General features: G+C 37.3%; 77 protein-coding genes, 2 tRNA genes and 3 rRNA genes (2 of these 82 running past the window's edge). 35 read left to right on the forward strand and 47 right to left on the reverse strand.

Annotated features, from left to right (window positions below):
* A protein-coding gene (locus OLM58_RS19105) for a SusD/RagB family nutrient-binding outer membrane lipoprotein (protein ID WP_264530174.1) crosses the window boundary here: on the reverse strand, positions 1 to 107 show its start. Its footprint begins 1318 nt before the window's first position; the window shows 107 of its 1425 coding nt (coding positions 1-107); it begins with the start codon at positions 105 to 107; its stop codon lies off the left edge, out of view.
* A gap of 12 nt (positions 108 to 119) precedes the next feature.
* Entirely contained in the window at positions 120 to 3311 is a 3192-nt protein-coding gene (locus OLM58_RS19110) for a SusC/RagA family TonB-linked outer membrane protein (RefSeq protein ID WP_264530175.1), read from the reverse strand.
* Positions 3312 to 3965: 654 nt separating this feature from the next.
* Here OLM58_RS19110 and OLM58_RS19115 point away from each other — a divergent pair.
* From OLM58_RS19115 to OLM58_RS19125, 3 genes are all read left to right on the forward strand, one after another.
* Positions 3966 to 4334 (forward strand): hypothetical protein, encoded by a 369-nt coding sequence (locus OLM58_RS19115; protein WP_264530176.1) that lies wholly within the window; start codon positions 3966 to 3968, stop codon positions 4332 to 4334.
* A 224-nt stretch (positions 4335 to 4558) separates the two neighbouring features.
* Entirely contained in the window at positions 4559 to 5143 is a 585-nt protein-coding gene (locus OLM58_RS19120) for a DUF3347 domain-containing protein (RefSeq protein ID WP_264530177.1), read from the forward strand.
* A 1-nt stretch (position 5144) separates the two neighbouring features.
* Positions 5145 to 5603, forward strand: coding sequence for a heme-binding domain-containing protein (locus OLM58_RS19125; RefSeq protein ID WP_264530178.1), 459 nt, complete (start codon positions 5145 to 5147; stop codon positions 5601 to 5603).
* Between the two features lie 126 nt (positions 5604 to 5729).
* Here OLM58_RS19125 and OLM58_RS19130 read toward each other — a convergent pair whose 3' ends face one another.
* The 3 genes from OLM58_RS19130 to OLM58_RS19140 form a co-directional block, all read right to left on the reverse strand.
* Positions 5730 to 6128 (reverse strand): DoxX family protein, encoded by a 399-nt coding sequence (locus OLM58_RS19130; RefSeq protein WP_264530179.1) that lies wholly within the window; start codon positions 6126 to 6128, stop codon positions 5730 to 5732.
* Between the two features lie 77 nt (positions 6129 to 6205).
* A complete protein-coding gene (locus tag OLM58_RS19135; protein WP_264530180.1) occupies positions 6206 to 6643 on the reverse strand; it encodes a VOC family protein in 438 nt (145 codons plus the stop codon).
* Between the two features lie 10 nt (positions 6644 to 6653).
* Entirely contained in the window at positions 6654 to 7061 is a 408-nt protein-coding gene (locus tag OLM58_RS19140; RefSeq protein ID WP_264530181.1) for a VOC family protein, read from the reverse strand.
* 260 nt (positions 7062 to 7321) lie between these two features.
* On the opposite strand from OLM58_RS19140, the gene OLM58_RS19145 reads away from it, so the two are divergent.
* The 4 genes from OLM58_RS19145 (at position 7322) to OLM58_RS19160 (ending at position 13492) form a co-directional block, all read left to right on the forward strand.
* Complete coding sequence (locus tag OLM58_RS19145) at positions 7322 to 8302, forward strand: GlxA family transcriptional regulator (RefSeq protein ID WP_264530182.1); 981 nt, start codon at positions 7322 to 7324, stop codon at positions 8300 to 8302.
* A 203-nt stretch (positions 8303 to 8505) separates the two neighbouring features.
* Positions 8506 to 10113, forward strand: coding sequence for a class I SAM-dependent methyltransferase (locus OLM58_RS19150; protein ID WP_264530183.1), 1608 nt, complete (start codon positions 8506 to 8508; stop codon positions 10111 to 10113).
* Between the two features lie 700 nt (positions 10114 to 10813).
* Entirely contained in the window at positions 10814 to 12346 is a 1533-nt protein-coding gene (locus OLM58_RS19155; RefSeq protein WP_264530184.1) for a sulfatase-like hydrolase/transferase, read from the forward strand.
* 114 nt (positions 12347 to 12460) lie between these two features.
* Positions 12461 to 13492 (forward strand): hypothetical protein, encoded by a 1032-nt coding sequence (locus tag OLM58_RS19160; protein WP_264530185.1) that lies wholly within the window; start codon positions 12461 to 12463, stop codon positions 13490 to 13492.
* Positions 13493 to 13789: 297 nt separating this feature from the next.
* Here OLM58_RS19160 and OLM58_RS19165 read toward each other — a convergent pair whose 3' ends face one another.
* The 3 genes from OLM58_RS19165 to OLM58_RS19175 form a co-directional block, all read right to left on the reverse strand.
* On the reverse strand, positions 13790 to 16696 hold the full coding sequence (locus OLM58_RS19165) for a S8 family serine peptidase (RefSeq protein ID WP_264530186.1): 2907 nt from the start codon (positions 16694 to 16696) through the stop codon (positions 13790 to 13792).
* Between the two features lie 517 nt (positions 16697 to 17213).
* Entirely contained in the window at positions 17214 to 18509 is a 1296-nt protein-coding gene (locus OLM58_RS19170) for an amidohydrolase family protein (protein WP_264530187.1), read from the reverse strand.
* 3 nt (positions 18510 to 18512) lie between these two features.
* The gene (locus OLM58_RS19175) at positions 18513 to 19568 is read right to left on the reverse strand and encodes a hypothetical protein (RefSeq protein ID WP_264530188.1); all 1056 of its coding nucleotides are present in this window, start codon (positions 19566 to 19568) and stop codon (positions 18513 to 18515) included.
* A 403-nt stretch (positions 19569 to 19971) separates the two neighbouring features.
* Here OLM58_RS19175 and OLM58_RS19180 point away from each other — a divergent pair, with 403 nt between their 5' ends.
* The 7 genes from OLM58_RS19180 to OLM58_RS19210 all read left to right on the forward strand — a co-directional run bounded on the left by OLM58_RS19180 (position 19972) and on the right by OLM58_RS19210 (position 28098).
* The gene (locus OLM58_RS19180; RefSeq protein WP_264530189.1) at positions 19972 to 20898 is read left to right on the forward strand and encodes a phytanoyl-CoA dioxygenase family protein; all 927 of its coding nucleotides are present in this window, start codon (positions 19972 to 19974) and stop codon (positions 20896 to 20898) included.
* A gap of 483 nt (positions 20899 to 21381) precedes the next feature.
* Complete coding sequence (locus OLM58_RS19185) at positions 21382 to 23769, forward strand: TonB-dependent receptor (protein ID WP_264530190.1); 2388 nt, start codon at positions 21382 to 21384, stop codon at positions 23767 to 23769.
* A 28-nt stretch (positions 23770 to 23797) separates the two neighbouring features.
* Complete coding sequence (locus OLM58_RS19190) at positions 23798 to 24514, forward strand: HmuY family protein (RefSeq protein WP_264530191.1); 717 nt, start codon at positions 23798 to 23800, stop codon at positions 24512 to 24514.
* A gap of 9 nt (positions 24515 to 24523) precedes the next feature.
* The gene (locus tag OLM58_RS19195) at positions 24524 to 25309 is read left to right on the forward strand and encodes an HmuY family protein (protein WP_264530192.1); all 786 of its coding nucleotides are present in this window, start codon (positions 24524 to 24526) and stop codon (positions 25307 to 25309) included.
* A 14-nt stretch (positions 25310 to 25323) separates the two neighbouring features.
* Entirely contained in the window at positions 25324 to 26070 is a 747-nt protein-coding gene (locus tag OLM58_RS19200; RefSeq protein ID WP_264530193.1) for a DUF5018 domain-containing protein, read from the forward strand.
* Positions 26071 to 26149: 79 nt separating this feature from the next.
* A complete protein-coding gene (locus tag OLM58_RS19205; protein ID WP_017497173.1) occupies positions 26150 to 26821 on the forward strand; it encodes a hypothetical protein in 672 nt (223 codons plus the stop codon).
* A gap of 245 nt (positions 26822 to 27066) precedes the next feature.
* Positions 27067 to 28098, forward strand: a complete 1032-nt coding sequence (locus OLM58_RS19210; protein ID WP_264530194.1) for a hypothetical protein — start codon at positions 27067 to 27069, stop codon at positions 28096 to 28098.
* A gap of 86 nt (positions 28099 to 28184) precedes the next feature.
* On the opposite strand, the gene OLM58_RS19215 is transcribed toward OLM58_RS19210, so the two are convergent.
* Both OLM58_RS19215 and OLM58_RS19220 read right to left on the reverse strand, forming a co-directional pair.
* The gene (locus OLM58_RS19215) at positions 28185 to 28748 is read right to left on the reverse strand and encodes a YkgB family protein (protein WP_264530195.1); all 564 of its coding nucleotides are present in this window, start codon (positions 28746 to 28748) and stop codon (positions 28185 to 28187) included.
* An 86-nt stretch (positions 28749 to 28834) separates the two neighbouring features.
* Positions 28835 to 29686 carry a helix-turn-helix domain-containing protein gene (locus OLM58_RS19220; protein ID WP_264530196.1) on the reverse strand — a complete coding sequence of 284 codons (852 nt, stop codon included), beginning with the start codon at positions 29684 to 29686 and terminating at the stop codon, positions 28835 to 28837.
* 173 nt (positions 29687 to 29859) lie between these two features.
* Here OLM58_RS19220 and OLM58_RS19225 point away from each other — a divergent pair, with 173 nt between their 5' ends.
* From OLM58_RS19225 to OLM58_RS19240, 4 genes are all read left to right on the forward strand, one after another.
* The gene (locus OLM58_RS19225; protein WP_264530197.1) at positions 29860 to 30294 is read left to right on the forward strand and encodes a hypothetical protein; all 435 of its coding nucleotides are present in this window, start codon (positions 29860 to 29862) and stop codon (positions 30292 to 30294) included.
* Positions 30295 to 30518: 224 nt separating this feature from the next.
* Positions 30519 to 31619 (forward strand): efflux RND transporter periplasmic adaptor subunit, encoded by a 1101-nt coding sequence (locus OLM58_RS19230; protein ID WP_264530198.1) that lies wholly within the window; start codon positions 30519 to 30521, stop codon positions 31617 to 31619.
* A gap of 32 nt (positions 31620 to 31651) precedes the next feature.
* The gene (locus OLM58_RS19235) at positions 31652 to 34765 is read left to right on the forward strand and encodes an efflux RND transporter permease subunit (RefSeq protein ID WP_264530199.1); all 3114 of its coding nucleotides are present in this window, start codon (positions 31652 to 31654) and stop codon (positions 34763 to 34765) included.
* Between the two features lie 8 nt (positions 34766 to 34773).
* Entirely contained in the window at positions 34774 to 36270 is a 1497-nt protein-coding gene (locus tag OLM58_RS19240; RefSeq protein WP_264530200.1) for a TolC family protein, read from the forward strand.
* A 153-nt stretch (positions 36271 to 36423) separates the two neighbouring features.
* Here the strand turns inward: OLM58_RS19240 and OLM58_RS19245 are convergent, their stop codons facing one another.
* The 9 genes from OLM58_RS19245 to OLM58_RS19285 form a co-directional block, all read right to left on the reverse strand.
* Complete coding sequence (locus OLM58_RS19245; protein WP_264530201.1) at positions 36424 to 36672, reverse strand: hypothetical protein; 249 nt, start codon at positions 36670 to 36672, stop codon at positions 36424 to 36426.
* 289 nt (positions 36673 to 36961) lie between these two features.
* Positions 36962 to 39913, reverse strand: a complete 2952-nt coding sequence (locus OLM58_RS19250; protein ID WP_264530202.1) for an FAD-binding and (Fe-S)-binding domain-containing protein — start codon at positions 39911 to 39913, stop codon at positions 36962 to 36964.
* A 146-nt stretch (positions 39914 to 40059) separates the two neighbouring features.
* Positions 40060 to 42357: an aminotransferase class III-fold pyridoxal phosphate-dependent enzyme gene (locus tag OLM58_RS19255; protein WP_264530203.1), complete on the reverse strand. Its 2298-nt coding sequence runs from the start codon at positions 42355 to 42357 to the stop codon at positions 40060 to 40062.
* A 202-nt stretch (positions 42358 to 42559) separates the two neighbouring features.
* Positions 42560 to 44695 (reverse strand): beta-galactosidase, encoded by a 2136-nt coding sequence (locus OLM58_RS19260; RefSeq protein ID WP_264530204.1) that lies wholly within the window; start codon positions 44693 to 44695, stop codon positions 42560 to 42562.
* A 56-nt stretch (positions 44696 to 44751) separates the two neighbouring features.
* On the reverse strand, positions 44752 to 46758 hold the full coding sequence (locus tag OLM58_RS19265; RefSeq protein ID WP_264530205.1) for an MGH1-like glycoside hydrolase domain-containing protein: 2007 nt from the start codon (positions 46756 to 46758) through the stop codon (positions 44752 to 44754).
* Positions 46759 to 46944: 186 nt separating this feature from the next.
* Positions 46945 to 48444 carry a RagB/SusD family nutrient uptake outer membrane protein gene (locus tag OLM58_RS19270; RefSeq protein WP_264530206.1) on the reverse strand — a complete coding sequence of 500 codons (1500 nt, stop codon included), beginning with the start codon at positions 48442 to 48444 and terminating at the stop codon, positions 46945 to 46947.
* Positions 48445 to 48468: 24 nt separating this feature from the next.
* On the reverse strand, positions 48469 to 51600 hold the full coding sequence (locus OLM58_RS19275; protein ID WP_264530207.1) for a SusC/RagA family TonB-linked outer membrane protein: 3132 nt from the start codon (positions 51598 to 51600) through the stop codon (positions 48469 to 48471).
* Between the two features lie 157 nt (positions 51601 to 51757).
* On the reverse strand, positions 51758 to 53311 hold the full coding sequence (locus OLM58_RS19280; protein WP_264530208.1) for an aldehyde dehydrogenase family protein: 1554 nt from the start codon (positions 53309 to 53311) through the stop codon (positions 51758 to 51760).
* Positions 53312 to 53395: 84 nt separating this feature from the next.
* Positions 53396 to 54190 (reverse strand): DUF1338 domain-containing protein, encoded by a 795-nt coding sequence (locus OLM58_RS19285; protein WP_264530209.1) that lies wholly within the window; start codon positions 54188 to 54190, stop codon positions 53396 to 53398.
* A gap of 210 nt (positions 54191 to 54400) precedes the next feature.
* Between OLM58_RS19285 and OLM58_RS19290 the strand changes: the two genes are divergently transcribed.
* Positions 54401 to 54871, forward strand: coding sequence for an Lrp/AsnC family transcriptional regulator (locus OLM58_RS19290; protein WP_264530210.1), 471 nt, complete (start codon positions 54401 to 54403; stop codon positions 54869 to 54871).
* A gap of 100 nt (positions 54872 to 54971) precedes the next feature.
* Here OLM58_RS19290 and OLM58_RS19295 read toward each other — a convergent pair whose 3' ends face one another.
* The 3 genes from OLM58_RS19295 to OLM58_RS19305 all read right to left on the reverse strand — a co-directional run bounded on the left by OLM58_RS19295 (position 54972) and on the right by OLM58_RS19305 (position 58161).
* On the reverse strand, positions 54972 to 55751 hold the full coding sequence (locus OLM58_RS19295; protein WP_264530211.1) for a helix-turn-helix domain-containing protein: 780 nt from the start codon (positions 55749 to 55751) through the stop codon (positions 54972 to 54974).
* Positions 55752 to 56658: 907 nt separating this feature from the next.
* Positions 56659 to 57015 carry a hypothetical protein gene (locus OLM58_RS19300; RefSeq protein WP_264530212.1) on the reverse strand — a complete coding sequence of 119 codons (357 nt, stop codon included), beginning with the start codon at positions 57013 to 57015 and terminating at the stop codon, positions 56659 to 56661.
* A 33-nt stretch (positions 57016 to 57048) separates the two neighbouring features.
* Positions 57049 to 58161 (reverse strand): major royal jelly family protein, encoded by a 1113-nt coding sequence (locus tag OLM58_RS19305; RefSeq protein ID WP_264530213.1) that lies wholly within the window; start codon positions 58159 to 58161, stop codon positions 57049 to 57051.
* 473 nt (positions 58162 to 58634) lie between these two features.
* Here OLM58_RS19305 and OLM58_RS19310 point away from each other — a divergent pair, with 473 nt between their 5' ends.
* The gene (locus OLM58_RS19310; protein WP_264530214.1) at positions 58635 to 60287 is read left to right on the forward strand and encodes a hypothetical protein; all 1653 of its coding nucleotides are present in this window, start codon (positions 58635 to 58637) and stop codon (positions 60285 to 60287) included.
* 74 nt (positions 60288 to 60361) lie between these two features.
* On the opposite strand, the gene OLM58_RS19315 is transcribed toward OLM58_RS19310, so the two are convergent.
* From OLM58_RS19315 to lon, 5 genes are all read right to left on the reverse strand, one after another.
* Positions 60362 to 61738, reverse strand: coding sequence for a nucleoside permease (locus OLM58_RS19315; protein ID WP_264530215.1), 1377 nt, complete (start codon positions 61736 to 61738; stop codon positions 60362 to 60364).
* A 67-nt stretch (positions 61739 to 61805) separates the two neighbouring features.
* Complete coding sequence (gene cmk / locus OLM58_RS19320; RefSeq protein WP_264530216.1) at positions 61806 to 62498, reverse strand: (d)CMP kinase; 693 nt, start codon at positions 62496 to 62498, stop codon at positions 61806 to 61808.
* Positions 62499 to 63001: 503 nt separating this feature from the next.
* Positions 63002 to 63604, reverse strand: a complete 603-nt coding sequence (locus OLM58_RS19325; RefSeq protein ID WP_264530217.1) for a murein L,D-transpeptidase catalytic domain family protein — start codon at positions 63602 to 63604, stop codon at positions 63002 to 63004.
* A 4-nt stretch (positions 63605 to 63608) separates the two neighbouring features.
* Entirely contained in the window at positions 63609 to 64628 is a 1020-nt protein-coding gene (gene porQ, locus OLM58_RS19330; protein WP_017498485.1) for a type IX secretion system protein PorQ, read from the reverse strand.
* Between the two features lie 213 nt (positions 64629 to 64841).
* Complete coding sequence (gene lon / locus OLM58_RS19335) at positions 64842 to 67295, reverse strand: endopeptidase La (RefSeq protein ID WP_264530218.1); 2454 nt, start codon at positions 67293 to 67295, stop codon at positions 64842 to 64844.
* Positions 67296 to 67581: 286 nt separating this feature from the next.
* On the opposite strand from lon, the gene OLM58_RS19340 reads away from it, so the two are divergent.
* From OLM58_RS19340 to OLM58_RS19360, 5 genes are all read left to right on the forward strand, one after another.
* The gene (locus OLM58_RS19340; protein WP_026110196.1) at positions 67582 to 68136 is read left to right on the forward strand and encodes an RNA polymerase sigma factor; all 555 of its coding nucleotides are present in this window, start codon (positions 67582 to 67584) and stop codon (positions 68134 to 68136) included.
* Complete coding sequence (locus tag OLM58_RS19345; RefSeq protein WP_264530219.1) at positions 68133 to 68672, forward strand: anti-sigma factor; 540 nt, start codon at positions 68133 to 68135, stop codon at positions 68670 to 68672. Before OLM58_RS19340 ends, OLM58_RS19345 begins: the two co-directional genes overlap by 4 nt.
* On the forward strand, positions 68656 to 69720 hold the full coding sequence (locus tag OLM58_RS19350) for a hypothetical protein (RefSeq protein WP_264530220.1): 1065 nt from the start codon (positions 68656 to 68658) through the stop codon (positions 69718 to 69720). The genes OLM58_RS19345 and OLM58_RS19350 overlap by 17 nt, the downstream gene beginning before the upstream one ends.
* 22 nt (positions 69721 to 69742) lie before the next feature.
* On the forward strand, positions 69743 to 70474 hold the full coding sequence (locus tag OLM58_RS19355; RefSeq protein ID WP_264530221.1) for a head GIN domain-containing protein: 732 nt from the start codon (positions 69743 to 69745) through the stop codon (positions 70472 to 70474).
* Between the two features lie 123 nt (positions 70475 to 70597).
* Positions 70598 to 72427, forward strand: coding sequence for a serine hydrolase (locus OLM58_RS19360; RefSeq protein WP_264530222.1), 1830 nt, complete (start codon positions 70598 to 70600; stop codon positions 72425 to 72427).
* A gap of 167 nt (positions 72428 to 72594) precedes the next feature.
* Here OLM58_RS19360 and OLM58_RS19365 read toward each other — a convergent pair whose 3' ends face one another.
* The 7 genes from OLM58_RS19365 to OLM58_RS19395 form a co-directional block, all read right to left on the reverse strand.
* Positions 72595 to 73914, reverse strand: coding sequence for an MFS transporter (locus OLM58_RS19365; RefSeq protein ID WP_264530223.1), 1320 nt, complete (start codon positions 73912 to 73914; stop codon positions 72595 to 72597).
* 110 nt (positions 73915 to 74024) lie between these two features.
* Positions 74025 to 75503: a S41 family peptidase gene (locus OLM58_RS19370; protein ID WP_264530224.1), complete on the reverse strand. Its 1479-nt coding sequence runs from the start codon at positions 75501 to 75503 to the stop codon at positions 74025 to 74027.
* Between the two features lie 303 nt (positions 75504 to 75806).
* Positions 75807 to 76619: a M48 family metallopeptidase gene (locus OLM58_RS19375; protein ID WP_264530225.1), complete on the reverse strand. Its 813-nt coding sequence runs from the start codon at positions 76617 to 76619 to the stop codon at positions 75807 to 75809.
* Positions 76620 to 76705: 86 nt separating this feature from the next.
* The gene (locus OLM58_RS19380) at positions 76706 to 79105 is read right to left on the reverse strand and encodes a glycoside hydrolase family 31 protein (RefSeq protein WP_264530226.1); all 2400 of its coding nucleotides are present in this window, start codon (positions 79103 to 79105) and stop codon (positions 76706 to 76708) included.
* 200 nt (positions 79106 to 79305) lie between these two features.
* Positions 79306 to 81210, reverse strand: a complete 1905-nt coding sequence (gene glgB / locus OLM58_RS19385) for a 1,4-alpha-glucan branching protein GlgB (protein ID WP_264530227.1) — start codon at positions 81208 to 81210, stop codon at positions 79306 to 79308.
* 36 nt (positions 81211 to 81246) lie between these two features.
* Positions 81247 to 82527 (reverse strand): glucose-1-phosphate adenylyltransferase, encoded by a 1281-nt coding sequence (locus OLM58_RS19390; protein ID WP_264530228.1) that lies wholly within the window; start codon positions 82525 to 82527, stop codon positions 81247 to 81249.
* Positions 82517 to 83944 carry a glycogen synthase gene (locus OLM58_RS19395; protein WP_264530229.1) on the reverse strand — a complete coding sequence of 476 codons (1428 nt, stop codon included), beginning with the start codon at positions 83942 to 83944 and terminating at the stop codon, positions 82517 to 82519. Before OLM58_RS19395 ends, OLM58_RS19390 begins: the two co-directional genes overlap by 11 nt.
* A 139-nt stretch (positions 83945 to 84083) precedes the next feature.
* Here OLM58_RS19395 and OLM58_RS19400 point away from each other — a divergent pair, with 139 nt between their 5' ends.
* Both OLM58_RS19400 and OLM58_RS19405 read left to right on the forward strand, forming a co-directional pair.
* Positions 84084 to 84950, forward strand: coding sequence for an alpha/beta hydrolase (locus tag OLM58_RS19400; RefSeq protein WP_264530230.1), 867 nt, complete (start codon positions 84084 to 84086; stop codon positions 84948 to 84950).
* A 48-nt stretch (positions 84951 to 84998) separates the two neighbouring features.
* Positions 84999 to 85643 (forward strand): endonuclease III domain-containing protein, encoded by a 645-nt coding sequence (locus OLM58_RS19405; RefSeq protein WP_264530231.1) that lies wholly within the window; start codon positions 84999 to 85001, stop codon positions 85641 to 85643.
* Positions 85644 to 85648: 5 nt separating this feature from the next.
* Here the strand turns inward: OLM58_RS19405 and OLM58_RS19410 are convergent, their stop codons facing one another.
* The 9 genes from OLM58_RS19410 to OLM58_RS19450 form a co-directional block, all read right to left on the reverse strand.
* The gene (locus OLM58_RS19410; RefSeq protein WP_264530232.1) at positions 85649 to 86083 is read right to left on the reverse strand and encodes a nuclear transport factor 2 family protein; all 435 of its coding nucleotides are present in this window, start codon (positions 86081 to 86083) and stop codon (positions 85649 to 85651) included.
* A 15-nt stretch (positions 86084 to 86098) separates the two neighbouring features.
* Entirely contained in the window at positions 86099 to 86551 is a 453-nt protein-coding gene (locus OLM58_RS19415; RefSeq protein ID WP_264530233.1) for a DUF1569 domain-containing protein, read from the reverse strand.
* 636 nt (positions 86552 to 87187) lie between these two features.
* Positions 87188 to 87297 (reverse strand): 5S ribosomal RNA (gene rrf, locus OLM58_RS19420).
* A 184-nt stretch (positions 87298 to 87481) separates the two neighbouring features.
* Positions 87482 to 90360 (reverse strand): 23S ribosomal RNA (locus tag OLM58_RS19425).
* Between the two features lie 194 nt (positions 90361 to 90554).
* Positions 90555 to 90628 (reverse strand) — tRNA-Ala (locus OLM58_RS19430).
* 152 nt (positions 90629 to 90780) lie between these two features.
* A tRNA-Ile gene (locus OLM58_RS19435) sits at positions 90781 to 90854 on the reverse strand.
* A gap of 125 nt (positions 90855 to 90979) precedes the next feature.
* Positions 90980 to 92493: ribosomal RNA gene (locus OLM58_RS19440) — 16S ribosomal RNA — on the reverse strand.
* The 16S, 23S and 5S rRNA genes sit together here with 2 tRNA genes alongside, the layout of an rRNA operon.
* A 1022-nt stretch (positions 92494 to 93515) precedes the next feature.
* Complete coding sequence (locus OLM58_RS19445) at positions 93516 to 100415, reverse strand: S8 family serine peptidase (RefSeq protein WP_264530234.1); 6900 nt, start codon at positions 100413 to 100415, stop codon at positions 93516 to 93518.
* 309 nt (positions 100416 to 100724) lie between these two features.
* Positions 100725 to 101408: a DUF4294 domain-containing protein gene (locus OLM58_RS19450; protein ID WP_264530235.1), complete on the reverse strand. Its 684-nt coding sequence runs from the start codon at positions 101406 to 101408 to the stop codon at positions 100725 to 100727.
* 81 nt (positions 101409 to 101489) lie between these two features.
* Here OLM58_RS19450 and OLM58_RS19455 point away from each other — a divergent pair, with 81 nt between their 5' ends.
* From OLM58_RS19455 to OLM58_RS19485, 7 genes are all read left to right on the forward strand, one after another.
* Positions 101490 to 102578, forward strand: coding sequence for a M42 family metallopeptidase (locus tag OLM58_RS19455; RefSeq protein WP_017496379.1), 1089 nt, complete (start codon positions 101490 to 101492; stop codon positions 102576 to 102578).
* A gap of 163 nt (positions 102579 to 102741) precedes the next feature.
* Positions 102742 to 103422, forward strand: coding sequence for a response regulator transcription factor (locus tag OLM58_RS19460; protein ID WP_264530236.1), 681 nt, complete (start codon positions 102742 to 102744; stop codon positions 103420 to 103422).
* Positions 103419 to 104780, forward strand: coding sequence for a sensor histidine kinase (locus OLM58_RS19465; protein WP_264530237.1), 1362 nt, complete (start codon positions 103419 to 103421; stop codon positions 104778 to 104780). Before OLM58_RS19460 ends, OLM58_RS19465 begins: the two co-directional genes overlap by 4 nt.
* A gap of 84 nt (positions 104781 to 104864) precedes the next feature.
* Positions 104865 to 106109 carry a TolC family protein gene (locus OLM58_RS19470; RefSeq protein WP_264530238.1) on the forward strand — a complete coding sequence of 415 codons (1245 nt, stop codon included), beginning with the start codon at positions 104865 to 104867 and terminating at the stop codon, positions 106107 to 106109.
* An 11-nt stretch (positions 106110 to 106120) separates the two neighbouring features.
* Positions 106121 to 107206 (forward strand): efflux RND transporter periplasmic adaptor subunit, encoded by a 1086-nt coding sequence (locus tag OLM58_RS19475; RefSeq protein WP_264530239.1) that lies wholly within the window; start codon positions 106121 to 106123, stop codon positions 107204 to 107206.
* A gap of 4 nt (positions 107207 to 107210) precedes the next feature.
* Positions 107211 to 108476: a carbohydrate porin gene (locus OLM58_RS19480; RefSeq protein WP_264530240.1), complete on the forward strand. Its 1266-nt coding sequence runs from the start codon at positions 107211 to 107213 to the stop codon at positions 108474 to 108476.
* A gap of 76 nt (positions 108477 to 108552) precedes the next feature.
* The gene (locus OLM58_RS19485; protein WP_264530241.1) at positions 108553 to 111651 is read left to right on the forward strand and encodes an efflux RND transporter permease subunit; all 3099 of its coding nucleotides are present in this window, start codon (positions 108553 to 108555) and stop codon (positions 111649 to 111651) included.
* Between the two features lie 270 nt (positions 111652 to 111921).
* On the opposite strand, the gene OLM58_RS19490 is transcribed toward OLM58_RS19485, so the two are convergent.
* Positions 111922 to 112302, reverse strand: a complete 381-nt coding sequence (locus OLM58_RS19490; protein WP_264530242.1) for an ankyrin repeat domain-containing protein — start codon at positions 112300 to 112302, stop codon at positions 111922 to 111924.
* 358 nt (positions 112303 to 112660) lie between these two features.
* Between OLM58_RS19490 and OLM58_RS19495 the strand changes: the two genes are divergently transcribed.
* Entirely contained in the window at positions 112661 to 113200 is a 540-nt protein-coding gene (locus OLM58_RS19495; RefSeq protein ID WP_264530243.1) for an SRPBCC family protein, read from the forward strand.
* An 84-nt stretch (positions 113201 to 113284) separates the two neighbouring features.
* Here the strand turns inward: OLM58_RS19495 and OLM58_RS19500 are convergent, their stop codons facing one another.
* The 3 genes from OLM58_RS19500 to OLM58_RS19510 form a co-directional block, all read right to left on the reverse strand.
* Entirely contained in the window at positions 113285 to 114238 is a 954-nt protein-coding gene (locus tag OLM58_RS19500) for a phosphoribosylaminoimidazolesuccinocarboxamide synthase (RefSeq protein ID WP_264530244.1), read from the reverse strand.
* A gap of 94 nt (positions 114239 to 114332) precedes the next feature.
* Positions 114333 to 114818: a GNAT family N-acetyltransferase gene (locus OLM58_RS19505; RefSeq protein ID WP_264530245.1), complete on the reverse strand. Its 486-nt coding sequence runs from the start codon at positions 114816 to 114818 to the stop codon at positions 114333 to 114335.
* A gap of 122 nt (positions 114819 to 114940) precedes the next feature.
* Positions 114941 to 115343, reverse strand: the final stretch of a protein-coding gene (locus OLM58_RS19510) for a S9 family peptidase (protein WP_264530246.1). The gene runs 1946 nt beyond the window's last position; only the last 403 of its 2349 coding nucleotides appear in the window; its start codon lies beyond the right edge, outside the window; the stop codon is at positions 114941 to 114943.

The following is a 115343-nucleotide window of genomic DNA, read 5'->3' on the forward strand; positions in this document are numbered from 1 at the left end:
AAAGGTGTTTCGGTTGCATTTGGATTTTTATTAATATCATCCAAAGTGTCACTACAAGAGGTAAGTGCTACCGCAAATAGTGTTATATAAGCTATTTTTTTTAGCATGATTTCGCGTTTTTAAAATTTAAGATTAACATTCAGACTGAAGTTTCTGGTAGTTGGTAAAGACAAGCTCTCCAATCCCTGAGCATTTCCGGTATTGAAAGCGGTTTCAGGATCAATGTTTGGCGCATCTTTGTAAATAAACAAAAGGTTTCGCCCTACCGCAGTGATACTTGCTCCTTCTAGTCCCAGTCTTCTGGCAAATTTCTTATTGAAATTGTATCCCAGTTTTATTTCTCTCAGTTTTACAAAAGTCGAACTGTAGATATAGGCTTCACTAATATTGTAAGATGCTTTATGAAACTCCTGCGCACTAATCACCTGAGTATTTGGAGTTCCGTCTGCGTAAACTCCGTTAAATAGAACTCCGTCATCATACACTGTTACTCCGTTTGGTGCTCCACCACTCGCTACCAATGTTTTTGGATTGGCTGTATTGTTTCCCGGATAATAGTAATTTAAACCTCCGTTTGCTGCATCACGACCAGCAAGTGTCTCAGCCAGTACTCCGGTATAGGTCCCCGTTCTGTTGGTTCCCGAAAAAATATCTCCACCCACACTGGCATCAATAAGAAATGAAAATTCAAGATTTTTATAACTCAAAGTGTTGGTTACACCTGCTAAAAAGTCCGGAGTATAATGTCCTAATACTCGCTTTTGAGGATCGGCTTTCGGCAATCCGTTAGCTCCAACTACTATATTTCCGTTTGCATCACGCTGATACGCTGTACCATAAAGTGCTCCATAGGCCTGCCCTACCGATGCCAGTACATCAACACCTCCTGATGTACCAATAGTATAGTTTTGGATTTGTTTGTCATAATCCAAAATCTTTACTTCACTGATGTTTTTTGAATAGTTAACTCCTACATTCCATTTAAAATTCTCCGTTTGAATCGGAGTTCCGTCTAACTGAACTTCAATACCACGATTGTTTATTTTACCCGCGTTGATTAATTGCGAATTATAACCACTTGAAGCTGTAGTTTTTATTTCTAAAATCTGGTCAAAACTGTTCGTATTGTAGTAAGCTACATCCAGGTGCAGTCTGTTTTTCCAGAACGAAGATTCTATACCCAATTCCGTAGAACGAGTGGTTTCCGGTTTCAGGTTCTCATTCAGTTTTTTCTTCGCTGAAGTTTGGATTGGATTTCCGTCAAATGCAGTTTGAAAATCGTAAACCGTAGACAATTGATACGGATCTGCATCGTTTCCTACCTCAGACCAGCCTCCGCGAAGTTTTAAGAAATCAAGTGTATTACTTTTCAGATTGAAAGCATCAGAAACTACAAAACTACCATTGAAGGAAGGATAAAAGTAAGAACGGTTACTGCTTGGTAATGTAGACGACCAGTCGTTACGGGCAGTTACGTTTAAATAAGCATAGTTTTTATATCCAAACTGTGCTGAAGCATAGGCACTGTACACTCGTAATCTTGATAATGAATTCGATGAAGTCAACGGATCTCTTGAATTCGTTAAAGTATACAAATCCGGTACGGCCAAACGTGGTGCTTTCTGATAGTTATTGGCATCACTGTGGTTACGAATATTGAATCCGGCAAGAGCATCCACACTAAAGTCTTCGGTTAGTTTTTTGGTATACGTAAAGATCCCTTCTGTATTTCTTTCGTTTACCGTGTAAGCATCTTCTGCATAGGATCCAAATGGAGTTCCGTTTGTACCATACTTGATGGTGTATTTTCTGCGATCGTTATAATAATCAACTCCGGTACGGAATTTAAAATTAAGTCCGTCGATAATTTTGGCATCCAGATGAATATCTCCTATTATACGGTTGCGCTGTTGGCTGGTGGTATTATAATAGGCATTCCAATAGGGATTGCTGTAATAGCTGTTGTTCCAGTTCACCTCTCTGTTGTTCTGAAGCTGATCGATATCTACCTGGCGTCCGAACCAAAGGAACTGCAGCATCACACCAGCGGCACGGTTACCTTGCGGACCACCCGGAAGTGCAGGTGCATCGGTCACAATATAGTTAGCCGTTACCCCTACTTTTATGTTTTTAGAAATTTGGTAATTTGTATTAACCGTAAAGTTTGTTTTATTTGTTTCACTGTTAGGTACTGTACCCAATTGTTTTTGATTGTTTATTCCTAAACGAAAATCTGATTTTTCATCCGATTTAGCTATGGATACGCTATTATCGTAGGTAACACCAGTGTTGAAAAAGTCTTTTACATTATTGGGATGTGCTACGAAAGGTACCGCAACACCATTGGAATAGAACTGAGGAATAAGACGACCGTCTAGTTTAGGTCCCCAGCTTTCATCAACTCCATCATTGATTCCGCCACCCTTACCGTCTACGTAACTAAACTTTCCGTTTGATCCTTGTCCGTATGAATTTTGAAATTTAGGTAAAGTAGCCACTTGAGAAATCGTGATTCCCGAATTAACGCTTATTCCCAACCCTTTTTGACTTTTTCCTGATTTTGTTGTGATAAGCACTACTCCGTGTGCGGCACGTGATCCGTAAAGAGCGGCAGCATTAGGACCTTTTAATACACTTAGGGATTCAATATCCTGTGGATTTAAATCGGCAATAGCATTTTTAAAATCACGAGTAGTACCTCCGGTACTTCCTAGTTGTGAGTTGTCTACAGGAACTCCATCGACCACAAAAAGCGGCTGATTATTTCCGGAAATAGACGTTTCGCCACGAATGATGATACGCGAAGATCCCATATCACCCTGCGAATTGGTAATACGAACACCGGCAAGTTTACCACTAAGACTGTTTAGAAAATTGGTTTCTTTTGTGTCTGACAATTCCTTGCCCTTAACTGCCTGTGTAGTATATCCCAGAGACTTCTTTTCTTTTGTAATACCAAGTGCCGTAACCACTACTTCTGACAGGGCATTCTGTTCCTGAGTAAGAGTAACCACAACTGAATTTTCATTGGCTGTAACTTCCGCTTTTTTATAGCCCAAATAACTTACAATTAGCGTATAAGGAAGCTTTTGTCCGGTTTGAAAGTAAAATTTACCGTCCATATCCGTTACAACCCCGTGCGTAGTTCCTTTAATGTTTATCGAAGCACCAATAACGGGCTCCTTTGTAACAGCATCGATTACAGTTCCTTCAAGTTTCGACTGGATTAAGGGTTTAATTTCCTGTGCTTTAATACCTGTGGAAATCAACAAAATACATAATCCTATATATCTGTTTAATTTTTTTTTCATTACTTTGTTTTAGTTTAATACATAAGGTGCCCCGAAGTCGGATTTACTCCGCTCGTGCTTTCCTTATAGAGATGTACAATTTCTTTAAGCTTCGCCATTTCTGTTCCCGCAGAAATGGTTCTTTTTTTAACAGCTATGCATTCGTTTCTTCATTTTTTATTATTTTGGATTACTATTTTTTAAATCTATCTGTGTAAGATTTCAATCTCAAAAAATGGACTTCATCTCATTCAAATTGTAGCGTTAGATTGAAAATTATTTTGTGATCTGACTACTTTTAAAGGAAACTTATCTCCTATTAATTCTTATTAGCTAAAAACAGTAGTTACTATTCTTCTCTTTAATCTTCACTAATCTGTTAAATTTATACTCTACCAATTTGATAGAACAAAAGTAAATTAAAATAACGAAAGCCAAAATTTTAACTCTTTTTTTTATATAAAAAATGTTAAATAAATTATCCCACTACCAATAAACAACTTATAATGAAGTCATTAATAAACAACCACTCTTCCTCTTCTGTGTAGGATTTTTTCTAAAGTGATTCCGTAAAGTGTATTTTGTTTTTATACTTTCTTAAAAAATTAGTTTTAACACTTTTCTTAATGTGCTTCAAAATAATATAAGTACTTTCGTCCCACACATTCCTTTTGCATGAAACGATTTCACCTCATACTCATTATTTTACTTGGTATCTTCCTGATACCAACGACAACTGTTGCGTGTGAGAAACCTGTCGAGAAACCTGCGGTAAAAGAAAAAATCTCTAAAACTGAAAAGGAAGACGACTGCTGTAAAATCAGTGATTCAAACGATAAAAACCCTACCAACAATAGCGGGAAATGCAAACGTTCTGCATGTGGATGTGCGTCTTCGTGTAACGGAGGGATCATTGCCTTAAACGAACATTTCTCCCAAAACATCTTATGGGGTGCTTCTACTAAAAAGCAAAAGTTTCATAATTTAGAATGCCCTATTTCTTCGGGTTTTCAATCCCTTTGGCTGATCCCTAAAATAAGCTAATTGATTTTTTGTCAGCCAATAGTGTGTCGGATCTTAAATTCATACACTAGCTGTATTTTACTCCCTTTTTAAACAATTATGAAACGAGACTTCAGTTTATTACTGTGTGTTCCTGTTTCGTAAATCTATATGCTTAAACCGGAAAAATAATCTGTAAAAATTTACTGTAGTTCAATTTCCGAATTGCAGTACAACAACAAAACAATTAATTAAAATTTAAAAAAATGAAAAATATAATTCTCTCCACACTAGTCCTAACATTTGTAATGACTTCCTGCAACAAGAAAAGTGAAGAAAACAGGACAACAGATTCTCAAACAGAATCTCATTCTAAACATAAAGAAGCTGAAAACAAAGCCAATACAGAAAAAACGCAAAACGTTTCAATTCAGGAAACGGTTAGCAAATATCTGCAATTGAAAAATGCATTGGTCAAAGATGATTCCAAAGGTGCGGCAAATGCCGGAAAGGAATTGTTTCAGACTTTGAAAGGATTTGATACCGGTTCGATAGAGGCTAAATCAAAAACTGAATACAATGAGATTGCTGAAGATGCCAAAGAACATGCTGAACATATTGGTGAAGCCAGCGGAAACATAGTGCATCAAAGAGAACATTTTGTACTGCTGAGTAAGGACGTGAATGATATAATAGAACTACTTGGAACCACACAAACACTATATCAGGAATACTGTCCAATGGCTAACGAAGGCAAGGGTGCTTTGTGGATCAGTGAAACAAAAGAGATCCAAAATCCCTATTATGGTTCCAAAATGCTGGATTGCGGCTCGGTGAAAAAAACGATGTAAAATGAAATCGCATATCAAAAAAATAGCCTTTACCGGAATCCTTATTTTTTTGCTCCTGCAATTTTACCAGCCTGCCCGAAACTCTGATTACGGGCAGGTTAGTTCTATTTCTATTGGTAAAGTTCATCACATTCCTAAAAAGGTTGAAGTCATTTTACAAACTTCCTGTTATGACTGCCACAGTAACAATACCCGTTATCCCTGGTATTCTAACCTACAGCCCATACGTAGTTTTATGGAAAACCATATCAAAAAAGGGAAAAATAATTTGAACTTTAGCAGATGGGGAGCATATTCGAAAAGGAAACAAGGAACTAAATTAAACCGAATTATCAGTCAGATAAAGTCTGATGAAATGCCTTTAAGTTCCTATACTTTGATTCACAGAGATGCTGTACTTAGTGCGGCTCAGAAGAAAGAAATTATCGACTGGGCGGAAAAATTAAATGATAGTATCTAAACGTTACATTTAATAAACCGGACAGGTTTCAAAAACCTGTCCGGTTTGATATAAAGAAATAAAAAAAATGAGACGACCTTTTAGCTTAGGCGTCTCATTTTATATCGATAGTTTGCAACTTTCTTTTTATTGCAACTGATATTTTTCCGAAAGTGCATAATCGTATTCATTTAGTTTGTGATATAATTTATAGGAAATCACCAATATACCCAGGAATATCAAAGGCAGTATCGCCTGAAACCCAAATCCGTCAACTGCGAAATGGCTGATACTCGCAAATATAAACACAAATCCAAAACCGGTATACGCCCATTCTTTTGCAAATTTTGGTGCTTGCGGAATGATTACTGTTAGTGCTCCGATTACTTTAAAAACGACCAATGCATTACCAAAATAGACCGGATATTGCATGTGACTGATCCCTTGTTTAGCCAGTTCCGTTTGTGAGGTTAAGGCCGGAATGATTCCTTCCATAATAAAAATGATGATCGTTGTGATCCAGAATATGATTTTATCTTTTTTCATGATTTTATAAGTTTAGTTGTTAATTCCTGTTAATAGTCGGTTTAGAATTTTATCCGATTGGGTATAATCATCAAGAATTAATTATACCCAACAGATAAAGTCTTTTTTTCTTCGCACGAGTAACAGAGCATCCATTGATGTCCGAACTTATCCGTAAGATTCCCGAACAAAGCTCCATAAAAAGTCCTTTCTAACGGATGGGTAGCCTGACCATCTTTAGATAAGTCAGCATAAACCTTTCGTGTTTCTTCTTCACTGTCAAACGTGAGCATCATCGAGAAGGCATTTCCTTTTGTCAGGTTTTCGGGAGCCATATCCGATCCCATAATGGTAAGAGTATCGCTTTTAAGGGTGGCGTGCAAAATACATCTTTTCATTTTCTCCGGCAGCTCTTCTCCTATTGGTGAATCGGCTATAGTTTGCATTTCGAGTTCGCCTCCAAGACAAGCTTTGTAGAACAACATCGCGTCTCTGCAATTACCGTTAAATGTTAAATAAGAATTAAGCTGTGCCATTTTAATAGGGTTATTGTTGTGGAATTTTCGCCAGATCCATATACAGAACTTCCCAAAGGTGTCCGTCTAAATCTTCGAAACTGCGTTGCTGCATAAAACCATAGTCTTTCGGCTCTGCAGTTTCTTTACCTCCTGCTTTTAAGGCATTATTGATCATTTCATTCACTTCATCTACACTTTCTACTGACAAGGAATTAATTACCGAAGCTTTCTCGAAAGCATTACCGATTTCTTTATTGATAAACTCACTGAATTTATGGTGAGTCAACAACATCACATAAATTTCTTCGGTTAGAACCATACAGGCTGCTGTAGCATCTGTAAATTGAGGATTGTTTGTAAATCCGATTGCTGTGTAAAAAGACATTGCTTTTTGTAAATCTGCTACCGGCAGATTGATGAAAATTTTTGTTGCCATTTTGTGTGATTTTTTAATTGTTAATTGATAGTACAAAGATGGAGCGGAAATCACAGAATCCACCTACACAAAAACGACAACAAAAAGGGCATTTACGACAAACTATCTTTATCTTTGAAATTGCATTGAAATCAATTGTTGTATCCTTATGATCCCGGTAAAGTACTGTATCCAACACTCAACCTCGGAAAATCAAGGGCTCAGCAACAGTCATTCAATTGTAAATCTTTAACCTAATTTGATCTAACCCTTAAAAAACCATGATAAAAAAAGTAAGCATTCTTGTTCCTGAAAGTTCGGTTCTGCAGGCAATTGCAGATCCGCAATACTTATTTTCGGCTGTAAATCAATTTATGACCGCCTCCGGTAAAAAATTATTGTTTGATGTACAATTAGTAGGTTTAGAGAAAGAAGTAAAACTTAATAACGGATTGTATTCCGTTAATACGTCTCAGCTCACAAAAGATATTACTGCCACTGATTTGATTGTGATTCCTGCCTTATTTGGAGACATGAAAGATGCGATTGCTCAAAATCAAGGACTATTACCCTGGATCAGCGAACAATATCATAAGGGTGCCGAGATTGCATCGTTATGTGTTGGAGCGTTTTTACTAGCTTCCACTGGTCTGTTAAACGGCAAAAAATGTTCTACCCATTGGGGATTTCAAAATGAGTTTAGAGAAATGTTTCCCGAAGTAGAAGTCATAGACGGAAGCATTATTACCGAAGAGCATCGTCTTTATTCCAGCGGTGGGGCACATTCGTACTGGAACCTATTGCTTCATCTGGTCGAAAAATATACCGACAGAGAGACGGCTATACTTGCCTCCAAATACTTTGCCATCGATATCGACAGAGACAGTCAGGCTTCTTTTGCAATGTTTCAGGGACAAAAGAATCATAACGACGAGGCCATTAAACAGGTGCAGAATTTTATTGAAGATAATATTCAGGAAAAAATCACCATTGATGAATTGGCCGAAATGGTATTACTGGGAAGAAGAAGTTTTGAAAGAAGATTTAAAGCTGCAACCAACAATTCAGTTTTAGAATATATCAATCGGGTGAAAATTGAGTACGCCAAAAAAAGTTTCGAGACCAGCCGTAAAAATATCAATGAGGTAATGTACGATGTAGGCTATACCGATACAAAAGCATTTCGAACCATTTTTAAGAAAGTAACAGGATTAAATCCATTGGAATATCGTAATAAGTATAATAAAATGGCGGTTAGTTAATTACTTCTACTCGTCGTCAATCCCTTAATTTAACACCTGGAAACATCATTTTTTGCTCTAAAAGAAGACGTTTCACTTACTTTGAGGTTCGCAATAGTTATTTGCGAAAAATGGCTATGAGAAAAATCTTAAAATAGTCCCTAAAAAAGTAACGGTCTTAAATTAAAAAATCACTATTTTTAACCAACCATCAACCTATTTCTATGACCGATAAATCACAACTTCGAAGTTCTATTTTCAGACATCTTGACGGTCTGGCTGTTGCTCCGGTTGCAATTGCACTACAAAACCACAAAGTTTTAGAGTATATCCTAAATCAAAAGCAAGTACAACTATCGCAGTTAACTACTACTTTTAAAGCAAATGAAGGTTATCTGAATGTTGGCTTGAGAATTCTGGCCTCTCAGGGCTTTCTAGAGTATGAAGTAGATAATCGTACACAGGAAATAACCATCATAACAAACGAAAAAACAGAAATCGCTTTTTCGCTGTTTCATCTCTATCAGGATGTTGTTGATTTACTTCAATTCTCCGGGCAGTTTCATCCAAGACTTTTTGACGATGTGCCCTTTGAAAAACTCAATCTTATTTTTGAAAAATATAAAAAAGGATATGGAATAGCGCCTTCTGATGATCCTTTAAAAAACAGTCTTCAGGAACAGGTTTTAAAACATATAGAAGGACATTTGATTGGTCCAACTATTGTGCGTCTGGCCATGAAAGGAATGTTTCACAAGTACTTTATGGAGACGTCTTTCCAACCCGAAGAGTTTCATAAATCTCCGGAAAACTTTAAAAAAATACTGGACTTTTTTGTACATCTTGGATGGTTCTTAGAAAAAAATGGCAATTATCAGTTTACTGAAACTGGTTTGTTTTACGCCAAAAGAGCCAGTGCTTATGGTGTTACAGTTTCTTACTTGCCCACCTTTGCTAAAATTGAGGAATTGATTTTTGGTGATCCGGCAGTTTTAAGAATGATAGCGGATGGTGAAAATGAAATTCACGTAGACCGCGAAATGAATGTATGGGGAAGCGGTGGTGCTCACGATACTTATTTTAAAGTGGTGGACGAAATTATTGTCAGTCTGTTTAATTTACCAATCGAAAAACAACCTAAAGGAATACTTGATATGGGTTGTGGTAATGGTGCTTTTTTACAGCATATTTTTGAAGTTATTGACAGGCAGACTTTACGTGGAAAAATGCTTGACGACTACCCTTTGTTTTTAGTTGGTGCCGACTATAATCAGGCGGCTTTAAAAATAACCAGAGCCAATCTTATTAAGGCCGACATTTGGGCAAAGGTGATCTGGGGCGATATTGGAAACCCTCAACTTCTTTCGGAGGATCTGAAAGAAAACTACAATATTGATTTGAAGGATTTGCTTAACGTAAGGACATTTTTAGATCACAATCGAATTTGGAAAGATCCCGAACACATCAACAAAGATAGAATCAGTACGTCTACCGGTGCATTTGCTTACAGAGGAAAAAGAATCAATAACAATCTGGTCGAAGACAATCTGTTGGAACATTTACAAAAATGGTCGCCTTATGTGCGTAAATTTGGCTTGCTGTTGATTGAATTGCATACCATCAATCCCAAACTTGCAGCCGCTAATATCGGAAAAACTCCCGCAACGGCTTATGATGCTACTCATGGTTTCTCGGACCAATATATTGTGGAGATTGACGTTTTTAATAAAGTCGCAGCAAAAGCCGGATTATTTCCGGACCAATCGATTTTTAAACGTTTCCCCGATGCCGATATCGCTACAGTAAGTATCAATTTATTAAAGGGAAACTAAAAACTCAAAATTATTATTGTTTTTAACTTTTTGAGTATAAATCATTTTAACACATAGAAACATAGGTTCAGCATCCGTAAAAAAGCATTTCACTTCATTTAGCACCTGGTACCAGGTGAAAGGAATGTATTTTCTTTTTTCTCTTTTAGATTAAAATCTATGTTTCTACGTGATTACTCATTTTTTTTTTTATTAAACTCAACACAACGGGTTATTTAAACATTTTTTAGTCGTTTAGCATAACTCTCCCCAAGCCTTAGAATTATTAGTTACAATAGTGCTTTTAGTCCGGAAATTACTGCTCTTTCCTTTATTCCTTCACCTAAAAGAGTCTCTTCAATAACAAAATATCTGTCTAATTGAAGTCCTTCGAATTATTGAACTCTTTATACTTTTTAAAAATTAGATAAACTACTACAAAACAGGTATTTATACGTAATTTAAATCTGCTTAGTTATTGTAATTTTATTCTTATTAATCAGATTCAACACTGCACTACAGTATCGTCTACAAGCCTTTTACAATTTATTTTGTTCGAACATTATATTGAAAAAGTACTACTGTCATTCTCTCTTCACGCCTCAATTTTATACGATAATCCGATCCTTCTTTTTGAATTATTTCAAACTTACCTATCGATATGAATTACAAATCCATATACCAACAATTATCTATTTAATAACCCCTTAAACCACAAACAATGAACTTAAAAGAAAAACTTAACGAAATTGGCCAAAAGCCGGACATGATTTTAATTATTACTGATGAGCAGCGCGCTACTCAACATTTCCCACCGGGATGGGAGGAAGAAAATCTTCCCACACTGACTTTTCTAAAAAAGAATGGTTTTAGTTTCGACCGTGCATTTTGCAATACCTGCATGTGCTCCCCTAGCCGTTCGACCTTATTTACAGGTTTATACCCTGCAAAACATGGTGTGAGTCAAACGTTAACTGTAGGCGGTCTCTTGTCGCCTCAGGAGCCTACTCTTAGCAATGCATTACCCAATATTATGAATACGCTTTGGGCGGATGGCTATGATGTGCAATACCGAGGAAAATGGCACATGAGTAAAGGTGTTGCCCCTAATGGAACTAAAACCAATTATGATGATTTAACTCCTGCTGATATTTCTTTATTTGGGGCTATGGGCTGGATTTCTCCCGACGCCGGTGAAGATGTTAATCCGCTTAATTTTGGAGGTGGCTACGCCAATCACGACGCCAGATACACCGCCGAGGCTATCCAATATTTAAAAGAAGTGAGAGCACAGCGAGCTGCAGGAAATCATAAACCATATTGTTTGATTCTTTCTCTCGTAAATCCTCATGATGTATTGGCTTATCCTAATACAGCAGGTACATCAGGATACCATCCGGACAGCTGGCTGACCAGAGAAATAGGACTTCCTGCTACTGTAAACGAAAATTTACTGGAAAATAAAAAACCTATGGCTCAGGAACAAATTCTGATTAATATGGCTTTAAGCCTTGGTGCCATCAATAGTACCGAAGATAAACTGAATTATATTAATTTTTACGGTTATTTGTTAAGTCTTGCCGACAAACAGTTTGGCTATCTGATCGACGAATTGTACAGAGAAGATGAACACGGCAAAAAACTAGCCGATTCGGCCTTAGTTACGATGACATCCGATCATGGAGAAATGGGACTCGCTCATGGCGGATTACGTCAGAAAACTTTTGTCGCTTACGAAGAAGCTTTAAGAGTTCCACTTGTTATATCTAATCCGATATTGTTTAAAGATCATCCTGTCAAACACTCTATGGCTTTAGCAACCTTAGCAGATATTTTTCCAACTTTTATTGATATGGCCAACATATCCAATCCGCCAACAGGACTTGCTGGTACCAGTTTACTGCCAATAATGCAGGACAACACTCCTGTTCAGCACAGTATTTTGTTTACTTACGATGATATCAAAGCAGGTTCTAACAGTACCTGGACGATCGTAAGAGCTGCGAATCGCATTCGATGTATCAGAACCGAAAAATGGAAATTTGACTATTATTTTGATGCTGCTACGGCCTACTTCAAACAGTATGAACTCTATGATTTAGTTAATGACCCGTTGGAAATCACAAACCTTGCCTACGATCCGGCTTATAGTGAAATCAGACACGAATTAGAAGAACAACTCCATCAGCTGGAAGTAGAGAAACTTTGGGTAAATGCACCAAAAGATGTTTATAGTACGACAACGTTTAACTAAGAACAGCTGCAGAACACAGTTCTAAAAAAGTATAAAACAATAACCCGTTGGGTGGAATTGAACAAAATTTAATTTCACCCAACGGGTTAAAACAATAATCAAAAAAGAAAAATTATGTCAGAAAATATAAATCTGGAAGTCAATACGGCAAAGTATACGGATTTCAATTATCCTAATGGCGGAGAAACCAGCATACAAGGCGTAAGAGGCGTGACAGGATCTGAGAATGTGTACATTTCAGGCAGTTTAATAGGCCTTAATGATATCGTTCAGGGCTTAATCTATGAAGGACCACTTAATGGAAGCGGTAATCAGGGCAAATGGAATATTATAAATTTCCCAAGCACGCCAACAGCAACGGTTATCAATACCTCTTGTTACGGTCCTAATAACGGACATCATGGCAAAGTACAAATAGTAGGTTCCTATAAAATTTCTGCCTCTTCCGGTAAAGCTCCAAGCGGAAATCTTGGTTTTTATTACGAAGGTCCGGCAGATGGTTCAGGAACCTGGATTCAGGTTTCTCCAAATGACGGTAATACCAATAATGTATTTGTTCATAGTATAATGGGCGGAATCGCTGTTGGAAATTATGATGTAGAGAATGACAAGAATGGATATGCATTCCTATATGATATTGTCACTAAAGAATACATTGATTTTAAAGTTCCCGATTCCTTAACGACTACTTTGTACGGTATCTGGCACAATGGCGGTGATCATTATACTATGGCAGGCGGTTATTCGAGTGCTAAATTAGAGGAAATAAGTCAGGCTTTCGTGGTGGATTATAATTCCAAAACAAAGCAAACGAGTAATTTAAAATCGTTTAGTTACAAGAATGAAACGATTCTGTCTGTAGTTACCCATTTTGAAGGTATCACTGCATCCAAAGACAATGGCTATCATATGCCGTCGGACTGGATTAGTGTTAACGGAAAAGATATGGGAGCTTCCTTTGTTGCTGTAAATCGAAATTCAGATGGTTCATTTGGAGAAGCCAACTGGGTAGATATTGATTTTCCGAATGCTGACAGTACAAGTGCTAATACGGCTTATCAAAATAGTATTTTAGGTGTTTATACCGTCAAAGATGATTCGGGTACCGTAACAGTCTCTTCGTATGTTGCAAAAGTTCATCCGTGAAAATAGAGCATAATCATCTAAGTTGGAAATTTTAACGCAAAGCACGCTAAGAATTTTAGCTGTATTACGCTTAGAAAGGCAAAGTTCGCAAAGCTATACTTAGACAAAGCTTTGCGAACTTTATGCTTTTTACATAAAACCTACGCATAAAAAAACTTAGCGTACTTTGCGTTTAAAAGCCAAAGTCTGCAAAGCTTTTCTTTTATAAAAAAAGAAATCGCCTCAAGTTTTACATTGAGACGACTTCCTTCAATTTCATACACTCATTAAATTAATAAGTGTTTCACTCGAAAAATATTAGTTTTTAATTATTTTTCTGGTAACTACTTTTCCATTTTCAGAGATAAACTGAACGATGTAAATTCCTGGAACTTGTTTGGAGATATTTACACTAAATTCTTTTTGTTTATTTGTTTTTTCTTCAAAAACAACCGTATTGAAAATGCTTGTTATTTTTAATGTTCCCTGCTCCTCACTATTGACCGCTATTTTAAATACTCCGTTTGTTGGATTCGGATAGATAGCAACAATACGAGATTCAGGAGCTTCAACAAGTGACGTGGTGCCGGCTTTAGTATTCGGTTTAGCTTTTACCAGTGCAAAACGCTCTCCTCCTTCAAGTTCTCCGCTTTTAGCATCTTCCTGAACAAGGTCTAAGGTAATTTGCTCTTCAACAGGGAAATCTTTTGCCACTTTGAAATCAAATGTGATTCCGAAAGTTTCATCGATATCAATAGGCAGGTTTGCTATGGATGCTTCTCTGGAAGTAATAAGGATCTTATTTTTATCTAAAATCTGCACGCCTTTCAAACTTCCATTGGACAGTGCTCTTTCAAATAGTTTTGGATCCAGTGTAGCTTCAACTGTACCGCCCAAATCAAAGAAATTATTCTTCAACTGTTCGTTAAATCCTCTGTCTATAAATCTCACGTTGATATTTTTAGATCTGATTCCTCTGATGAATACTGCAGTTGGAGGGACAAAATCAGTCGTATTCAGATTGTAAACACTTAAATTTTTCCAGGCTATATTATTGTTGTTTTTGGTATTTACACCTATACCCACATTCGTTTGTTCATTAAACATCGGATCTTCTGATGATTCTATTCTTGCCGCTAAACAAAAGTGATGGATGTCGTAAGTGAAATCAGCAGGATTTGGCGGATACCAAGGAATAACTACCGTAGCATTTCCACCTGCAGCGATTGCCGGGATAGCTACCTCTCCAATATAATCACCATGCAATACAGTCCCTACATAAAAATTAACAAAATTGGTAGGCCATGTTAATCCTGAAGAAGCTTTTGCAAAGTACAGTTTCACTTTTCCGGAAGCACTGGCAACGGTTCCTTTATTAGTAACTTTAACGTAAACTCCGTTTGGAGAACTTAATTTAAACTCAGGATTTTCATGTGCAGTTCCTCCATCAATGGTTTGTCTTACCCAGATATCATCACTGATCCACATAGGTCCAGAATCCGGGTTTGGTTGTAATCCCACATCAAACGGTCTGTCTTTGATGTAAAGATCCGGTACGGTAATTCCGGTTACCACTGTTGAGAAATTCTGACTTCCATTGACCAAACTTCCCTTGTGAGTTACTGTGATAGTATATGTTCCCGCTGCGCCAACAATTCTGATGCGCTCAAAAGGATCTCTGGTATTATCACCCAATCCGTTTGTTGTTGCGGTAAGCAATCGGTACGGAAAATTAGTTCCCGCCCCATTAGTCACTCGAATGTCTAAATCGTTTATCAATTTTGCTGTACCAATATTTGGTGTACTTCCTGAATAAGCAACACCGGCTGGATCTGTCCATGAAATAGAAGCAATTAACGGATTAACTCCGTCTGAAGTTACCGACAATGTATAAGTACCTCCATTCACCAATGTGCTTTCCTGAACAATTGATGCTGTGCCGTTTTTTGTAATGGTTTCCGCAGCAAATTTTGCATTCAATAAACCCCATCCAAAAATAGCATCAGGACCAACAGCTCCAGCATCGTCTGCGGTATGGAGAGCCAATCCTTTTAGAGTGGCAGCACGCATAAAGTTTCCGGTCAGATTTTTATAATGCTGTTGCAGCAAAAGTAATGTTCCGGTTACGTTTGGAGCTGCCATTGAAGTTCCGCTGGCATTACCATAACTGCTATTGGTTAATGGTGTTACCGGATTTGTAAGTGTGGCTGTGGAATAAACGGAGGTCCCGTTTCCGGCAAGATCCGGTTTAATTCTCAAATCGTCTGTAGGTCCTTGACTACTAGACCCGCTAATGGTAACGCTTGTTAAAGCTCCAGTTGAACTTATCACAGCATCATTAGCATTGGCAATCACCAGGTTGTTTTTAGAGGTAGAAAACCCTGTAAGTTTGTCGTAAGCGGTAAAACCTCCTAACGGACTTGTATTTGCGGTGTTATCACCACCATCATTTCCGGCTGATTTCACCTGCAGGTAGTAAGGAGCATTAAACATCAGATTGTCCCAGTCTCTGGCAGTAGTTTGATAAGCACCAAACTGCCACGGAGCGATCAGAACTGTTCCGGCAGAGTTTCTTGTGGCCCATCCATAAGAATGATTGGAGATCAACATTCCGTTTGCCGCTGCTGTAGTGGCTTCAGACAAATCGTTAGTCCATTCGTTCGTTCTGGCATTTCCCTGAAAGGCCATTCCTTTGGATGCCGCTACAGTACCTGCCGCAACAATAGTACCTGTAACGTGATTGGCGTGTTGGCTGTTGTTACTCCCGGCAACAATAGCAGTAACCCCATCATTAATTGACACTCTTCCTCCAAACTCATTGTGAGTAGGAAGTGTAGCACCGCCATCCCAAACATAAGCCGTCATGTTTTGTCCGTTAAGGTTCAATCCTAAACCACCACCGGAATTCAGGTAATTTGCTCGTGTGGATTTTGCAGCATTTACATTTTCAGTAGCAAAATAGATAGGCGTTTTGCCGTCGGCACTTACATCAACTAATTCGCTTGTAGTTCCATTTTTATTACTAAATGAAGTACGCCAGCCATTAGCTTTCGCAAGATTACTGATTCTTTGTTTCTTCTGGTCCGCCTCGGTTTGGTACCTCTGACTCAGAGACTGAAGTTCAGACACGTTACTTCCGGACCTAATTTTTGCAATATCATTCTGGGTTTGTGCGTAAGTGGCTCCACAGACACACAGCAACATAATTTTGTATAAATTTTTCATATAATTTGATTTAAGGGGTGAATCATTCTTTATATCTCAAAAATCTTTACAACTAAAAAGGGGGGCTTCTGGTTTCCATAATTTGAATGGTTTAAAGGTTAAATAATTGGTAGAATATTGTAAGATTTAACGTTGCAGTAAGCGTATTTACGAAAGTGCTATTTACCTACAAACTTACTATAGTTTGTAAGATTTTATTTCAAAGACAACAAAACTCGTTAAACTAAACCAAGCATAAAAGAGTATAAATACCTGATTTTAAATTCATTAATAAAAAACAACCTCTTAAATAGAAAGCTTTCTAAATCCAAGCACAATTGTAAGAATTACAGTTCTAAAGGGTCGATTTCAGATCGTCTCTTTGCTCTTGCCCTTTCAGGGCAATATTCCTGCTTAACTTAGATCATAGTGCGTTGGACCATGCTTGTGCTTTTGGACTTTCAGCCTTTATTACCCACAAAAAAACCTCCAGAATCAATTGATTCTGGAGGTTAAAAATTTCATTTTACTATTCGAATTAAACAGAGCGAATAATTACAGGCTTTCCGGAATAGTATTTACTCTCTAAATAGCTATTAATATTATTCTTTGCCATTTGATCCCATAGCGAGTTCCCATTTTGAAGCTTGGCATTCGCTGCATAATTTCTAAATCCCTGCACCGCCACTTGTTCCAAACTGTCTTTTTCCGTCATAAAATAATCGGTTCCAAACAATATTTGATTGCCATAAGATTTATTAGCCTCATCGAAAAACACATTATAAAGCTCATTATTTTCTTTTAAAAGACATTCTGCTACATCATACGATATGTCTGTGTATACGTTTGGATGCTGAGACATCAGGTTTTGTATCTGACTGAACCAGTTTTTTCTTAACACCCCGTAAGGATTGATTTGATTGCTCTCTTTATTATTCCCTTGTGTTACTTGTATTTGCTTCACACCACCAAAGTGTGCAAAACATATTTTAAGATCTTTAATAGTATTCAGCATAGATTCGTACGAATGTGGCTCGAGAAAGTACGAGCAGCTGCTTCTACAGCTAGTCCGCGTTTGTCCATTAAAGAGATTTCCAAAGAAACCTCCTTTCTCCTCAATAAATTTAGGCACTCCATACACATTTCCGGTATAGGGATCAACAGGATTAAGATTTCGTTTGATATAATCTCTGTCATAATTAAAAATTCCGCCCAAATAATAGGTGTGTGTCATTATCGGAACACCATTGTCGGCAGCCCATTCCATGGTCTTCCTAAGTTTTGCGTCAAAAGCATAATGTCCGGTACTTGGATACATCTTTAGTCCCTGAAACGGATATACATACGTTCCGCCCACTTCGATTTTAGTTTCGAAATAACGCTCGACCGTTTTCTGAATTTCGGCTCCACTGCTTTTCCATCTTGGGTCAAGTCCGAAAAAAGGCAAAATATTCGTGGGGTATTTTCTTTTGATATCAATCACTTCCTCTATTTGTCCCTCGAAACCGCTAACGGATCTGCCAACACCTAAATACTCTAAGTTTTGACATAGGGTAATAAACTGAAATGTTTCGTTAGGGTATCGGGACATTAAATCCTCAAAAATATCGGTCTGATATTTACTTTTACCGATTTGAAGGAAGGTAGCGTATCTTTTGGCCATTCCTTTATTACTGCTCGCCAACTGTCTGATCAGCCAGGCACCAAGGTTGGTATTCGTAAAATTATCAACTCCTTTTGCCAAAAATGGTGGCATATACAATTCCAGGAAGTTTTTTGGCGCATTATTCATGGTGAATATATGCGTATGAGCATTTTTGTAATTATTTTCCATAATCTATACTTCTTTAATTACTGTTTGCGCTGTAGTCGTTGCTTTTTTCAGAATATCAAACCAAAACGGAGCTCCTAAACTTGCCGCAAAGGCCGAGATAATAATCCCCAATATTTTAAGCAGAATACAAGAGGCCGTAAAGCAATCTTTTTCTGAACTGCTTTTCACATCAGCACATTGCGCTTTTTTCCAGCCAATAGGCAAGTCTAAATTGGTTTTTAAACTATCTATTTGTTTGGATAACCCCTTAATATCTTTTTTGGTTGAATTCAGGGCTGCTGTATCCGTTGCTGTGCCTTGTCCCGGCGCACCATATTTTGCGCTGAGTACTTCTAATTGCATCTTGTTCTTCGTATAATAATCAATCATGGCGGTTCTTGCCGTTGGATTAGTATCATAATACTTGAACAAAACGATACTGTCAATATTAATGATACAGCTCACTAGAAGCCCAATAACAAACAAGCGCTTTCTGGAGAGTTTTTTATACCATACACTGGTTCTGTCACTAAACTGATCAAACCAAATGGTGACTTCTTTAATCAATTCTTCATAAATAACCTTTTCTGCCATCCCATTTTCCGAACCGGAAGCTCTAATTTTGGCTTTGTTCATGGCGTTTTTCAGCATCAGAATCAAATCGCTTTGTCCCAAATAAGTAATAGCAAATTCAAAATTATTCAGTAGATCATTGCTGTACTTCTCTTCATGGTGCACCTCATCGTCCTGAAGCAATATTTTAGCTGCCTGAGCATTAGCAACCGTATCCACCAGTACTTCTGCGAGAGTTTTGGAAGTAATTTCGGCTGGCGGCGCTTTTTCCGATTTCGTCAATAATCTGATATTGCTGTTGTTGTACATTAACAATCCCCAATTGATCTGATTGGAAAAATCAAATAGCTTTTCAATAATTTTACTTCTGAAAAACCGGCCTCTTTCACTTTTTATCTGCACCGTTAGTTCAAGAATCATACTGCACAATAAGGCAAATAACGCCCAGCTTATGATCAGTGAAATAGCGACCTGAACAATAGTGGAGGAAAAAAAACTGATGTCCATTATCTCTGAATTTTAAGTTTTGCTTACTCTTTAAAGGATTTTTAGCATACTCCTTATTGGATGACTTTGGAAGGGTAAAAATTCAACTCTTAACTATAAAAAGAGCTAAAGAACTTAGCTGCTTGTAATCAATCTATTGCCCCGTAAACTACCAACAAGTATAAGTAAAAAATAACAATTATTAATAAGTAAATACACCCGTTTTAGTATGTCTGATGTCATAATTTAAAATCCGATATCTTTATTTTGTTCTTTAACGGAGCATGACTATAAAATGTGAGATGCAAGATGCAAGATGCAAACCATAAACTAAAGATAAAAACACGTATTTTTACTTTTAGCATACCGCTCTAAATACCTTACTTTTGAAAGTATTGATTTATAAATGATAAAACCTACCGAAATGACAGACTCACTAACTGTTCTTGAAAAGTTATGGAAACGCACTTTACAGCCGGACGGTTCAACCGTTCAGACTGATAACGAAACCTGGAATGCAGAAATTAAGGCCTTGTTCCAATTGGGTATTGGTATGGAAGACACTTTACAGTATTTGTATTTTGAAAAACCTGATTTTGATACTTTTAAAATATGGATCAGTAACAGAAAACGAAATATCAATTATGAATCTGAAGGTATTACCACAGATGTTCTCTCACAGGAAGATCTGGAATTCTGGAATGAAAACGGTTATGTGGTTCTAAAAAATGCTATTTCGGAGAAAGATTGTGAAGATACGCAACGTGCCATCTGGGATTTTCTTCAAATGGATCCTTTCAAAGAAGAAACCTGGTACGAAAGACACGAAGATCAAAAAGGCCTAATGCTAAATTTTTCAGATCATGAGACTTTAAACCGAAACCGATTTTCGACCAAAATTAAAAGAGCTTACGAGCAGCTGTACCACACAGACCAAATTTACAAAACGATCGATAAAGTAAGTTTCAACCCACCGGAAACCAAAGACTTTACCTTCTTGGGAAGTCCGCTTCACTGGGACATGAGTTTAAGGCAGCCCATTCAATTTGAAATACAGGGATTGCTCTACCTCACCGACTGCGGACCTGAAGATGGTGCTTTTCATTGTGTTCCTGGATTTCATAACAAAATAGACGACTGGTTAAACAACCTTGATCCGAATGTCAATCCCAGAGAAGAAGCAATAAAAACACTGAAGTCGGAGCCCGTGCTCGGAAAAGCGGGTGATTTTATCATCTGGAACAGTGCATTACCTCATTGTGCCACACCTAATAAGGGACAGAACCCACGCATGGTGCAGTATCTTACCTATTTACCAAACGATCACAATATTGCAGGAGAATGGATATAGATACTCTCTTAATGGCAACCTCACTAATCTCATTTCGAAATGAAATGAGATTTTTTTTTAAATTCTATTACCAACAGGACAACTCAGATCCAACATAATTCAAACTCCAAAACAGAGATTAATTAAATTTTCAAAAGCACTTTTCTTGTTTTTTGAGGCGGTTTTCTAATAATTGATATCTAAATAACTCAAAAAAAACTCTCTCTTTCATGCTTTCTTACCTCCTTTTATTTGTTAATTTTTTCTTAAATATAAAAGATCCCCTACTTATCATTTAAATATTTAAAATACTAATAAACAATTTGCTAAAACCATTTAGTTGAAGTTTAAATTCATATTGATAATCTTTTACCTACTTAATTTCCATCCATTCTGTAAAAAAAATACTATTACTACATTATTAATTATTATTTTTACACAGTCTAAATAAAAATAGTTATGCAATAATACTCTTATTCCTTTAGACAATGGATATCACAAAGAATGAAAAACAAAAACACCAACGCACCTGTCCAAAAAACAATACTTACTTGTTTGCTTGTTTTGTATATAAGTTTTGTTCAGGCTCAAAACAGTTCCGATTTTAACGGTTTTGTCTATCATGCCGGAAATCCGCTTCCAAAGGTTCTCGTAACACTGGAGTCTTCAGGCAAGTCAGTACTATCAGATCGTACGGGGTACTTTTCATTTAGCGGTGTATCAAATGGAACCTACAACATCAGAATTACCACCATGGGATTTAAAGATTACATCCGACAGATTGTTTTGAACGGCTCCGCTATGAAGCCACTGCACATTAATATGGAGCTGGGTATTGATCTGAATGAAGTAAGCGTAAAAGGCCGTTCCAAAAAGAGTAATCCCGAAAGTCTTGTCAATGCTCAGTATAGTGCGATGCCCGTAACCATAATTGATCGTAAAACCATAGAATTAATGGGCAGCCGAAGACTTGATGAGGTTTTAAAAGAGCAGACCGGAATTGCAATTGTAAACAATATTAGTGGCGGAGCGAGATCTGTAGGCGTTCAAATGCAGGGCTTTGGCAGCGAATATATTATGGTACTTATCGACGGTCAGCCTATGGTTGGACGCAACAATGGTAACTTCGATCTCTCCAGAATCAGTGTGTCTAACATTGAACGTATTGAGATCATAAAAGGAGCATCTTCCAGTCTTTACGGCAGTGAAGCATTGGGCGGTACCATTAATATTATTACCCGACACGGCGTAATTGATCCACAGCTACAGACTTCTGTAAGTTATGGTTCGTTGAACATTCTTGATGCCACTGTTGAAGGTGAAACTCCATTCTCGCAAAATAAAGGAACCGCCAATATAGCAGCAAATTATTATCGAACCGACGGTTTTAATACCAATTCAAAATACATTAAAGGCACCACTTCTCCACCCTACGATAATTATAGCTTACAGGGAAGATCGCGCTATCAAACCGGTGCTAACAGTTATTTAAATTTAAGTGGTCGTTACGGTCTGCGTCGTTCTTTTATGCAAAAGGATTTTGGTCTTGGACACATTTCCGGAGATCATCAGGACGAGCAGGATCTTAACCTTTCACTTTCGTACGATCACCGTTTCAATAGTAACTTAAGAAGCATTACACGATACTACCTCACTCATTATACTGCCGATATGAGTGTGGCCTGGCAGCAGAGCAATAATGCTGTTAGTCAGGATGTTTTTAAACAGACACTTCACCGCGTAGAACAGCAATTCTCCTACAGCAATAACAATTCGTACCAGCTTGTTGGCGGGATTGGCGGAAGTCTGGAGAATATGAACGATAAATCACTCAATGGTGTCAATACTCTACAGACTTTTTTCTCTTATGTTCAGGGCGAATGGTCACCTGTTCAGAAAGTAAAAGCTGTGGGTGGACTCCGTTACGATCACACTACCAATTTTGGAGGAAGACTCAATCCCAGTTTTGGATTACAATACTTCATTACCCCTAAACTGACTTTTAAAACGGGTATCGGAACAGGATTTAAAGCTCCTGATTTTAAAACCAATTATCTGGTGTTCTTTAATCCTAACGGAAATTATCTGGTTATTGGTAATGCGGTTCTCGCTCCTACACTACAGCAGTTAAAAGAGGACGGTCAGATTAGTGAAATCAGACAATATGTGCTCAATCAAACTGCCGGAAATCTTCAGGCCGAAAAGAGTACTTCCTATAATGCAGGATTAGTTTTAGAACCTTCCAAAAAGTTTAAAATAGAAGGAAATCTTTTTTATCATAAAATAACCAATCAAATCAATAGCATTCAGGTCGCTACAGGAACCAATAATCAAATTATTTATACGTATCAAAACCTGCCGAAAGCTGTTAACAAAGGATTTGAAATTGCTTTAAAACTCAGTCCGATAAAGAATCTGGAAATAAGTGCCGGTTATCAATATTTAATTGCTAAAGATCTTAGTATTAAAGACAGTATCAGTGCGGGTAAATGGCCTTATAGCCAAAACATACATGATCCTGTAACCGGTAATTCGTACAAACCCCGTCCGTCTGATTACTGGGGTATCGAAAATCGTTCCCGCCACATGGCCAACACCTCTATTTTCTATCGGTACAATCCGTGGAAACTTAATGCAAATATCAGGGTTAATTTTAGAGGCAAGTATCCTTTCGGAGATCGAAACGGCAATCAATTCATTGACCAATACGACATTTTTGTGAAGGATTATTGGCTTACGAATGCCAGTATAGAAAAACAACTGTTAAAAGACCATCTCAGTATCCGATTTACAGCTGATAATATTTTCAACTACACCGATCCGCTAATGCCCGGACAGCCAGGAAGAATAGTACTTGCTGGTATAAGCTATCGTTTCTTTAAAAATCAATAATACTATAATCTACATTAAATATTTCATCATGATAACAAATAATATATTCAAAAAATGGCCTTTACTGCTACTGATTGTAAGCATGAATTTTATTTCCTGCAGCAGTACTGACGAAAATCCAACAGCTAGTCTGGTAGATGGTAAAAGCACCGTAGTTTCAGATCTTGCCGGAGATACCGGAGCTTCTATGAGCACAGACACAAAAGGCAAAGAAAAAAGAAGTTTCCATACTTTTCTTTTTCGCTTCAGCGATCAGAAACAAATCTGGCTGCATACAAAAGCGGACTCACTTCAATTCATGAAAACAAACGACTGGGACATTGCTTTTACAGGGCCTTATAATAGTGAAGTTTTTATAAACAATACAAAATACCAATACAATCCCGGTTACGGTGGTCCGGCAAAAAACACAGCGGTAATACTATTGAAAGAGGCTTATAAAAATGTCAATCAGGCACCTTCAGATACTGATTTTAACAACAGTGAAGTTACTAAAATTGGATGGTCTTCCTCTGAAAGCTCTGCGGGTTGGTTTTATTACAGCTTAAGCAGTCATATCATGCAGGCTATTCCGGATCGAACTTACGTGCTGCGTCTGCCTAATGGAAAATATGCAAAACTACAACTCATAAATGCTTACAAAGGCAATCCCCCTGCTGTAACTGATTTAAACTGGCCTGCTCCTTATTTTACTTTCAAATACTTTGTACAGCAGGACGGAAGTAAAAATTTAAATACCAATTAATTTAATAACATGACAAAAATCAAAACCTTAACCCAAAAAATGCCCGGAACTCTACTGGTCATTTTTCTTCTAACCGTTTTGTTTACGGCCTGCTCAGCAGACGAAAATAAGGCAGCCGATCCGAAAATCGAAATTCCTTCAACCGGTTTATTCTATAAAGTAATACAGGTAAAAAACTACCAAGGGAGTACTTCTGATGCAAATCCTACTGCTCCTTCAGCAACACTTTACTACAGTCTTGAAGAAAATAAAGCTGTAGAGGGATCTTATAAAAAAACCCGCAAATGGGATCTGGCTTTTGGCGGACTTTACGCGAGCTTTTTATCCGGAAACAATGGCAGCAACTCACAAAACAACGGCTCTCTTGCGGGAGGTGTGGGTGGAATCACGATTGTAGCCAAACCTTTTAATGAAGTTATCGATATTCCTGCAGACAGTCAGTTTAAAACCGGAATTGACCTTATTGGTACTGATGATGCGGGCTCATTTGGAAACGGAACAGGATGGTACTTGTATGATTTTGGAGGTGAAGTGGTATCGGATGGGAAGAATCCTCAAAAAGCACACGTGGCTTATGCACTTGGGGAATCGCTTAAAATTGCAAACGGCACTGTAATTCCGGCCAGAACGATTATCCTGAAAACCGCTAACGGTAATTACGCAAAAATCAAAATGATATCTGTTTATAAAGATGTATACAGCGCTAAGGATTGGTTTAAAGACACTCCACACATGTATTACACTTTTGAATATGTAATGGTACCAGCGGGAAGTACCAAATTTGAAATCCGATAACCAATTTAATTCACATGAATATTAAAATTACCCCATTAAAAACAACCTTAGCTTCTTCAGCTTTTGCCCTACTAACTCTATTAACAGGATGCAGCAGTGAGGAAGAAAGATGGACAGATGTAAAAGAAGCACCCATTACAGAAATAGTTACCGGTCTGGATGCTAAAAGAATTATATCTTTTCGTGTAACCAATCCGGGCACCACTCAGACCATCCATAGCGCTGTAAATAATCTGAAGAAGACCATTACAGTTTACCTGCCTTCTTATTATGAGTATCAATATCTTGAAGCTGCCATAACATTACCGGCAAATACCACTATTTCTCCTGCCGCAAAAGAACTTATACCTGTTTTTAGCAAAACTCCGGTAACCTATACCACAAAAGCAGCAGACGGAACAACTGCCGTTTACACGGTGAACGTTGTCATACAACAGCCTAAATTAGTCGTAAATGAAGTATCAAGTCCAACTGAAACTTTCTCGATTGGTACCGATAGTCCGCTTACTGTAAAAGGTCAAAACTTCCTGCCGTCATATGAGGTGACAAAAGTGTTTGTGGTAGATGCACAAGGCAACAAAAAATGGCAGATGAAACAATACAATGAAGGTCTTGATATTGGAAGTTTTTATGTCATGTATGTTTTTGCAGATGCTGCCAATACAACAATACCTCTTCAACCGGATACCGATTACTGGTTAATGATGGAAAGTTACAATCTGTCAACTACCATGAAATATCCGTTCAGGATCACCAATTAAATTTAAGAAAATAAAAAATGCCTGTTTACACTGCGAGGGTAATGAAAGAAGCCAATTAATCTATCAAATATAAATCATTATGAAAAAAATAATTCTATCAATTTTAGCAGTGGCTGCTATTTCATTTACATCTTGTAGTACTGACGAACAAAATGCCGAAACACAAGCGGTAGCAAAAGAACAATCGCAAGGATCAAATTTAACTAAGAAATCTGCTTTAGCTCTTTGTACAGTTACTTCTACCTCTGTTACGGTAAACAGAACTGCTGCACCGTCTTCTACCTATACGAACTGGACTCCTGTTGCGGCTGCAATTGGAGGTGTTAACGTTCAATGGGAAGGTATTTACGGAGGTTCAATCCGTCCGGTAGGTAATGCCGGTAAATGGTATGTTGGTACTGTTAACTTAAATCAGACTTGCGATGACTGGGATAGCTGGAACTCTGCTATTGTAGTTAAAAACGCATCTGGTAACGTGGGTACTTCACCTGCAGATCCGTACAATGTATTAGGATACAACGGAACTATATCCGGAGCAAATTATGGCTTAGGATACTACTCTTACAACATCCTTACACATGTTATGACTCCTGCAAAAGCTATTGTAATCTGGAGAACTAATTCTGGTACGAATTCACAATCAGTTACTAGTCCTGCATCAGCATTAGAAGCTTACCTGGTTAAAGTAACCAGCATTACTCCGGGATCTTCAAACAGTACTGTAAACTATAACTGGACTCAGGTAAAATAATTAACAACAGCATAAAAAAGAACATGGGAGCACGAAATAGATAAAAGTAACTGCAGCAAATGCTGACCGGCGATCGACTGCAAAATACCCTATTCCCTAAATCATTCCCCCATGACCACAAACGGCTCTATAAAATTACCGTAAGCATTGTAAAACAGGCATTTTACAAAATAATAGCCCGCTTATCCAATAAGTGGCAAAACTAATAAATAAAATCAAGTAAAAATTAAACAGACAACACAATCATGACTAAAAGAATACATAATCCTGTCTTTTTATACCAAATGACCCTGCTTTTTATAGTATTGGCATGTGTTTCGTGCGAAACGGAGTATATCGACAAGGTAAATACTATTCCGGCCGATGTTATAAAAGTTCCGGGTTACACCCATATTGAATCTTTTACCATTAAGGATACTGAAAACAATGCGATTAGTGCGGCTCTGACTGAGGAAAATATAGTAATTACCTGGAGCAACCACATAACACTTCCCGAAACGGTTAAACCGGAAATCATTCTGGGTACCGAGGCTACTATCTCTCCTGCATCTGGTACGGAGGTCGCTTTTAAAGACGGTACCGTTTTTACAGTTACTTCAAAAGCTGGTACTACAAAAAAATACACCCTAAAAATAGATTTCAGACAAAAGGAGCCACGTGCATGGACTTCAACTCAGGAAGAGCCACTAGCCAAAGGTTTTATGGCAAAAATGACCAATCGCGGTACGAGCGATCCGGCGATCATCAATGATTTATGGATGAGTCTTAAAGATACCAGAGTTTACTTTGTATCTGCTGCCGATCGAAAAACAGAATACACAGCAGAAATCGTGTACTTAGGCAACGGTGAAACGACAGCGCCTTTTCTGGAATATGGAGTGTATTACTTTCTTCCTGAAAATATGCCGCTGGGATTATATGATCTTCGCATTAAAAATGGAGCTTACACTCTTCAGAATGCCAGTGTAGAAAACAGATTTAAAATTGAAGTTACAGAACCTGACTATTTCAAAACAGAGAGATTCGGTTTTCCAACTACTAAACGTTCAGGAGAAACTCTTGAAGTACGAGGCGGTTTATTAAATGAACTTACGGCAGTAGAAATTTACAATACAAGTAACACCGCTGTCACCTATCCTTTAGAAATTGTAAGTCTTACTTCTTATAAAGCCGTATTGAAAATTCCGGCCGGAGTTCCTGTCGGAACATACAACAGAATGAGATTTAAAAGAGGTACCACAACCTCAAATCTAAGTTATGCCGTAACCGTGCAATAGTTTTGAGCTTTAATAATTGAAAATGCAAAAGCCTTTAGCTGCCCCGAGCGCTAAAGGCTTTTCTGGTATTACTGCGATTTAGTTTTTTAAGACGGTCTCTTTAGATACAATGCGGCCGATTCGCTCATCGTAATTAAGGAAGCTCCCAAAATCACAATGTCTTTCAGAACCAGACGCCCTCTGCCTGACAAATAAGGAAAGCCATATTGCTCATCTGTTAAATGCGGGACCCAGCTTTCGGGTGTAGTTACTAAAAAAGATAATGTCCCTATAGTCAGTATAAAAACCAATATACTTCCGATCAGACTTGCCAAAGGTGCCCATTGATGAATCGCTACCAGAATCCCTATTCCGATTAACAAAATTCCAAGTCCATTGGCAAATCCATACGTATTGTTGGCGATCTGCCATTCGTGGTTTTCGGTAACCAGCTCCCCTTCTTTATTGACAAATTCCTTGTACTCGGTGGGCTGATTGTAAAAGAAAGACATAAAAGGGCTATTAGCTACAAAAGGTACGATTCCGTCTGCTTCGTAGGTAAAGAACTTAAGTCCGCCAATCCATAAAAAAACAATTACGATTCCGGCACGTACTGCTTTTTTCCCTAACTGATCTAAATTTGCAATTGTATTCAAAATAGTATTTTTCATTGCTGTAGTTTTTAAATTATTTGTTTTTAAATAACACAGCAAAACTACCTTTCGAAGGTTTGGCAAAGAATGGACGAAAAAGGATATTAACTAGACAAATCTGCCACAATTGAGATTCCTGTTGTTTTTCTAAAGGTTTGCGGAGAAATATTTGTCCTTTTTTTAAAGACCCTGCTAAAATAGTATTCGTCCTGAAATTTCAAAGCAAAAGCAATTTCTTTAATACTCATTCTGGTCAGGTGCAGGTGTTTCTTAGCTTCAAGAATTTGTCGTTCCTGAATCATTTGCGTTGGAGTCTTGTGGAAGCGTTTCTTGCATTGCTTGGTAAAATTATTAGAAGTCATCGCTAATAAGGATGCATAATCACTTGGTTTGTGAAGGGTCAGAAAATGCTCCTCCAAAAGTAGCCTAAACTGATCCATTTTTTCATCCTTTTGAAGTTCCTGCTTCTCGATGCTGTTCATTTTGATACTGCTCGATTTAGCTAAGAACAACTGAATATAAGCTCTCAATACAATCTCGGAAGGAGTTTTCTGCTTTAGTTCATCCGTAATCTGATCCATTAATTGTGTGTATAATTGATGCTGTTCAACCGTTAATGGTATAGAAGGCTCTAAATAAATATTATTGAAAAGTAAGCCATTACAAGCAACTTCATTTCTGTGATACTCAATGCAATAGAAATCCCCATGAAATTGTAAAACACTATATACAAGAGATTTCTTTTCTTTTATATAAATAGATTGTTGAGGTGTTGAGAACAAAAGAACCGGACCTCTAAAATGAAAAGAGGCAAAATCAGCATGAAAAATTCCCTCGCCTTCCCTAACCAATAAAACAGTATACTCGCTAAACTGAGCAGGTTTATTCAAAACAAAATGTTCTGATCGATCTGTTCCTAATAAAAATGTGCCCTGTTCTGAGAATACTTTATTCATTTCAATAATTTTAGTGCTTCTTTCTCTTTTTACAAAATTAAGAATGAATTCTGTTTTTATAACATCAAGCCTCTATAAAACCATCCTAAAAATGAATGGTGTCTTTCCGGAATGTTATCCTATCCTCAATTTTTAATATTTTCTTAAAATTTTAAGAATCCTTTATTTTGCAAATGCCTATATTTGGCCCATATCAAATAGAAGTTGTCTTTACAGACGACAAGCTACAATTCTTTACTGCATACATGAAACCATTAAAGTTCATAGGTATTATTTTGCTGTTCTTACTCCCTTTTTTAAGTGGAGGAGAATCTGGTAAACATACTGCTGAACTTACGATTTGTCAGCTTCAGGAAAACTTCACTGCTTCAGAAGTACCTCAATTTTCATCTTCCGCTTTGGTTAGTCCCAAAGATCTTGACATTCATTTCATTGTCAAAAAGAAGATCAAACACCGTGCTACAACTTCAGACAGCAGTACTTTAAAAACACCGTACTATACCAAGTTAGTACCATTCAGAATTTTCAAAAATCGCTTAATTTATGGTATGGCTACGGTCTACCAGATTCAGCGTCATACTCACCTGCACCTGTACCAGTTATTCTAGGTCATAATCCGTTTCATTTTTATATTCCTCTTATGCAATGCACTTTCTGTGTTTTATTGCAAAGGACAGCTTGTGATATAAAAATATTTTCTCCAAGCGTTACTGCTCTCTAAAAGTAGTAGTCGTTACAATATCCCTTATTTAACATTTAAATTATTCATGTCTCCCTGCAAATCAGTGTTGGGGAGCACCTTCATTTATATACCCCTATTTAAAAATTCATTATGAACACTACAAAAAATCAATTCTTGTTAATTGTTTTATCTGTTTTATTTCTGAGCTCTTGTGGAGATAAAACCAAAAAAGAGACTTCGAAAATCAAAACACTGCCCGTCTACAAAGTCACCTTGCAGGACACGATCGTTTCTAACCGTTTTGTGGCTGATGTGCATGCCAAAAACAATGTAGAAATACATGTACGCATTCCCGGATTACTGGATAAGGTTTATGTGAGCGAAGGACAAAAGGTGCAAAAAGGACAACTACTCTTTAAAATCAGTGATGTCGAGCTGCAAATACAATTACTAAAAGCTCAGGCCGTCTACAAAAGTACCATGGCAGACCTCCGAATTGCTACAGTCGAGCTTGAGCAGGCACAAACCCTGTTTAACAAGAAAGTAATTGCCGATAAAGAACTGGAACTTTCTAAAGCTAAATATGAAGCCGCTTCTGCCAAAGTTGCCCATGCAGTTGCTGAACGAAAAGCAATTAATCAGCAGATTAGTTTCACCACTATCAGAGCTCCATTTGACGGAACGATCGATCGTATCCCATTCAAAGAAGGCAGTCTTGTAGAAAATGGCTCTCTACTGACAACGGTTTCTCAACTGGATGATATCTACGCTTATTTCTCGATCCCTGAAAACATCTATTTTCAAATGATGACCGACAAGAGTCTGAACAAACCAGGAGGCGACATTAAACTGGAATTACCAAATGGAGTCGTTTACAACCAAAAAGGCGAATTAAGGACTGCCGACGGTGAAATTGACCGACAAACGGGTTCTATTCAGTACAAAGCAAAGTTTCATAATCCGCAAGGTTTTATCAAACACGGAACATCGGGAAAACTAATTATATCAGAACCTAAAAAGAATGTGATTCTAATTCCACAAAAAGCTGTTTTTTCGATTCAGGACAAACAGTTTGTTTTTCTTGTCAACAAAGAAGGAATTGTAAAAATGACCAACATTAGTATTGGAAGTACGCTTGACGATGTGTTTATCCTCAACAAAGGATTAAAAAGTGATGACCTGATTGTACAAGAAGGAACTCAATCACTACGGGACGGTGACAAAATTAACATCCAAAACGCAAGCTTATAGTTCCTTATTAATTAGTATCAAAAAAATATAAAATGATAGAGTTATTTATCAAACGAAAAATACTATCGTTAATCATTTCGGTTATGATAGTACTCCTCGGTATACTGGCCTTGTTTCAGTTGCCTATTACACAATTTCCTGATATTGTTCCGCCATCTGTAACGGTAACGGCTAAATATACAGGAGCCAATGCCGAAGTTTCGGCCAATGCCGTCGCACTGCCTTTAGAGCGCGCTATTAATGGTGTTCCCGGTATGACCTATATGTCAACGGTCACTTCAAACGACGGTCTGACGCTAATACAAGTCTTTTTTGAAGTCGGAACCGATCCGGATCTCGCAGCTGTAAACGTTCAAAACCGTGTGACTACTATACTCGATGAGTTGCCCGAAGAGGTAATTCGCGCCGGAGTAACGACCGAGAAAGAAGTGAACAGTATGCTGATGTATCTGAATATTACGAGTACGGATAAAACTCAGGACGAGCAATTTATCTTTAACTTCACCGATATCAACATTCTACAGGAACTGAAACGTATTGATGGTGTTGGAAGGGCTGAAATTATGGGGCAAAAAGAATACTCGATGCGGGTATGGCTTGATCCTCAAAAAATGCTCTCTTATGCTATATCGGCAAATGAGGTAATTGCTTCTCTTCAAAAACAAAACATCTCTGCCGCACCCGGAAAAGTAGGTGAAGGTTCCGGACAATTGGACAATCAGCTTCAATATGTGATCAAATACGGAGGAAAATTCTACGAACCTAAACAGTATGAAGAAATTCCGATTCGTGCCAATTCAGATGGAACTATTCTAAAATTAAAAGACATCTCTAAGATCGAATTTGGATCGATGAGTTACGGAATGGTTTCTAAAACCGATGGTAAACCTTCGGCTTCTATCATGCTAAAACAGCGTCCGGGTTCGAATGCTTCTGAAGTAATTGCCAGTGTAAAAGAAAAGATGGCCGAACTTCAAAAGACTTCCTTCCCTCCCGGAATGGATTACAATATTGCTTACGATGTATCGCGCTTTCTGGACGCATCGATCGATGAGGTTTTAAAAACACTCGTCGAAGCCTTTATTCTGGTAGCCTTTGTGGTTTTTATATTCCTTCAGGACTGGCGTTCTACTTTAATACCGGTTTTAGCCGTACCAGTAGCGCTTATTGGTTCGTTTGCTTTCATGTCAATGATGGGCTTTTCGATCAACCTGCTAACCTTATTTGCTTTAGTACTATCGATCGGAATTGTGGTCGACAACGCCATTGTAGTGGTCGAAGCCGTCCATGTTAAAATTTCCGAAGAACATATGGCTCCACTTCCGGCAACTATAAGTGCCATGAAAGAAATTACGGGAGCTGTTATTGCCATAACCATAGTAATGAGTGCCGTGTTTATTCCTGTTGCCTTTCTTAGCGGTCCTGTTGGAGTTTTCTACAGACAGTTCTCTTTAACCATGGCGATTAGTATCGTAATTTCAGGTATCAATGCACTTACTTTAACTCCCGCGCTCTGTGCTATTTTACTTAAACCGCATAATCCGGACGAGAAGAAAACCTCTTTACTGAATCGTTTCTTCGACGGTTTTAATAAATGGTTTGATAATGTAACCGCAGGTTATATCAAAATACTGGCAAAATTTGCAGATCGTACTACTGTTACTGCTGGATTATTGGTTTTATTCTGTCTGCTTACCTGGGGAACCAGCAAATTTGTTCCGGGTGGTTTTATTCCTTCTGAAGATCAAGGGATGGTTTATGTAAGTGTGACTACTCCTCAGGGAGCCACGGTAGAACGTACTGAAAAAGTACTGGATGAGGTTACCCGATTAGCCAAAGAAATTAAGGGAGTCGACAACGTGACTACTCTTGCCGGATACAGTATTGTCACCGAAATTGCAGGAGCTTCTTACGGAATGGGAATGATCAATTTGAAAGACTGGAAAGATCGTGATATCTCGGTTAACGAATTCATCACCAAACTGGGAGAGAAAACAAAAAACATTTCTGATGCTCAGATTGAGATTTTTGCACCGCCAACGGTACCCGGTTTTGGAAATACGAGTGGTTTTGAACTTCGCTTACTGGACAAATCCGGCGGAACGATTACTAATACCGATGCCGTAACTAAAAATTTTATCAAGGAACTCAATGCTTCACCTGAAATACAAAACTCTTTTACCAGTTTTGATGCTACTTTCCCCCAGTATTTGATTCATATTGATTACGATCAGGCAGCTAAAAAAGGAGTTTCGGTAGACAATGCCATGTCGACTCTGCAAACGATGCTGGGTTCATTTTATGCCACTAATTTTATTCGTTTCTCACAAATGTATAAAGTAATGGTTCAGGCCAGTCCTCAATTTAGGAAGAATCCCGAAAGTATTCTGGATATGTACCTTAAGAATGATGCCGGCGAAATGGTTCCGTTCTCGACCTTCATCAAACTGGAACGTGTGTACGGTCCTGAAGTTTTAACCCGATACAACATGTACATGTCGGCCATGATCAACGGAGAGCCTGCTGACGGATATAGCTCCGGTGAGGCAATTGCCGCTGTGGAGAAAATAGCTGCCGAAAAACTTCCGAGCAGGTTTGAACTGGAATGGTCAGGTATGACGCGTGAAGAAATTCTGTCCGGGAATCAGACGATTTACATTTTTGCTTTATGTATACTGTTTGTCTATTTACTTCTTGCTGCCCAATACGAAAGTTTACTGCTTCCGTTTCCGGTACTTTTAAGTTTACCTGTAGGGGTGTTTGGATCGTATCTCGCGCTTTTAATGGTTGGACTCGACAATAACATTTATGCTCAGGTAGCACTCGTCATGCTGATCGGATTACTCGCCAAAAATGCCATTCTGATTGTAGAATTTGCGATGGCGCAGAACAAAATCGGACGAGATATTACCGAGGCTGCCATCGAAGGAGCCCGACTGCGTTTCCGACCTATCTTAATGACTTCTTTTGCTTTTATTTCAGGACTGATTCCTTTATGTATCGCCTCGGGTGCGGGAGCCGTTGGTAACCGTTCCATTGGTACAGCCGCCGCCGGAGGAATGTTCATCGGAACGGTGTTTGGACTTGTTATCATACCGGGTCTTTATATACTGTTTGCAAAACTTGAAAAAGCACTGAAAAAATAAATACAATAATGAAAAAATCAATAAATCAATTTAAAGCAGTTACTGATCAAAACCATAAGTTTAAGTCATTCTCACTCCTATTGGTCACCGGAATTCTGTTATTGACAGCTTGTTCTGCTCCAAAAGTTAATGATAATCTGGCCGCTAAAGCACTGCCCAAAAATTTCGATGTTACGTCAAAAAAAGCTGCTGACAGCGGAACAACTTTTGTTCCGCTGCAAACAGCCACTTATTTTAAAGATGAAAAACTAGAACAATTATTAGACAAAGCCATGGCTCAGAATCCGGATTATTTAATCATGGAACAGCGTATTCTAATAGCCAACTCGCATCTGAAAGCAGCTAAACTGGCTTTATTGCCTTCATTGGATTTTCAGGCCGATGCTTCGGGAACTCGTTATGGAAAATACACCATGGAGGGCGTTGGTAACTTTGATACTAATTTGTCTCAGAATATATCCGACAGACAACGAATCGCAACAGGTACTACTCCAAACTTTTTTCTGGGAGGAAAAGTATCCTGGGAAGCTGATATATGGGGAAAACTAAGCAATAGGAAGAAAGCGGCACGTGACCGATATTTTGCCTCTCAACAAGGAATGCGATTGCTGAAGACTAAACTGTTAGGCGATATAGCAGAGCTGTACTACGAATTGGTAGCCTTAGACAAACAAGCGCTAATTTACAAGCGAAACCTTGATACACAACAGCATGCACTGCATATCGTTTCGGCACAGCGATCTGTTGGAAAAGCCACAGAACTTGCCGTACAGCAATTCAATGCGCAAAACAACAATATATTGGCTGAGGCAGAACAATTAAATCTTAAAATCGATCAGGCAGAAAAGGCACTACTTACACTGCTTGGAGAATACGGCGGAAAAATCGAAAGAAACACCGATTTTTCATCGGGTTATCTTAAAGTCTTAAATCAAAAAATAAGTGTAGACTCTATCATACACAAAAGACCCGATGTATCGGAAGCTTACTTTGAATTGAGGGCTACAAATGCAGATGCTAAAGCGGCTCGTGCAGCCTTCTTTCCAACTCTAAATTTAGGTGGATACGTAGGAATGAACTCCTTCTCTTTGACTACTTTTTTTGACAGCGGTTCGTTTGCCTGGCAATTATTAGGCGGAATCACTGCTCCGATATTCAATAAAGGACAAATCAAACAGGAATTTTTTACTGCCAACCGAAGACAGGAAATTTCTTTTCTTCAATATCAAAACACCATTACAACCGCTTATAACGAACTAAGTGCTTTACTGCACCGAACTGAAGCTTTTGAAAATGTGCTGAAATATAAATCTAAAGAGATTGAGCATCTTGAAATTGCTGTAAATGTTTCCAATGATTTGTATCTGAGTGGTTATGCCAATTATCTTGAAATCATCAATGCGCAAAAAAACAAATTGCAGGCCGAGCTTGATTTTGTAGAGATTCAGTTGAAAAATGCAAATGCACAAATCTTACTTTACAAAGCTTTAGGAGGTGGGATGTGATAAACATTCTGTTTCAACTTGAAACTTGAAACCTGAAACCTGAAACTTAGAACTTAGACTTAGAACAAACTATTTTAAAACAAAGAACCCCGTTTCTATACCGAAACGGGGTTCTTGTTTTTTATGCATTATTTATCGCTTACTGCAAAAGTATTATTTGTAAAACGAGATTGTATCTGCTAGGTTTTCTTTGTCTATAAAAGCGGTAATAAACTCCTGAACTTCGTTAGTACTTTCAGATCGTGTTTCAAAAGAGTTAATATGAAATTCATCATCCTGATCCAGAATATGTATGATTTCTGTATACCCTTTAGAAATTAAACTTCCTTTAAGTTTTATAATATTCAACTGTTGGCGACCATCTAATTCCTTGCGAACTTTTAGTTTTATAGCTTTTTCCATAATAGATGTTTTAAAATGACAAACCTTTAACCTCTACTCAAATTTAAATATTATTCTTTTGAATGCTTGTTAAAAAAATAAACTTAAGCTATTATTTATCAACAAACTATAAACAATTGATTAACAAGTTGCCACAGTCCTGATTACCGGAGATAAAAAAATCGTTCGTCGAAAACTATTTCTACTACACTTTTTGTTTTTTTGAAAGTTAAACACCTTTATTTCAGCGATAAAACCTATTTTCTACATTTTAGAATTATTTAAAAACTCAAAAACGGTCCATTACAGCCTATTTTAACGCTTTATACAAGATCTCAACAGGATGTTGTGCTTTTCTACCTGTACCATCAGCAATCTGATGCCTGCAGCTGGTACCTGAGGCAGAGATTAGAGTGGCTTCTTCTTCAGAACGAATGGCTGGAAACAAAACCAACTCTCCTATTTTCATCGACAACTCATAGTGCTCTTTTTCATAGCCAAAAGACCCGGCCATGCCACAGCAACCACTCGGAATGTTCAAAACGGTATAATTTACGGGCAAAGTCAGTATCTTTTTAAGAGGTACCAATGACGATAAGGCTTTTTGAAAACAATGTCCGTGCATGCGTACACGCTCAGGCTTATTAGTAAAACTATCAGAAGAAATTCTGCCTTCCTCCAGTTCTTTTGCCAAAAATTCCTCGATCAGGAAAGCTTTTGCAGCATAGTTTTTTGCTTTCACTTGTAATTCTCCTCGACATAAATCGGGATACTCGTCCCTAAAACTTAAGATCGCCGAGGGTTCAATTCCAATCAGAATACCATCCTGTGGAATCGCCTGCTCAAAATCTCTAATGTTTTGTTCGGCAATTTCACGTGCTTCTTTTAACATTCCTTTCGAAAGATAAGTTCTGCCGCTAATCCCAATTTTTGGAATTTCGACCTGATAACCCAAACGATTCAGCAATTGTACCGCAGTCTGCCCTATTTCAACATCATAATAATTTAAAAATTCATCGTTGTACAGGTATACTTTTCCGTTACTAAAATCACCCTTTTGACGATACGTTTTCATCCACTTGGCGAAAGTAATTTTATGCATCAAAGGCAATTTTCGTGCTGTAGCAAAACCTGTTGTTTTCTTAACCACATTCCCAAAGACCCCTTTTGTGGATAAATTATACATCCACGGAATCGCGGCAAACCTTTTGTTTATTTTAGGAGTATTCCCGATAAGTCTGGAACGAAATTTAACTCCATTTTTGTCGTGATATTGTTGTAACGTTTCGGCTTTTAATTTGGCCATATCCACATTAGAAGGACATTCTGATTTACAGCCTTTACAGCTCAAACACAAATCTAAAACGTCAACAAGATTATCATCATCAAACTTATTAGCCTGGGTAGAGTTGGTTATCGTCTCTCTCAGCATGTTTGCTCTGGCGCGCGTGGTATGTTTTTCGTCCCGTGTTGCCATATAACTCGGACACATGGTGCCACCGCTTTTTTCGGTTTTTCGGCAATCTCCGGATCCGTTACACATCTCGGCAGCACGCAAGATTCCATTGTGTTCCGAAAAATCAAAATAGGTTTCCGGCATCGGAGTATCCTGTCCGGCGGTATACCTTAAGTTTGTATCCATCGGTGGTGTATTCACAATTTTACCAGGATTGAAAATACCCCATGGATCCCAGACTTCCTTAATCTGAACAAACAATTGATAGATTTCCTCTCCTAACATCAGCGGAATAAATTCCCCTCTAAGTCTTCCATCTCCATGTTCTCCGCTTAAAGAGCCTTTGTACTTTTTAACCAAATGCGCAATGTCTGTCGCAATAGTTCTGAAAAGTATAGTCCCTTCTTCCGTTTTTAAATCAATTATAGGACGAAGATGCAATTCTCCTGTTGCCGCATGCGCATAGTGTACACAATTTAGATTTCGCTTTTTTAAGACCGCATTAAAATCTTCTATAAAATCCGGTAAATCGTTTACGTCTACTGCTGTATCTTCAATTACGGCAACCGCTTTGGCATCACCGGGAATATTAGACAGCAAACCCAGTCCTGCTTTACGCAAAGCCCACACTTTATTGGTATCCTCGCCATAAACAATTGGGAAATGATACCCTAAATTTTTAGAACGCAGCAAAGCTTCCATTTCTTTGGCAATGGTGTCAATTTCTTCAGGAGAGTCTCTTAAAAATTCAACGGCTAAAATTGCCTGAGGATCTCCCTTTACAAAAAAACGATTCTTGCTTTGCTCAATATTTTCTTTTGTACATTCCAGAATATAATGATCGATTAATTCCACACTGTCCGGTTGAAATTTTAAAGCCTCAATATTGGCTTTAAGTGATTCATTAATACTTTCAAAATGAATGCACACCAATGCAGAATAAGGTTTTAACGCGTCGACCAAATTCAATTTTATAGCAGTCGAAAAGAACAAAGTTCCTTCAGATCCTGCTATTAATTTGCAGAAGTTGAATTGCTCTTCTAAATCTTTAAAAGGCATTGTATCGGCCAGTAAATCTAAAGCATAACCGGTATTTCTTCTGGGAATTGATTTTTTAGGAAAATGGTCTTCAAACAAAATTTGGTTTGAGGCTGACGACAGTATTTCTTTTGCCTGAACATAAATGGCCTTTTCTAAGGGGCTTACCACATTAATTCCGTTGCACTTATCTTCAAATTCAGGATTGGTTAACGCGCCAAATGTGACTTCGTGACCATCGGCCAAAAAACCTTTGATTTCAAGCACATGTTCGCGGGTCGATCCATAAATAACGGATCTTGCACCGCAGGCATTGTTACCCACCATACCGCCAATCATACAGCGATTGCTCGTTGAAGTCTCAGGTCCGAAAAACAACTTATAAGATTTCAAATGAAGGTTCAGTTCATCACGTATAACTCCGGGCTCGACCCATGCCGTTTTAGCGATCTCATCGACCGATATAATTTTGGTAAACTCCTGTGAAATATCTACTATGATTCCGTTCCCCACAACCTGTCCCGCCAGCGATGTTCCGGCAGCACGCGGAATTACACTGCTTTTATGCTCTCTCGCAAAAGCAATGATCTTTTGAATATCTTCCTTTGTTTTTGGAATAGCAACTGCGAGCGGCATTTCTTTATAGGCACTCGCATCAGTTGCATAAAGCAAGCGCATGGTATGATCGTAGAATAATTTACCTTCTAATTGTTTTTCGAGACTTTCAAGAGGAACGGTAGCCTTAGAAAGAATAGTATGGTTATTCATTTTTATTCTTTTATTAATTGGAGTTTGTCATTTCGAGGAACGAGAAATCTTCGCAAGTAATTCGACAAAGTATTTCAATCTTTGTAGAATATTGATGTGAAGATTTCTCGTTCCTCGAAATGACAATATTGTGTATTACTAGGTGCCTACAACTCGCTTAAAGCAATATCTAATAATCGCACCATTTCATCAGCGTTTTGTTTGTTGAATGTCATAGGAGGTTTTATTTTCAAAACATTGTGTAAAGGTCCATCGGTACTTAATAAATAACTATGAGCTTTCATCTTTTCTACTACAATATCTATTTCAGGAACAGCAGGTTCCATGGTCGTTCTGTCTTTTACCATTTCGGCACCAACAAACAGACCATGTCCGCGAACATCACTAATAATTGGATATTTCGTCATTAACTTTCTAAGACCATCCATTAAATGATTTCCCGTTTCCAGAGCATGCTGCTGCATTTCTTCTTCCTGAATCACATCCAATACGGCCAATCCTGTAGTCATCGATACGGGATTACCGCCAAAGGTGTTAAAATACTCCATTCCGTTGTTGAAGGCATCCGCAATTTCTTCCGTTACAATCACCGCAGCCAGAGGATGTCCGTTACCAATTGGTTTTCCTAATACAACGATATCCGGAACTACATTTTGTAATTCGAAGCCCCAAAAGTGGTCTCCGATTCGTCCAAATCCAACCTGAACTTCATCAGCAATACAAACTCCTCCGGCAGCTCTGACATAATCATACGCTGTTTTTAAATAATTTTCCGGTAACGGGATCTGACCTCCTACTCCCAATAAGGTTTCACAGATGAATACCGCAGGAGCTTTGTCCTCTTTCTGCAGATCTTCTATAATTCTTTGCACATCGGCTGCGTATTTTTCTCCCGCATTGGTATCTCCATATTTATAAGGGCCGCGATACAAATCAGGATTAATCGCCTTGTGTATCCAAGGCATCTGACCGAATCCTCCTTTACTGTCAAATTTATACGGACTCATTTCCATTGCAACGGTAGAAGTTCCGTGATAGGCATGATCCAATACAATAATATCTTTTTGTTTGGTAAAATGACGGCTCATTCGAATCGCCAGATCATTGGCCTCACTCCCCGAATTCACGAAATAACAAACGCTCAGCTTTGAAGGTAAGGTTGCTGTAAGTTTTTCGGCATAAGCTGTTATAGCGTCATTTAAATATCGGGTATTGGTATTTAAAGTGGCAATCTGTTTCTGCATTTTTCGAACCACGACCGGATGACAATGTCCCACATGCGAAGGATTATTGACACAATCTATAAAGGTTCTTCCCTTATCATCGTACAAATATTGCAAAGCACCTTTTACAATTTTCAATTTGTCCTGATAACCAATGCTTAAATTACGTCCTATTTTCTTTTTTCTAACTTCCAATAAATCACTGTAGTCATCCGTAGTAATTACTCCTTCAAAACCACAGGCTTTTCTAAAAGCATCCTGCGCTTTGATTGGATTAATCTGAATCAGTTTAAACAATAGATTCCATGCTGGTTTTTCGGTAATAAAATGGTGTTCGTTGTTGCTGTCTAATGAGGCATTGTAAGCCGATTGTGTTACACTGATGCAAAGTCTTCCGGCAATCAGGTAATACAATACATCCAATTCCTGCTCGGTTAAAGCATACGATTTATGGTATCCTTCAACGATCAATGCTGCAACGGCCAGCGGATCTTCTTCATCCAGCATGGCATACGTACAGGCTATCGCTAAATTGTTGATTAAAGCAGTATAAACCATATCTCCAAAATCGATTAAACCGCTAACATGATTGTCCTGTACCAGTACATTATAATCATTGGCATCGTTATGCACATACGCATGACGCAAGCGATGCAATTGAGGCAAGACTTCAGTATCAAACTGCAAGAGGAAATATCCCGCAATACGCCTTTTTTCGTGATTTAGAATGTATTTTAAATTGTCTGCTGCTTCACTCGCACGACTGATGTCCCAAGTGTAATTGCGGTGCATGGCAGGATGTGAGAAATCCTGTAAAGCATGATCCATCTTTCCTAAAAAGCTTCCCAGGTCATACTGTAATTCTTTTGTTTTAGCTTTTTCATCCACCCAAAAAACACCTTCCAAAAAGTTCAGTATTCTGATATAGTATGTTTGAGAATTACCAACAATTTTGGTCAGTTCTTCTCCATGTTTATTGATACTGAAATGCTGAAAACAATTTGAAACAGGGCTCTTTTTTAGATGCTGAATGATATTGATCTGCGCTTCTAAAAAAGGAAATGGGTGACTTTCGTTTGAAACTTTTAGAATATACTTTTCATTCTTCTCATTTGATAAAAGAAAGTTCAGTTCGTCATATCCATTTAATGCTTTTACGGTAACGGTTAATCCGTAATGTTCTTTTACTAAATCCTGAATAGTTGCTTCTGAAAAAATCATTGATACTATATTAAAATTGTTTTTTATTTTTTTGCCGCGAATTTCACAAATTAACGCGAATAATATTTTGTTTGTTTTCCCAATCTGACAAACCTTTTATCGCCACGACCCGAGCGATAGCGGAGGGACGAAGTAATTCACGAATTATTATGCGCATACTTTAAAAAAATTCGTGCTCATTGGTGAAATTCGTGTCTGACTTTTATTTCCAAATAATCGCCTGAGCCGGTTGTAAAGGATTTTGTCCGACCAAAATTTTGCTTCCTTGAGGAATTGGTAACTGTATCGGCTCATTGGTATAATTTACTCCTGTGTAAAATCCGTCTCTCCATTCTACAAAAACCCCTTTTGGCAAATCTTCGATAGCAACTTTGGAACGTTCGTAAACCGATCTCACCACTTGTCTTTCCAGATCACCATCTTTACTCTCTGCTCCTACATACGTAACCGTTCCTTTCCCCAGTTTTCTGGTAATTGCTGCCGCTTTTCCTTTATAAAACTGATCAGCATACGTTGCTAAAACTTCTGTTCCCGCTTTCGGACTTAAAACATCTGCCCAGCTATTCCATTTATAGGTATTGTTTCCAGAACTTATGGTTCCATTTACATCCGCCACAAGCATATCAAAAAAGTCTACATCAGCACCAATTAACGGAACGATAGGTGCACTCCATTTAGCCTCAAAGAAATGCCCGTTTTTATCTTTCTGACCGGTACGGCAGGACAAAATCAGGTTACCACCATTTTCTACGTATTTCGTCCACTTGTCAACCAATTTCTGATCGATCAGCTGATAAGCCGGTGCTACAATAAACGGATAAGCAGAAAAATCATCTTCTTCTGTAATAAAATCCATTGGTGCACCGGTTGATTTTATTGCTGAAGTATAGGTATTTCGATGTCTCCACGTACTCCAGAACTCCGTTTGTTTTTGGTTTTCCAAATCCCACAGATTCTCATGACTCCATAAAAATCCTGTTTTTCTTTTGGCAAGATCAGCAGGAAGTACCGCTTTCGGATTGTACTCTTTTCGAAGCAGTTTCATATCTTCGATTGACTGTACAAACTCTTTTCCTCCTGTAGTCAAGGTTACACCATCCGTGCCTACGATTCCGTCATGGTACATCTCACTGCTTCCCAGCGGATGTCTGTATCGATAGGTGCAGGTGAAAGAGCAGCCTCCTCCAAAAGCTTGTGAAATCCACATATGAACGGTTCCCGGAAGCAATTGCGGATTAATACTCGCCCAGTTCACTTGACCCGGCTGCATTTCCATAACTCCGGTAACTCCGTTAATCGATCTGTAATAATCATTCGCTTCCGATATTTTATTCGGATGCCCCATTCTAAAATTCTGACCTCCTAATTGATTTCTCCCACTAACCGGATACATGGTATAGGTAGCAAAATCCATCTTATCGGTTCTTCTTGGGTCTGCACCATAAACTACATTTGTATAGTTGGTCGTAATCCATTGTTTTGGATCAACATATTTTCGAAGTGTTTCTGCCTGTAAATTCAAATATTCGGCTTGTGAATCTGCCGTGAATCTTTTGAAATCTAATATGGCATGCGGACTCAGTTTGTCTTCAAAATAAATCTCAGCATTTGGAATGGCTATCTGTTCGAAGTTGTTATAGCGAATACTCCAAAAACTTCCCAGCCACTCGGCATTCAATTTTTCGATTGTACCGTATTTTGCCTTTAACCATTTTTGAAATCCTTTTTGTGCAGATGGACTAAAATCATCCGGAGCTCCCGGCTCGTTATCCACTTGCCAGCCCATAATGTTTTTATTTTTTCCGTATCTTTTTCCTAGTTCAGTCACTATCTTTTCGACAAATGCTCTGTACTTTTCATTTGAAACCGATTGATTGGCTCTGTTTCCATGCTCTCTGCGACGTCCGCTTGCATCTACCAGATAAATTTCAGGGTACTTTTCCCCCATCCATGCCGGCGGAGTTGGTGTTGGGGTGCAAAGAATCACTTTTAAACCTTCTTTTTCGGCGATTGCCAAAGCGTCATCGAGCCATTTAAAGTCATACTTCCCTTCTTCCGGTTCCATATACGTCCAGGCAAATTCTGCAAAATGCGTGAATTCAAATCCCAGTTTTTTGATGTTTTTTAAGTCGCGTTCCCATTGCTCTCTAGGCCATTGCTCCGGATAATAATAAACACCAATCTGCATCAAATCAGGCTTTGAGAAAAAACGCTGTGGATCTTTTTTTTCTGTCGCTGTAGTTTTTTTCGTTTGAGCAAAAACAGGTACCAAATGGCAATTTGCAATAAGCAATCCTGTTGCTACTATTTTTGTGAATGATATTTTTTGGTTGAACATACTTTGTACTGTTGTTGTGTTAATCAAATTTAGATAGTTTTTCTTAACTCGCTTCACTATTTATCTTCTAAAAGCAGCATTAAATAATGAGAAGCCGACCAGCTAAAGTTGTAAGCTTCTAGTCCTCTTCCGGTAATGGGCTGATAATTTTCTCTGATAGAAGTTCCTTTGTCCAAAACTCCTTCGGCATTGTAAATTAATTTATGAGCCAGTTCGTTTGCTTCTTTCACATAGCCATACTTTTCCAGTCCGTTTATACCAAAATAACTTTGATCAAGCCAGACAGGTCCTCTCCAATACCCATTATCCGGTTTGAACTTTGGATGATTGGCTGCCAGTGTCGGTAAAGGAACAAAAGTGTTCAAACTGGCCGTATCAAGCATGTTTTGTTTGGCTAACTGAGCTTGCTCAGCAGTAGCAACTTCTGCCCAAACAGGCAAATATCCTTCACAACCCATTGCTTTTATCAACGTTTTTCCATCGATAGTCGTATCGTAAAACCAACCTGTAGCAGCATCCCAAAACTGATTTTGAATTTTAACTTTCAAAACAGTACTTTCTCCCTTCCATTTTTTCGATTCTTCTGTTAATTTTAAAACTTCTGCCATCTTCTGCAAATAATTTTTCTCGGCATATAAAAAGGAATTTAAATCTACACTTTCCTGATCTAACGAAAAGGCTTTTTCACCGTTTTTCAGAATTTTACTGTCGTCAAAACGAACGGCATTGTCCATTCCGCTTTCCCATTTGGCAGCAATCACTGTTCCGTCTGTGGAACCAAATTCACACAAACCATCCTGATCGTGATCGCGGTCTTTGTACCACCAATTGTGATATAATTTCAACTTCGGATAAAACTCTTTTATGAAAGTAACGTCTTTTGATTTTTCATAAATTTTCCAGATGGCCCAGGCTGCAAGCGGTGCCTTAGTATTTCGGTAATTGTTTTCTTCCAGAAGATTGTTTCTGTAAATACAATCCGGAATAAATCCGTTTGGTTCCTGATAATCAAATAAAGCACGCATCTGATCTTTTGCCAGGGCTGGATTATAATTGGCAACTGCAACAGCATGTTTCCAGCTGTCCCACGCCCAGAAGCCATGAAACCATTCGTAATTGTAACTCGGAAAAAGTCCACCATGTTTCAAGCCTTCAGCGGCAATTCGGCTATTATTTTGTAAAGTCAATAGCAGTTTAGCAATCAAATTAGAGTAAACGGCCTCTTTGTAAATATTTTTCTTTCTGGCAATTAATTGCACCAGTTGATTTTCTTTTTCTTTTTGTGTGTTGTTTAGTAAGGTATTGAATGCCGTTTTAGCAATGCTTTCATTTTCTGTTTTCCAGGAATACTGAGAAAAAATGAAGGTTTGTGAAACCACTATTTCTTTAGTTTCATTTGGTTTTAAAACCAATTTCCCGGTTTGAGCCTTGTAGCCCTGATTCGTAATTTCAATTTCAGGAGTACTATTCAAGAACTGAATGTATCCTGTCGCTGTACTTTTAGCCGAAACAATTTTTAAAGTTTTATCTTCTTTTGAAAGCTTCAAATCATTTAAAAAAAGTGTTGAGTGGTAGGACGGAAAAAGGGTTACTGTTTTTCCTGATGTGTTTGTAATGCTTGTTTTTTGTAAAGCCGAATGACCGGATAAGTAAACCAACTGCTGTTTTACCGTTAACTTTTCGTTTTTAAACTCCTGTTCCAAATGACTGTTGTAGCTGTTCTGGTTCACCAGTGTATTTTTCCATTGAATGGCTTCTTTTTTGTTTTCATCCGTAAGCTGTAAAGAAACAAACGAAGGACTTAACCAGACACCATTTTGTTCTGTCATTAAAAAAGGCCCAGAAAATCCGGCCTCCACTACTGACGGTTCTAAAAATCCAAATCCAAACCAAGCCCCTTTATCTGAAAACGCCAGTGATTTTCGATCAGTAGCATTTGTGGGGTTACCTTTATAGTTTATGCTGTTTTGAGCCGCTTCTAAATTTGGATATTTCTTTTGAGACCAGCCTGACTGAACTATAAAAAAGGACGCAAGAATAAAAAGTATTTCCTTTTTTCTCATGTTATTTTGTTTTTATGATGTGTTATTATGGATAAAATGAAGTCAGCACAAACAATCGCTGTCTTATTTATCAGATAAAAAGAATAGCCCGAAAATTAGGCTATTCTTTTTAAAGTTATATCAATTTCATTTCTATTTTAATCCAATATTTTCATATTATATCGGCATTAAAATCAATTAATCGAATTAATTTGTTTGTAATTCCGTTAATGGAATCGGATAAAAATTGTTTTTTGCTGCATCAAAACCGCTACGTCCTACTGCATCAAGTGCTGCTTTTGTTTTCCCCCAACGGCGTAAATCATAAAAACGGTAGTTTTCTAATGGAAACTCTATGATTCTTTCGTGTTCAATCTGAGCTTTAACAGCTGCTGCAGTTGTTCCGGTCATCGCTGGCATATCAGCTCTTTCACGAACTTTATTGATGTATGGAATAGCTTCTCCGGTACGTCCTAACTCGTTCAGTGCCTCAGCCTGCATTAACAATACATTCGCATATCGCATCAAAGGAATATTAATTGCTGTAAACTCCTGATTCATTTTGTCCTGAGTACTTGGAATGTATCTGCGATACACCGGTTTGTCTTTACCCTCAAACTTTTCATCATAAGTTGTGCCTAATACCAAAGGATTATTGGTATCATTAAAATAAGGATCATTAAAGAAAATAGTACTGTAAAAACGCGTATCATAATTTCCTGTAGTTGCAATTTTTCCTTCTTTTTTGAATTCGTTTATCAACATAGGGCTTGGCAAAATTTCATCCCATCCGCCAAGTTCTCCCGCAGCCATCCAATAATGAAGCGCATTACGGTAGAAAGCACCGTTAGCGGTAGTTTCGGAAAATTGCAATTCAAAAATAGACTCTTTACTGTTTTTTACAGTACCGTCAAACATAGAAACATAATCCTTCACTAACTCATAACCCTGAACTTTATTCAATGCCGTAAGCGCTTCATTTAAAAAAGCTTGTTTTTGAGCCGTTTCTTCATAAGCTCTGGTTAAATAAGCAAATCCAAGGTAACTGTTGGCTGCTCCGCTTGTTGCACGACCTGTTTTATCTGAAGTTTGTTTCGCAGGAAGTATATCTGCCACAGCTTTAAATTCTTTTGTGATAAAATCCCAGGCCTCCGGTCTTGTTGATAGCGGAACATTTAAATCGCTTTCTTTGGTTACATATTTATCTCTAACATAAATTTTATCCCAGTTCAAAAGCAATTTCATGTGGTAATAAGCACGTAAGAAACGGGCTTCGGCCTCAATTTGTTTTCGGTCAGCTTCTGTTATAGTGGAAGCCGGAACCTTTGGCAATTTATCAATAACCTGATTGGCATTACTGATCCCTCTGTAATTAATTTTCCAATAACTGGTGAACTGACTGTTCCCATTCGTATAAGTAAAAGTAGAAAGTTCAACCCAGTTTTGGTAGTTCAAAGCATCGCTTCCCAATTCGTTTATGTCTTCACGATATGCTTCTACCGGCCATTTTATTTCGGCAAAAGTCCATTCGTTGGTGGCACATTCAAGCTGTCCATAAGTTGCAGCCAAAGCAGATTCGGCATCGGCCTTATTTCTCCAGAAATTTTCAGAGGTCAGTTCGTCCGGAGATTGCTGCTCCAGATAATCACTACAACTTGTAATAGAGAACAAACCTATAGTGGATAATAATAAAAATATCTTTTTCATGATGATGTCTTTTATAAAATAGAATTAAAATATATACTGGATACCCGATACAAACGATCTTGTAAATGGATACACAAAACGATCAATACCGGTATTAAGTACCGAAGCACGTGAAAACTCAGGATCAATACCTGAATAATTAGTGATCGTAAATAAATTCTCTGCACTGATATAAATTCTAAGCTTGTCTATTTTGGCTTTGCCTAACATTTTGCTTGGAATAGTATATCCGAGCTGCAATTGACGCATTCTTATAAAATTTCCGCTTTCCAGAAAACGATCAGACTCACGGCTGTTTCCGTTAGGATCCTGCAATACAGCTCTTGGAATATCACTACGGTTATCCGGTGTCCATGAGTTTAGTGTAGAAGCCAGCATATTTGTTCCTGAATTCATAGACTCATAAAAATAACGGTTTCCGTTGTACAATTTATTCCCCCAACCGCTTCCAATCAATGCTGAGAAATCAAACCCTTTGTAGCTGGCTCCCAATGTAAGGTTAACTTCTACTTTTGGCAATCCTGTTCCTGCATAAGCTTTGTCGTTATCATCTATAACACCGTCTCCGTTTATATCTTTAAAACGAATATCACCCGGCTGTGCATTTGGCTGTAATAAAACACCATTTTTATTATGAGCATTTACTTCTTCAACCGATTGAAAAATACCATCTGTTTTGTACAGGTAGAATCCACTAATTGGGCTTCCTACACGTGCCTGAGTTGGAAAATGTTCGGCATTGAATTTTAATCCTTCTCCATAAATAGTCTGACCTTCATTTGCTAATGATATTACTTTATTTTTAAGAGTTGTAAAATTCAAACCAGCATTGTATTTGAATTCATTAACCTGATCGCGGTAATTTACTTCAAATTCAAAACCGCTGTTGCTAATCTTACCTACGTTAAGAATCGGGTCATCAACTCCTGCAGATGGAGCCAATTTTTTTGTAATCAGCAAATTGTCAGTCACATTGTGATAATAGTTCATCGAACCGCTGATTTTTCCTTTCAAAAGAGTATAATCAATACCAATATTTTTAGAATCTGTAGTTTCCCACTGTAAATTTCTGTTTTCTAATGCTATCGCAATACTTCCCGGCCAAGGATTACTACCGATTCCCTGTACATAACCTGAACCTAACTTGTTACCTGTATTTATTAAGGTATTTGCAGAATAGTATCCTAAAGCTGCTTCGTTACCCAATTGTCCCCAGCTGGCGCGTAGTTTTAAAGTAGAGATAAAAATATCTTTTGGGAAGAAATCTTCCTGCTCGATTTTCCAACCTAAGGCGATAGACGGGAAAGTTCCCCAACGGCTGTCAGCTCCAAACTTAGAAGAACCGTCTCTTCTAACCGTCATTTGTAATAAATAACGATCGTTATAAGAATAGTTTAACCTTCCAAAGAAAGAAACACGATTGTATTGAAATTTAGAACCATTGGCTGTATAAGTTCCTCCTTTTCCGGCTCCGATCGTTTCAAAACCAGGATCCAGGAAACCTGAAGGACGGTCTATAGAAACTAACTGTCCATTTTCTACTGTATAATCTGTTGTCTTTCCTTCAGCACTTACCTCATTCCAGTTAGAGGCCTGACTGTTAAATGTATTACCCAGCATCAGACCGAAAACGTGTTTACCAAAAGTTTTGTCGACTGTAATTATGTTGTCTAATATCTGCTCGTTCCAGGTCTTTCTCAACTCCCATTGTAACGGATAAAGGTGTACTTCTTTCGGATTGGCAATAAATGGAGGAAAATGAGCCGTTTGTTGGTTGTTTTTCACACGGTAAGAATAGGCTAATTTGTATTTCAACCATGGTGCAATATTGGCTGTTGCAGCAATATTAGCTGTGATATCCTGCCCAATGTCATTACTTTTCCTAAAATGCTCTTCGGCGACCGGGTTCGTCCCGGCAGGTAAACCATTTTTATTGGTTAGACCATAACCGTATTGTTCATTATCATCATAAACCGGAACTAATGGAGACATCGTATACACCTCTTTCAATTGAAAATTAGGCAACGCATTTTGGGTTCCGATATAAGCCATTTTACCGTCTATATCAAAAATCGATTTTTTGAAACTTACTCTTGCACTACCCGTTTGAGAACCAAACTGATTGTCGATAATAATTCCTTTTTGCTTTACAAAGTTTCCGTATAAAGCAAATTTAAAATCACCTTGTCTTCCCTGAATTCCCAAACCGTAGTTTTGTGTAAATCCGGAACGGAAAACTTCATCCTGCCAGTCTGTATTAACATCAGACGGAGCCGTGATATAAGCCGGAAGCGCTTTTGGTGAAGTCGCATACTTATTGTACTCATCGTACATTCTTTTATGAACTGTGCGATATCCGTCAGCATCCAATAAATCTAATGTTTTTGATGGATTGGTGATACTTAAAAAAGAGCTGAAATCTATTTTTACACCCTCTTTTTGTCCATTTTTAGTAGTTACGATAATGACACCATTTGCAGCAACAGATCCGTAAATTGCAGCTGCAGCACCATCTTTCAGTACCTCCATCGATTCGATATTGGTTGGATTTATCGTATTAATATCTCCCTGAAATCCGTCAATAATGTAAAGTGGTTCTGTAGCTCCAAAGGTATTTACCCCACGGATTTTTACGCTCACAGAAGCTCCTGCCACACCACCACTTTTCTGCACGTTTACCCCCGCTACTAGGCCCTGAAGTGCTTCAGCAGGACTTGTCGTTGCTCTGGTTTCTAAGCTTTCTTTTTTAACAGTAGAAATAGCTCCCGTAACGTTGCTTTTCTTCTGAGAACCATAACCAATAACGACTACTTCATTCAGTTTATTGGTTTCTTCCTGCATGGTAATATTAAGCTCACCACGGTTGTTTACAGCCTCACTTTTCTCTATAAATCCCATATAGGAGAAAACGATAACCGGATTCACAAGACTTGATGAATACACCAAAGTATAATTTCCATCAATATCTGTTGCCGCATTGTATTTAGAGTCTTTAATAGAAATACTCACACCCGGCAACGTATTGTTCTTGTCATCAGTAACTTTTCCGGAAATGGTCTTTTGTGCTTGATTTGCTTGCGCAAAATTGATGTTTGGCAACCACAAGCATAACAATAAAGGAAGAAAATAGAACTTCCTACTGAGTAGTTTTTTCATTTTGGTAATGGTTTTGGTTAATTAAAAATTCGCTTTTTTTAGTTTTTTTTTATTTGTAGGTAAGCACTTTATAAGACATTCGATAGCAGAACTGTCTTATAAAGTGCGGTATTCTCTTTGATTTGACTTTCAGAAAAACTGTTGGTATTCCTTTCTTTTATAAGTCAAACTTTATTCCTTGTGCCAATGGCAGACTAGTAGTATAATTAATGGTATTGGTTTGTCTGCGCATGTACACTTTCCAGGCATCGGAGCCGGATTCTCTCCCACCGCCTGTTTCTTTTTCTCCACCAAAAGCACCGCCAATTTCAGCACCGGAAGTACCGATGTTGACATTCGCAATACCGCAGTCAGAGCCTGTAACCGATAAAAACAATTCGGCTTCTCTTAAATTATTAGTCATGATTGCTGAGGATAAGCCTTGTGCGACTCCATTTTGAATGGCAATCGCATTTTCGACAGTCCCTGAGTATTTTAATAAATATAAAACCGGAGCAAAAGTTTCGTGCTGTACGATTTCAAATGAGTTATCAGCCTCTGCGATAGCGGGCTTTACATAACAGCCGCTTTCATATCCTGAACCTGAAAGTACACCACCTTCAACCAGAATTTTTCCTCCTTCGGCTACTACTTTTCGTAGTGCCTGCTGGTACATTTCAACTGCCTGAGTATCGATCAACGGACCAACATGGTTCTTTTCGTCCAACGGATTCCCGATACGCAATTGCTTGTAAGCAGCCACTATAGCATCTTTTACTTTGTCGAATATACTTTCGTGAATGATTAAACGGCGTGTCGATGTACATCTTTGTCCCGCAGTTCCAACGGCACCAAAAACAGCACCGATAACCGTCATTTTAATATCAGCATCCGGAGTTACAATGATGGCATTGTTTCCTCCCAACTCCAATAATGATTTTCCTAAACGTCCTGCAACTACCTGCGCTACAATTTTTCCCATGCGGGTCGAACCTGTAGCCGAGATCAAAGGAACACGTGTATCCTTTGTCAGTAACTCTCCAATGGTATAGTCTCCATTGATCAAACCTGAAATACCTTCCGGTAAATTATTCTCTTTGATAACCTCACTTATAATATTTTGACAAGCTATGGCACAAATCGGCGTTTTCTCTGATGGTTTCCAAACGCAAACATCTCCACAAATCCAGGCCAGGGCAGTATTCCAAGCCCAAACAGCCACCGGAAAGTTAAAAGCCGAAATAATTCCAACTACTCCCAACGAATGATACTGTTCGTACATACGATGTCCCGGACGTTCTGAATGCATCGTTAATCCGTGAAGCTGACGGGAAAGTCCAACTGCAAAATCGCAGATATCAATCATTTCCTGCACCTCACCATAACCTTCCTGCAAAGATTTTCCCATTTCGTAAGAAACCAATTTTCCTAATGCCTCTTTGTGCACACGCAACTTTTCCCCAAACTGACGTACAATTTCTCCACGCTGTGGTGCCGGCATCAGTCTGAACTGCTTGAAAGCAGCTGTCGCAGCCTCCATCACTTTTTCATAATCGGCAGCAGTTGATGTTTTAACTTTTGCGATCAATTGTCCGTCTACCGGAGAATAACTCTCCAGAATTTCTCCTCCCGAAAAATGATTCAATCCCGTTGAAGTTCCCTCATTAACTTCTTTTATTCCCAATTGGTTTAAAGCTTCCTTTATTCCGAATTGTAATTCTGTTACTGCCATTATGACTTTTTTTAAAATAGGTTCTCCAGTTTTAAATTATAAAAAACTGATTATGATAACGATAACTATGCTTAATTCCTGTAATTATTTAGCCTCTTGCAGCTTTACATCTGTACTTTCAAATATTTTATCGGCAGATGAAGCTACAAATCCCTGATACAATTCGCCATTCGCCATTGGGTAACGAAGAGCAAACTCATAATAACAAGATGGAATTTCTAAAGTCCCCTCTTCAAAATTGACCACATACAAATCAGCAAGTGTGCTTGATTGCTCTAATAATTGCTCCGGAGTACCTTTGATTTTTCCACCGGAAGCATTCAGTTTCCATCCACTGTTTTCCAGAAAAGTATTAAGCTCTTCTAGGGTGTTAAACCCTTTTAAAGCATTGGTACTAATTGTAAAGTGATTGGCTCTGAAACCGTAAACATACATCCAGGCCGCATACTCCGATTCCTCTAGTAAAGATTTATAGATGGCCTGTGAATTCCCTTTCCATACCGATCCGCTTAAAACTAATTGAGGATCGTTAAACAAGTTCTGATCACAACTGTTCAGGATATTCTGTACCGTATCCTGCAACTCAGAGGAACATTTTTCTAATTCCAGCTCCGATATAAAAATTCTTGGTGCATCTTTATCGGTAGCGTGCTCATAATGTCTGGCAAAAAGTTTTTTACTTTCAAAATTATATTCTCCTTTTGCTTCATAACCAACATTCAGGAAAGGCTTTTCCAAAACCTCAATATTTACTCGTTTGTCATTAAAAGTACGAATCGCTATATGGTCATTTTTTATCTCTTCTCCTCTTTCTTCCAGTAATTCATGTATTCTTCTTGCAGATGGGGTAATATTGGCATATTGCTCCCATAATTTCATAAGTAATTGATTTTTATCCATTTCCGTTTTGTTAAAATAGTGTGATTATCACACAAATTTATATATAAAAGTGTTATTATAACACCTTACTTTTACGTTTATTTAAAATTCGACATTTCATAGCCTTTTTTTTGTAATTTTGACACTTATAAAATCGTTTTTAACTTAAGAATTGTCAAAATAATAGAAATCTCTAAACTACGCCCAACCATGCCAAGTATCAAGAAGAATGAAAATACTGACTATTTAGACCGCGAAATCATACATAAACTAAGTGAAAATGGAAGAATCTCTTTTTCAGATCTCGCCAAGGAACTAAACATATCCAATTCATTGGTACATTTAAGAGTTAGAAAATTACAGGAATCGGGAATTATTACCGGTTTTTCGGTAAAACTAAATCCTAAAGAAATTGGTTTTGAAACCACTACTTATACAGGAATTGTGACTAAAGAAGCACGATTTTCCTATTCTATTGCCGAAAAATTAAAAGAAATTCCGGAAGTTGTAGAATGTCATTGGGTTTCGGGAAAGTATGCCTTATTTATTAAAATTGTGGCAATTAATAATGAAGAGCTTCGTAAAATTTTATACGAGCAAATTCATCAAATTGAAGGCGTAGGAAGTACTGATTCGTTCTTTTCATTTGGGTCAGCATTTGAAAAGAATCTGCCTGTATAACCATTTATACTAGCAAAAGGTTTAAAGTTATCCAGGTTTAAATTAGAAAAGCTGTTTCCTAAAATTTAATTTGAGGAAACAGCATGTATTTTAAAAGTACTTATATATTTTTTTCTATCAAATCATTAGACGGGTTTCTTCCAAAAACTTTAAAATATTTCTTTGAAAAATAATCAACTCTGGAGAAATTAAGGTCGTAGGCTAGACGAACAACAGAATCGTAAGATCCACTGCACAATAATTGATGAGCCAGAATAATTTTTTCTCTCTTAAAGAAATCATTTGGAGTTACACCTTCGATCTCTTTAAAAAGTCTCTTATATTTACTAGTAGACATATTGGCTACTTTTGACAGCTCTGTAATTCCGGGAAATTTATTCTTTAAATTATGCAGTAAATACTTTTTAGAAATCTCCATAGCTGTCAGGTCGATTTTTCTTATCCTACAAGATGGCAAAACAGCATCTGAATATCGTTGTATAAAATTCCCCAGTAATTTTAAGGCCACTCCTTTCAAATAAAAACCGGAAAATTGATCCAGAACTCTCTTCTGTTTTACGGAATCGATTAGTATTCTGCTGTTACTATCAATGAGATCGTAAAAACACAGCTCGCTACCGTCAAATTTATTATTAGCATTTAGAGTATTAACATACAAAGGCTGCAATAGTTTTTGGTCAACGATTAAACGCATTGTAAATATCCTTTTACCAGCCGGATGTTCGTAAATATTTTCTACACTATTCTTCCATACAAAGAGCCCTAAATTTGCCGGAGAGCCAATTTTATAACTGATATCGCGAATCTGAATCCAGTTGATCTCTTCGCTAAGATCAAAATTTATAATATACAAATCATCCTGACTTGCCAACTGTTTCATTCTTAAAGGTGCTGTCAGCTGATATAACTTGCTTTCTGAGTACAAATATAGAACGGTGTTACGAGATATGAATACCAGTTTCAATAAGTGCGTCACCTGTGGAATAATTGATCACTTTTACTGTAAATGTGGAATTCAATCTACACCTATAAAACTAAATCACTGATTATCAAAACAATTAAATCTGTCTTAACTGAAATAAATAGAAGTAAACGCATCATACAACAACAAATTTGATCATACAATTACACGGTTTCGCAAATTTTATGACAAAAAAAGAGGGGATTATCTCCCCTCTCAAAAAATGGTTAAATGTTAAAAATTTAAATTGGTTAGTTAGTTTACTTATTAAATCTTCTTTTTAGAACCTATAATTAAGTCCCGCTATAGCAATTCCTTTGTACCCGAAACCTAATTCTGTGAATGCTCCAAATGCTTTTCCTCTCTTAGATCTGCCGGATTAACCGAAAGCAAATCAAAGGGTATTATCTTTATAAGAGCCTCCAACTTTATCTTTTACAGACAATGCAATAAGCACTGCACCTCCGGAACCATAAAAATCTAATAAAAAAGTTTTAATATAACGATATTGTCCACTACTGTTCTCATATAATAATTGCTTTTCTTATTATTTAGAATTTTTACATTAAATTTAAATACTTTCCGTATCAATTAAACAATGGCTTTAAAAATAACTTTATTCTTACAAATATAAATTAATAGTAGTACGAAACGCGATTTTTTTAAAGAATTTAGCTATACATGTAATAAGTGGATATGTTTAGGTTATATGTGATACAAAAAAGAACATATTAAAGACTTATGAGTAAAATGCAAAAGCCTAAAAACCCATTAAACGTCTATGTATAATAGATTTTTAGGGAACTAACAGAAATCTTCGGCGGTTCTAGCCAAATAAAGCCATTCCGTTTTGCATTCTGTCTACTAAACCTATGCAAAGTATAAATGAAAATAATGCCGTTATTACTGCAATAAAAGCAAATACAAGTAACAATTTTCGAACAGAAGACCTGATAAAATGTTGCTGCTCTACTTGTAAAGCATACTGCCAGATATTTCTAAAGTTTTTATAAATCACAATGCCAACAAGCCCCATAATCGCAAAAATAGCAGCTGTCACTATAGTCAGTACATGAAAGAATAACTGATTGTCATGAAGAAAAACATCACTTAGTGTAACGAAACTAAGTATAAATAGCGCTGTTATAGCAATACTGATTGAAACTCTGAAGAATTTGAACATTTTACTCTTTAAATTAGATTTAGTATAATACTCTTATTGCTTAAAACGATAAATAAAATATGGAGGTTTCCCCTGATCGTCCGCACCTGTAAAAGCTGGTGAACTATTGAGCTGATTTACTGAAATATACATCCAGCCGTCCAGGCCTTTATAAACGTTATCCGGCCATTGCAATTTTTGAGTGTCCTGTACAATAGTAGTCAATTTACCCGCAGTATCCAACTTTGTTATAGCGTGTTCCTGTAAATTAGTAAAATAATGATTTCCGGCTTCATCTGTCAAAGCACCATCGCTAAAAGGTTTGCTGCCTACTTTTTTTATTGCCTTACTAATTTCGCCATCACTTTTACCTTCTCTAAATAGTTTGGCCGGCACGCTATACCATGAAGTTCCATTCATTGCTCCAAAAAATATCGTTTCCCTGTCGTTTGAAAGTGTAATCGGATCAATGGCTACACGAGCCGGTTTTCCTCCGAAATAAGTTACTTTACCATCAATAATCATATCTTTATCTTCTGCCTCCAAAGATACGTGCCCACTAAATCGACGTGTTTTTTTTGTTTTCAGATTTAGAACAATAATGCCCGGATTGGCAATATCGGCTAAGTAAGCAAAACCATTTTTTTCATCAATGGCAACATCCTGCGTGAATGTACCTTTAGGCGCAACAGTTTGAGGCAATTCAATTTTTTCAACTACCTTATTTTTACTGATATCAAAGCCCCAAAGTCTGGATTTACCTAATTCGAGTCCCATATCGGTAACCCATAACTGATTGTTTTTATCAAAGATTAATCCCAACATCGCATCAAATTTTGCATCGGTTGCTTTTGCATCGTACTTCTGGTAAGAGGCAGAAGGATAAGGAATGGCTTTTCCGTTTACAATCTCTACCAATTGCATCTTTTGACTTCCTAATGGATGTATGGTGGCAAAAATACGCCCTTCGGCAGATACAGCCACATCACCGGGACGGATGTCCATTGCAGCAACAACTTCTATACTATTTCCTTGCTGCTGTTTGTCTTGCAATTGTTTTTTTCTCTCATCTTCCAATTTCAGGTGCTGAATTTCTTTGTTCTGCTGTGCAATCATAGCAGTAGCGAGCAAAATCATAGTAGAAATTGCTAATTTTAATTTTGTCATGTCTTTTGAATTTTAAAATTTAATAAGCGGCCCTTTTAATAAGCGCTTTTAACATTGTTTTGTCCACGGTTTGTTGAAGACCCTGTTCTGCTGTGGCAAAATAACCACACAGTCCAGTTTTTGATCAAGACTTACTTTTATGGTTGCTGCAGTCAATTTACCGGACATTACGTGTCCGCCATAAGTACGGTCTGTTCGAAATAGTTATCTTACACAAACAAAGATATCCTTTAAAAAACTAGGAAAAATTGTACCTTACAGCTTTTTTCCTGTACAATTTTGTCATCAGCTTTAAAAAATAATCCTAATTCCTGATGAATTGCAATACCATTTTACACCAAAACACAGATGAGAGCTCAAAACATGATAGAATTAATTACTCTAACGGATAATATAATCCTGATTTCCGATAATAAACTAACATACAGATCTTCAGAAAGCAATGAAATTTGCTATTCCTTATTCTTAAAACTATGATACAATTAATTCCTTCCAAATTCCGAATATATTGCTATTCGGCAAGTTGTTTTTTAGTGTTCACCGGGTGTAAAACCATTGACCAGGATGTTATTCAGCATAACTTTATCGTCGGAGAAAGAAACAAAGGCGATTTATTTTACAATAATTTACTGGATGTCTCCATCGAAATACCGAAAGGTGTTGCTTATGACGATCTGTCTAAGATTAAAAAAAGTGCCCTGCAAAAACGAATTGGGAATTCCAAAGATGTTACTGCTGCTCACTTATTCCTAAGCTACAAAACAGACCAAAACTTAGAGACTTTCTATTTCTTTGAAAAGATTGAAAAGCCAAACGATACCATTGTTCATGAAAAACTGCTGCAAAATGACAGTATCAATGGAATTATTGTGTACGAAAAACTAAAGGGATCAAAAAAAATTGTTGCCCTTACGCGAATGTCAGCCAACACCAATCATTTGGAAAAGGCGACTGAAAGTATTAGGAAGGTTCATTTGGACAGTACCTCTTTGAATAAACTGTCGTATATGCATCTCTTTAATTATTATACCACTGAACCACATAAAAATTACCTGCAGGGAAGAGAAAAAATTAAAAAGGCTCCTATAAAAGATCCAAAAAAAATAATGCTCAAAAATCCTTTGTACTTAACAATCAATTCTTATATAGGTGATAATAGAGAATACGATGCATTGATTAAGGGCTATGAAAGCGATAAAAGTGATTTGAACCGCACCGTTTTAAACTCGCTGTCCCAAAATGAAGTGAAAAAAGAGGAAGCTGTAATTGCGGCAATTGGGGATCTCGCTAACGACAATCAGATAATTATACTCAATGAAGATCATTTTTATCCCAAGCATCGGTTGTTTGCCATGAATCTTCTGGATGTCTTGAAACAAAAAGGGTTTACTGTAATTTCGATGGAAACCTTTACACCAAATTATAGTACTAATACCGCGCCTGTTCCAAATGCCAAAAATGGTTTTTATATCAAAGATCCCTATTTTGGTCACTTTGTAAGGAAAGCCAATGCTATGGGATTTACTCTTGTGGGGCATGAAAATTCAGATCAGAAAATAGATCGGGAAATAGGGCAAGCCAGAAATGTCATGAAAATATTAGAGAAAGATCCAAAGGCTAAAATTTTTATTTATGTGGGACACGGTCATCTGGAAGAAGAAGGCAAAAAACGTCTTATGGCCAATTATTTAAAAGAATACTCACACATAGATCCCGTTACCATCAATCAGGAGACTGTTATGATGAAGACAAAAGAAAAATTAGTTCTGCTTCCAAAATCGGTATTCGCCAAAGATACTTTAATGAAATCAAGTGCCGATTACTTTTTAATCAATAATCTTGAAGCCAACCTGCAGTCTGTTTACCCTAATCAGGTTTTTAAAAAGGTTAGTCTGAAGGACCAAAAATTTATTCCGCTTAAAAACGAAGAGCTTTTGGTTGACGTTTTCTTATTAGACGAATACAATACCACTAAAAATGCAGATTTGTTAATTCCGATTCAATCTACGCTAATTACGCCGAAGGTTGATACAATTGAAACGAATTTGCCCGTGGGTCAGTATTATATTACCGTAAAATCAGCTAATAATGATCTGTTTTCATTTAATCGTATCGAAGTCAACTAAAGATACAAATGATGTCAAAAAAAATCCCGTTTTCATAGTGTTGAAAACGGGATTTTTAATACTGTTATTTCTTTCTAATGACTCAAATTCTCTAATTCTTTCGGGTTATGTTTGTGTTTGAATAAAATCGCAAAAGCAATTGCAATCACTAAGGCATAAGCTGCAAATGACAGCCAGATGGTTTGCCAGTCTTTCATTAAGATTGGATTCGTAAATATTCCATCTGCAGAAACTGAATTGCCTTGTCCTTTGACAAATTCCAGCATTTTTGAATTTGTACTCTCGGTTTGCAAAAATGAAGCCAGCTCGGTAGTATTCGTGAACGATTTAGTAAAAAAGCGATCAATAGCCCAACCTGAAGTTAAACTTCCTAAAACCGCTCCTATACCATTGGTCATCATCATGAACAATCCTTGCGCAGAGGAACGTATTTTCGAATCGGTATTGCTTTCAACGAACAACGAACCTGAAATATTGAAAAAATCAAATGCCATTCCGTACACGATACATGACAGTATGATCATCCATAAACCTCCTACCGGGTCTCCAAAACCAAATAATCCGAAACGCAATACCCAGGCCAGCATACTAATCAGCATTACCTGTTTGATTCCAAAACGTCTTAAGAAAAACGGAATTGCAAGAATAAATAATGTCTCAGAAACCTGAGAAATCGACATGATGATAGTCGAATATTTAATTACAAAAGAATCTGCATATTTAGGAAAATGTTTGAATTCGTCTAAAAATACGTCTCCGTAAGCATTCGTCAATTGCAAAGCACCTCCTAAAAACATAGAGAATACAAAAAACAAGGCCATTTTATAATTTCCAAACAATTTAAAGGCTTCCAATCCTAAAGTTTCCACCAGAGAAGCATCTTCTTTAGTAAGACGCTGTGGCTTACATTTTGGCAATGTGAAAGCATAAATCCCAAGAATCAGCGCACCAACTCCGGCGATGTAAAACTGATATTCTGTTGCTTTGCTTCCACTTAAATTAGTGATCCACATGGCGGCAATAAAACCAATAGTTCCCCAAACACGGATAGGCGGAAAATCTTTTACAATATTTTTATTATTTAATTTAAGCGAGGTATACGAAATAGAATTACTCAAAGCAATTGTTGGCATGTAGCAACACATTGCGATAAACATTACGTATATAAAATTATCTGGTGTGGTAACGTGTGCAATACCAAATAAAACTACTGCATAAAGAATGTGCAGGACACCATACAGTTTTTCTGCATTAATCCATCTGTCTGCAATAATTCCGGTTAAAGTGGGCATGAATAAAGAAGCAATTCCCATGGTTCCGAAGACCAAACCAAACTGAGTTCCTTCCCAGTTTTTAGTTCCAAACCAATAATTTCCAATTGTTATAAGCCAGGCTCCCCAAACAAAAAATTGAAGAAAGCTCATTATAATCAACCTGTTTTTAATTCCCATATGATGAAATTGTCTTTAAAATAAATGAAGCGGTAAAACTACCATTAAAAATGATATCTACAAAAAATTAAATTGTTTTAACAACATCTGTTACTAATTCCAGCACTGCTGTAAACTGTTCTTCTCTGTTTAAGTAAGAATTATCTATTTCTATCGCATCATCGGCAATAATTAATGGAGAATCTTCACGATGTGTATCGATATAGTCTCTTTCGACTACATTTTTTAAAACATCTTCATAAGAAACGTCGTCGCCTTTTTGCTGCAATTCATCAAAACGTCTTTGTGCACGGGTTTCGGCACTGGCTGTCATGAATATTTTAAGTTCGGCATTTGGGAATACTACAGTACCAATATCTCTTCCGTCCATTACAATACCTTTATTTTTTCCCATTTCCTGCTGTTGTTCCACTAATTTGGAACGCACTTCAGAAACTTCTGCTACTTTACTAACGAAACTGGAAACTTCGATGGTTCTGATTTGTTTTTCTACATTTTCACCGTTAAGATACATCTCGGCAAAACCAAGATCGGCATTAAACTTAAACTCTAACTGAATGTTCGGTAAAGCCGTTATAAGGGCTGCTTTATCAAAAAAATCGACTGCAATAAGCTGGTTCTGCATGGCAAAGTACGCTACGGCACGGTACATTGCTCCGGTATCTACATAAACATACTCTAGCTCTTTTGCTAATTGTTTTGCCAAAGTGCTCTTTCCTGTTGAGGAGAATCCATCAATTGCAATGGTAATTTTTTTCAATTTTTATATTTTTTAAATTTAAACTTATTTACTGCGCTGGTCCGGCTTCAATAGTAAATACTCCTCAAAATATCGGATCCGGAAGTATCAATTATCTTAGCCACTCTTTCAAAATATTTCCTGTTCACCATCGGGTATCCGTAACTGTTGCAAATATATCCTTTTTGCTCTTTATACGGAACATCAAAATAATAATGAAAAGCAATCTCTCCTGAAGACTTTCTAATTTATTATTGCTGATGGCGTTACCCTCCGGGTCGGGCTGTACGCTAAATCTTTTGCGACATAAAATTCATAAACGATGAGAACCTACTGGTATCGCAAAAGGATATCGCTGCCATCCCTAACGCGTTCTCCTACCAGGAAATATCCCGTCTTATTTTACATTAGATTATAATACTTATGCATTCCGGATCACATTGTACTAATTTCAGGCATAAAAAAAGCTGTTGAAAGAACAACAGCTGTATGATTTATTTGATTGAAATTATACTTTATGCGTCCTAATAATAAACATCTAAAATGATATTTGACTTAGAACAATCTATATATTTTTCTAGTCTTTTAAAGAACTGTTCATTAACCATCGGACAGCCATGGCTGTTACTGATGTAATAATCTTGTTCTTCATAAGGAACTGCAGAGTAATAATGTAACACTATGGCTCTTTTTAAAGCATTATTATTGGTTTCATCCAGACCGTTTAATTTATACGCTTTTCCGAAGATTCCTTTATAACATTTCTGAATCGCATATCGGCCTAAAGCAGTGCAATTGGAATTAGGAGTATTACTGAAACGTAAACTTCCTTTTACACCCGTTTCTGATCCTGAACCATGTGCTACAAGCCCCTGATCGATAACTTTATTGTTTACCAAATCGTAAACAAAAAAACGATTTTTCCCTGACGGTATGCTCATATCAACGAAAAAAGCAATTTTGGTATTGTATTTAGAATCAATACTCATCATGTTTTTTATTTCGTTTACTCTAAGGTTCATACGCTCTACTTCCAGACTGGAAATAGCGGTTTCTTTTTTATAGTAGTGTTTTGCACCCGTTAAAACTCCAACTGTTAAAAACAAAAACAAACTAAGTATTTTCATATCATTACTGAAAATTTAAAATTAGACCAAAAAGACTTGTATTTGCTGCTAAAGTGTATCTGGAATATGAATAGTTAAATTTTAACCTGTTCATTTTTAATCCAAATCCTACTGACACCCCTGAAAAATTACGCTGTTCATTCACCCGTAATTCTTCTCCCCTTCTAAAATTATATCCTAAACGCAAATTAAATGCTTTTTTTGGGAAAAGTTCTACTCCTAAAACAACATGCCTTAAAGCGTTGTTTAAAAACGAAACTTTTTCTTTGTTTGTTGATCCATCTATGCCGGTTCCTCCACGAACGGGATTCGAAAAAGAGATGTTCCACTGTTGCAAATTTTCTAATGTAAGATGCCAGCGAAGGGGCACATGCTCTAATTCCTGAGAAACTCCAGCCACGATTTCAAATGGTAAATTTTCCTTTATACCCGAGTACGTTGTAAACTGCGTACCTATATTACGGATTACCAGACCCAAATTTACGTCATTTTTTTCAATTACATACAAAAAACCTAAATCAATTGCTCCTCCTATCGAATTATAACTTTCTAAAGTTGAAGTTATTAGCTTAGCACTTGCTCCAATGTGCAAATCAGTATAAGGAACATTATAAGCATAACCCAATGAAAGTGCGCCTTCACTCCCGGTAAAATTTGAAGTGGCCTGACCATTTTCATCATAACCCTCAAATGAACCATAATTGACATAGCTCACTCCTGCATAAAATGTCTGCACATGTCTGTCGTAAGTATAAGCATAAGAAGCTGTTCCATAAGAAGCTTCTCCATAGTAACTCCCATAATTCAGAGCAAGACGATTGTCCATATCTTCATTTAAAGCTGCCGGGTTAGACATCACCTGATTGACATCCTCGTCATAAATCGTGATTGTTTCTCCACCTAATGCTGCCTGTCTCGGAGAAGTCGTTAAATTCAAGAACTGATAGGTGTGACGCCCTCCTATTTGCCCATAACTAACGGAGCAAATTGTTACTAATAAAAATAAAACAAACTGTTTTAACATTCTTCTGGGGCGATCCTATAGAGGGATAACGCAAGTGCGAAGATAAAATTATATAACAAACAAAAATAAATTCCAATGCAAAAAATCCAAATAATAAAATTCCAAATTCCAAAACTGTTGCCTTAGATTAAATTCCAATAAAAAATTCCAAATTCAAACCTGAGGTCACAGATTGGAATTTGGAATTTTTGTATTGAAGATTAACTATAAACTTTATTTCAGCGTTTTCGCGTTCTTAACATTCTGATCTGTCAATGCCAGAGCCAGAACTTCGCTCATTTCTTTCACATAATGAAAAGTAAGTCCTTCTAAATATTCGGCTTTAATTTCATCAATGTCACTTTTATTTTCATGACATAAAATGATCTCTTTAATATTGGCTCTTTTTGCTGCCAGGATTTTTTCTTTAATTCCGCCCACCGGTAAAACTTTACCACGAAGCGTAATTTCTCCTGTCATTGCTAAACTTTTCTTTACTTTCTTTTGTGTAAGTAATGAAACTAAAGACGTTAACATGGCTATTCCTGCACTTGGACCGTCTTTTGGTGTTGCGCCTTCCGGTACGTGTAAATGGATATTGTACTTTTGAAACAATTCAACATTCAAACCTAATTTTTTAGCATTGGCTTTGATGTACTCTAAAGCAATTGTAGCCGATTCTTTCATTACATTACCAAGGTTTCCGGTAATGGTCAAAGCTCCTTTTCCTTCCGAAATCAAAGATTCGATAAACAAAATATCTCCACCCACACTCGTCCAGGCTAAACCTGTAACTACTCCTGCAATATCGTTGTTTTCATATTTATCACGTTCCAATCTTGGTACTCCCAAAACAGTCACGATATCTTCGTCGGTTACTTTTTTATTGTACTCTTCTTCCATCGCAACCGCTTTTGCTGCATTACGAATGACCTGAGCAATTTTAGTTTCAAGATTACGAACTCCGGATTCACGTGTGTATCCTTCTACGATTTTTTCCAGTTGTTTTTTACCAATGGTCAAATCTTTAACTGTCAATCCGTGTGCTTCTAATTGTTTCGGGAAAAGGTGTCTTTTGGCAATTTCAACTTTTTCTTCGATGGTGTAACCGGACATTTTGATTACTTCCATTCTGTCGCGTAATGCCGGCTGAATGGCTGACATATTGTTTGAAGTTGCGATAAACATTACTTTAGACAAATCGTACCCCATTTCAAGGAAGTTGTCGTAAAAAGCATTGTTTTGCTCCGGATCTAATACTTCTAATAAGGCTGAAGACGGATCGCCACTGTTACCGCTTGACAATTTATCAATCTCATCCAGTATAAAAACAGGATTTGAGGTTCCGGCTTTTTTCAAACTCTGAATGATTCGTCCCGGCATAGCACCGATATAAGTCTTTCTGTGTCCGCGAATTTCAGCTTCATCACGCAAACCACCTAAAGAAATACGCACATACTCACGCCCTAATGCTTCAGCAACCGAACGACCGATAGAGGTTTTACCTACTCCCGGAGGCCCTGTCAAACATATAATTGGCGATCTCATATCGTTACGAAGTTTCAATACTGCCAAATGTTCGATCATTCTTTTCTTTACTTCTTCAAGTCCGAAATGATCTTTATCTAATACTTTTTGTGCATGTTTTAAATCGAATTTATCTTTAGAATATTCCCCCCAAGGTAATTCTAAAAACAATTCCAGGTAGTTACGCTGAATTCCAAAATCAGGGGATTGCGGGTTCATTCTACGCATTTTAGACAATTCTTTTTCGAAATGTTTCTGCGTTTTCTCGTCCCACTTTTTGGTTTTGGCCTTCAATCCCATTTCATCCATTTCTTCTTCCTGCGAAACGCCTCCCAATTCTTCCTGAATGGTCTTCATTTGCTGGTGAAGGAAATATTCACGCTGCTGCTGGTCTAAATCAAAACGAACTTTTGACTGAATGTCGTTCTTCAATTCTAATTTTTGCAGTTCCACATTCATGTAACGCAAAGTTTCAAGTGCCCGTTCTTTTAATCCGTTTATTGATAACAAACCTTGTTTTTCTTTTACGGATAAATTCATATTGGAAGAAACAAAATTGATTAAAAACGACTGGCTTTCAATGTTTTTAATCGCAAAAGTAGCTTCTGACGGAATGTTTGGACTTTCTTTTATAATTTGGATCGCCAGTTCTTTTACTGAATCTAAAATTGCGGTAAACTCGGTATCATCTTCTGCCGGACGTTCTTCTGAAACTTCTTTGATCGTGGCAGTGATATAAGGCTCTTCTGAAACTACTTCATCAATTTCGAAACGTTTTTTACCTTGTAGAATTACGGTTACGTTTCCGTCAGGCATTTTTAAAACGCGAAGAATTCTGGCTACGGTTCCAATTTTATGAATATCATCTTTTGACGGGTCTTCGTCTTCTTCATTAATCTGAGAAACCACACCAATAATTTTTCCGCCGGCATTGGCATCATTAATTAATTTGATTGATTTATCTCTTCCTGCCGAAATCGGAATAACAACTCCCGGAAATAAAACGGTATTACGCAACGGTAAAATAGGCAACGAGAGCGGAAGCTCTTCGTTATTCATTTCCTCTTCGTCTTCCGGAGTTAATAATGGAATCAAATCTGCTTCTGAGTCAAATTCCTGAAGTGACAGATTGTCAATTGTGAGTATTTTATGGTTTGACATAATAGTATATAAGTCGTTTTGTCATTAAATATTTCATACTAACCGCAAATATAACTTTACAGGCGGTAGTTTTAGTTAAATCTGTGCAAAGTATTTCATTTACAAGATTAGCGGTAAAAATAGACAATCATTGTGCCAAAAGCAAAAAAGAAAGTTTTGAAATTGTATGATAGAAGTTAAATAACCTATGAAAGACAATTATTTTAAAAAAAAATAAAATTAATTTTATCAAAACTGTAACAAACCCAAAAAAGCAAAGTCATTATTAAAAACTAGCAACAATTACTTGAGTATAACTAACCAGAATATCGAAGAATTAATCACGCTTTGTAAGGAGAACAACCAAAAAGCGCAATTCGAAGTTTACAATCGTTATTGTAAAGCGATGTACAATGTGGCATTCCGCATTGTGAAAGATGAACATTTTGCACAGGACGTCATGCAGGAAGGTTTTCTGAAAGCTTTTACAAAAATCAATGATTACAAACAAGAAGTAGCGTTTGGTGCGTGGTTAAAAAGAATAATCATCAATTACAGTATTGATTTTTATAAAAAGAATAATGCTTTTCAGGCAGAAGATTTGACTAAAACCCTTTATAAAATAGAGGAAAATGACAGTGTATTAAGTGACAGCATTGACCTGAATTCACTTAAAGTAAAACAAGTCTTAGATACGATTTCTAACCTGAAAGACAATTATCGTATGGTTTTAACCCTTTTTTATATTGAGGGTTACGATCAGGAGGAAATTAGTGAAATATTAAACATCAGTTATGCTAATTGCCGGACGACGCTAAGCAGAGCAAAAGAAAGTTTACGAAAAAAATTAGAGGAGATATGAAAAAGGAAAATGACGATTTAGATCAATTATTCAAAAAGTTTGAGAACCAATGGGATGTAGCCGAATTAACTTCCGGCCATCAACTTGATTTCTTAAATAAATTAAACAAAAAACAGCCTAAGAAGAAAAATCATGCGGTTTGGGCCATTGCTGCTTCAATTGTGGTATTGTTGGGGGTATCTATATTCTACAACAGTTACCAGGAGCCTAAACCCTACAAGTTTGCTTCGAAGGAAGCCAAAAGAACCGATTCGATATTCAGTATTTTAATCGATAATGAGCTAGTAAAATTAAAAGAAAAAAGTTCTCCTCAGAATGAACAGATTATTAACGATGCCTTAAAACAAATGAAGGTGTTTGATGCCGATTATGCAAAAATCATGAAAGAATTGCAGAAAAACGGTGAAAACAAACAAATTATTTATGCCATGATCAGTAACCTGGAAACACGTATTTCCTTTTTACAAACGGTATTGAAACGCATTGAAGAAAATGAAAATTTTAAAACTAACACTACACATGAAAAGACATTATAAAATACTCATCCTATTGCTTTTGCTTCCTTTTTTAGGATTCTCAAACGATGATAATAGTTACATCACTAAGCAAAAGAACATTAAAAAGACCTATATCGTAAATTCGAACGCTGGTATTGATATTGACAACAAATATGGAGACATCACGGTCAGTACCTGGAATGAAGATAAAATCGACATTGACATTACTATTAAGGCAACCAGTAAAAATGAAAGTTGGGCAAACCAAAGAATAAACAGTATTGATGTTGACATTACTGCCCTTAAATCGATGGTTACTGCGGTGACAAACCTTGGGAATTCTTCGGTAAGAAGTAAAGGAAGTGCTGATTTCTTTGAAATTAACTATGTCATTAAGATCCCGAAAAACGGTTCGGTGAAACTTAATAATAAGTACGGAGATATCACTACGCTGAGTTTAGAATCTACCACAGACATTACTTGTAAATACGGGAAAATAACGTTAGGAAAACTAAATGGTTCCAGCAATCGAATCGAAATAGGCTATTGCGATAACTCGACCATTGAATCTATCAAAAACGGAAATATTGAAGCACGCTATTCTGACCTGAAAATTTCGCAAGCCGGAAACTTAAATATAGATTCCAATTATACTGATTTATACTTGCTCAATGAAGGTCAAAATATCAAATACAATAGTAATTACTCTACTTTTAAACTTCAAAAAATCAGTTCGCTGACGGGTTCCGGAAATTACTTAAGTGTTTCTGTTGGAGAGCTCTCCGGTAATTTGAATATTGATACGGCCTATTCAAAGATAAATGTAGACACTCTAAATGAGAAAAAAAAGAATGTGACTGTTGCGAGCAGCTACACGAATGTATCACTGGGTTACAGCGCTGATCTTGCTTTTGATTTTGACATTAACACCAGATACGGGAATATCAAATACGACAGTTCGTTAGAAACATCGGTGGCGGAAAGCAAAGGCAGTGCTAAAAAAATAAGCGGTTACAATAAGAAAAAAGGACAAAGCAAAATAACGGTAACTACCAGCTATGGTAATGCTGCATTAATCAAAAAATAACAATCTAAAAACAATCAAAACAATGAAAACATCCGTTAAATTATTCGTTTGCAGTGCATTTTTATTTAGTTTTATTGCAAATGCTCAATGGTCTAATAAAAAGATAAAAGGAAATGGCAACGTCGTTTCTGAAACCAGAACTACTTCTGATTATGATGGTATAAAAATTTCCGGTTTTTTTGATGTGGATTTAGTAGCAGGGAAAGAAGGAAAAATTACAGTAAAAGGAGAACAAAATTTACTGACTGCCATTAAAGTGGAAGTAGAAAACAATGTTTTAAAAATTTATACAGAAAAAGGAGTCAATCTCTCCCCAAGTCTTGGCAAAAAGATTGAAGTAACGGTTCCTTTTGAATCCATATCCGGATTGACTTTATCCGGTTCCGGGGACGTTCAATCAAAAAACACGATCAAAAGCGACAAATTTCTGGCAAAACTATCCGGTTCAGGAAACTTTAATCTGGCTTTAGACTCCAACGATCTTGAATTAACTTTAAGCGGATCAGGAGATGTAAATTTAAAAGGAAATGCTGCTAATTTTTCTACCATATTATCAGGTTCCGGAGATATCGATGCTACAAATCTTAAAACAAAAAACACCGAAGTAACCATTTCAGGATCAGGAGATGTTCGCGTAAACTGTACTGAAAGTATAAGCGCAAAAGTTTCAGGATCCGGTGATGTCAGATACAGCGGAAATCCAGAGAAACGAAGTGTAAAAGTTTCAGGATCAGGAAGTATTTCAAAAGCTTAATTCTATAAAAAGCTCAATAATAAAAGAATATTACCATCATCAAATCAAAGAACAACAGCTTACTTTTCTTTTATTATTGAGCTTATACTTTAAAAGCGGTACCGCGATCAAAAATCACTACCAATGAAACGAACTTTTTTAGTTTTACTTCTGATTACCTCCTGCACTTTATCATTTTCTCAGGAAACAACTATTTCTGAAAAAATAAAATCTCTGGACAGCTTAAAAAATGGCACTGCAGAAATAATGTCAAAATACAACCTTAAAGGATTGAGTGTTGCTGTTTTTGAAAATTACAAAGTAATCTGGACGAATCAATGGGGTGTAAAAGCGGCAGATACAGGAGAAAAAATTGATTTGAACACTGCTTTTTCTACTGCCTCCATCTCAAAGCCTCTTGTCGCTATTGTTTGTGCAATTTTAGAGGAAAAAGGACTAATCAACCTTAATGCCCCTATCTCTCAATATCTAAAATCATGGCAATTACCTAAAAGCGACTTTACCACAAAAACACCCGTTACCTGGAAACACCTTTTATCCCATACAGCCGGAACAAGTCAGGGCGGTTTCGAAGATTATTATCAGGGAGATTCCATTCCCACAATTGTAGAAAGTCTGCAGGGCAAATTATTACCCCGATCTAAAAAGCCAATCGAATTTCTTTTCAAACCTGGGACTGACTGGCAATATAGCGGTGGCGGTTATGTAATTATTCAATGTGCTCTGGAAGATCATTTCAAAAAACCATTGGCACAAATTGTCAAAGAGCAACTTCTTGATCCTTTGCATTTGCAGAATTCAACTATGATTCAGCCCAATGAAAATGGTTTTCTGACTAATATTGCTAAAGTACACAACAGTAATGGTAAAATAATCCGAACGGGAATTCCTATCACGCCACAAGTTGCACCTTCGGGATTGTGGTCTACTCCTACTGATCTGGCCTTAATTGCGATTGAATTACAAAAAGCACTTGCGGGTAAAGGAAAGGTGATTTCTAAAGCCGTGACTGAAAAGGTTACAAACATAGTTACAATGAAAGGTCCACGAGGATGGAGTTACGGATGGCAGCGAAGTCTTGGATACGGAAATCTGGACTGGTTCTCGCATGATGGCTCTAATACCGGAACCGGTGGTGATTTGCTTGCTACCATGAAAAATGGTAACGGAATTGCCGTTTTAGCCAACGGTGACAAACCTAACAGACTTCCCGTAATGACGTACATCGAAAAAGAAGTCATCACAAAACTAAACTGGTCTAAACCAATTAAGGGAGGTGCTGTTAAAATTCCATCAGAATTAAAAAATGCTATAAAAGGATATTATACTGAGATTCTGTACGGATATGACCGAATGGGAACAACTAAAATAGCTGAAGAGCATAACAGTCTTTATCTTTACTCCCCCTTTTTAAAAGAGAATTTTGATACCGAAAAAACTAAGATGTATTACTTAGGAAACAATACTTTCAAAATCGATAATTATCCGAACGAAATTCATTTTAACTTACTCAACCATAAATTACAAGCCATAACGATCACCCGTGCAGCAAGTACCACGCGATTTTTACATCTGAGTCCGGAACAAATCAGAACGCCACAGACTCAGTTAATCGAAATATTCAGTGAGAATACCTTTGAAACTGCTCTCAATCAATTTAAAAAATTAAAATTAAAATATCCTGACTATAATTTTGAAGACGATCTAAACAATTTTGGTTATAATTTGTTTAATAAGAAACTAACTGATCTTTCGGTTCAGATTTTTGCTCTTAATTGTTCAGAATATCCGACTTCTTCGAATGCTTTTGACAGTTTAGGTGAAATTTATGAAGCTATTGGACAATTAGGTCCTGCCAAAGAGAATTATTTAAAATCGTTGGAGTTAAATCCTAAAAATGAAAATGCTGCGCAAATGCTTGTAAAAATCAATGCGCAGCTTAAATCTAAATAATATTGAAGTAAAAGTGCTTTTTAAAGCTACAGTCTGAACACGAATTCCACGAATTTGCACAAATTTTAATGGTTAACTATGTTTGTAAAATTAACTCCACAAACAAATTAGTGACAATTCGTGCAATTCGTGTTATTTTTTTATACTTGTGTTTACACACTAGCTTTTTAAAGTGCCTTTTTTGGTACTCGTCTTAAAAGGAAAATGGCAGTAACGAAGAAGATGGCCAAAATCACAATTGCGGCACGCGGACTTCCGGTGATTTGATCGATGATTCCATAAACACACATTCCGATTACAATTCCGATTTTCTCCGCTACATCATAAAAACTAAAGAAAGAAGCAGTGTCTTCTGTTTCCGGTAATAATTTTGAATAAGTCGAACGGGACAATGCCTGAATTCCACCCATCACAAATCCAGCTATAGTTGCCATCACATAAAAATGCATCGGTAATACTATAAAGTACGCCAAAGCACAAAACACAGCCCAAATACTATTGATAACAATCAAGGTTGGAATGTTTCCAAACTTAGCCGATGCTCTTGAGGTTAAAACTGCTCCAACAACTGCTACTAACTGGATAATCAAAATACATTTTATTAATCCAATGGTACTATCTTCTTTGGTTGCCCACTCAATTTCCTGCGCTCCAAAATAAGTCGCTACAAGCATTACCGTTTGCACCGCCATACTTGAAACAAAAAAACCGCTTAAATATCTTCTTAGGGCAATGTTATCTTTCAGCAAAGCCCAAACCTTTTTTAACTCTTTAAAGCCATTAAAAACAACCGAGCTGGTTAATTTCTGACCATTCGCTTTACTTCCTTTTGGCAGATAATAGTAGGTATACTGGCTGAATAGAATCCACCAGACTCCAACCATTATAAAAGAGTAACGCATGGCTTTCATCGCAGCTTCTCCATCGGTTCCGGTAATACCAAAAAGTTTTGGTTTCATAATCATTGCTAAATTGATAATCAGCAACAATACACTACCAATATACCCCATAGAATACCCTTTGGCGCTAATTTTGTCCTGCTGTTCTTCAAAAGCAATATCCGGCAGGTAAGAATTATAAAAAACCAAACTTCCCCAATATCCCAGCAATCCTAAGAAATAAAAGGCTAATCCTGTATAAATATTATCGAGATCAAACCAATACAGTCCCATGCAGGACAAGGCTCCCATATAACAAAAGAATTTCATGAAAGCTTTTTTATTCCCCACATAGTCGGCAATTCCGGATAATAAAGGAGAGATAAAAGACACTACCAAAAAGGCTGCTGCGGTAATAAAACTAATTAAGGCTGAATTTTTAAGGTGCATTCCAAATACATCAATATAATGGTCGCGATCTGTAAATAAGGCTTCATAAAATATGGGAAATACTGCCGAAGCAATCGTTAATGTATAAACCGAATTGGCCCAGTCGTAAAATGCCCAGGCATTCAATAATTTCTTATCTCCTTTTTGTAGGTTCTTCATAGTAAGTAGTTGGTTAATTAAGCTGCGAATTTATTTATTTTTTATTAAGAACCTATTATTATAGCATTAAGAACATCTCTTTTGTTTTTAACAATACATATTCATTCTTTTTATTGATCTATTAACTTCTCAAAAATATAAGCAACCTCAGGATCTTTTTCCTGGGATAAATACGATAATCTTTCCTCTAAAAGAAGTTTTTTATCCGGTAGCACTCCTGTATCAACCTTTTGAAAATTTTTCCCAAAAAACAGTTCTGTGAAAGAGAACCTCATTGTCGATTTTGTTTTGGGCAACTTATAATTTAAAAAGTACCCAGCAAAGGTATTACCATCACTTCCTCCCGTTTCTTTCCCTACAATAATTCCTCTTTTGTTTTCTACTATTAACTTGGCAAAATAGACAGATGCAGAATACGTATTTCCACTTGTCAGGACATACACTTTTCCACTAAAAGCCCCTTTATCAGCAGGAAAATCTTCTGTTATTTCAGCATTCGCTCTTTGGTTTCCAATGTACATTTCGTCTTTTAAGTCAAATCTTTGGTAAATAAAATTTTCATAGCTTTTAACTTCACTTTCAGGAACCTGAACACCATTATCATTGACTAAAAATTCAGGATGCACAAATTTTATAGCCTTTGCTTTGTAGTTAAATTCATTTCTAAAATTTCCACTGGCAATAAATGAATACAAAACTGCCGCTATTTGAGGATTACCTCCTCTATTAGTTCTTACATCTATTATCACATTTTCATAACCATACTCTTTAATTTTAGTAAAAAAATCTTTAAACTTCTGATATGCTTCAGCCTCAGAGATGTCAAAAGTATTGATTGTCAGTTTTCCTGTTGATTTTTGCTTATAAAATCTGTAATCTATACTTGAACTAAGCTCCAATTTGTTTAATGGAGCTATTTTCTTTTCCCTCTCTGAATATAACTCATAATAATCAATTGCTTCCAGATTCACAACAGTGTTACCGGACAATGAATTTTTAAATCTAACTTCAAAACTATTCACTCCAGAATTAATATAAACCGAATAACTTACAGAAAAATCATTTGTAATAAAGTCTTCAACACTTGATTTAATATTTCCTTCCCCTTGGACATGCCCAGCAATTTCATTAATTATATCAGATATCGGTCGCTTATTGATTTCGGTAATTTCACTTAAAAAAGGGATTTTAGAATTTTTAGTATTTACAAACATTCTATTCTCAAGTATAATAACAGAAACAGGGAAATAGGTATACTTTTCTTTCATGTATTCATCAAGAAATTCATCCCTGGCATATATTGAAAAATGACCATCTTTAATCTTGGGTATACAGTTCAAAAATTTTAAATAGGTAGGTTCTTTATCCAGCTCTTTGTAACTTTTTTTAAAATGATTCTCCCACTGCTCCTTTGTAATAAATTTAAACGGATCCGGGTGTTGCTTCTCGATAATTTCTTTTAGTAAGGCCAAATCTTCCATATAATCTTTGGCTTTTAGATCTCTAAAGTCAAACCCTTGAGCAGAACTTACACTTACGTTAATAAAAAATAATGCCATAGCGCTCCATAAACTAATTTTCCCTTTCATCTTTATAAAATTTTATAATTCTAGATTTCACATAAAATTAAAATTCAATAAACTTCATCAAATGGTCAGCCGTACCAGACTAATACATTTTTATCTATAAAATGTGAATTAAGATTGTATCTCTTTTTAAACCTATGATTAGTCATTATTAAATTATTCTTTTTCAAATATAAATATTTTCCTACACATTAAAATGCTTAAAACAAAAAAATTAAAAAGAAAAGGTCTTATCAATATATAAAGACAAAAAAAAACTGTTATACTTATTTAGTAAAACAGTTTTCATTTAATATTTAAAATAAATTATTTAATAATTCCCACTTTAAGTGCCGTTGCTCTTGCTTCGGGTATTAAAGCTCTTATATTGGCAATCCTTGAAGCATCAGAAGGGTGTGTACTCATAAACTCCGGTGTTCCCGATCCTCCGGATTTGGCTGACATCCTGCTCCAGAACGAAATAGCGTCATCCGGATTATAACCTGCAATGGCCATTAATGTCAGACCAATTTTATCTGCCTCAGTTTCATTGCTTCGACTGAACGGCAACATTACTCCCACCTGCGTACCTAAACCATAAGCCTGTGCGAATATTTCCTGTGTTTGCTGGGTTTTACCGCTTGTGGCTGCTCCTAAAGCAACGCTTCCTATTTGCTGTAACTGTGCAGCACTCATTCTTTGTGCGCCATGATTTGCTAAAGCGTGTGAAACCTCATGTCCCATAACGGTAGCTAAACCGGAATCATTTTGTGTGATCGGTAAAATTCCCGAGTATACCACAATTTTTCCTCCAGGCATACACCAGGCATTCACCTCTTTATTGTCTACGAGTTTGTACTCCCAACGATAATCTTTCAAATACTGCGATTGTCCCAGGTAAATCAAATATTTTTCGGCTGCTGCCTTAATTCTTCCTCCTACCAATTCTACTTTTTTCGCATCTGCAGTTCCCGTAATTACCTTGTTTTCGGATATGAACGTATTGTATTGCTGAAACGAAGATGGAAATAATTCACTGTTTGAAACAAAATTCAAGTTTTGTTTTCCTGTAATCGGATTGGTCGCACAACCGGCCGCTAAAACAACGGCAAGTAAGCCTGATGCTAAATGTTTTCTCATGATGGTGGTATTATAACAACATACAAAAATACGATTATTAATTTTCCCACTTTTATATAATTATCAAAAAAAATATCAGGATTACACTATTCGCCAATGATATGAAGTTCGTTAAACTCTTTATCGACGATTAAAAAATGATTAAGTTCAAAACCTTCCTTGTCAAATGCTATTTTCTCATTATCGATTTCAATTTCAGCCACTTTAAAAGGCAGTCCGATTAAATTGATTTTATACTTACTGTACGGTGTATCATACTTTCCTTCTTTGTGCAACTGAACGATAAGCTCTTTCTCTTTTCCAATAGTACTGAAAGATAAAAAGCTGTAACGTCCTTTTTTGTAATCGTATCCGTCCTGTGCATCTTCGTAAACGACTGACTTTTCTTTTCCGAGTTTGAAGTACAAATCGAGTGTTAGTTCATCAAATTCGAGTTCGCCAACATATTGCTGTACGGGATATTTCGGAATAACAGCTCCTGCTTTTACAAAAACCGGAATTTCATCAAATTTAGTATCAATCCAAACTTCTCTGCCTCCTGTTGCGAATTCATTGGTCCAGTAATTGTACCACTCTCCTCTTGGAATGTACATTCGTCTGCCGACAGCGTTTGGTTCGAGTATCGGACATACTAAAATTTGATTCCCAAAGATGAATTCATCATTACGATAATGGGTTTGGGTATCTTCCTGATCGTAATATACTAATGGTTTTAACATCGGAACTCCTTCTTCAATATACTGCCAGAACATGGTGTATAAATAAGGGAGTAACTGATAGCGCAGACTGACAAACTTACGGGTAATATTGATGACTTCTTCATCAAATGCCCAGGGCTCCTGATTGCCATGATCTCCGGAAGAATGCGTTCTGCAAAACGGGTGAAATACGCCTAACTGAATCCAGCGGGCATACAATTCTCCGGTAGGCTGTTCGGCAAAACCTCCAATATCAGAACCTGTAAATCCCATTCCGGATATGCTCATTCTTTGTACCTGAATATTGGCAATCCATAAATGCTCCCAGGTAGCGACATTGTCACCTGTCCAGGAAGAGGTATAACGCTGTGCCCCGGAGTAGGCCGACCTGGTAATCACAAAGGGGCGCTTAGGATAGACAAAACGTTTTACCCCATGATAAGTGGCTCTGGCCATTTGTGTGCCGTAAATATTGTGTGCTTTTCGATGGCTGCATGGATTTCCGTCGTATACGTGACGTACATCTGTGGGAAATGTTTTGTTGGGAACTTCCATTACAGCGGGTTCGTTCATATCGTTCCAAACTCCTTTAACACCAATATCTGAAATTAATTCTTTAAATAATCCAGCCCACCATTCTCTTACAACGGGATTTGTATAATCGGGAAAATTACATTCGCCTGGCCAGACTTTCCCTTTCATATAAGGCCCATCGGCTCTTTTGCAGAAGTAATCTTTTTCTAAGGCTTCCTGATACACCCAGTAATCTTTGTCTATTTTGATTCCCGGATCTATGATAACTACTGTTTTAAAACCGTCTTCGGCCAATTCGGCTACCATTTTTTTAGGATCGGGAAAATAGTTTTTGTTCCAGGTAAAACATCGAAATCCTTCCATATAATCAATATCGAGATAGATGGCGTCACACGGAATTTTGAGTTCTCTGAATTTTGAGGTGATTTCTTTTACTTTACTTTCAGGATAATAACTCCATTTGCATTGATGGTATCCTAAAACCCAAAGTGGCGGCAGTTCCGGTTTTCCGGTCAAATCGGTATAAGTGGTTACTACATCCTGCATTTGCGGACCGTAGATGAAATAATAATTCATCTCTCCTCCTTCTGCCCAAAAACTGGTAACGTTTCTTCTTTCCTGACAAAAATCAAAAAAGGTTCTGAAAGTATTGTCGAAAAAGATTCCATACGATACTTTGTTGTGCAAACCAATATAAAACGGAACCACTTTGTATAACGGATCCTGTTCTTTTTGGTAAGCATATTGATCAGTGGCAAAATTTTCAAGTCTCTTGCCTTTTAGATTCATCTGCGTTGCTTTGTCTCCCAGACCGTAAAAACATTCTCCATCTTTAGAAGATTTACTCATTTTTACGATATTTCCCCCGTATTCGTAACTTTCTTCCCAATGAAAACCAAGTTCATCTTCCAGAATAAGAAAATCGTTTAAATCGTAAATAGCAAGACGCAAATCTCTTTTTTGAATTTTACATTTTACTTTACTGGTCGTGATTTGAAAATAGGCTTCTTCTTCTGTAAGTTCTAAAAAATTATAACCGTGAAGCTGTGTTTTATCAACGGCATACGAAAAATCATTACTAAAATACCCTTTTGTGGTAAAACGAAAACGAATCAAACTGTCTCTAAGAATAGTGACTTTTAAGATTACTTTATTGTCGGTATGAAAAAAAACAGAATCTCCTTCATGTTGATGCGAGATAATTTTTGATGGATATAAATCGCCCTTGTATTCTAATGCTGTATTTGTAATCATGTCGATTTCTGTATTAATTATATAACGTTAGTCTCCCTTTCAAACATACAAAAAAACCAGATAACCCTCTATAAATAAAAGGATTATTCACGAAAACGTTTTTTCTGAATGAGTATTAATTATCCTCTTAAAAATTCAACAAATCGATAATTTAAGAACGTGAAACTGATAAAATGGCACCAGCGCAAAAAATCTTCTATTTATACAAATGAATAAACGGTTATACTTAAAGGCGGTAAATTTAAAGCTACCGAATAATCTCTCCCGTCATAAGGCGATGACTCTATTGTTAATGCCTGAGGATTTCCTACACCGCTTCCTCCATAAATAACAGCGTCACTATTAAAAATTTCCTGCAGCTTACCCTTTTCCGAAATTCCTATTCTGTAATTTTCGCGGACTAGTTGTGTAAAATTGCCAACGATAATTAGATTTTCTTTTGGATTGTTTCCTTTTCGAATGTACGATAAAACCGCATTCTGATGGTCTGAATAATTGATCCACTCAAAACCTTCTCCCGAAAATTGTTTTTCATACAATGCAGGACGAATTTTGTATAATTGATTCAAATCTGTAATTACTTTTTTAATTCCGAAATGGTAATCGTATTGCAGTAAATGCCAATCCAGACTTTTCTCAAAATTCCATTCATCGCTTTGCCCGAATTCAGATCCCATAAACAATAACTTAGCTCCCGGATGTGTGAACATATAACCGTACAGCAATCTTAAATTGGCAAATTTCTGCCATTCGTCACCCGGCATTTTATTGGCAATCGATTTTTTTCCATACACCACTTCGTCATGCGAAAACGGCAGCATAAAATTCTCCGTAAAAGCATAAGTCATCGAAAAAGTCAACTCGTTCTGATGGTATTTTCGGTAAACGGTTTCTTTCTGAAAGTATTTTAAAGTATCGTGCATCCAGCCCATCATCCATTTCATTCCGAAGCCCAAACCTCCTGTAAAAGTTGGTCTGGAAACCATTGGAAACGAAGTACTTTCTTCAGCAATAGTTTGAACTCCATCAAAATTAGCATAGATTACTTCATTGAATTCTTTAAGAAAACTTATCGTATCTAAATTTTCTCTTCCTCCGTAAATATTCGGTTCCCACTCCCCTTCGTTTCTCGAATAATCGAGATACAACATAGACGCTACGGCATCCACACGCAAACCATCGGCATGGTAATGCTTCAACCAGAAAACGGCATTGCTGATGAGGAAAGCGCGAACTTCATTACGTCCGTAATTAAAAACCAAACTTTTCCAATCCGGATGATATCCTTTTCTACGATCCGGATGTTCGTATAAATGCGATCCGTCAAAAAAGCCCAAACCGTGTGCATCGTCAGGAAAATGCGACGGCACCCAGTCTAGAATAACACCAATACCGGCCTGGTGTAATTTATCTACCAAAACCATAAAGTCCTGTGGTTTTCCGAAACGCGAAGTCGGTGCAAAATATCCTGTGAGCTGGTATCCCCATGAAGGATCGTAAGGATATTCCATAATTGGCATAAATTCTACATGCGTAAAACCGGTTTCCTTTACATACGCAACCAAATCATCTGCCAGTTCTAAATAGGTTAGAAAGCGATTATGTTCTCCGCGTTTCCAGGATCCCAAATGCACTTCGTACACCGAGTGAGGTTTGTCTAATGCATTATTCTCCTGACGCAATTGCATCCATTTTTCATCCTTCCAGTTATAATCCAAATCCCAGACCACAGAAGCGGTATGAGGTGGTTTTTCGCAATATAAAGCAAAAGGGTCTGCTTTTTCGGTAACGATTCCGTCAATATTCGATTGAATTTTATATTTATACAAAGCCCCTTTTGAAATCTCCGGAATAAATCCTTCCCAAATACCCGAAGAATCCCAGCGTACCTGTAAAAGATGTTCACCTTGTGTCCAATAATTAAAATCGCCCACAACAGAAACCGATTGCGCTGTTGGAGCCCACACGGCAAAATACACTCCTTTTACCCCATCAACTTCAATTAAATGCGCTCCTAATTTTTCGTATAACTGATAGTGCTTTCCTGCTTTGAATAAATTAATATCAAATTCGGTAAAGAGAGAATGCGTAATTACTTTAGACATATTTGGTTTTTAAGGCAATAATTAATTCTAAACATTTTATTCAATTCTAAAATTGTCAGAGAGAATAGCTCCTTTTTTAATCACAACAATACCATCTTTGATACTGTACAATTCATTTGTAAAATTATCCAAATGTTTTCCGCCACTAATGTGAACGTTATTTCCAATTCTGACATTCTTATCAATCAGAGCATTTTGTATGAAACAGTTTTCACCAATTCCAACGTGAATTTTATGGATTGCGGCTTCACGATTTAATTCGTCCAGATCCTGATAAAAATCGTTCCCCATCACATAACAATTCTCCAATACAGTTCCCTCTCCAATTCTGGAACGAATTCCAATGACTGAACTTTTAATTTCTTTAGCGTTAATAATACATCCTTCCGAAATCAACGATTGATTGATGGTAGAATTTCTAAATTTAGACGGTGGCAATAAACGAGGTCTTGTAAAAATTTTATTGTCGTTATCAAACAAATTAAATTCCGGAATATCGGTTGTTAAACCAATATTAGCTTCAAAGAAAGATTCAATATTCCCGATATCTGTCCAATACCCTTCGTATTGGTAACTCAGAATTTTATGTTTGCCTACAGCCTGCGGAATAATTTCTTTTCCAAAATCCTTTGTTTCCGGATCAGCCATCAGCTCTATGAGTAATTCACGGTTGAAAATATAAATTCCCATAGAAGCCAGATATTTTTTACCCTTCTCCTTCATGTGTTCACTTACATCAGATTCCCATTCGGGTAACAATGAGGCATGGGGTTTTTCGATAAAAGCTTCGATAAAACTCTCATGATTGGTTTTAAGAATTCCAAACTCAGGTGCGTCTTTAGCATTCACCGGTAATGTCGCAATCGAAATCGCAGCGTCAGCAGCAATATGTGCTTCCAACATCTCATTAAAATCCATCTGATACAATTGATCTCCTGATAAAATCAAGGCATGATCAAATTCGTGTTTCAAAAAATGCGACATACATTGTCTCACGGCATCTGCTGTTCCCTGAAACCAGGTTGGATTATCAGGAGTTTGTTCTGCCGCCAGAATATCTACAAACGACTGGCTAAAGATGCTAAAATTAAAAGTGTTTTTAATATGTGCGTTTAGAGACGCCGAGTTAAACTGTGTCAGGACAAATATTTTAAAAATATCAGAATTAATACAATTGGAAATAGGAATATCCACCAATCGGTATTTTCCACCAATTGGAACTGCGGGCTTAGATCGGGTTTCGGTTAATGGGAACAAGCGTGATCCTTGTCCTCCTCCTAAAATAATGGCAACTACATTCTTCTTCTTAAATTTCATTTTTCTCAATTATTAGATTGTATATCTCGATGTATTCTTGGCATGCACGCTCCCAGGAATGATCTGTCCCCATTCCTTTCGCTCTAATATTTTTAAAATTAATTTTATCCCCGTATAATTTCACGGCACGATTGATCGAGTAACAAATATCCCCTACCGAAGCCTGGTCATGACACACTCCGTTACCATCGTCTCCAAAATCTATTACCGTATCTCTCAAACCTCCGGTCCTTCTCACAATCGGAACCGTTCCATAACGCAGCGCATACATTTGGTTTAAGCCACAAGGTTCAACCCTCGAAGGCATTAAAATAAAATCTGCTCCTGCGTAAATCAAATGTGCTAATACTTCATTATACCCAATAAAAACGTTGTAATTCCCTTTATAATCATTTCGCAATTGAACCAATTGTTCTTCAATCAACGAATTTCCTGATCCCAGAATCAGTATATTAATATTTTCAAAATTCTCGGATAATGCCAGTGCCGAAGCCTGTGGAAGCAAATCCCCTCCTTTCTCCTCAAACAGACGCCCTATAAAACTGAATAATGGTTTTGTAGGATCGAGTTCAAACTCCTCACACAATTTTTCTTTGTTCTGCTGTTTTCCGATCTCAAAAGTATCTATCGAATAATTACTGTCAATCATTTGGTCTTTGGCAGGATCCCAAACTTCAAAATCAATCCCGTTTAAAATCCCCTTTGATTTGTGTCGAACAGATTTGAAAAGAGCTTCTAAACCATTTGCCGCATTATTAATTTCATCGAGATAACTTGGAGAAACCGTAGTCACAGCATGGGCACACTTGATTCCTACTGCTAATGAGTTAATCGAATGGTCCCACTCTAAGAAACCAACATGTTTCAAATCAAACTCAGGTAAATAAAACAGCTTATCAAAACCAAACCAACCCTGATACAGACCATTGTGTATTGTAATTACTGATCTCACATTGCTAAGACTTTCATATTTGTAAGCATATTTAACTAAAAACGGAATCAATCCGGTGTGGTGATCGTGGCAATTTAAAACATCAGGAACTTTATTACGTGCTGTAATCCAGTCTAATGCTGCAATCTGAAAGGATACAAATCTTTCAATATCATCCTCATATCCATAAACATTTGGACGGTCGAACAATTCTTTAATTTCAATCAGGTACAACTCATATCCCAATTTATCAGTTGTTTCTTTTAAAACACTAAACGGAAAATTAAAATTTCCCAACTTCACATCTCCCCAATGAACACATTCAAAATCGTTTTCTTTTCTGAATTTTGTATCATAACAAGGGACTACAACACGAACGTCGTGACCAGCTTTGGTCTGATATTTAGGCAATGCGCCAACCACATCGGCCAAACCGCCCACTTTTGCCATTGGATAACACTCTGCACTGATGTGAAATATTTCCATTCTTAAAATTTATATGCGTACTAAATACTATTTTCCCGATTATTTTTTTCAGTAAACATCTATTAATGTGTTACTTTTATCTTTTTTTAAATTTAGGAAAAAATAAACAGAATCCAGCCCCCAGAAAAAAATTATTGATATGTCAAAAAAGGAAAATAATCCTACTAAATCTCTAAAAATTCCCAAGTTTATTATTGCATCTGCTAAAATTTGTGCCTTTTTTTCGACAAAAATGGTTACCAGTTATGCCGCTAAACTTTTCACAACTCCTGTAAAACATAAAGTTCCAAAACGCGAATTGGATATGGAGCAAAAAAGTATTCAAAAAACCATTTATGTTCCCGTAATAAACAAAAGCGTCGTTACGTATGAATACGGGAAAAGTGATCGCAAAATTTTACTGGTACACGGTTGGGCCGGAAGAGGAACCCAATTATTCAAAATAGCCGATGAGCTTTTAAAAAATGGCTTTTCGACGGTAAGTTTTGATGCTCCCGCACATGGAAAATCCGAAGGAAAAAGCACGATTATGTCTGAATTTATTGCTTCGATTATAGAAATTGAAAAACAATTTGGCCCTTTTGATTTCGCTATCGGTCATTCCTTAGGCGGAATGTCTGTCCTAAACGCAATTAAAGACGGATTAAAGGTAAAAAAGGCAATAGTAATAGGCAGTGGCGATATTGTACAGGACATATTGAATGATTTTGTAGCCAAACTAGAGCTAAAACCAGAAATCAGCGAACGTTTACGCGATCATTTTGAAAAGAAATATCAGGTAAAAATGGATGATTTTTCAGCTTATAAAGCAGCTCAAAAAGTTAAACTACCTGTTCTTGTAATTCATGATCATGATGATCCCGAAGTTTCCGTAAAAGCAGGAATCCACATTCATAAACAACTGGAAAATGGAACTTTATATCTAACAGAAGGTTTGGGACACCGAAAAATTCTAGGCAATCAAAATGTCATTAAAAAAACGATAGATTTCATCAAAACCCCTTAATTTTGTGACAGTTATACTTTCTATTGTTCAATTCTAAAGAAACTAAAGATGGACTTATTTGGAGAAACAACAAATTGGGAAACAAAACTGGAACCCATCCTAAGTAAATATAAAGGAAGAAAACATCCTTTAGACTATCAAAATACTTATCAATTGTTAGTAATGGTTGTTCTGTCTGCTCAGGATTCTGATGCCAACATCAATAAAATTGCACCGGCACTATTTGAAAAATATCCCACACTAAAAAGTCTTTCTCAAACCGATGCAGAAACTTTCATTCCTTATATAAGTAAAGTCCGTAATTATCCCACAAAAGCGCAATGGCTTCTGGAAATTGCAAAAACGGTTCAAAATGATGAAGACATTCCATTAACCATGAAAGAACTAACAGCTTTAAAAGGTATTGGAAGAAAATCAGCCAATGTAATTTTACGAGAAACTCATCAAGCAGCAGAAGGAATTATTGCCGATTTACACGTCATACGCGTAGCACCAAGAATTGGTATTATCAAAGAGAGCAAAGATGGAATTAAAACAGAAAAAGACCTAATGCAGGTTTTGCCTAAAAACATTTGGTCTGAAATTGGCATGGCAATTTCTTTTTTAGGAAGGGAAACCTGCAGACCCAAACCCAAATGCGATGAGTGCACAATTGCAGACTCCTGTCATTACTTTGCAACTGAAATTGCATAAAAGCATTATTTTCTTCGGGTATCAATCAGATAGATAATTTTCCAATTGTCTTTTTCTTTAAACAAAGTAAAGGTATTTACTCCCGAGTGACTCAGTTTATCGTTTACATAAAACTGATAAGGCGCCCAAACATGTGCTATTGTACCGTCAATTTGAATATTGTAGCTTAAAATCTTTTCAGAAAATTCAATATTAGATGGGATTGTAGCAATTGATTTATAGAATTTACCAGCATTCTCCTCTGTAAGTTTGTTTCCTTTAACCAAACTCTCATTAATAGATTGCAGGACTATCTCATCCGCACAAACAGATTTCATTCTTACGGTATCTCTTTGGTGAAAACCTTCAAAAAAGGTTTCAATACTCTTCTGGACTTCCTGCTGTTGTGCGTTTACAGCTAATCCCAAAAATAACGAACTTACAATACAGAACATTCTCATAAGCAAAGCATAAAATTAAACCCCAAATTGACTCAGATGATGCTCCAGATGTTTAGCAAACATATTACTCCATTCTCTCGCAGTTAATCTGCCAAAAGAATGCGATTCTTTACCGTCGAAATCTTTTTCACCCAACAATTGCGTTTTATTAATGTAAGCAATCAGCCTTTCTCTTTCAAGATTAAAATCGCGAGTGCCATTTATAATAAATTGAGATGCCGTCGGATTATTATGTTTATACGGTGTCTCACTTACCACCTTATTTTTAACCAATGTCTTTAAAATAAACTTCAAAAAGAAACCTGGTTTTGGATGAATATCATCGTACACCATCTCATAGGAAACATTGCAGTGTGCCAGCATTTGAGCCACATCCATTTTACCCCAGAGCCCTTTCGAATCTGATTGAAGCAAATTGATACGTTTTACAAACTCATCACAATCTTCTTTATAAAAGACATTTTTCATCGTATTCCGATTTTTAGATAGATTAAACACTAAAGTAAAAATATGATTTTTATCTGAAATTACAATCTTTGATTTTAACCCGTCGAAAAAATAATTACTTACAAATTTTTAAATTAATACCTACTCAGCAAAAATATAGTAAAGATAGTTATGGCGTTCCCCTTCGGGTCGGGCTGTCCGCTAAATCTTTTGCGATAGAAGTTTCAGGGAATTTTTAAGTGAACGGTCATCGCAAAAGGATACCGCTTCCATCCCTAACGCAGCGTGCAATAAAAAGAATATTTAAAGAAAAAAAGGACCAATCATCCTTGAGCTATTTTCTAACCGCAAAGTCCGCAAAGGTATACGCAAAGCCCGCAAGGAAAAAAGGCTGAAAGCCCAAAAGCAAAAAGCATGGTGCAAAGCACTATGGACCAAAATAAACAGCAAACATCGCCCTGAAAGGGCAAAAGCAATTTTCACTCCTGTAAATCAAAAAAAATCCGTTCTGATCCGCGTTTTCGTCTGGCGAATCTGTATCATCCGCGTGCATTTTTTTTTAACCGCAAAGTCCGCGAAGGTTTACGCAAAGCCCGCAAGGATTTAAAAACGTTATAAAACAAAAAACCCTATCCGAATTGGATAGGGTTCTTAAAAGAAAGGCGACGACATACTCTCCCACATAACTGCAGTACCATCTGCGCAGGCGGGCTTAACTTCTCTGTTCGGGATGGGAAGAGGTGAGCCCCGCCGCAATAACCACCTTAAGGTTTTTAGTCTAAAGTCACAAGTCTTAAAGTTTTAAAGTCTTTCAACTTTATGACTTTAATCTTTCGACTTAAAGACTGCTCGCGTCGAGCTAATATTTTAACATACTGAGATAAAGAAACAAATAAGTTTTTTTGTTAAGAAAGTTTCCTCCCTCTCGTCTGGGACGAGAGGGAAAAGGGTGTACATAAGCTTACGGATTATTAGTACTACTCGACTATGACATTACTGCCTTTACATCTATAGCCTATCAACGTGGTCATCTTCCACGATCCTTAAAAGAAATCTCATCTTGTGGTGGGTTTCGCGCTTATATGCTTTCAGCGCTTATCCCTTCCAAACGTAGCTACTCTGCGGTGCCCCTGGCGGGACAACAGATACACTAGAGGTTTGTCCAATTCGGTCCTCTCGTACTAGAATCAGATCCACTCAAATTTCTAACGCCCACAGTAGATAGAGACCGAACTGTCTCACGACGTTCTGAACCCAGCTCGCGTGCCACTTTAATGGGCGAACAGCCCAACCCTTGGGACCTTCTCCAGCCCCAGGATGTGACGAGCCGACATCGAGGTGCCAAACCCCCCCGTCGATATGAGCTCTTGGGGGAGATCAGCCTGTTATCCCCGGCGTACCTTTTATCCTTTGAGCGATGGCCCTTCCATGCGGAACCACCGGATCACTATGCTCTACTTTCGTACCTGATCGACCTGTATGTCTCTCAGTCAAGCTCCCTTATGCCATTGCACTCTACGCACGGTTACCAAGCGTACTGAGGGAACCTTTAGAAGCCTCCGTTACTCTTTTGGAGGCGACCACCCCAGTCAAACTACCCACCAAGCACTGTCCTCTTCATCGAAGAGTTAGGCCTCAGATAAACAAAGGGTTGTATTTCAACAATGACTCCACAACGCCTGGCGACGCCACTTCAAAGTCTCCAACCTATCCTACACATCATTTATCCAAGGTCAATACTAAGCTATAGTAAAGGTGCACAGGGTCTTTTCGTCCCACTGCGGGTAAACGGCATCTTCACCGTTACTACAATTTCACCGAGCTCATGGCTGAGACAGTGTCCAGATCGTTACACCATTCGTGCAGGTCGGAACTTACCCGACAAGGAATTTCGCTACCTTAGGACCGTTATAGTTACGGCCGCCGTTTACTGGGGCTTCAATTCAATGCTTCTCCGAAGATAACATCTCCTCTTAACCTTCCAGCACCGGGCAGGTGTCAGGCCCTATACTTCATCTTACGATTTTGCAGAGCCCTGTGTTTTTGATAAACAGTCGCCTGGACCTCTTCACTGCGGCCAGCTTGCGCTGGCGACCTTTCTCCCGAAGTTACAGGTCTATTTTGCCTAATTCCTTAGCCATGAATCTCTCGAGCACCTTAGGATTCTCTCCTCAACTACCTGTGTCGGTTTACGGTACTGGTACTAATTACCTGAAGTTTAGAGGTTTTTCTTGGAAGCCCTTAGGCGCACTATCTCTTTGTCCGAAGACTCCGAGTACTATCGTATTTCACCATTCTCTACGGATTTGCCTATAGAGAATATAGCTAGGTACTTCAACGAACTATTCCGTCAGTTCGCGGCGCTTTCATCACTCCGTCACCCCATCACAGTAATTAGTAGTACGGGAATATTAACCCGTTGGCCATCGACTGTCCCTTTCGGGTTCGCCTTAGGACCAGACTAACCCACAGCTGATTAGCATAGCTGTGGAAACCTTAGTTTTTCGGTGTGCGGGTTTCTCGCCCGCATTATCGTTACTTATGCCTACATTTTCTTTTCCAGCCAGTCCAGCATACCTTACGATACACCTTCAACCCTGCTGGAATGCTCCCCTACCACTTTGTATTACTACAAAATCCATAGCTTCGGTAATATGCTTATGCCCGATTATTATCCATGCTCGTCCGCTCGACTAGTGAGCTGTTACGCACTCTTTAAATGAATGGCTGCTTCCAAGCCAACATCCTAGCTGTCTGGGCAGACAAACCTCGTTCTTTCAACTTAGCATATATTTGGGGACCTTAGCTGATGGTCTGGGTTCTTTCCCTCTCGGACTTGGACCTTAGCACCCAAGCCCTCACTGTTATCAATCATTATATAGCATTCGGAGTTTGTCAGGAATTGGTAGGCGGTGAAGCCCCCGCATCCAATCAGTAGCTCTACCTCTATATAACTAAAATAACGCTGCACCTAAATGCATTTCGGGGAGTACGAGCTATTTCCGAGTTTGATTGGCCTTTCACCCCTACCCACAGGTCATCCGAAGACTTTTCAACGTCAACCGGTTCGGACCTCCACACTGTGTTACCAGCGCTTCATCCTGCCCATGGGTAGATCACACGGTTTCGCGTCTAACACTACTGACTAAAGCGCCCTATTCAGACTCGCTTTCGCTACGGATCCGTGACTTAATCACTTAACCTTGCCAGCAACGTTAACTCGTAGGCTCATTATGCAAAAGGCACGCCGTCACCCCACTTAAGGGCTCCGACCGCTTGTAAGCGTATGGTTTCAGGATCTATTTCACTCCGTTATTCACGGTTCTTTTCACCTTTCCCTCACGGTACTGGTTCACTATCGGTCTCTCAGGAGTATTTAGCCTTAGCGGATGGTCCCGCCAAATTCAGACAGGGTTTCACGTGCCCCGCCCTACTCAGGATACCACTATCTATTATACTTGTTACCCATACGAGGCTATCACTCTCTGTGGCTCGACTTTCCAGTCGATTCCGGTTCCTTGTACATAAAATATCGTGGTCCTACAACCCCAACAATGCCGTAACATCATTGGTTTGGGCTAATCCGCGTTCGCTCGCCACTACTTACGGAATCACTTTTGTTTTCTTCTCCTCCGCCTACTTAGATGTTTCAGTTCAGCGGGTTTGCCCACCTATCGGTGTACTATGTCTTCAACATAGTGGGTTGCCCCATTCGGATATCTACGGATCAATCGATGTGTGCTCGTCCCCGTAGCTTTTCGCAGCTTATCACGTCCTTCTTCGCCTCTGAGAGCCTAGGCATCCCCCATACGCCCTTATTTTGCTTATTGTACCAATCTTGTTTCTTAAAACAAGACCGTTTTTTTTGTCTTTTATTATTGCTAATAAAAAACGCTTTCTACTTTCTTATTATTTTCTTATCTCAATATGTCAATGAACTTTTATCAATTAGATAATACAGTAATTAGTCAATTTGATAATTAATTATCTCATATTCTAATTGGCTAATTATCTAATTAACCAGTGGAGAATAACGGAGTCGAACCGTTGACCTCCTGCGTGCAAGGCAGGCGCTCTAGCCAGCTGAGCTAATCCCCCATTTCTTTAGTGATGAGTTATTAGTTATGAGTTATGCTCATAAGCTCTCAACCTCTAAAATTTCCTTGTAAATTAAGCTTTCAGTCTTTCTTAGTTGATCTTTCTTTTTATAACTTATAATTTATAACTCATAATTCAAAACTCTAAAAAAGTAGTCCCGGGCAGACTCGAACTGCCGACCCCTACATTATCAGTGTAGTACTCTAACCAGCTGAGCTACGAGACTCTGTTTTTACTTAATTCTTTCATTTTTTTAAATTAACAGCAAGAGTAATACAATCTCCAATTCAGAGACCCATAAATAGTCATCTTTTTTCCTTAACGTGCACTAGGCTAACAGTAAGGCTCTAGAAAGGAGGTGTTCCAGCCGCACCTTCCGGTACGGCTACCTTGTTACGACTTAGCCCTAGTTACCAGTTTTACCCTAGGCAGCTCCTTGCGGTCACCGACTTCAGGCACCCCCAGCTTCCATGGCTTGACGGGCGGTGTGTACAAGGCCCGGGAACGTATTCACCGGATCATGGCTGATATCCGATTACTAGCGATTCCAGCTTCACGGAGTCGAGTTGCAGACTCCGATCCGAACTGTGACCGGTTTTATAGATTCGCTCCTGGTCGCCCAGTGGCTGCTCTCTGTACCGGCCATTGTAGCACGTGTGTAGCCCAAGGCGTAAGGGCCGTGATGATTTGACGTCATCCCCACCTTCCTCACAGTTTGCACTGGCAGTCTTGTTAGAGTTCCCGACTTGACTCGCTGGCAACTAACAACAGGGGTTGCGCTCGTTATAGGACTTAACCTGACACCTCACGGCACGAGCTGACGACAACCATGCAGCACCTTGTAATTTGTCTTGCGAAAGATCTGTTTCCAAACCGGTCAAACTACATTTAAGCCTTGGTAAGGTTCCTCGCGTATCATCGAATTAAACCACATGCTCCACCGCTTGTGCGGGCCCCCGTCAATTCCTTTGAGTTTCATTCTTGCGAACGTACTCCCCAGGTGGGATACTTATCACTTTCGCTTAGCCACTGAACTTGCGCCCAACAGCTAGTATCCATCGTTTACGGCGTGGACTACCAGGGTATCTAATCCTGTTCGCTACCCACGCTTTCGTCCATCAGCGTCAATCCATTAGTAGTAACCTGCCTTCGCAATTGGTATTCCATGTAATCTCTAAGCATTTCACCGCTACACTACATATTCTAGTTACTTCCTAATAATTCAAGTTTAGCAGTATCAATGGCCGTTCCACCGTTGAGCGATGGGCTTTCACCACTGACTTACTAAACCGCCTACGGACCCTTTAAACCCAATGATTCCGGATAACGCTTGGATCCTCCGTATTACCGCGGCTGCTGGCACGGAGTTAGCCGATCCTTATTCTTACGATACCGTCAAGCTCCTTCACGAAGGAGTGTTTCTTCTCGTACAAAAGCAGTTTACAATCCATAGGACCGTCATCCTGCACGCGGCATGGCTGGATCAGGCTTGCGCCCATTGTCCAATATTCCTCACTGCTGCCTCCCGTAGGAGTCTGGTCCGTGTCTCAGTACCAGTGTGGGGGATCTCCCTCTCAGGACCCCTACCCATCGTAGCCTTGGTAAGCCGTTACCTTACCAACTAGCTAATGGGACGCATGCTCATCTTTTACCGTTGTGACTTTAATAGTATCTCGATGCCGAGTCACTATACTATGAGGTATTAATCCAAATTTCTCTGGGCTATCCCTCTGTAAAAGGTAGATTGCATACGCGTTACGCACCCGTGCGCCGGTCTCTATATCCGAAGACATATACCCCTCGACTTGCATGTGTTAAGCCTGCCGCTAGCGTTCATCCTGAGCCAGGATCAAACTCTTCATCGTATATTTTTTATATTATATTGCGATGAATATCTATCGGTTCTTTTCGAATCTTACGATTCCATTACTCTTATTCTTTTGTTCCGATTTTCATCGAAACGGCTGTCAATTCAATATGTCTACGAACGTATTCTTTTTTCTTAATCTCGCTTGTTTCTCAAAGCGGGTGCAAAAGTAGAAAACTTATTTCTAATCGGCAAGAGTTTTTTGAAGTTTTTTTTTAGAAAATTTCTTTTCGTTTTTAACTTCTCTCCTTACCAATCTTTCAATGAACTTCCCTTGTTTTGCGGGGTGCAAACTTAAAACTTTCTTTCTTTACTCACAAGCTTTTTTTAATCTTTTTTGAAAATAAATTTTCGTTTTGATTCGTTTTGCTTATCAGTATTTCTGCGAACGTTTATCGCTGTTGCGGGTGCAAAAGTAGTCACTTTATCCGCTTTCACAAGCTTTTTCTAAACTTATTTTTGAAGTTTTTTGAAACTTTTCCTTAACACCTTGACAACACCTCTTTTACAAATTAAGCTATTTTCGTATTTGAAAGGTTTTTCTTTAGCAAATTAGATTCAATACTACAACTACCCTTGAAACATCCCTATTTTATTAGTCTCGCAAAGATGCAAAGGCGCGAAGTCTTTGCTTTATGACCGATCTTTCCTTTGAAAACCCATGCCCTAGCCCCGATAGTAGTGGAAATCCTTTTGATTTTTCCTTTAAAAAGCAAAAGATTGCAGCGGATAGCGGGATAAAGCTTCGACTTCGCTCAGCTGGACAAAACTGCTTTTCTTGCATTTTCGCTTAGCTGGACAAAAAAACCACTCTTATATATAGTATAGAATCTCAAATTCCAAATTCCAAACCTAATGGCTTCGACTTCGCTCAGCCGCACAGAAACTGCTTTTCTTGCATTTTCGCTTAGCTGTACAGAATCACTCCTTATATATTAGGTCGCAAAAAAAACAAACCCGACAGGTTCTGAAAACCTGTCGGGTTGTAAATTGCTCATTATCCAGAACTAGTCTGTGAAATTATCTAATAATTAATTTCTCAATAGCTGTATTTCCGTCCTGTTCTACTTTTATTAAGTATACGCCGCTTGGCAGACCCAAAACATTCACTTCTGTTTTTTCTGTTTTAACAGAAAGTACTTTCTTTCCTGTCATATCAGATATTACAATGTTTTTAGGGCTGTCTGAAGCTGACTTCACATGAACTTTTCCTTCGATAACCGGATTTGGATATAATACAAAACCATTGATAGCGTTAGTTGGCAAGCCCAACGTACATGTAGTACTTGAAACATTTACTGTACGTGTTACTGTAGCTTGATTTTGCAACGCATCTTTTACCGTATAGGTTACTATATATTGCCCCGGAGTATTAACATCTACAGTACCTGAAACGATAACCGAAGAAGTAATATCTGTATTTGTGTTGTCTACAGCTGTATAACCCGCATCTGTATACACACAACCTTTGTCAATTGAAACGACTGCATTACCTAAAAGTGTGATTGTAGGCTTAGCCACTTCTATCGTCAAAGTCCAATACTCAATAGTACCGTTTTGTGCCAATACATTATAAGATACAGGTCCGGTATAGTTTAGTGATGTCACTCCACTAGTCTGAACATAAGTACCAATACGTAATGTAGCGAAATCAGAAACCTGAGCATTAGGCACTAAAGCACTTAAATTAGCATTATTGTTTACCTGAACTTTAACCGTTTTAGCTACAGGATCAATAACACTTGTTCCTACCTGATTAGCTACTGAATAAGACAGAATACTTGCTTTAGTATTTTTTGCATTAATATCTACCGTATAGTTAGTTTGAGATTGCTTATTTTCTGAAACAACTGTTACTAACAAACTATTTCGATAATCTGAAGCAGTTACTTTTGAATTAAGCTGTTTTACTCCGTCAACATAGAGCTCTGCTCCTGGCGAAACAGTAAAATCTGCAATTAAGTTTGAAACATTGTAACCGAACGGTACTGTTTTAGTAGCATTATTTCCAACAATATCGGTATAAATTTCCTGTGACAAACCTGGATTCGAAACGGTTTTAAAATCATAAGAAAGTAATTTACTTTCATTGCTTAAACCTGTAACAACTTTAATAGTGTATGTTTCAGAAATTCCGGTATTAAATCCAACTCCTTCTACCGTTAAAGTAACTGGATTGGTAAAATCGTTTGGCGTTACTCCATTTACTTGTGTCACACCTCCAATTTTTGCAATACTTTTCATTCCTAAAGTATAGTTGGCAATTGCATTTGTAATATCCGACCCATTGTTTAATATTACAGTAAACGTTTTGGTAGGCGCATCATAACTTGTAGCTAATTGATTTACAAAATCTATTTTTTGCAATAGAACTGGTACATTCCAGAATTTACCATCGCCTAAACCGTTGGTATCAGCATTGGTTACAACAGCAGTGTTATCACTTATTGTACTATCAAAGACAAACTGTTTATTACCTTCTGAAAAGCTGTAATATGCCAATAGCCCAGGTTCGTTTCCAACGTATTTTGTTGTTGAATTTGCTGCAATTGTTGCCTGATTGCGAACTCCAGCCCAAATACGAACTTCATCAATATTACCATTTAAACCACGAGCCAATCCTGCGTTATTACCTATATAGGCAGGTGCTGCAGCATTTGAAGTTGATGCCCCCGCAGTACCAGTGCTTGTATAAGGAACTGAAACTCCATCAATATAAACTGTATACACGTTAGCAGCACTTACTGTATAAGCGATGTGGTGCCATGTATTTTGTTTTATGGTATTCACTCCTGTATTAATTACATATGGTCCGCCCGCTGTTGTAATAGAGATCACTAAACTATTCTCTTTATACAAACTCAAACTATTATTGGTATGAATAAAAGCCAACGCTGTGCTCTTATCTAAAAGCCTTGCAAAAGTTGTAGGTTGTTTTTGATTCACCCAAAGCTCATACGTATAATTATTAGTAAGATTCAAAGCAGGTGTAGCCCCTGTTATTATAAAATCGTTTACACCGTCAAAAGTTCCCGTCACATTAGTCGCGTAATTTGCAGCATGTGAAAGTGTTATTGATTTAGAATCGTTTAAAGGATCTGTATCTGCAGGCAGTTTTGTATAAACCTGAATTGTATAATCACCAGGCGCTCCTAAATCTGCCTTAGTAGTAAATGTAATGGTAGCTGTTCCTCCTGCTGCAATTGAAGCAACTTGATTCTGAATTACTTCAGCACCATTGTTGATCTTATAAGCAACCGGGAAGTTCGAAATTGCTGCAGTGGAATAATTACGAATTACAGCCGAAACCGTCACAGGAGCATTTCCTGGTTTAATTGGTGCTGAAATTGCATCAATACTGGCATCAGCAGCCGTAAAAGGCAATACACTAATAGTGTATTCCTCTACTTCAAAATCACTTCTTGAACTTGTTAATCCATCAAAAGTTGGTCCAAGATTCACATTGAAATATTCTGATGGTGAACGGAACATGTGCAATACGCGCATTAATTTGTCACCAGAAGTCGTGTTTGCCGGAATGGTAAACCCTCCTGCCAATGTAGCCATATTTCTGAAATAATGTGTACTTGTGGTCGATGCTATAGCAGGTGACGCAGAAGTTGGAGTAGTATTTACCCAAAAGTTTCCTGCATAAAATTCATCCGTTAAATTACCATCTCCGTTCAAATCAATCACGATCATTGTGAAAACTCCTGTTGCAGTTGCCGACAAATCTCTTGTAATTGGCGTTTCTGTCTTTGTAATAGTTACTTCCGGCTGATAAGTAAAGCCAGCATAAACCGGAATTTTTATGTTTTTAAAATCTGAATACGCTGTAGTACCAGAGTTGTTTACCACATCATTCCATTTGAAACGCGAAATTGCGTATCCATTTGTATTGGTATGAACCGGTAATTCATTTTTATTATACACCACTTTTTCGACTGCATCATTAGACGGGTTACTATCCGGTAAATCAGCTCCAGCTTTGATGGTATAAGTAGCATCAACTACTGATAAATCAGCTTTAGTCGCAAAAGTAAAACTTACTGTAGAATAGGCCGCTATCGTCGGAACGTTTTCCGTAACTTTTGCTGCACCGTTTATTTGATAAAATACCGGATGATTAGTTAAAGCACTTCCTCCTAAATTACTAACTCTAATAGTCACATCATGTGTACTGGTCTTTTTTCCTAAAACTTCAGGAGTTGTAATCGAAACAACAGATACATCTGTTATCACTGGTTTTGCCACACATTCAATATCAGCTATCCATCCCAATTCATTTACATCACTATCTGAAGTAAATCTAAATGTTAGCTCTCCTCCTGCAGCTGTTGACGTTAATGAAGGAGGTAAAGTATTTCCTGTGAAGGTACCTAATAAAGGAGCCGTTGCACTTGTTCCGTTATACACATATAAGTAGTCATAATCCTGCTCAACATTAAAGGCAGAAAAAGTTACCTTAATACTATTTCCGGCTGTTGCAGGTTTAAAAGTTATCGTTTGCGAAAGATTGTTTGCGTAATTTGCATAACGCGAACCACTATCTGTAAATGTCGCTGCACAAGTAGGTGCCGGAGCAGCTCCACCCATTAAAACATCAGTTCCTGTATTACGAACACTTTTCTCTATCGTATTGTTGTCTGCAACCGCATCACCTGTATAGTTTACTTTTCCAACTACTGTGTAAAGTTTTGGAGTTGAAAAATCAGCTTTTTGTACAAAATCAAAAGATGCTTCCGTAAATGGGTTAATTGGTCCAGGAATAGTTTCAATCACTTCTGCTCCACCATCAATTTTATATGAAACAGGTACATTGCTTACCGCAACAGGAGAATGATTGAATACTTTTACTTTTACAGTTTCATTGGCTGTTATTCCTGTATTTGGAATTAATGATGTTAATTCAAGATCTGTTGCAGTTGCCTCAAAAATCGAAACATTATCAATAAAAACAGAATTGTACACATTATCATTAGCGATTACTTGCACATCGTTATCCATAACCGACTCAAAAACTACAGTAAATACTGTTCCTGCATAAGCCGATAAATCATATAATAATTCTGTATTGCCAGAGGTAGCCGTTCCCCCATAAACGCCAACATTCTCATAGCTATTTACAGGAGTACCATTTACAACAAGTCTAAAAAAGTTTTTGTTTGGTAATGGTGAAGCACCAACTGTACTCCAAATTAAATTAAATTTAAGTCCAATTGTTTTACCTGTCAAACTTGTCGCATCGATATCACAGAATGAGACTTTCTTAACGAAGTTTGGATTATTAGTAAATGCGTTAGCAGACGTACTGGCTACCCAAGGAGAAGAAGACGCATCTCCAGATCCTGCCATTTTTGCTCCGTCTACAAAATCTGCATTAATGTATTCATACTTCACTAAACCTGTTGTTCCTTTAGAAAACACATAATTAGCCGCTTTTCTGGAATTAAAATTCTCCACAAAAGGTAGAGTTGCAGCGCTAACAACGGCTTGAGAAACCGGTTCTACGTTTACTGCTCTTACTCTTTCAGAAACAATTCCTGACGCAATATCAATAGTTCTAACGGAGAACCAGTTATCATCTCCTGTTGAAACTGTGAAAGTATAAGTAGGGTCAGTTACTGTTGCTACAACATCAAACTTATACCCGTTCATTTTTAATACTTCATACTTTGCTCCCGGAATTGGATCCCAATCCATCTTATAAGACGAAACACCACATGCCGCAGGTGCTATCACTAAGTTTCTAGGCTCTGTAATAATATTAAATACCTCTTTTGAAGTATCTACTTTCGAACCTGCAATTACTCTTATTTTTGCGTTAGCAACAATTCCTGCAGGAACTTTCCACGCGAAATTTCTTGCAGCAGAAGGAACATCTTTCGCAATCAACTGATAGTTAATTCCTCCATCAACAGAATATTCGATTGTAAAAGGTTTTGCTTCTCCTTCATAATCCCAACGAATATACTCTGTACTATCTGTATCGAATTTTTCACCTCCGATAGGATAAGTCAAAATCAATTCAGGAGCTACTAAATCATACACCACTGAAAATTCTTGTGTACCAATTGGCACTCTTGAACCACTAACAATAATTTTATAAGTTCCTGCTGCAGGATTATCCAAAGTGATTTGTTCAATATTATTCAAATTGTCCACACCTCGAACTGCATTAGCATTTGGTGTCGTAGCATTCAAAACCCATGGTAAAGTGGTTACACCATCTTTTACAATTTTTACATCAAGATCATTTACCAAAACAGAAGATGCTCCCGGTGTTCCTTGTAAATCTGTGTAAGCAAGCAGTACTTTCAAAGTTACTAGTCCTGCCGGTACCACAATTTCTTTCTCATAGCTTTGACCATTAGATACTGTACTGGAATAAAAAGTTCTGTTATCTAAAGCTCTAACAGCTCTAAGACCGTTTAGATTTCCGAAACCATATTTATAATCCGGTCCAGGATTCCCTGCATCTTTAGAAGTACCCGTTACTAAGGCCTTCATCAAAGATGCTAACGGTTTTGTACCGTAAATATTCTTGTATCTTTCGTAAAGTAAAGCAACTGTACCTGTAGTTCCAGGAGTAGCCATAGACGTACCACTCATGATCTGATAAGAATTGCTATAATCTAATGAATACACATTTGTTCCTACAGCTGCAATTTGAGGAACCAAACGCCCATCAATAGTTGGTCCAAAACTACTATAAGAACTGATTAAATCATCAGGATTATTTGCCGCTACATGCAGTGCATTTTTTGAATTCTTTGTCGAAGTATTAAATCCGCCTGGGTATGCTGTTTGTGCATTTCCATTTGAATAAATATTTAAAAGGTAAGGAAATGTTACAGTAACATTATCATCACCACGATCTCCGGTATCATATCTTCTGGTATTATAACCTGAAGTTAAATTTACTCCATACGAATTTGATGTTAATTCAATACCATCTTCATTCGCAGCTTTCACTCTTTCCTGCTGAACGCTTAAGCCGTTAGACTGCGTATTAAAGTTCCAACCGAACATTTGTACTTCCGGAGCCATACCTCTTGCCTTAGGATCCAATAAACCGGCACCGCCAATAGTACCTGCAACGTGATCACCATGCGAAGAATTTGATTCGTATTCTCTATTGATAACTCTACCAGTGTGATCTTTGTGAGGTTCAAGGTTACCATCCCAAACACCAATTTTTATTCCTTTACCGGTTAATCCATAACCAAGACCAGGAATAGTAGACCCTAAAAGATTTGCTTTATGTGAAGTTACACCCGGCTTATTATCACTCTCTACTGGTGGTGCAACCAATTCAATGTTTTGTACCCAATTGAATTTTGCCACCTCTTCTAATTTTTCTTTAGAGGCCTGAATATAAATTTCATTAAAAGTCGTGTCATTGTTACTGTTTTTTAAAAACAAGCCTGCTAAATCCTGCTCGACACGTTTACGATCAACGCCTTTAAAATAACTCACCACAACTTTAATTCCGTTACCACCTGCTGCGGCATAATCCGGAATGGCATTATCTACAATCATTGGATCCAGTTTATATTTCGGATCGATTGCAATCAACGCTCTTATGTTGTCAGAGGCACTGCTTTTGTTATAAAACTCAGGAGCAATTTCTGCATAATAAGCGTTATTAGATAAATAACTAAGTAAAGTTATTCCTTGTGTTTTCAGCTTTTGCTGTTCTTCCAAAGAAGGGATTTTTGTAAACTGCAGCAAAGTATACTCTGTTTTCAGGCTTTGCTTAGCTGTACTTTTTTTGTCTTTAAACTGCTGTTTAAAATTTGAAGTAGTTGTGATTTTATTTCCATTCAAAGAAATTACAAAATCACTTTCTGATGTCTTCTGTGACCAAATGGGTATGGCCACCAATAACACCAATAGTGTAAGTAGTTTTAATCTCATAAATAAATTGGTTTTTGGTTAACTTAGTGGTTGTTAAGATCGTAAACCTACAAATTAAACTATAATTAACAAATTATATTCCCAGTTAATTTGTTAAAAAAAAGAAGTAAATACCTTTTAACTACAAAATATATAACAAAAAACACTGAATTTACGGGCGATCAGAGAGAAATCACAGTTTTAAAAATTAAGTAAGTATATTCTCTTAAATCGAGCTAACCTTGTAATCTAAAACCTAAAACAATAAAAAAAAACCTACAGAATTATCTGTAGGTCTCTATAAAAAAATGTGCCTTAAATAAAATAATTCTATTTTTCGGCTTTTGTCTCTTTTGCTTTTGTTTCCCAATGATTCATCAAATCATCATAATTCACAGGATTTGCTGCTTTTTGGTTCATCAGCTTTCCTGAATCAAATGCTCTGACCAGAATAGTTTCAATTAAATAATCTTCATTAGATTCAAATGGCTTGTATTCCATTTTCAAGCTAATATCAAATAAACTGGCTGTTGTATTGGATACAAAAGCTTTAAAACCACTTTTTAAGGTCTTGATTAATTCGTAGGTCGTTATTCCGGTCTGTCTGTGGACAAGCTTGACAAGAATCTGTCCTTGTTTACGAGAAAGTTTTTTAAGCCTTGCTTCAAATTCGTTATTGAGATAATCTTCTACAATCTTAAAGTATTTCTTTTTTTCGCGGTTGGTTTTCAAGCGCGCCATACCATTATTCAATGCCGTTAATCGGTCTGCCGCAAGTCTTGCATACGGGTACACTTTGTAAACACGGTTTTGAAGAATCAGAAACTGTTTTTGTGCTTCTGGATCCAGTTTTTCTTTTGAGATGATAATTTCGGGCAGTTCAATCGTATCATTTAAAATAGAATCCTGTTCCGTTAATATGTAACCCATTTGCTCATTCTCTTTCGGTTTCACCTGAGCCTGAATTGTTAACGAAATCAATATAAAAAATAAAATAGGGGCAGTAAATCTCATCGAGTCATAATTTAAATGTAAAATTATATATTTATACACAACTCTGATACCAAATTTATAAATTAGCAAAAAAATATTTTTATGAGCACAAAATCAATCTTAAATGATACCTCAATTGCTTTCCTGGAAAGCTATCTCAATAACGCCTCCCCTACGGGCTACGAAAGCGAAGGGCAGAAACTTTGGATGAATTATCTGAAACCTTACGTAGACACTTTTATTACGGATACTTACGGAACGGCCGTAGGAGTTATTAACCCCGACGCTCCATTTAAGGTAGTTATAGAAGGTCATGCCGACGAAATTTCCTGGTATGTTAATTATATTACTGATGACGGTTTATTATACGTAATCAGAAATGGCGGTTCAGATCATCTGATTGCACCATCAAAAAGAGTGCACATCCATACTAAAAAAGGAATTGTAAAGGGAGTTTTTGGATGGCCTGCTATTCATACCCGTTTGCGTGACAAGGAAGAAACTCCAAAAATCAGTAACATATTTATCGATTTAGGTTGTGAAACCAAAGAGCAGGTGGAAGCATTGGGTGTTCATGTAGGATGTGTGATTACGTATCCGGATGAATTTATGATTTTGAACGAAAATAAATTTGTATGCCGTGCGATCGATAACAGAATGGGTGGTTTTATGATTGCCGAAGTAGCTCGTTTATTAAAAGAAAATAATAAAACGCTGCCGTTTGGTTTGTATATTGTAAATTCTGTTCAGGAAGAGATTGGTCTTCGTGGAGCCGAAATGATTGCTCAGACCATTAAACCTAATGTGGCTATTGTAACCGATGTCTGCCATGATACTACTACTCCAATGATTGATAAAAAAGTAGAAGGAGATCTGAAAATGGGGAAAGGACCGGTTATTGCTTATGCCCCGGCCGTTCAAAATAAACTGCGTGATCTTATTGTTGATACTGCCGAAGAGAAAAAAATTCCGTTTCAGCGTCATGCAACATCGCGCGCTACCGGAACAGATACTGATGCTTTTGCTTACAGTAATGGCGGCGTGGCTTCAGCATTAATTTCCCTGCCTTTACGTTATATGCATACTACCGTAGAAATGGTACAAAGAGAGGACGTTGAAAATGTGATTCAATTGATTTATGAATCCCTACTGAAAATTGAGAACAACGAAACTTTTTCTTATTTTAATTAATTGGTGATTAGTTCTTAGTAATTAGCTCTAAGTACCTAGTTCCTTGGTTAATAAAAAAATAAAGTAAGATGTGAGTAGTAAAATGTGAAAAGAAATGGACTAATCCCCCTTAACACATTGCCCACAACTCACATCTTACATCTCATAACGCAAACAGAACACTATGAAAATACTCCTTCTTGAAGACGATTTTACCCTATCTAAAGAAATCTCTGCATTCTTTACTTCAAATGGATTCGAGTGTTTTTCCTATTATGATGGCTCATTATTACTGAAGAAATATTTCCCCTATGAATATGATTTAATTATTCTGGATATCAATGTTCCCGGAAGTAATGGAATTGAAGTGTGTAAAGGCATTCGCGAAGTCGATAAAAAGACTCCGATTATTATGCTGACTGCTTTTAGTGAAATTGAGGATAAATTAGCTTCTTTTGATAATGGAGCTGATGATTATCTGGTTAAACCCTTTCATTTTAAAGAACTTTATGCCAGAAGCACTTCTCTACTACGTCGAAAAGAAATTCCACAGCAGGTAGAAACTAAAATAACGATTGCTGATCTGGAAATTCTGGAAAGCGATATGAAAATATTTCGATCAAACGAAGAAATCAAACTTACTCCTAAAGAATTCAAGCTCATTTTAATCTTGGCTCATGCCAAAGGTAAAGTCTTATCGAAACAATTTATTGCCGAAAAACTTTGGGATTATCACATCGAAACCAATCAGAATACCATTGAAGTTTATATTAACTTTTTAAGAAAGAAAATCGACAAGGACCATACTGTTAAACTTATTCGTACCAAAGTTGGTTACGGATATTATTTGAGCGATCAGGAATGACTTTAAAAAACCGAATATCACTTTTAGTAAGTTTATTATTTACAATCCTTTTCGGATTGGCTTCTACATTGATATTTGTTTTGTACTCGAATTTCAGAAAAGAGGAATTTCGTGATCGATTGGAAATCAAAGCTCTTTCAAACATTAAACTCCTCGTTAACGTTAAAGAAGTTGACGATCAGCTTTTAAAAGTTATTGATCAGAATTCCATTAACCGACTGTATGACGAGAAAACACTGGTCTTTGATTCTAACTTCAAACTCATCTACAGTAGTATTGACGATGCCAAAATTAATTGGTCAATTGAAGATCTAAAATACCTTAGAAAACATAAAACATTCTTTAAACAGCAGGGTGATTACGAAGTATATGGGGTTTTTTATGATACAAAAGACAGGGATTTTTATGCCTTAATATCTGCCACCGACGATTATGGCAAAAGAAAATTATTTTTCCTGAGGTATACCTTAATTCTTTCCTATATCTTTTTCACCAGTATATGCCTGGTGTTAACCTCTTTAACAGTAGAAAAAGCCATAAGTCCGCTGAATATTTTTCATCAAAAGATAAAGAATATAAACGAAAATAATCTCGATACCCGAGTTGCCTCCAAAAATAGCAAAAATGAAATTGATCTGATCGCCAATGAATTTAATTTCATGATGGATCGAATTGAAGTTTCCTATCAAAAACAAAAAGAATTTACGGCCCATGCCTCACATGAGCTGAGAACTCCCTTATCGAGAATTACCTCACAGATTGAAAACACTATTGCAGATCCAACCACATCCGACAAAGGGAAAAGCTTTCTAAAAACGATATTGTCAGACATCAATCAATTGACTGAATTAATTAATTCGCTATTGATCCTTTCTAAAATAGACAATAAGAAAAACGAAAACAAAGAAGTTCATCGTATGGATGAAATTTTGTTTTCGGCTATAGAAAATCTAAACAAAAGTTATCCGGAGTTTCTCATTTTATTTGAAATAGAAGAAAGTCAGAATCTGGATACCGCTTTAGAAATAAATGGCAATAAGAACTTATTGGAAATTGCCATAACCAATATCCTAAAAAATGCCTGCGTTTATTCAGATAACAAACAAGCCAAAGTAATTATAAGCGCTCAGGACGATCAATTAGTCATCTCCATTTCAAACACTGGGCAAACCTTAAACGAAGAAGAACAAAAAAATCTTTTCCAGCCTTTTATGCGTGGTGAAAACTCGAAAGGCACTACCGGCTTTGGTCTTGGATTAAGGATTGTTCATCGCATTCTCACACTTCACAACGCATCGATAACCTACAGTGTTCCAGATATTAACACGAATTTATTTCAGTTATTTTTTCATTTGTAATTTATTTTAAGTTATTTTTAAGGTAGATTTTAAGGTCTCTTAAAGTCCCGTGATAGCATATTTGTATAAATTAAAATTGATACAATGAGAAAACTCTGTGCATTCCTACTTGTACTTATCGGTCCGGTAGTTTTGGCTCAAAAAACGGTCAGCCTTCAGGACTGTGAAAGCCAATTCCTTAAAAACAACCTCTTTTTATTGGCATCGCAATATAATATTGATGCTTCAAAAGCATTAACTATTCAGGCCCGAATTTGGGATAACCCGTCATTAACAGCAGAACTGAATGCGTACAACCCCGAAAGAAATCAGTATTTTGATATTGGAAAACAAGGGCAAAAAGCATTTGGTATCGAGCAATTAATTTATCTGGGAGGAAAAAAACGCAATGAAATAAAACTGGCACAAACCAATGAACAATTGGCCGAGTTACAGTTCAATGATTTATTGCGAACTTTAAAACTCCAACTTAGAAAGAGTTTTTACACCGTATATTACAACAAAAAAAGTCTAGAAACTACTGACAACCAGCTGGCGCATATCGAAGATCTGATAAGCTCCTACTCTATACAGGTCGAAAAAGGTAATATTCCTTTACGAGATCTTGTTCGTCTGCAATCGCTTTACTTAAACTTCAAAAATGAGCGTATGGAAGTGGTTAATGAAAATATCGAAGAACAGGGCAACTTAAAATTATTGCTAAACTCTACCGAAAATGTTGTTCCGGAAGTTACTAAGGAAGAGTTTAACAAGTATACCAAAACAATCCCTTTTGATCTTAAAACATTTCAGGATGAGGCCATTGCAAATCGCCCGGACTATTTAGCCAAACAAAAGGATATCGAAGCCAATGAAATCAATGTAAAATGGCAAAAAGCACTATCCGTTCCTGATATCACCGTTGGTGCCACTTACGATCAGCGCAGTGGGGCTTTTAACAGAGAAGCCAATCTGACACTAGGAATTCCACTGCCACTTTGGAACAAAAACAAAGGAAATATTAAGTATGCGAAAACAATTCTCGAGCAGTCAAAAGTTGAAAAGCAAAATTTTGACCTTCAATTGCAAACCGAAATTACAACTGCATGGAACAAATGGGAAGAATCCCGTAAAAACTATGTGATCATAAAACCTACTGTTAATTCAGATTTTGAAGCGGTTTATAAAGGAATCTTAACCAATTTCCAGAAACGAAATATCAGTTTATTAGAATTTACCGATTTTATGGAAAGTTACAATCAGGCTTCTGTTCAGGTAAATGAACTCAAGAAAAAAGTAATCCTTTCGGGTGAAGAACTAAATAGTACCATCAACAAAGACTTATTCTAAAATTAAATAAAATGAAATATAAACTACTAATAGGGATTGTTCTCGTAAGTTTATCAGTCCTAAGCTGCAAAAAAGAAGTTGAAAACCCAAGCACTAATACCTCTTTTGCTTTAAGCGAATCGATGCTAAAAACGACTACTACGGCCGAAGCGAAAACACAACCGGTAAAAAATGTGTTGAGCTTTTACGGAAAAATTACGGCTGATAATAACAAAATGATTGATGTTTATCCTCTCGTTGGCGGAAACGTAATCAAAGTAAATGTCGAACTCGGAGATTATGTTCGTAAAGGTCAGGTTTTGGCCACCATAAAAAGTACTGATATTGCTGATTTTGAAAAACAATCCATTGATGCCAAAAATGATTTATTGGTTGCTAAAAATCATCTGAAAGTAGCTCAGGAATTATTTGACGGAAAATTAAACTCTGAAAGTGATGTCCTTCAGGCGAAATCAGAAGTAAATAAAGCGCAATCGCAATTGAGTAAAGTTCAGGAAACCTACAAAATTTACAATATCAAAGCAGGTTCTATTTACGAAGTAACTGCCCCAATTAGTGGCTTTATCATTCAAAAAAGCATTAATCAAGACATGTTATTGCGAAATGACCGCTCCGAAAACATCTTTGATATTGCCGAAATCAGTGAAGTTTGGGCGTTAGCCAACATCAACGAAATTGATATCAACAAAGTAAAACTGGGCATCGATGCTGACGTAACCACGCTAAGTTATCCTGATAAAGTTTTCAAAGGAAAAGTAGATAAAATCTTTAATGTGATTGATCCCGAAACTAAAGCCATGCAGGCACGTATAAAATTGGAGAATCCCGGGTACATGTTAAAACCTGATATGAACGCAAATATTAAGCTATCGTATAGTGAAAGTAACTCCATGATAGCGGTACCCAGTAAAGCGATTGTTTTTGATAAGAGCAAAAACTTTGTCATGATTTTCAAAGACCGCAACAACATTGAGACCAGACAAGTTGACATTTACAGAGTTGTTGGCGATGTGACCTATATTTCTAAAGGCTTAAAAGACAACGAAAAAGTAATTACCAACAATCAGTTATTTATTTATCGCGCTCTAAACGAATAAATATATGGAGAAATCTGTAAAAATATTGAGTTTTGCCACACTATTCATTTCAACTCTATCCTTTTCGCAAGAAACAGATTCGATTCGAAAATATAGTCTGGGTTTTCAAATGACGTCGATATACCAGTATCACCCGGCTTTTCATGCTAATTATTCCGGTACCAATAGTATGTCTCCTAAAGAAGAAGGCGCTTTATCCTTAACATCAACCTTATACCTGGATGTTCCGCTCTGGAAAGGAGCTACCATGACTTTTAACCCTGAAATGTCAGGAGGTGAAGGCTTATCGCAAGCGAGAGGATTGGGAGGCTTTCCAAATGGAGAAACCTTTAGAATTGGAGATACAAAACCTGTTGTTTATGTGGCAAGAATGCTTTTAGAACAAAAGTTTCAATTTAAAAACAACCGATCATTACAACTGGTTTTCGGAAAATTTGGGCTAGCCGACTATTTTGACAATAGCTCCTACTCGCACGATCCCAGAACACAGTTTTTAAATTGGGCATTAATGACACATGGAGCTTGGGATTATGCCGCAAACACTCGAGGATATACAGATGGATTGTATGCTAATTATCAATTTGACTCCTGGCAGGTAAGAGCTTCTATAAGTGCTTTGCCTACTTATGCGAACGGGCCAAATGTCGAATTCGGTTTTAAAAATTCCAACGCAATAAACGTTGAAATTGAAAAACAGCTCGTCTTTAAAAATAATGATACGGCAACCTTAAAACTATTAGGTTTTCGAAATGTTGCAGGAATGGGGAATTACGACGAGGCCAATTCAAATTTTATAACAATGCCCGACATAAAAAGTACCAGACAAAATGGACGTACCAAATATGGTATTGGTTTAAACATGGATTATACACACGGAGATACTTGGGGATTGTTTGCCCGAATGAGCTATAATGACGGTAAAAATGAAACCTGGGCCTTTACTGAAATTGACCGATCGGCACAGTTAGGAATGCATTTGAACGGAAAGATGTGGAACCGAAATAAAGATTTTGCCGGTATTGCTATAGTCGCTAACGGATTATCCAATTCGCATAAACAATATCAAAGACTTGGCGGAGATGGTTTCATGATCGGTGATGGTGCTTTAAACTACGGTATAGAACAAATTGCAGAAGTTTTCTATTCGTTCTTAATACCCAATACTCATATTACGCTTTCGCCGGATTATCAGTTCGCCATCAATCCTGCCTATAATAAAGACCGAGGCCCGGTACAGTTTTTCGCCTTGCGCTTTCATACAGAATTCTAACCGGAAAAATATCATATAAAATGCTTCAGAAAGAAGCATCATAAATAAAAATTCATCCTTAAAAAGACTTTTTAAAATGAACAAATTCATAAGAAACATTATAGCTTTCTCCCTAAAAAACAAGGCATTTACTTTTTTCTGGGTGGGATTATTGGCCGTAGCAGGATTCATTTCTTTCAAGAATATGCCAATCGATGCTTTCCCGGACGTAACCAATACTCAAATTATTATCATTACACAATGGAATGGGAAAAGTGCCGAAGAAGTAGAACGTTTTGTAACCTCGCCTATCGAGATCTCGATGAACTCGGTACAAAAGAAAACCAGCGTTCGCAGTATTACAATGTTTGGTCTGTCCGTGATCAAAATTATTTTTGACGATGGAGTCGATGATACTTTTGCGCGTCTTCAGGTCAATAATTTACTAAAAAATGTCTCTCTTCCCGACGATGTAGAACCGGATGTTCAGCCGCCTTATGGTCCAACCGGTGAGATTTTCAGATATATCGTAAAAAGTGACAGTAGAGACAGTAGAGAATTGTTAACTTATCAAAACTGGGTAATAGACAAACAATTACGTTCTGTTCCTGGTGTTGCCGATCTAAACGTTTTTGGAGGGCAAACTAAAACCTACGAAGTTGGAGTTGATCCGATAAAATTAGCCAAATACAACATTACACCACTTCAGGTTTATAATGCTGTAAATGGTGGCAACCTGAATGTTGGTGGTGACATCATCGAAAAAAATGGTCAGGCCTTTGTTGTTCGTGGAGTTGGTCTTTTAAAATCGATTCAGGATCTCGAAAATATTATTGTAGACGATGCTAACGGAAATCCTATTTTAGTCAAGAACTTAGCCACAGTTTATGAAAGTGCGATGCCAAGAGTCGGGCAAACCGGTTTAGCCAAGAACGATGATGTTGTTGAAGGAATTATCGTCATGAGAAAAGGCGAAAATCCTCAGGAAACTTTAGCTTTAATTAAGGCCAAAATACAAGATCTGAACGATAATGTTCTCCCAAAAGACATCAAATTAGTAACGTTTTATGATCGTGATAATCTGATGAACTTTACGACCGAAACCGTTATGCATAACTTATTTGAAGGAATCATTCTGGTTACCTGCGTCGTATTTCTTTTTATGGCCGACTGGAGGACAACTTTTACGGTTTCAATTGTTATTCCACTTTCCTTATTATTTGCTTTCTTATGTCTTAAAATGATGGGAATGAGTGCTAACCTGTTGAGTTTAGGTGCAGTCGATTTCGGAATTATTATCGATGGTGCTGTAGTGATGGTCGAAGGGCTATTCGTCGTCTTAGATCATCGGGCACATCAACTGGGAATGACGGCCTACAATAAAATAGCAAAAGGAAGTCTGATTAAAAAAACCGGAGCAGAAATGGGTAAAGCCATATTCTTCTCTAAGTTAATTATTATCACAGCCCTGCTCCCTATATTCTCTTTCCAGAAAGTAGAAGGAAAAATGTTCTCACCTTTGGCGTACACCCTTGGTTTTGCTTTAATGGGAGCCTTGCTGTTTACGCTAACATTAGTGCCTGTTTTATCACATATTTTATTGAATAAGAATGTGAAAGAAAAAAACAATCCGTTTGTTAATTTCTGGGATCGAATAGTGAGTAAAGGTTTTGCATGGACTTTCAAACACAAGGTAAAAGCACTTGTAGGATCTATAGCGCTTTTAGTAACGGTTTTCTTCTCGGCTACCTTTTTAGGAACCGAATTTTTGCCACAATTAAATGAAGGGGCTTTATGGGTCACAGCCGAATTGCCTATGAGTACATCATTACCTGAAAGTGTTAAAACTGCCGCGATGATCCGAAAAGATTTAGAGAGTTTTCCTGAAGTTAAAAATGTTTTGTCGCAAACCGGAAGAAGTAACGACGGAACAGATCCGAATGGCTTTGGGTTTATACAGCTTCAGGTGGATTTACTGCCAAAATCAGAATGGAAGCGAAAAATAACAATGGACGAACTAATTAACGAAATGGACGATAAATTAAGAGTTCATCAGGGAATTACGTATAACTACTCGCAGCCCGTAATTGATAACGTAGCCGAATCTGTTGCCGGTTTTAAAGCCTCGAATGCCGTAAAAATTTATGGAGATGATCTTGACAAACTGGATGAACTATCAAATGAAGTCCTGGCACAGATCAAAAACATCCCGGGTATTAAAGATGCCGGAATTCTTCGAAATGTTGGACAGCCTGAAATCAGTGTTGTTCTGGACAGAGATAAAATGGCTGCTTACGGTGTAACCTTAAGTGATGCGCAGGCCGTTCTGGAATTGGCTTTTGGAGGAAAAACAGCTACTCAAAAATATGAAGACGACAAAAAATTTGATGTGAGAGTACGTTTTTCAAAAGAATATCGTAAAGATGAGAATGATATTGCCGAACTTAAAGTTCCAACCATTAGTGGAATTAAAATTCCGTTAAAAGAAATATCAGATTTAAAAACGATAACCGGTCCTGCTTTTATCTATCGAGATAATACCAAACGTTTTATTGGGGTAAAATTCTCGGTACGTGATCGGGATCTGGGAAGTACCATTGCCGAAGCACAGGCAAAAGTAGCTAAACTGAAACTTCCAATAGGTTATACTGTTGGCTGGACAGGGGAATTTGAAAATCAGGTTCGTGCCAGTGCCAGATTGGCTCAGGTGGTACCGATCAGTTTAATTGGGATATTTGTGCTCTTATTCATTCTGTTTGGAAATATTAAAGATTCGCTTTTGGTCCTGGCCAATGTTCCGTTCGCCATTATTGGCGGAATCATTGCCCTTCATCTTACCCGAATGAATTTTGGAATCTCTGCCGGTGTTGGTTTTATTGCATTACTGGGAATCTGTATTCAAAACGGTGTGATTCTGATCTCTGAATTCCATCACAATTTAAAAGCGAAATTCTCCCTCGAAGAATCCATTTTTATGGGAGTAAAAGCCCGAACAAGAGCTGTTGTGATGACTGCGTTGATGGCTTCGATAGGTTTAATGCCGGCCGCCATTTCTACCGGAATTGGTTCTGAATCACAAAAACCACTCGCAATTGTAATCATTGGAGGTTTAATTACGGCAACGATTCTGACCCTTTTGGTATTTCCGATAATCTTCTGGGTATTCAACCGCAAAAAACACGTTCCTATTGAGTAAAAACATTGAAGATAGATTAATTGGTTAAATTAATTTGATTAAGTTTTAGCGAAGAAAGCATCATTATTTTTAATGGTGCTTTTTTTAATCATTTCAGGAAAAGAAACGCTCCTCCTTTCATTAAGATCATTTTAAATCTCTGTGGTGCTCTGTGTGGCTTTGTGGAATAATAAAAACAAGACAGCACCCCTATAAAATGAAAAACGACCTACTGCTCAAAGAAGGTCGTTTCATATACTAACTCAAAACTAGATTTAAACTTTTAAACTCTTATCTTAAATCTTTTAAAATGGCTATAGCTTCTGTCGCATTAGATAATTGTGCATATTTTAAAGCGGTAAAACCTTTCTCATTTTTAACAGACACATCAGCGCCCTTTTCTAATAATACTTTCAAAATATCTACTTTATTATAACGTGCTGCAATCATCAGAGGTGATAAACCTTCTGACATCTCGTTTACGTCAGCTCCATATTCTAATAATTTTTTAACGAAATCTAAATCTCCTTTACTAACCGCCACATTTAATGGTGTTGAAAAGCTATTTACGATCTCTAATTGTGGTTTCACAACTGCTGTGTGATTTGATGCCATTGAAACATTTGCAAATGCTACTAAAGCTACTCCTAAATAAACGATTGAATTTTTCATAATGATTGATTTTTTAATTGATTGATTGATGATGATTTTTAAATTCTTTGTAAAGGTAATTTATTTTCATGTATTATGCATAACAAAGTACCATGTTTTAACTAATTCTTAACATTCAATTAATATAAGCTCTTTAAAATAATTTGAATGTTAATTGTCTGCTTTCTTAATAGACGCAGGAAGATTCGATTTGTTACAGTTTACAGAAAAAAAATATAAAAAATCTTATTATTTTTTTTCATGGCATTAAATACGAAGCGTAACTTTTTTAACTTTACGAAACAAAAAACTCTGCAAACAAAGGTGTTACACTTTTAATTACAGAAAAGAAAAAACTAACAACCTAAAACCACAAATTATGAAGATCCTAAAAAGAATTCTAATTATTTTAATCCTGATTGTTGCTATCGTCCTGATTGCGGCTAATTTTATGCCTAAAACTTATGCTATAGAAAGAGAGATTACCATCAACAAACCAGTTGACAGTGTCTTTAAATATGTCAGATCTTTAAAAAATCAAAATGAATTTAGTGTTTGGGCCAATCTAGATCCCAAAATGAAATCTACTTATACAGGAACCGATGGAGATGTTGGATCAGTATCTGCCTGGGAAAGCACAGTAAAAGAAGTTGGTGAAGGAGAACAGGAAATCACAAAAATAACGGAAGGAAAACGAATTGACTTTGCCTTACGTTTCAAAAAGCCAATGGACGATACTGCTGTAGGTTTTATGTCAACGGAGACCGCTCCGGGAAATCAGACTAAAGTAAAATGGGGAATCAGCGGTGTTATTCCTTATCCAATGAACATTATGCTGCCAATGATGAAAATGGACCAAATGATTGGCAATGACCTGCAAAAAGGTTTGGAAAACTTAAAAGCCAAAATGGAAGAATAAAATTTATCGAATCCTTTTTATATAACAAACCCGACAGGTCTTTAAAATCTGTCGGGTTTAGTAATATGGTCGGTATAAAAATTATTATTTTCCTGAAAGATACTCTAATACATTTTTATCGATACGCTGATCAATATTATCGATATCAGCTTTTACAAACTTTTCTCCCAAAATATTTTCATACAATTCGATGTATCGCTCCGAAACAGACTGAATGTATTCATCTGACATATCAGGAATTTGCTGTCCTTCCTGCCCCTGAAAACCATTTTCGATCAACCAACGACGTACAAACTCTTTTGACAATTGTTTTTGCTCCTCTCCTTTTTCTTGTCTTTCCTTGTATCCCTCAGCATAAAAGTAACGGGAAGAATCCGGTGTATGAATTTCGTCAATTAAAACGATCACACCTTCTTTTGTTTTTCCGAACTCATATTTAGTATCTACCAAAATCAAACCACGGCTTGCCGCAATTTCAGTACCTCTCTGAAACAGAGCACGGGTGTATTTTTCTAAAACAAGGTAATCTTCTTCAGAAACAATTCCCTTTGCCAGAATATCTTCGCGTGAAATATCTTCATCATGAGAACCGTTATCTGCTTTTGTAGTAGGTGTAATAATAGGCTCCGGAAATTTATCGTTTTCTTTTAACCCTTCTGCCATTGTAACGCCGCAAATTTGTCTTTTTCCGGCTGCATATTCACGTGCAGCGTGTCCTGAAACATAACCACGAATCACCATTTCAACTTTAAAAGGCTCACATAAATGTCCCACAGCTACATTTGGATCCGGAGTTGCAATCAGCCAGTTTGGTACAATATCCTGAGTTAACTCCATAAACTTTGTAGCAATCTGATTCAAAATTTGTCCTTTATACGGAATTCCCTTTGGTAAAACTACATCAAAAGCCGAAAGTCTGTCGGTTGCTACCATTACTAAAAGATCGTCATTGATGTTGTAAACCTCTCTTACTTTTCCTCTATAAACCGATTTCTGATTTGGGAAACTGAAGTTTGTAGTTGTGATTGTATTACTCATTGTCTAGTGTTGTGTTGTTTTTTTATGAATGCAAATTTAAAACTAATTAAAAGAAAAAAAGAACCTATTCAGATTCTTTTTTTTAGTCACGGTCTCAGTCGCAGTTACCGGTTTGTAAACTGCTACTGTTATTCCTTTCCCCATTTGTTAATTCCATATGTAAAATAGGATATGGTTTCCCGCAACCGTCTACATCAGACATCGATTTTACTTCAAAACCAAAATGCTGATAGAATTCCAAAGCTTGTATATTATCTTTATTAACATCAACTTTTGTTACATTTAAATTTTGAATGGCATACAGTAAAAGTTCTTTTCCAATACCTTTTCCTATTTCATTTGCCGAAACAAACAGCATTTCCAGATTTTCATCATTCGTGCCCATAAATCCAACAATCTCCTTTGTACTATTCTTTATACAATGTAGTGTTATATGGTCAAAAAAACCAGGGATTATTGTTTTATAAAATTCAAAATCTTCATTCTTTAAAAAATCATGTGTAGCTTTCACTGAAGATTCCCAAACACGTATTAATGCCTTATAGTCGCTAGTTTCTACTTTGTAAATCAGTTTATCCAATTATTAAATGTCTATTTCTAATTGTTCGTTTTTCTAAGTACAGTCTCAGTCTCAGTCTCAGTATACAGTCGCAGTTTACAGTTTTCACGCTGCGACTGTATACTGCGACTGAAAACTAAAAACTATTTCTTCAACAATGTCGAGTTAAACAAATTCAGGATTCTGCTGTACTCGTCAATCCAAGAATAGGTCTCTTTAAATCCGTGAGCCTCCACAGGAAATGATGCCAGACTCCAATTCTTCTTCTGAAGTTCTATAAAGCGTTGAGACAAACGAACAATGTCTTTGTATTCGACATTATCATCTACCATTCCGTGTAACATCACTAAATTTCCTTTTAGATTATCGGCATAATAAATAGGAGAACTTTTTTTGAAGGCATCCGGATCTGTTTCAGGAAAGTTCAAAATGTTTCCGGTATATCCGTGATTGTAATGTGCCCAATCCGTAACAGAACGTAAGGCAGCTCCTGAAGCAAATTCACCCGGTGCCGTTAACATTCCCATTAAAGTAATAAAACCACCG

Source organism: Flavobacterium sp. N502540, assembly GCF_025947365.1.
Taxonomy (GTDB): domain Bacteria; phylum Bacteroidota; class Bacteroidia; order Flavobacteriales; family Flavobacteriaceae; genus Flavobacterium.

What these genes read in the sequence shown, in the direction of transcription:
- OLM58_RS19160 (WP_264530185.1), top strand. Translation starts at nt 12,461, where the DNA reads ATGTCAGAAAATATAAATCTGGAAGTCAATACGGCAAAGTATACGGAT.
- OLM58_RS19150 (WP_264530183.1), top strand. Translation starts at nt 8,506, where the DNA reads ATGACCGATAAATCACAACTTCGAAGTTCTATTTTCAGACATCTTGAC.
- OLM58_RS19170 (WP_264530187.1), bottom strand. Translation starts at nt 18,509, where the DNA reads ATGGAAAATAATTACAAAAATGCTCATACGCATATATTCACCATGAAT.
- OLM58_RS19195 (WP_264530192.1), top strand. Translation starts at nt 24,524, where the DNA reads ATGACAAAAATCAAAACCTTAACCCAAAAAATGCCCGGAACTCTACTG.
- OLM58_RS19445 (WP_264530234.1), bottom strand. Translation starts at nt 100,415, where the DNA reads ATGAGATTAAAACTACTTACACTATTGGTGTTATTGGTGGCCATACCC.
- OLM58_RS19255 (WP_264530203.1), bottom strand. Translation starts at nt 42,357, where the DNA reads ATGATTTTTTCAGAAGCAACTATTCAGGATTTAGTAAAAGAACATTAC.
- OLM58_RS19245 (WP_264530201.1), bottom strand. Translation starts at nt 36,672, where the DNA reads ATGGAAAAAGCTATAAAACTAAAAGTTCGCAAGGAATTAGATGGTCGC.
- OLM58_RS19350 (WP_264530220.1), top strand. Translation starts at nt 68,656, where the DNA reads ATGAAAAGACATTATAAAATACTCATCCTATTGCTTTTGCTTCCTTTT.
- OLM58_RS19205 (WP_017497173.1), top strand. Translation starts at nt 26,150, where the DNA reads ATGAAAAAAATAATTCTATCAATTTTAGCAGTGGCTGCTATTTCATTT.
- OLM58_RS19365 (WP_264530223.1), bottom strand. Translation starts at nt 73,914, where the DNA reads ATGAAGAACCTACAAAAAGGAGATAAGAAATTATTGAATGCCTGGGCA.
- OLM58_RS19410 (WP_264530232.1), bottom strand. Translation starts at nt 86,083, where the DNA reads ATGAGAATGTTCTGTATTGTAAGTTCGTTATTTTTGGGATTAGCTGTA.
- OLM58_RS19135 (WP_264530180.1), bottom strand. Translation starts at nt 6,643, where the DNA reads ATGGCACAGCTTAATTCTTATTTAACATTTAACGGTAATTGCAGAGAC.
- OLM58_RS19305 (WP_264530213.1), bottom strand. Translation starts at nt 58,161, where the DNA reads ATGACAAAATTAAAATTAGCAATTTCTACTATGATTTTGCTCGCTACT.
- lon (WP_264530218.1), bottom strand. Translation starts at nt 67,295, where the DNA reads ATGTCAAACCATAAAATACTCACAATTGACAATCTGTCACTTCAGGAA.
- OLM58_RS19125 (WP_264530178.1), top strand. Translation starts at nt 5,145, where the DNA reads ATGAAATCGCATATCAAAAAAATAGCCTTTACCGGAATCCTTATTTTT.
- OLM58_RS19395 (WP_264530229.1), bottom strand. Translation starts at nt 83,944, where the DNA reads ATGGAAATATTTCACATCAGTGCAGAGTGTTATCCAATGGCAAAAGTG.
- OLM58_RS19485 (WP_264530241.1), top strand. Translation starts at nt 108,553, where the DNA reads ATGAACAAATTCATAAGAAACATTATAGCTTTCTCCCTAAAAAACAAG.
- OLM58_RS19280 (WP_264530208.1), bottom strand. Translation starts at nt 53,311, where the DNA reads ATGGCAGTAACAGAATTACAATTCGGAATAAAGGAAGCTTTAAACCAA.
- OLM58_RS19190 (WP_264530191.1), top strand. Translation starts at nt 23,798, where the DNA reads ATGATAACAAATAATATATTCAAAAAATGGCCTTTACTGCTACTGATT.
- OLM58_RS19225 (WP_264530197.1), top strand. Translation starts at nt 29,860, where the DNA reads ATGCCTATATTTGGCCCATATCAAATAGAAGTTGTCTTTACAGACGAC.
- OLM58_RS19180 (WP_264530189.1), top strand. Translation starts at nt 19,972, where the DNA reads ATGACAGACTCACTAACTGTTCTTGAAAAGTTATGGAAACGCACTTTA.
- OLM58_RS19450 (WP_264530235.1), bottom strand. Translation starts at nt 101,408, where the DNA reads ATGAGATTTACTGCCCCTATTTTATTTTTTATATTGATTTCGTTAACA.
- OLM58_RS19325 (WP_264530217.1), bottom strand. Translation starts at nt 63,604, where the DNA reads ATGAAAATACTTAGTTTGTTTTTGTTTTTAACAGTTGGAGTTTTAACG.
- OLM58_RS19145 (WP_264530182.1), top strand. Translation starts at nt 7,322, where the DNA reads ATGATAAAAAAAGTAAGCATTCTTGTTCCTGAAAGTTCGGTTCTGCAG.
- OLM58_RS19270 (WP_264530206.1), bottom strand. Translation starts at nt 48,444, where the DNA reads ATGAAAAAGATATTTTTATTATTATCCACTATAGGTTTGTTCTCTATT.
- OLM58_RS19230 (WP_264530198.1), top strand. Translation starts at nt 30,519, where the DNA reads ATGAACACTACAAAAAATCAATTCTTGTTAATTGTTTTATCTGTTTTA.
- OLM58_RS19460 (WP_264530236.1), top strand. Translation starts at nt 102,742, where the DNA reads ATGAAAATACTCCTTCTTGAAGACGATTTTACCCTATCTAAAGAAATC.
- OLM58_RS19465 (WP_264530237.1), top strand. Translation starts at nt 103,419, where the DNA reads ATGACTTTAAAAAACCGAATATCACTTTTAGTAAGTTTATTATTTACA.
- OLM58_RS19110 (WP_264530175.1), bottom strand. Translation starts at nt 3,311, where the DNA reads ATGAAAAAAAAATTAAACAGATATATAGGATTATGTATTTTGTTGATT.
- OLM58_RS19490 (WP_264530242.1), bottom strand. Translation starts at nt 112,302, where the DNA reads ATGAAAAATTCAATCGTTTATTTAGGAGTAGCTTTAGTAGCATTTGCA.
- OLM58_RS19300 (WP_264530212.1), bottom strand. Translation starts at nt 57,015, where the DNA reads ATGTTCAAATTCTTCAGAGTTTCAATCAGTATTGCTATAACAGCGCTA.
- OLM58_RS19250 (WP_264530202.1), bottom strand. Translation starts at nt 39,913, where the DNA reads ATGAATAACCATACTATTCTTTCTAAGGCTACCGTTCCTCTTGAAAGT.
- OLM58_RS19370 (WP_264530224.1), bottom strand. Translation starts at nt 75,503, where the DNA reads ATGAAAGGGAAAATTAGTTTATGGAGCGCTATGGCATTATTTTTTATT.
- OLM58_RS19120 (WP_264530177.1), top strand. Translation starts at nt 4,559, where the DNA reads ATGAAAAATATAATTCTCTCCACACTAGTCCTAACATTTGTAATGACT.
- OLM58_RS19415 (WP_264530233.1), bottom strand. Translation starts at nt 86,551, where the DNA reads ATGAAAAATGTCTTTTATAAAGAAGATTGTGATGAGTTTGTAAAACGT.
- OLM58_RS19130 (WP_264530179.1), bottom strand. Translation starts at nt 6,128, where the DNA reads ATGAAAAAAGATAAAATCATATTCTGGATCACAACGATCATCATTTTT.
- OLM58_RS19265 (WP_264530205.1), bottom strand. Translation starts at nt 46,758, where the DNA reads ATGAGAAAAAAGGAAATACTTTTTATTCTTGCGTCCTTTTTTATAGTT.
- OLM58_RS19290 (WP_264530210.1), top strand. Translation starts at nt 54,401, where the DNA reads ATGCCAAGTATCAAGAAGAATGAAAATACTGACTATTTAGACCGCGAA.
- OLM58_RS19260 (WP_264530204.1), bottom strand. Translation starts at nt 44,695, where the DNA reads ATGTTCAACCAAAAAATATCATTCACAAAAATAGTAGCAACAGGATTG.
- OLM58_RS19480 (WP_264530240.1), top strand. Translation starts at nt 107,211, where the DNA reads ATGGAGAAATCTGTAAAAATATTGAGTTTTGCCACACTATTCATTTCA.
- OLM58_RS19275 (WP_264530207.1), bottom strand. Translation starts at nt 51,600, where the DNA reads ATGAAAAAACTACTCAGTAGGAAGTTCTATTTTCTTCCTTTATTGTTA.
- OLM58_RS19405 (WP_264530231.1), top strand. Translation starts at nt 84,999, where the DNA reads ATGGACTTATTTGGAGAAACAACAAATTGGGAAACAAAACTGGAACCC.
- OLM58_RS19155 (WP_264530184.1), top strand. Translation starts at nt 10,814, where the DNA reads ATGAACTTAAAAGAAAAACTTAACGAAATTGGCCAAAAGCCGGACATG.
- OLM58_RS19500 (WP_264530244.1), bottom strand. Translation starts at nt 114,238, where the DNA reads ATGAGTAATACAATCACAACTACAAACTTCAGTTTCCCAAATCAGAAA.
- OLM58_RS19345 (WP_264530219.1), top strand. Translation starts at nt 68,133, where the DNA reads ATGAAAAAGGAAAATGACGATTTAGATCAATTATTCAAAAAGTTTGAG.
- OLM58_RS19285 (WP_264530209.1), bottom strand. Translation starts at nt 54,190, where the DNA reads ATGAAATTATGGGAGCAATATGCCAATATTACCCCATCTGCAAGAAGA.
- OLM58_RS19235 (WP_264530199.1), top strand. Translation starts at nt 31,652, where the DNA reads ATGATAGAGTTATTTATCAAACGAAAAATACTATCGTTAATCATTTCG.
- OLM58_RS19315 (WP_264530215.1), bottom strand. Translation starts at nt 61,738, where the DNA reads ATGGGAATTAAAAACAGGTTGATTATAATGAGCTTTCTTCAATTTTTT.
- OLM58_RS19115 (WP_264530176.1), top strand. Translation starts at nt 3,966, where the DNA reads ATGAAACGATTTCACCTCATACTCATTATTTTACTTGGTATCTTCCTG.
- OLM58_RS19400 (WP_264530230.1), top strand. Translation starts at nt 84,084, where the DNA reads ATGTCAAAAAAGGAAAATAATCCTACTAAATCTCTAAAAATTCCCAAG.
- OLM58_RS19240 (WP_264530200.1), top strand. Translation starts at nt 34,774, where the DNA reads ATGAAAAAATCAATAAATCAATTTAAAGCAGTTACTGATCAAAACCAT.
- OLM58_RS19360 (WP_264530222.1), top strand. Translation starts at nt 70,598, where the DNA reads ATGAAACGAACTTTTTTAGTTTTACTTCTGATTACCTCCTGCACTTTA.
- OLM58_RS19495 (WP_264530243.1), top strand. Translation starts at nt 112,661, where the DNA reads ATGAAGATCCTAAAAAGAATTCTAATTATTTTAATCCTGATTGTTGCT.
- OLM58_RS19215 (WP_264530195.1), bottom strand. Translation starts at nt 28,748, where the DNA reads ATGAAAAATACTATTTTGAATACAATTGCAAATTTAGATCAGTTAGGG.
- OLM58_RS19470 (WP_264530238.1), top strand. Translation starts at nt 104,865, where the DNA reads ATGAGAAAACTCTGTGCATTCCTACTTGTACTTATCGGTCCGGTAGTT.
- OLM58_RS19185 (WP_264530190.1), top strand. Translation starts at nt 21,382, where the DNA reads ATGAAAAACAAAAACACCAACGCACCTGTCCAAAAAACAATACTTACT.
- OLM58_RS19165 (WP_264530186.1), bottom strand. Translation starts at nt 16,696, where the DNA reads ATGAAAAATTTATACAAAATTATGTTGCTGTGTGTCTGTGGAGCCACT.
- OLM58_RS19210 (WP_264530194.1), top strand. Translation starts at nt 27,067, where the DNA reads ATGACTAAAAGAATACATAATCCTGTCTTTTTATACCAAATGACCCTG.
- OLM58_RS19390 (WP_264530228.1), bottom strand. Translation starts at nt 82,527, where the DNA reads ATGAAATTTAAGAAGAAGAATGTAGTTGCCATTATTTTAGGAGGAGGA.
- glgB (WP_264530227.1), bottom strand. Translation starts at nt 81,210, where the DNA reads ATGTCTAAAGTAATTACGCATTCTCTCTTTACCGAATTTGATATTAAT.
- OLM58_RS19475 (WP_264530239.1), top strand. Translation starts at nt 106,121, where the DNA reads ATGAAATATAAACTACTAATAGGGATTGTTCTCGTAAGTTTATCAGTC.
- OLM58_RS19310 (WP_264530214.1), top strand. Translation starts at nt 58,635, where the DNA reads ATGATACAATTAATTCCTTCCAAATTCCGAATATATTGCTATTCGGCA.
- OLM58_RS19175 (WP_264530188.1), bottom strand. Translation starts at nt 19,568, where the DNA reads ATGGACATCAGTTTTTTTTCCTCCACTATTGTTCAGGTCGCTATTTCA.
- OLM58_RS19375 (WP_264530225.1), bottom strand. Translation starts at nt 76,619, where the DNA reads ATGAGAAAACATTTAGCATCAGGCTTACTTGCCGTTGTTTTAGCGGCC.
- OLM58_RS19140 (WP_264530181.1), bottom strand. Translation starts at nt 7,061, where the DNA reads ATGGCAACAAAAATTTTCATCAATCTGCCGGTAGCAGATTTACAAAAA.
- OLM58_RS19355 (WP_264530221.1), top strand. Translation starts at nt 69,743, where the DNA reads ATGAAAACATCCGTTAAATTATTCGTTTGCAGTGCATTTTTATTTAGT.
- OLM58_RS19200 (WP_264530193.1), top strand. Translation starts at nt 25,324, where the DNA reads ATGAATATTAAAATTACCCCATTAAAAACAACCTTAGCTTCTTCAGCT.
- OLM58_RS19220 (WP_264530196.1), bottom strand. Translation starts at nt 29,686, where the DNA reads ATGAATAAAGTATTCTCAGAACAGGGCACATTTTTATTAGGAACAGAT.
- porQ (WP_017498485.1), bottom strand. Translation starts at nt 64,628, where the DNA reads ATGTTAAAACAGTTTGTTTTATTTTTATTAGTAACAATTTGCTCCGTT.
- OLM58_RS19295 (WP_264530211.1), bottom strand. Translation starts at nt 55,751, where the DNA reads ATGAAACAGTTGGCAAGTCAGGATGATTTGTATATTATAAATTTTGAT.
- OLM58_RS19455 (WP_017496379.1), top strand. Translation starts at nt 101,490, where the DNA reads ATGAGCACAAAATCAATCTTAAATGATACCTCAATTGCTTTCCTGGAA.
- OLM58_RS19380 (WP_264530226.1), bottom strand. Translation starts at nt 79,105, where the DNA reads ATGATTACAAATACAGCATTAGAATACAAGGGCGATTTATATCCATCA.